Raw genomic sequence first — 114,567 nt, 5'->3', positions numbered from 1 at the left:
CGGCATCTTCGAACCGCTTGCCTTGGCCTTCTTCCAGTACCTTCATTGCTTTTTCCGTGGAAGGCTTCGGCACGCTCCAAATGGCAGGCGATGCTCGTCGGCGCCGCATCATCAGAAGACGGATTGCGTCGGAAACGGAACCCCATCGCTTCGAGGTCGGCAGTCGCCTTCTCTATTGTATCTATATTCTCGCGCGCGCCACGGCATGTGCGGACATCGCCTTCCGCCTGGATGTAGCGACAAGCAGTATGCAACAAAAACCGGCCGCGTATCACGCAGCCGGTTCCATCTTTAGCCTATGCAAGCTCTCAGTTGTTGCCGAAAGCCGTTTGCAGCAGGCTCAGTTGTGCCTGGACGCTGTTCTGATTGTCCGGAACGATCGGCGCTTCATTCGGGCGATAGATTTCACGGTCGAGAAGGGCAACGCGGTTCTGGAGGCGCAGCGAGCGTTCGACGAGATCGCGGAAGGCTTCCGGCAGATCGCCCCAGCCCGGAGCATTGCGGTCCACGTTGAACCCGTCGAGGCGGACCTTGTTCTTTTCAGCGAGAACCTGGTCTCGCGACATCTCGCCGTTATTGACGGCACGCTGCAGCAGCAGCCAGGACGCCATCTGCATCAGGCGGGTCGTGAGGCGCATCGATTCGGCAGCGTAGAGAACAGAAGCCATGCGGGGCAGAACCTTGGATGCGGCGCGGCCGTTGCCATCCAAATAGGCGGCAGTTTCCTCGACCAGCGACATGCCTTCCGCGTACAGTGTCTTGAACTGCGAGGATGCGGCAGCGCGGCCCGCAAAACTGATGGTGTTCAAACCGAGTTCCGACATTCAAATGGTTCCTGTTGCACGCGTCTACATATGTTCAGGTAACGCCAGCCTGAAACAAAAGTTTCAGAGGCCTGTCTTTATGTCTTTAGGATGGTATCTTTAGCCCAAATGCGCAAGGCGTTTCTTAAGAAAAGGTTAACTTCCACAGTTTCGTGGGAAATCGGCGCCGGCGCAAAAAGAAGAGCCGCAAAAGCGGCTCTCAAGGTAAAACAGGGAGAAAAATCAGACCAATTCGCCGCATGGAAAACTGTCTGAGATCCAGACGAAATCTGGATAAGAACAGTAATATCTCATAAAGCTTAATATTCTATTAACATTGTTTCGTATTAAGACTTGCGGCAGCGGTTATTCGCTTGCCTGTAGCCTTTGATCGAACGCTAGGAGCGAAAAAGGCTTTCGGCTGCGGCGCGTCCTGAAGCCTTCCTCGTGACTTCGGCCTCTATGCGGGTAATCTCCGCCTTCAGCTGTTCGACACGCTCCTTCAGCTCGTCCACGGAAAGCATGGAGAGATCGGATCCGATTTCGTAAGCCGCCTTCTTAGGCAGGTCATCGTCAGTGAAGCTCATGAGCAATCCTCCGTACGGTTCTCAGCCGTATTTTACAGCAGGATCGTCGCTTTCGGGAGGCTTGTTCGACATGGGCTCGACAAGCGACATGCTTTCGGGCGTCAGCATCTGCGAGGTGCCGGTCGGCATCGTCGTGTAAGTGTCGCGTTCGCTTGCCGGCACTGCGGCGCGAATGCGGCTGCGGATGATTGCGTAAGCGGTGATGAAGACATGCGACAGCGCCGTGACGAGGAAGAGTGCGTGCGGGCTCGTCATCGCCATCACAGGGCCGCCGATCGTTGGTCCGATCACAGTCCCGATACCATAGAGCAGCAACAGCCCGCCGGAAACCTTCACGAAATCCTCGGCGGAGGCGAAGTCGTTCGCATGCGCTACGGCGATCGGATAGAGCGTGTTGGCAACTGCGCCATAGAGGATGACAAGGCCGATCAGAAGCGCGGGCGAAGAGGGATGCAACACCACGATCAGAAGGCCGGCGACCGCGGCAATCGCCGACATGACTGCCAGAACATACCGGCGGTCGACACGATCGGAAAGGCGGCCGGCTGGAAGCTGCATCAGCGCACCGGCGAAAATGGTGGCGCTCATCATGATCGCGATGCTGGCGTCGGAAAGTCCCGCACCTGCCCCGAAAACCGCGCCGAGCGTGCCGTAGGCACCGTTGGCGATGCCGACCATCAGGATGCCGAGGCAGGAGACAGGCGAGTTGCGGTAGAGCGCAGGCAGGTCGAGCTTCACGGCCTTCAGCGGCTGCGGCGAGGCTGCGGTCGAAAGCGTCGTGGGCAGCATGGCGATGCAGTAGAAGATTCCGCAGACCATGAAGAGCAATGGCGTTCGCACGTCTTCGAGCGGGATCATCATCTGGCCGCCGACGACGCCGAGAAGGGTGATGCCGATATAAAGCGAGAAGATTGCGCCGCGGCTTTCGTTCGTGGCGCGCTCGTTCAGCCAGCTTTCGATGATCATCGAGGTGCCGGCGGTCGAAAAGCCCGTGACGGCGCGCAGCGCGATCCACCAGATCGGATCGATGATGATGCCGCTCACAAGGGCGATGATGGCGATGATCGAGATGAAGCCGGAGAAGGCGCGCACATGTCCGACGCGCCGCACCAGTTTGGGGGCGACGAGGCAGCCGACGACAAAGCCCGCCGCCCAGGACGTGCCGAGCAGGCCGAGCGTGGTCGTGGCATAACCTTCGAGGTTGCCGCGGACGGGGAGCAGGATGCCCTGCAGGCCATTGCCCATGAAGAGGAAAAGCGTTCCGAAAAGCAGCGCGGCGACGGACAGCAGATTTCTTCTCATTTCCAAATTCTCGGCAAGTTCGATTTGAAAAGTCATAAGACAAGACGCTGCCCGCCCTGTCCCAATGGTGTTGATTATGGTTCGGAATGCCGTTACGGCATGAAGAAGTGCTGTGTTCGCGCGGAATAATGTCCGTCCTGTGACATTCTGAAATATTGGAAAAATAATGCCATGACAAAGCTGCTGGCGCTGTTGCTCGTCCTTGCCATGGTTATACAGATCATCAAACCGCTGGGGCTGCCCGGTTTGCGGCATCGGATGGACTTCTGGAAGATTGCGCTGATTGCGTTTGCCGTTTGGGCGGTCGCGCTTCTTGGCCGCGACCTGATCGCCTAGACGGTGATCTCACCGCGCATGACCGGCACGCAACGGCCGGAAATCGCGACGTCCGTCACGACGCCATCCTTCTTGACGACGTCGACTTCGATGATGCTGGGCCGGCCCATCTCGACACCTTGCTTGATCGTCACACGCTGGGTCACGGTTTGCTCCGGTGCGAGTGAGACGAGATGGGCGGAGAGTGCCGCGGAAGCGCTGCCTGTCGCCGGATCCTCGGGAACGTTGTCTAGTGGCGCGAACATGCGGGCGCGGATCGTCCAAGGCTCGTCGGGCGAACGGACATAGACGAAGAGCGAGAAATCGTGATTGCTTTCAGCGTTCGGGCCGGCAGCCTCTTGGAAATGCGTGAGATTGGGTCGGGCGGCGCCAAGCGATGCCAGACCGTCGAGTTCGGCAACCGCAAAGGTAAGGCCGACGGAGACAAAAACCGGTTGGTGGGTCGATTTGACGATTCCGCTGCGGTCGATGCCAATGCAGCGCGCAATGGTTTCTTCGCAGACGGCAGCCCCGATATCCAGAGGCCGAGGCGCACGGATCGTTGCAGCAGTTACCTGACCTTCAATCCGCCGAAGCGCCACTTCAACCAGACCGGCCTTTTCTTCGAAACGCAGCGTGTCCCCAATCCGCCTGCCGAAGATCTCCTGCTGCTGGCCGAGAACATAAGCTGTGCCGACATTCGGATGGCCTGCGAAAGGCACCTCCATCGTCGGCGTGAAGATTTCGGACATTCGCCGTGTTGGCGAAATCCTTGGGCGGCAGGACGAAGGTGATTTCGGAATATCTGAATTCCGCTGCGATCTTCTGCATCGTCTTGGTGCTGAGCTGCTCCGCGCCGGTGACGACCGCGAGCGGGTTGCCTTCAAAACGGTTAGACGTGAAAACGTCGACGGTTGTATAAGAAAGGACAGTCATTGCGGCTCCGATATTTTGGAAGCCGCAATAATGAGTGACGTCCTTCGATCGCGAAAGCGCAATCTTGTCGCCGCGACAATGCAAGAATTGAGCTTGGCGAGCTTGCGCCGCCCTCCTGCATTCCTGCGCTTGTCACAGGAACGAAGCCACGGCGCGTCCGCGCCGTGAATGGTTTTCTTCATCATTCATTTTCGAACCATTTCGCGCCATGGACATGGCGCGAATGGACCCCGTGACAAGCTCACGGGGCCGCGTCGCAAAGGCGCTCAGTGGCGGCTACGCCGCCTTTTCGAGTTCCTGTTTCCAGCTGCCCTTGGCCGCAAGGCTGTTCATTTCGGCGCGGTGGCTGAAGGCGCGCTGGCCGGCGGCGACGTTTTCCTGTTTTCCGCCCCACGCCTTCAGGGCGGTATCCTGCAGCGCGCGGCCATAGGAGAAGGTGACCTTCCAAGGCAATTCGAATCCGGAATTGATCGCCGAGAGGTGAGCTGTCGCCTCTTCGGTGGATTGACCGCCGGAAAGGAAGGCAATTCCGGGAACGGCGGACGGAACAGTGCGCTTCAAAACCTGGACGGTGCGTTCGGCGACTTCCGCGACGGATGCCTTGCGGGCGTTCTTGCCGTCAATGACCATGTTTGGCTTCAGGATCATGCCTTCCAGGCTAACGCGTGCATCGGCAAGTTCTTCGAAGACGGTGCGCAGCGTCCATTCGGTGACTTCGGCACAGCGGTCGATATTATGGTCGCCCGGCTTGCCGTCCATCAGGCATTCCGGCTCGACGATCGGCACGATGCCGGCTTGCTGGCAGAGCACGGCGTAGCGGGCGAGCGCATGAGCGTTCGCTTTCATCGAACCCCAGGTCGGCAGCGAGGAGGAGATGGCGATCACGCCGCGCCACTTGGCGAAGCGGGCTCCGGCTTCATAATATTTGGCAAGGCGGTCGGCGAGGCCGTCGAGGCCTTCGGTGATCGTTTCGCCCGGATACTTCGCCATCGGCTTGGCGCCGGTATCGACCTTGATGCCAGGAATGCTGTCTGCAGCCTTGATGATGTCGACGAAGGGCGTGCCGTCAGCCGCCTTCTGATAAAGCGTCTCTTCATAAAGGATCACGCCCGAGACATACTTCTTCATAGCCTCTTCGGAGCGGAAGAGCATTTCGCGATAATCGCGGCGGCTCGTTTCAGTGGATTCCAGGCCGATCGTATCGAACCGCTTTCCAATCGTGCCGGTCGATTCATCGGCGGCAAGCAGCCCCCGGCCACCCGCTACCATCTTTGCTGCAATGTCTTCCAGGCGTTCGCTCATTTTTACTCTCTCCACGACAAGAAATCGGCAACCATGCATATAGGTCGGCGATAACAGAAGTTTATAGGCAGGAGAATGGAGCGCTAAGTCATTGAAACGATTGAAATCATTTCAATCGTTTGAAACTTTGAGGTTTTTTTCGCTGCGTGAGCAAAAGACCGCCGAAGCCTAAACGCTTCCGCGGTCTATCCACATGTAAAGATTGCCAAATCAGCCGGGTGGTTACTTGCCGGAAAGAACGGCCACGCCTGGTAGGACCTTGCCTTCCATCCATTCGAGGAAGGCGCCGCCTGCGGTCGAAACATAGCTGAAGTCATCAGCGGCACCCGGCATGGTTCAGTGCCGAAACGGTATCGCCGCCGCCTGCGACGGAGGTGAGCTTGCCGGCCTTGGTGCGTTCGGCAGCGTATTTGGCCGCTGCGACCGTCGCCTTATCGAAAGGCTCGATTTCGAAGGCGCCGAGCGGCCCGTTCCAGACCAGCGTCTGGGCGCGCTCGATCCAGGCCTTGACCGCTTCGACCGACTTCGGACCGACGTCGAGGACCATGGCATCTTCCGGAATGGCGTTGATGTCGACGGTCTGGTTGGCGGCACCTGCTTTGAACTCGCGCGCGACAACGCCGTCTTCCGGCAGAATGATCGCGCAGCCGGCTGTCGCAGCTTCGATCATGATCTGCTTTGCGGTTTCGCCAAGGTCATGCTCGCAGAGCGACTTGCCGACATTGGTGCCGCGGGCGGCGAGAAAGGTATTGGCCATGCCGCCGCCAATCACCAGGGCATCGACCTTCTTCACGAGGTTCATGAGCAGATCGATCTTGGTGGAAACCTTGGCGCCGCCGACGATGGCAACCACCGGGCGGGCCGGACTGCCGAGGCCTTTTTCGAGTGCTTCGAGCTCCTGCTGCATCGTGCGGCCGGCATAGGCAGGAAGCAGGTGGGCAAGGCCTTCGGTGGACGCATGGGCGCGATGCGCGGCGGAGAAAGCGTCGTTCACATAGATGTCGCCATTGGCAGCGAGCGCCTTGGTGAACTCCGCGTCGTTCTTTTCCTCACCTTTGTGGAAGCGGGTGTTTTCGAGAAGCAGGATATCGCCATCCTTCATTCCGGCGACGGCAGAAGCAGCGGCTTCGCCGATCGAGTCCGATGCCGTGGCAACCGGCTTGCCGAGCACCTTTGAAACGTCCGGCGCGATCAGCGAGAGCGATAGGTCCGGTGAGGGACCTTCTTTCGGGCGGCCGAAATGCGCAAGCAGAACAACCTTGGCCCCCTTCTTCGACAGTTCGAGGATCGTCGGCGCAACGCGTTCAATGCGCGTCGTGTCGGTCACCTTGCCGTCTTTCACGGGCACGTTGAGGTCGACGCGGACGAGAACACGCTTTCCGGCGATGCCGCTGAGGTCGTCGAGAGTCTTGAAAGCTGGCATGGGACTATCCGTTCGTTATTGCCTTGGAAGGTGGCCGACCATAGCAAGGATGCCTCAAGACGCAAGGCGTTCAACCGTGGTTTTCACGCGCGTTTTCGTCATGGTCCGGCACGCCCTTGGCCGTTGCGGCTTCCGGTTTTTTGCGACCCTTGAGGCGGTCGCGGATACGCTGGACGATGTCATGCAGATTGATGAAGATCGGCAGCGTGATCGCAGGCTCGACAGCCTCGAGCGACATGCCGACCGAGGTGATATGGGCCTGGTCGTCGAGGTCGCGGACGATCAGGATGATCGAGCCGAGACGGACGCGATCGGCATAGTCCGCCTTGCCGCCAAGGCGCTGCTTCATCAGTTCGGCGATCGTCAGCCCCTTCTCGGATTCATTCAGCAGACCCGGGCCGTAGGCAGCATCGAGATCGGCTGCGGGGCGGGCAGGGGAGAGCGCGAAGGCACCAAAGAACTCGGCATCGTCCGCATCCACCGGGGCGCGACTGGCGAAAAGCCGGTCAAGCAGACGCGAATGGCTCGGCACGATGAACAGATAGACCAGATCGTTCTCGCGCAGCCGCCCGGCATATTGATAACGCATCGACTTGCCATCGCGGATGACGAGCGAAGGCGTTGCCCAGCGCGGGATGCGCTCGCCGCGAAGGATCGGGCTGTCCTTGATGACGCGATAGGAAAGTAGCTCGTGGTTTGCCGCACCCGGCAGGTCGACCTCGACCTTGTCGACGGCACCCATGCGCGGGGGAATGATAAGGCCGAGCTTCTTGGCCACCGGCTTGATCGTCCAGCCCTGAACCAGGAGCGAGACCAGCACGATGATGAAGGCGGTGTTGAAATAGATCTGCCCGTTCGGAAGCCCGCCGAGGATCGGCATGATGGCGAGCAGGATCGAAACTGCGCCGCGAAGCCCGACCCAAGCAACGAAGCCGATCTCCTGCTGCGTATAGTCGAAAGGCAGGAGCGAAAGCCAGATGGCGAGCGGACGGGCAACGAAGATCAGGAACAGCGCCAGTGCAACCGCTGGGAGGATGATCGCCGGAAACTGGGAGGGCGTCGCGAGCAGGCCGAGCACGAGGAACATGATGATCTGCGCGAGCCAGGTCATGCCGTCTTGAAAGCGTTTGATCGATCCCAGCGCCGGAAGCTTGCGGTTTCCGGCATAGATGCCGGCGACATAGACGGCCAGGAAACCGCTGCCGCCGACGGCGCCTGCGAAGGAAAACACCAGCATGGCAAGGCCGAGCACGAAGATCGGCGTGAGGCCGCGGTCAGTGTCCAGACGGCCGACGACCTGCGCGATCATCATGCCGCCGAGCAGCCCGAGGATGACGCCAAGGCCCATTTCCTGAATGAACACCGCGAGCATGCCGATATTGATGCCGGCATAGCCTTCGCCGCTGGCAAGCAGTTCGACGAGGGCGATGGTCAGGAAGATCGCCATCGGATCATTCGTGCCGGATTCCACTTCGAGCGTCGAGCGCACCTTGTCGCGGATGTTGATGCCACCGATGCGCAGCAGGAAGAAGACGGCGGCCGCATCCGTGGAGGCGACGATCGAGCCGAGCAGCAGGCCTTCGAGCCAGGTGAAGTTCAGCAGCCACATGGCGACAACGGCAAAGAGGCCGGCGGTCATCAGTACGCCAACCGAGGCAAGCGTCAGCGAAGGTATAGCCGCGAGCTTGAAGGCCTGAATCGGCGTGCCGAAGCCGGAATCGAAGAGAATGACGGCAAGTGCGATCGAGCCGAGGATATAGGCAAGGTAATTGTTGCTGAACTCGATGCCGAGCCCGTCTACACCCGCAATCAGGCCGATTGCCAGGAAAAGCAGAAGCAGGGGAGCGCCAAAGCGGAAGGCGAGCAGGCTTGAGAAGGCCGCAAGAAGCACAAGCGCCGTCGATACCAGTACGACGATGTAGAATGCTTCCACGTCCAACCCCTTTTCATTGCCCGCCGCAAACCCGCCCCGGCATGCAGCTATTTCCGCCCTCCACGCTTCAGTCCGCCTGCATCAGTAAACGGCAAAACAAGTCAGAAGGGTAGGCCTTGTGGCTTAACCTCGCTTGCCTGCGGCTTCATGCTGCTGAACGGCGCGCCGGACGGCCTGGCCGGTGGGGATGCTACGGGAGAGATTCTTCTTTGAAGAATTTAGAGGTAAATCAGGCAAGAGCAGGGCAAGGAGAAGAGGACTGCAATTATTTGTTTTTCGAAAGGTCGTTAGACGCCGCTCAAATTTTTCTTCACCGCGAAGCACTTCTGGATTCTATCCACGAGCGTGCCATCGCGGAGCGGCACCTTGTCAATCGTCTTATATGTCCGGAAGCCCATCTTCTCATAATAAGCGAGTCCGCCAGTGTTATCGGCGCGGATGGTTGCATTGATGAACGCGACGCCGCGCTCTTTAGCGGCGGACAAGGTCGCGGCGAAGAGCTTGGTACCGACGCCGGGTATCTTCGGGCTCAGTCGAGCAAAGGTTCCGATGTCGGCCCACCCTTTCGGTAGGTTTTCGTAAAGGCTCAGGAACTGAAATCCTGCAATGCCAGCCCCGGCCTGTGCGACGTGGCATGTCAGTGCGGACTTGCCGGTTATGAACCAGTCGGTCAGCTCCTTTACTGAGAGTGGCTCCTCCAGAGCAGTGGTGCCGCCAACTTCGATTATCTCGTTGAGGAGCACACAGAGCTCTTCTGCGTCGTCTGCGCTTGCCTTTCGAATATCGAGATATTCCACGATCTTCATCCTCGTTTTGGCGGCATGGGCAAATGCATGCTGTTTGCCAAGGGACTTGATAGCTCGGGCAGTGCTCAAAACAAAAGCGGCCCGCTTTCGCAGGCCGCCTTCTTAAATCCGCTTTGGCAAAACTTAGATGAGTTTCGCAAACGCAACGGCCGTGTCGGCCATGCGGTTGGAGAAGCCCCATTCGTTGTCGTACCAAGTGAGGATTCGGACGAAATTGCCTTCCATGACCTTGGTCTGGTCGATTGCGAAGATCGAGGATTGGCTGTCGTGGTTGAAGTCGCGGGAAACCAGCGGCTCCTCGGTGTAGCCGAGAACGCCCTTCAGCTTGCCGTTGGCGGCAGTCTTGATGGCTTCGTTGATTTCCTGAACCGTGGTTGCCTTCTTGGCGACGAACTTGAAGTCGACGACGGAGACATTCGGGGTCGGGACGCGGATCGACGTGCCGTCGAGTTTACCCTTCAGTTCCGGCAGGACGAGGCCGACGGCTTTTGCCGCACCGGTGGAGGTCGGGATCATCGAGAGTGCGGCAGCGCGGGCGCGATACAGATCCTTGTGCATCTGGTCGAGCGACGGCTGGTCGTTGGTGTAAGAGTGGATGGTCGTCATGAAGCCGTGGTCGATGCCGACGGCGTCGTTCAGCACCTTGACGACCGGAACCAGGCAGTTCGTCGTGCAGGATGCGTTGGAGATGACCATGTGCTCCTTGGTGAGCTGGTCGTGGTTGACGCCGTAGACGACGGTCAAGTCAGCGCCGTCGGCGGGCGCCGAGATGAGGACGCGCTTGGCGCCGGCGGTGAGGTGGGCCGCGGCCTTGTCGCGCGCGGTGAAGATGCCGGTGCATTCCATCGCGATGTCGACGCCGAGTTCCCGGTGCGGCAGCGTCGCCGGGTCCTTGATCGCCGTCACCTTGATCGGCTTGCCATTGGCGACGACGATCGTGTCGCCTTCGACCTTGACGGCTGCGGGGAAGCGACCGTGGATCGAGTCATAGCGCAGCAGGTGGGCATTGGTTTCGACAGGGCCGAGGTCGTTGATCGCGACCACCTCGATGTCAGTGCGGCCAGATTCGACGATCGCGCGGAGAACATTGCGGCCGATGCGGCCAAAGCCATTGATGGCAACCTTTACAGTCATTTGCATTCACTCCCTGGATATGGGGCTTGCGGATGAGTGGAGAGCGCCGGAACGCTCCCCCTTTAGAGTTTGGCTTCTGCTGCGGCGACGACGGCTTCCGCCGTGATGCCGAAATGCTTGTAGAGTTCCTTGTATGGGCCGGAGGCGCCGAAGCTCTTCATGCCGATAAAGGTGCCTTCCGGGCCGATAAAGGCGTCCCAGCCTTCGCGGACGGCGGCTTCGACGGCGATCTTGACCGGCGACTTGCCGAGGACCGCATTGCGGTAGGCTTCCGGCTGCTCGAAGAAGAGTTCGGTGCAGGGAACGGAGACGACGCGGGTGGAAATGCCCTTGCCTTCCAGCGTGGTGCGAGCGGCGACGGCGATCTCGACCTCGGAGCCCGATGCGAAGATCGTGACCTTGGCATCATCGGAACCGGCGAGCGTGTAGGCGCCCTTAGCCGACAGGTTCTTCTCGCTGTATTCGGTGCGCACGGCCGAAAGATTCTGGCGGGTGAGCGCCAGGCCCGACGGACGGTTTGGCGTCGTGATGGCGATCTGCCAGCATTCGGCGGTTTCCGTGGCATCAGCAGGGCGGAAGATCATCAGGTTCGGAACGGCGCGCAGTGCGGCGAGCTGTTCGACCGGCTGGTGCGTCGGGCCATCTTCCCCGAGGCCGATCGAGTCATGCGTCAGCACGTGGATAACGCGGATCCCCATCAGCGAGGCGAGGCGGATCGGCGGGCGGCAATAATCCGAGAAGATCAGGAAGCCGCCGCCGTAGGGAATCAGGCCGCCGTGCAGCGAGATGCCGTTCATGGCGGCCGCCATGCCGTGTTCGCGGATGCCGTAATGCATGTAGCGGCCGGAGAAGTCGGTCGGGGTAATCGACTTCATCTGGCTGGTCTTGGTGTTGTTCGAGGGCGTCAGGTCGGCGGAGCCGCCAAGCGTTTCCGGCAGGAAGCCATTGATAACTTCGAGTGCATCTTCCGAAGCCTTGCGGGTCGCGACCGTCGGCTTGGTTTCGGCAAGCTTCTTCTTGTATTCGCTGATCGCTGCATCGAAGCCGGGCGGCAATTCGCCGGCAAAGCGGCGGGTGAACTCGGCCTTCTTGTCGGAGGCAGCGAGGCGGCCCTCCCAGGCCGTGATGGTTTCGGCAGAACGGGTGCCCGCCTTGCGCCAGGCTTCCAGAATGTCGGCCGGGACGGTGAAGGCTTCGGCGTCCCAGTTCAGCGCCTCGCGGGTAGCGGCAATTTCATCTGCGCCGAGCGGGTTGCCGTGCACCTTGTGGGTGCCCTGCTTGTTCGGCGCGCCGAAGCCGATGATCGTCTTGCAGGCGATCAGTGTCGGACGCTCGGAGTTCTGCGCGGCCTCGATTGCGGCGGCAACGGCAGCCTGGTCATGACCATCGACTTCGATCGTGTTCCAGTGCGCTGCCTTAAAGCGCGCGACCTGGTCGGTCGAATCCGACAGCGATACGGCGCCGTCGATGGTGATCGAATTGTTGTCCCAGAAGACGATGAGCTTGTTGAGCTTCAGGTGGCCGGCGAGCGCGATGGCTTCCTGGCTGACGCCTTCCATGAGGCAGCCGTCGCCGGCGATCACATAGGTGTAGTGGTCGAGCAGGTCGGGGCCGAATTCCTCGCGCAGCTTGCGCTCGGCGATCGCCATGCCGACCGAATTCGCGATGCCCTGGCCGAGTGGGCCGGTGGTGGTTTCGATACCGGTCGCATGGCCGTATTCCGGATGGCCGGCTGTCTTATAGCCGAGCTGGCGGAAATTCTTGATGTCCTCGATCGACATGTCCGGATAACCGGTCAGATAAAGCAGCGAATAAAGCAGCATGGAGCCATGACCGGCCGACAGCACGAAGCGGTCGCGGTTCGGCCAGTGCGGCTGCTTGGGATCGAAGTTCAGGTATTTCGTAAAGAGAACGGTGGCGACATCCGCCATGCCCATCGGCAGGCCCGGATGGCCCGAATTTGCCTTTTCGACGGCATCCATGGAGAGAAAACGGATCGCATTCGCCATCCGGTCATGTTGTTCGGGAGAGGTCATGGCTTTTCCACGGGGTTCCGGTGTCGGGAGATGGCCTCGAGCCTTCTGAGGGCCATCGATGAAAGCGGGTGAGACATAGCAGTTGGAACGGCCAAGTCAATAAATTGCGGGCCATATCCGGGCCGGGTGCGACGATTTTTGACATTTGATCGTTGAGTTGTGCAAAAGACGAATCCGCTGCTTCAGGTGCGTGTATTTCAGTCATCCACAGAATAGGGCCTATGCGCCGGTAGGGCTTTTATTGACGCGCCGTCGGCTAGCTGCATATCCTGTTGAAATCACTGGACCGGCAAGGCCTGCCGATTCGAGAGGTCTTGCGCGGGAGAACCGGACAGCGACATGACGCCCACAGGCAAATCCATGGAAGCGGCCCTCAACGAGCTGAAGCAGGCGATTTCCGGCTTGGAAAACGCCGTGGATATGCGAATCGAACGCCAGCGCGAGCAGGGCGACATCGAGGGCGAGGTTCGCCGCGTGCATGCCGATCGCTCCAAACTCGCGCAGGAACTCGACCAGGCAGAATTCCGTGCCAACCGGCTGGAAGAGGTCAACCGCGAGGTTTCGCGGCGGCTGGTAACGGCGATGGAGACAATCCGCGCGGTTCTGGACCGCTAATGGAAAGACAGTGACATGGCACAGGTGACGGTAACGATTGACGGGAAGGCCTATCGAATGGCCTGCGAGGAAGGACAGGAAGACCATCTGACCGACCTCGCCAACCGCTTCGACCGCTATGTCGGCCATCTCAAGGGTCAGTTCGGCGAAATCGGCGATCTGAGGATCACCGTCATGGCCGGGATCATGGTGATGGACGAAATTTCCGAGCTGAGCCGCCGCGTGGGTGAGCTGGAAGCCGAGCTCGAAACGCTGCGCGGCAATCGCGACACCGTTCTTGCTGCGACCGCGCGCACGGAGGAAAGCCTCGCCGAAGTGCTCGGAGAGGTGACGAGCCGCATTCGCGGCCTCACCGACAAGCTCAACGGCCGGGCGCCTGCCGAGCTCAATTAAATTTTCGCAGCATGCATGTCCCTCTGGCGCAGCTTCGTGAACGGCCTTATATATCGTGCTGCGATCTGCGCCTCTCGACAGGAACCACAATCCCTGGGGCCATACTCGATCCAAAGGGAGCTGTCCCTGACCAGGCTCGTGGGCCTGGACACACGGTGCCCACCTACGTTTGTAGGCGCCCAGGATCGTAAATCTCCATCGGCTGCCGCGGATCGCACTTCATTTTTCGGCGGCAGGGTTCCGCCCCTCGTCTATTCCGATATCTCTCTGCATATGCGCGTTCAGTGCGTTTGCCGGCTGCGGCGGGGCTGTGGATCTTTGCCGCTGCGCTGGAGCGGCGAGGCTGCTAAACGGCAGCAATGCATTCAGAATTTTTATCGAAAACCTCATGGCCTATCTCCCATGTGGTCAATTTATTCTCGCTTTGCATCGCGGTATAATGAAACTCGACTGTTCTTATCATGAGAGATTTTCATGGCAGATCGTCCGTTGCCGCCGCTTTCGACCCTGCAGGCCTTCTGCGCTATTGCGGAGACAGGAGGCTTTGGGCGTGCCGCGGAGCGGCTGGGGCTGACACAGACAGCCGTCAGCCATCAGATCGCACAGCTGGAAGGCTGGATGGGCGGCCGGCTCTTCGATCGCGGGCGGCACGGCGCCCGGCTTTCACCGCTTGGTCTCAGGCTTCGTCCCGAGATTGCGAGCGCGCTTGCTTCGCTTGAAAGTGCTTTGCATCAGGCACGGGAGGCAAGCGCCAGTCCGTCGCTGACGATCGCGACGACACCTGAATTTTCAAGCCAATGGCTTGCTCCGCGTCTCGAGGCTTTCTGCCGCCGCTATCCGAAAATCGAAGTCCGCACCGCCGTCGGCTATCAGCGACCGGATTTTTCGAGTGTCGATTTGGCGATCTGGCTTGGTCATGGCGGCCCGGACCTTGTGACGGAGCCGCTTCTGCTCGACGAGGAATTCGTCGTCTGCGCGCCGACTCTCTCAAGCAAGCTTCCAAGCCGTGGTGCCATTCGCGCCGCGCCGTTGTTGATCTATCGCGGCATGCGGCACACTGTGCTCGACTGGCAGCGATGGTACGAACAGGTGACTGTCCGAGACGATCCGAACGTCGAGCCGCTTGCCGGCTTCGACATCGCAAGAGCGGTCGATGAAGCGCCGGTCTTCGATACTTTCGAGGAGATGCTGCAAGCCTGCGGCACGGGACAGGGTTTTGCGCTGGTGCGCAGTTCTCTGGTTGCCGAGCATATTGCCGCTGGAAGACTTGTGCGCTGTTTCGTCGAACGCCAGCCTGCAGCCCTGAACTACGCGATGCTTTATCCCGCCGGCGCCCTGGAAAGGTCGTCGTTGGCGCTCTTTCGGAAATGGCTGGTCAGCGAGACGGAGCATTCTTAAGCAGCCGCGTATCTTGAATTCAATTCACAAGTGCTGGGCCGCTCCATCGGATTATCGACGCGGTGCCGCGCATCCATATTTGGACCCGAACAATAACCAGCGCCCGAACTCTGGGCACATCATCACGGGTCACCTCATGCCACTTGCTCTTTTTGCCTTGACGATCGCCGCCTATGCGATCGGTACCACGGAATTCGTCATCGTCGGCCTGCTGCCGACCGTTGCCGATGATCTCCACATCACCTTGCCGCTCGCAGGTCTCATTGTCAGCGTCTATGCGCTTGGCGTGACTTTCGGCGCGCCGATCCTGACGGCGCTGACCGGCCGGATCGCCCGCAAGCCGCTGCTGCTCGGGCTCATGACGCTCTTCATCGTCGGCAATGCCATGGCGGCGCTCAGCCCCGGTTACACACCGCTCTTGGTTGCGCGCGTGCTCTCGGCTTTCGCGCATGGCGTATTTTTCTCCGTCGGTTCGACGATCGCCGCCGATCTCGTGCCGGAGAACCGCCGCGCCTCGGCCATTGCCATGATGTTCATGGGACTGACTGTCGCGATCGTGACCGGCGTGCCGCTTGGCACTTTCATCGGGCAGACATTCGGCTGGCGGGCGACCTTTGCCGCCGTCGCGGGGCTCGGCGTCGCGGCCTTTGCCGGTATTGCGCTCCTGCTTCCTTCCAACCTCGCGAAGGCGCCGCCCGCGAGCATCAAGGATCAGGTTCGCGTGCTTGGCAGCGGCCGGTTGCTGATCGTCTTTGCCACTACCGCGCTCGGTTATGGCGGCACGTTCGTCGCCTTCACCTTTCTTGCGTCGATCTTGCAGGAGATCACCGGCTTTTCAGCGTCTGCTGTCAGCCTGATCCTCGTGCTTTACGGTATCGCGATCGCCATCGGCAACATCATCGGCGGGCGGATTGCCAATCGTGATCCGGTGAGAGCGCTGACCGGGCTCTTCATCGCCCAGGCGATCGTGCTTGTTCTCTTCAGCTTCACGGCTGTTTCGCCATGGCTTGTGATCCCGACGCTGACTGCTCTCGGGTTTCTCTCCTTTGCAAACGTGCCGGGCCTGCAGCTCTATGTCGTGCAACTGGCAAGGCAGGTACGGCCGGCCGCCGTCGATGTTGCTTCGGCGCTCAACATTGCTGCCTTCAACCTCGGGATCGCGGCGGGCGCCTGGATCGGCGGGTTGGTCGTCGAATCCTCGCTCGGGCTCGCCGCCACGCCTTGGGTCGGCGCGATCCTCGTTGCTGCGGCTCTTGTCCTCACCCTCACGAGCGGTGCGCTCGACCGCCGCTCTGCGCCGCTTGCCGCGCCTTTGCGCAAGGCAGCTTGAACTGGTCCTTAACAAAACGGGCGCTTCGGCGCCCGTTTCGTTTCGAGTTTATCCCTCCAGATCGTTCTTCAGCCTGTCGAGTATCGATAGCGCATGCCCCGCATAAGTACTGATCCAGCGGTCGTAGATATGCTTGATCGGCAGGCTGTTGAGGTGGTTCCAGCGCTCGCGGCCCTCCTTCTTCGGGACAACGAGGTCGGCTTCTTCGAGAACTTTCAGATGCTGCATGACTGTGCAGCGATCCATGTCTGGGAAGGTTTCGCAGAGCATGCCGGTGGTGCGCGGACCGTCTTTCAGAATGTCGAGAATTTCACGGCGCCGAAAGTGGGCCAGTGCCTTGAAAACAGGGTCGTTATCCGATTCGCTTGACATGTTATATTTTTATAACATAATGGCGCTTATCACAATCGAAAAGAGGAGGAAGTGCAATGTCCCTCAGTATTCGTGTCGGCGGACGGATCGGACGTCCGGTCGCAGAAGTTTTCGATGCGGTGGTCAATCCGAAAAAGCTCTCGAGCTATTTCACGACCATCGGCGGGGCGAGCGCACCGCTCGTCAAGGGTACGACGGTAACCTGGTGGAAGGATTCGCCGGTCGAAGTGGTCGATCTCGTTCCGGAGCGCCTGATCTTGCTGCGCTGGGATGGTGGCACGGACGAGAACAAGGTTCGCTACAAAACGACGGTCGAGATGAAATTCGATCCGCTGGAGGACGGCGGAACGATGGTGACGATCTCCGAGAATGGCTGGCAGGAAGACGAGGCCGGCCGGCGCGGCACCTACCTCAACTGCGAGGGCTGGGCCAACATGCTCTGCTGCATGAAGGCCTTCGTCGAACACGGCATCAATCTTCGGGAGGGCATGTTCCTCAGTGAGATGCGCGGCGAGCCTGCGGAGGCTCCAGACTACGAGGCGCTCAAATGACAATACAAGCCATCATGGGAGCCGCCTTCGCCTTAAAGTGATAGAGACTTCGCTTGCCTGCTGCACGGTGGGTGCTAGTTTCCGGAATTATTGTATTGATTACGTTCCAGGAGATTTCTGATGCAGCTTGGCATGGTGGGTTTGGGCCGTATGGGCAATTTTATGGTCCAGCGCTTGATGCGCGACGGCCATGAATGCGTCGTCTATGACACGAAGCCGGAGAGCGTCGCCGATCTCGTCGCAAAAGGCGCGGTCGGCAGCGCCTCTCTCGAGGAGTTCGTCTCGAAGCTTTCCCGCCCGCGCGCCGTCTGGCTGATGCTGCCTGCGGCCATCACCGACAAGGTGATTGCCCAGCTCGTGCCGCTGCTGCACGACGACGATATTATCATCGATGGCGGCAATTCTTATTATCACGACGATATCCGCCGCGGCGCCGAGCTGATCACCAAGGGCATCCACTATGTCGATGTGGGCACCAGCGGCGGCGTCTTCGGTCTGGAGCGCGGCTATTGCCTGATGATTGGCGGCGAAAAAGGCATCGTGCAGAGCCTTTCGCCGATCTTCGCCTCGCTGGCCCCTGGCGCCGGCACCACGCCACCGTCGGCAAACCGCGAGCCTGACTTGAACAGCACGGCGGAGCAGGGCTATCTGCATTGCGGTGCTCACGGCGCGGGCCATTTCGTCAAGATGGTTCACAACGGCATCGAATACGGCCTGATGGCCGCTTATGCAGAGGGGCTGAACATCCTCAAGCGCGCGAATATCGGTGCGGCGGCGCAAGAATCGGACGCCGAAACCGCGCCTCTCTCCCACCCGGAATACTACCGCTACGATTTCAACCTGCAGGATGTCGCCGAAGTATGGCGGCGCGGCAGCGTCATCACCTCGTGGCTGCTTGATTTGACCTCGGACGCGCTGCATGCCGATCCGGCCCTGATGAAATTTGCGGGCCGTGTTTCGGACTCCGGCGAAGGCCGCTGGACGATCATGGCAGCTATCGACGAAAGCGTGCCGACGCCGGTGCTGAGCGCTGCGCTCTATGGCCGTTTTTCCTCGCGCGACAATGACGAGTTCGCCAACAAGGTGCTTTCCGCCATGCGCGCCGGCTTCGGCGGCCATGTGGAAAAGCCGAAAGCCTAAGGCCCAAGGCCCAGGCGTTACAAGCCTGCATCCCCGGTGAACTGACCCCTCAAAGTTCACCGGTTGCGGGCTTTTTCATGGGCCATTGCCTATGGCCGTGCACGCGATATGGTTGATGCGGGATCACACCGGAGGGGCGCCATCATGTCGGGTTCAAGGTTCGTGGGGCGCGGTCTTTGGGCGTTTCTTCTCTCTTTGGTGATTTTGACGGCCCTTTCCGGCGCGACGCGTGGGCAAGCGCCAGCACCTGCCTCGGATCCGGTCGGGCCGCCGCCGGACAAAGTGCGCCAGATAATGGAACTGATGCAGGCCCCCGAAGTCCAGAAATGGATGTCGGCGAAGATGAATGAGGCGCCATCTGCTCCAGCCGCCGCCGCGCCTGAAGAGCAGATGTCCGTGCTTTCGGATTTGCTCGGGCACGTACGCCGTCATGTCGAGATGGTGTCGCAAGCCCCAATGGCCCTGCCGGACGAGGTCTCAAGCGCATCCGATATTGTCGACCGGGAGGTGGAGCCCGTGGGCGTCGGCCGGATTCTGGTTCAGACGCTGGCTCTTTTCCTTGCAGGTCCCCTGGCTGAATTGCTTTTCCGTGCGGTTGCGCCGCGCCCGCGCATTCGGCGCGTGGATGCCGAGGAGCCGGCGGGGCTTTATCAGGCAGGGGTCAATCTGTTCTATCGCCTCGTACCTGCTATCGTCTTCATGATCGCAACTCTCATAGCGCTTCTTGTGTTGAGCTGGCCGCCGGTCAGTCAGTCGATGGCGATTGCCGTGACGATCGCGCTGGTGGCCGCACGCTTTGTAATTTCGCTTGGACGGCTGCTGGTTGCTTTGGTGACGCTTCCAAGGGCCGATGGTGAACGCGAGGTCTCTCGCACCGAAGCGCTTTTCTGGTTCCGGCGCTCGGCGGTTTTCGTCATCTATTTCGCCTTCGGATGGGCCGTCATCCAGGTATTGGCGCCGCTCGGCTTTTCCAGTGCATCGCGCTACTTCGTTGCCTATGTTCTTGGTATCGGATTGTTTCTGATTGCCACCGAGGCTGTTTGGTCGCGACCGGCAGATGGTGCACGCCGCAGTCCTACGACATCCTGGGCGTTGACCCTTTATTTCGTGTTGCTTTGGGTGCTGTGGGTCACCGGCTTCGCCGGGTTGCTTTGGCTCGGCATCTACGCGCTGATATTGCCGAAAGTGCTCGCCATCGCCACGATTTCTGTCCGTGCGCTGCATCAGGCTGAAGCGGGTTTCCTTGCAAAGCGCAGCATGGCAGCAGTGTTGCTTGACCGCGGCGTCAGGGCGGTCATCATCGCGTTGGCAGCTGTGTGGCTGGGGCGCATGATTGGCGTCGGAGCCGATACGATGGCCGCCGGTGAGACGATGGTGGATCGCATCGCTCGCGGCGTCATCGGCGGTGTCGTCATTCTGCTTGCAGCCGATCTGCTCTGGCATCTCGTGAAGGCCTTTATCAACAGCAAGCTTGTCGATCTCCCGCTTGCCGATGGCGCCACGGATGAGGAAAGGGCCAGGCGCGCGCGGTTGCAGACGCTGCTGCCGATTTTTCGTAACATCCTTGCTGTCGTTATCGCCGTTATCGCCGCCTTGATGGTGCTCGCCGGTCTCAGCATCCAGATCGCGCCCTTGATCGCCGGTGCCGGCGTCGTCGGCGTTGCGGTGGGTTTTGGAGCGCAAGCGATCGTCAAGGATGTCATCAGTGGCATGTTCTATCTGTGGGACGATGCCTTCCGCGTCGGCGAGTATATCGAGAGCGGCAGCCACAAGGGCGTGGTCGAGGCCTTCAGCCTGCGCTCAGTGAAACTCCGCCATCACCGCGGACCACTGACGACCGTGCCCTTCGGCGAACTCGGCGCGGTCAAGAACCTCAACCGCGACTGGACGATCGACAAGATCAGTCTCAACGTGACCTACGATACTGACCTCGTGAAAGCCAAGAAGGTAATCAAGCAGATCGGACAGCAATTGCTCGAGAATCCCGAATTCGGGCCGCATATCATCGAGACGCTGAAGATGAAGGGCGTCGAGCAATTCGGCGAATTCGCGATTGAGCTCCGGCTGTCGATGATGACCAAGCCGGGCGAGCAATTCGTCATTCGCCGCAACGCACTGGCGATGATCCGCAATGCCTTCAAGGAGAACGGCATTGAATTCGCGGTGCCTACCGTACAGGTCGCCGGCGAGGGGCGCGAGGCCGAGGCGCGGGCGGCGGCGGCGCGCTATGTGACACAAAAGCCGGATACCGCGAGCGAGGCCGCGGGCTGAAAATTCAGAGGCTTGTGTCGGACTGTGCCGCACGAACGCAGGCCTTGTCTGATCTTGTTCTTGGATTGTCAAACCTTACGAAAATGCAATGTTCCACTGCGTTTGACGGCGCTAATTCTGCCCCAATTCAAGCCGAGTGAGACGCAAATGACGGCGGTGGGGTATCGTCCGGTACAAGCTCGCAGAGCTTGAATGCCGCGTATGCTTCGTCTACCGGAATGATCCGCCAGACGGCAAAGCGGCAGGTAGAGATGGCGAGTGACGGCAGCATGGAAGAGATCGAAGTCGCGGACAGCCGGGGTGCGCGCGGGTTCCTGCGGCGCTATCGGCCCCACCTGGTGGCGCTCGCCACGCTTTTCGTTTTTTGCATCGTCGGATATGCCGTCGTCCAGCTTACGGATGAGGTGCGCTACGAGGACGTCGTCGCAGCGCTCTCCAATACGCGCCCCAGCGCTATCCTACTTGCGCTTCTCTTTACCGGATTGAGCTTCCTGGCGCTCATCGTTTACGATCTCAATGCCATCGACTACATCGGCAAGAGGCTGCCATTTCCGCATGTAGCCCTGACGGCTTTCAGCGCTTATGCGGTTGGCAACACGGCGGGCTTCGGCGCGTTGAGCGGCGGGGCGATCCGCTATCGCGCCTATTCGCGTCTCGGCCTGACGCCGGAAGATATCGGCCGCGTCATTGCGTTCGTCACGCTGTCCTTCGGGCTTGGCCTGGCAGGGGTCGCATCGATCGCACTGATGATCATCGCCGATGAAATCGCACCTCTGGTGGGAACGAGCGCATTGCTGCTCCGGCTTGTCGCGGGCGTGATCATCGCGGCTCTTGGCGCGCTTCTCGTGCTTGGACGCGACGGTCGGGCGATGCACATCGGTCCGATCGCAATCCGCCTGCCGGATTCGCGCACATGGTCGCGCCAGTTCCTGGTGACCGCCTTCGACATCGCGGCTTCAGCCACGGTTCTTTATGTTCTGCTGCCGCAAACGGCGATCGCTTGGCCGGTGTTCCTTGCCGTCTATGCGATCGCTGTCGGGCTCGGGGTGCTGAGCCATGTTCCGGCGGGTCTCGGTGTTTTCGAGACGGTCATCATCGCTTCGCTCGGCAGCGCGGTGAATATCGACGCGGTTCTCGGCTCGCTGGTCCTTTACCGGCTGATCTATCATGTGCTGCCGCTTCTGATCGCCGTGCTCGCGGTGTCGGCAACCGAATTTCGGCGTTTTGTCGATCATCCGGCGGCTTCCAGCATCCGGCGCATCGGCGCACGGCTGACGCCGCAGCTGCTTTCGGCGCTGACGCTGCTGCTCGGCGTCATGCTGATCTTTTCGAGCGTCACGCCAACGCCGGACCAGAACCTGGAATTCCTCGCCAGCTATCTGCCGCTGCCGATCGTTGAGGGAGCGCATTTCCTCTCCAGCCTGATGGGTCTCGCGCTACTCGTTGCCGCGCGCGGTCTTGGCCAGCGGCTCGATGGCGCCTGGCTGGTGGCGGTTATCGCCGCTGTTGCTGCGCTGGCGCTTTCGTTGCTCAAGGCCGTCGCGCTTGTCGAAGCGGTGTTCCTTGCCTTCCTTATTTCCAGCCTCTTTGTCAGCCGCCGGCTCTTCACCCGTCATGCCTCGCTGCTTAACCAGACGCTGACGGCATCATGGATGACGGCGATTGCAGTGATCTGCGTGGGCGCGGTCGTCATCCTGCTCTTCGTCTACCGCGATGTGGAATACAGCAACGAGCTCTGGTGGCAGTTCGAATTCGCCGGCGAGGCGCCACGCGGGCTGCGTGCCGTTCTCGGCCTCACGATCATTTCGTCGGCAATCGCGATCTTCAGCCTGCTGCGCCCCGCCGCCTTCAAGCCGGAGCCTGCGACGGAGGAGGCGCTCCGGCGCGCGGTCGAGATCGTCAGGACGCAGAATGATGCCGATGCCAATCTCGTGCGCATGGGCGACAAGAGCATCATGTTTTCCGAGGAGGGCGATGCCTTCATCATGTATGGCCGGCAGGGGCGATCCTGGATCGCACTCTTTGATCCCATCGGGGCAAAGCAAGCGAGGCCGGAACTCGTGTGGCGCTTCGTCGAGGCGGCGCGGGCTGCCGGTTGCCGGGCCGTGTTCTATCAGATTTCTCCAGCACTTCTCTCCCACTGCGCCGATGCGGGACTGCGCGCGTTCAAGCTCGGCGAACTGGCCGTTGCCGATCTGACGGATTTCGAAATGAAGGGCGGCAAATGGGCAAACCTGCGGCAGACGGCGGCGCGCGCGCAGCGCGACGGGCTGGAATTCGAAGTCATCCCCCCCGAGGAGGTCGCGGGTGTCATCGACGAGCTCTCTGCGGTTTCCAACGCCTGGCTCGAACATCACAACGCCAAGGAGAAAGGCTTCTCGCTCGGCGCCTTCGAGGTGGATTACGTCAGCGTCCAGCCTGTCGGCGTTTTGAAGAAGGACGGTAGGATCGTTGCCTTTGCCAATATCCTCGTCACCGAAACGAAGTCGGAAGGTACGATTGACCTCATGCGCTTTTCGCCGGAGGCGCCCAAGGGATCGATGGACTTCCTCTTCGTGCGGATCATGGAATATCTGCGAGGCGAAGGCTATACGCACTTCAACCTTGGCATGGCGCCGCTTTCCGGCATGTCCAAGCGCGAGACGGCACCTGTCTGGGATCGGATCGGCAGCACCGTCTTCGAACACGGCGAGCGCTTTTACAATTTCAAGGGCCTTCGGGCATTCAAATCAAAGTTTCATCCGCACTGGCAGCCGCGCTATCTTGCGGTTTCAGGAGGGGGCAATCCGATGATCGCGTTGATGGACGCTACACTTCTCATCGGCGGCGGATTGAAGGGAGTCGTCAGGAAATGATCAGAACGTATCTCCTCTTGGCCGTGTGCGCTTTCGCGCTGACGGCCCCGGCCATCGCTGCCGAGGAAACCACGCAACGCTTTGAAACCGGACTTATTCCTTCACCGCACATCTTTTTGCCGAACGGCGATGTCAAAGGCGCGGTGATGCTGATTTCGGATGGCGCTGGCTGGGGCGACAAGGAAAAGGCGGAGGCCGACAGTCTGGTGCAGGAGGGAGCCGTCGTAATCGGTGTCGACTTCCCGACCTATATGGATGCCCTGCGCAAATATGACGTCAGCGAGAATGACGGCTGCATCTATCTGGTTTCCGACATCGAGTCGCTCAGCCAACAGGTGCAGCGGGCTGCCGGCAACAGCGCCTATCATCTGCCGATTATCGCCGGTATCAGCGAGGGCGGCGCATTGGCGCTGGCGATTGCTGCGCAGACGCCGGATGCGACGATCGGCCAAACGCTGGTCGTGGATCCGGTAGCCGGCATTCCGCTGACCCAACAGCTCTGCACGCCGGCATCGAAAAAGACGGTGGGTGACCGGATGGTCTACGGCCTCGCCGAAGGCGGCCTTTCGAACCCCATCACTGCTGCCTTCACGTCCGCTGCAACGAAAGATGGGCGTGCGCATGCCGAGGCGCTGAAGAAGGATCATCCGGAAATTGAGATCCGCGATGTCGGGGATGATGCCGAAACGGCGCTTTCTGACACTCTGGACGACCTGATCGCCGCTTCTGGAAGCGCGGACAATCCGCTCGGATTGCCGCTTGCCGTGCTCGAGGCCAAGCCGTCCATGAACACCATGGCCATCATCTATTCCGGCGACGGCGGCTGGCGCGACATCGACAAAGAAGTCGGTGCGGCGCTGCAGAAAGAGGGCATTCCCGTCATCGGTGTCGATTCACTTCACTATTTTTGGTCAGAGCGCCAGCCGCAGGAGACGGCCGACGATCTGGCGAAGATTATCGAATTCTATCGCAAGCAATGGAAGGTGAAGCACGTTCTTCTGATCGGTTACTCTTTCGGTGCCGATATCGTGCCCGCCACCTACAATAGGCTCAAAGCCGCGGACAAAGCGGCGATCGCCCAGGTGTCGCTGCTCTCGCTCTCCCACGAGGTGGACTATGTGATTTCTGTCATGGGCTGGCTCGGCCAGAAGACGCAGGGTGCTGCCGGCGACCCGGTCGATGATCTGAAAGCCATCGACCCCAAGCTTGTGCAATGCATTTACGGCAAGGACGACGACGACGAGGTTGCCTGCCCTGCATTGAAGAATAGCGCAGCCGACGTCGTCGAGCTGCCGGGCGATCACCATTTCGACGAGAACTACGATCTGCTGACGAAGACGATCGTCGACCGGCTGAAGGCGCAGCTTGCCGATTAACGCATCAGCGTCTCTTCGCTCCAGCCGAGGGCGGCAATCTCAACACTGCGGAACTTCGCGTCGTCATCGACGATAAACTCGTCGAGCTGCGGTGGCTTTACGCAGGTTCCAGCGAGCATCGCATGCACCTGGCCGCGATGATGCGTCTGATGCTGGAAGAGGTGGTTCAGCACGTCGTCCACCCGCTCTTTCTGGAGGCGGCCGGGGCGCTGGAGATCGATCACCGCTGCAAGACCTTCCGGGCTCAGGGCTTCGCAAAACGCCACGAGGCGCTGATCGACCCTGCGCTGCTCGACAGCAAGCGAGGCGACCGTATCGAAGGGCTCTTCGACCTCCCAGGCTTTCGGACCAAGCGTGCCGCCCTCGAGCGCGTCGACATAGAACCAGTCAACGGTGATGATGTGGTTGAGCGTCGACTTGATCGAGGGAAAGAAGCTCACGCGCGTCGCCTCGAACTCCCCCGGACGCAGGGACGCGCAGGCAGCCAGTAGGCGATGGTTCGCAAGCGCGTTGTTATAGGAAAGCTTGCGGAACACCCGGCACGGATCGAAACTCGACATGGCGCATCCTCCTCATTGCGAATGGGCGTAGCTAAGGCGCCGATCTACGTGGCGTCAATGTTTGCGGTCGGCCTAATCGTTGCCAGCTAGATTCCCATCGCGCCAGGCAAGATGGCGCGGCGAGGCTGGCAACGTCTCGATTTCTTCAGCGATGAAATAGGCGGAATATCCAGCGCGGACAGGGCTCCGCGTGTCGCAGGCGCCTATTTGAACTCGAGATAATTGCCGCCATCCTCGATCCGGTGGGTGATCTCGCCGGACTTGAACGAAACTCGGGCGGGATTTCCATCACGTCACAAAAGCCACGCTCGTGCCAGGCGCGTTTATCGCAGACAAAGAAGTCTCGACGCTCCTGAGAAGGCGCTTGAATTTTCACCTCGACGCCGAGTTCCTCGATCATCTCGCGCTTCAGCGTCCGGATGAGGGGTTGCTCGGACATTCCCTGTCTATCCAAGATCGACCACGACAATCTCCGGCGGGACGCCGAAGCGGATTGGCGCAATCGAACAGCCAAGGCCGCCGGAGATAATAATATTTCGTCCCTCCTCGACAACGTGGCCATAAGCGTAACGATTACCGAAACGGGAGGGAACGACCGGCGAGCGGCCAAATAGACGGATCTGCCCGCCGTGTGTATGGCCCGAAAGCGTCAACGATACACGCTGCGGCACCCGTGGAAAAAGATCAGGCTCATGGGCAAGCAGGATGATAGGCGCATCGTCGGAAACCTGAGCCAGCGTGCCGTCCAGATCGTCCAGGCCGAGCATGTGCGTGCGGCCCCACCTCTTGCCGGGCAAAAGCGCCAATTGGTCTTCCAAACCCGCCAGCCAGAAGCCATAACCATCTTTTTCGAGGCGGACGGCACGGTTGCTGTAAACCGGAATTCCGACATCGGCCAAGGCGCGATGTCCGAACGGTTTCATGCCGTCGTTCTCCTGAGCGTCCTTGTCTTCCCACCAGTCGTGATTGCCCAAGATCGCGTGAACGCCGAGCGGAGCGCGCAAGGTGGCGAGTGCCTCCGACCACTCGCTCGAATGCATGTAACGGGTCACCATGTTCATGCCGGAGGTATAATCGCCGAGCATGACCGTCACGTCTCCACGGAGTTCGTTCGCCGTGGCGCAGATTGCGGCAATACGGCTGGCGGACATCCACGGTTCGCAGGCATGCAAATCGGCAAGGGCGACGACCCTGAGTTTCAAGCCCGGCGTCCACCCTGGCGGCGTTAGTGCATAACGGGTGATGTTCAGCCGCGCGAGAGGCTCATAGGCGAAGGCATAACCACCAAGCGCCACGACGCCCGCGAGACCGCCGCCGAGAATCTTCAGAAATCCGCGTCGCGTAATCACTCAATCGTCTTCCTGAAACAGCCGGAACTGCGCGGCTTCCAGGTCCTTCGGTGGCTGCAGGCCGAGATGCTTCCAGGCGGTTGCCGTCAGCACGCGGCCACGCGGCGTGCGCTGGATGAAGCCCTGCTGGATCATGTAGGGCTCGATGATGTCCTCGATCGCGTCGCGCGGTTCGGAAAGGCCGGCAGCGATCGTCTCGATGCCGACGGGGCCGCCGCCGAAATTGACGGCGATCATGTTGAGATAACGCTTGTCCAGCTGGTCGAGGCCGACACTGTCGACAAGCAGGCGGGTGAGCGCTTCGTCGGCTATCTCGCGGGTAACGGCTTCGGCCTTGGCGACTTCGGCGAAATCGCGCACGCGGCGAAGCAGGCGGCCGGCGATGCGCGGCGTGCCGCGGGCGCGCCGCGCAATTTCGCGGGCGCCGTCGTCGACGATCGGCAGGTTCATGAGACGGGCGCCGCGGCGCACGATCAGTTCCAGTTCTTCCACCGTATAGAAACTCAGCCGCACCGGAATGCCGAAGCGGTCGCGCAGCGGCGTGGTCAAGAGGCCTAGGCGCGTGGTCGCGGCGACGAGGGTGAATTTCGAAAGATCGATCTTTACCGAGCGGGCGGCCGGGCCTTCGCCGATGATGAGGTCCAGCTGGAAGTCTTCCATCGCCGGATAGAGGATCTCCTCGACGGCCGGATTCAGGCGGTGGATTTCATCGATGAAGAGGACGTCGCGCTCTTCGAGATTCGTCAGCAGCGCGGCAAGGTCGCCTGCCTTGGCGATGACCGGACCCGAAGTGGAGCGGAAGTTGACGCCGAGCTCCTTGGCCATGATCTGGGCGAGCGTCGTCTTGCCGAGGCCTGGCGGCCCCACGAAGAGGACATGGTCCAGCGCCTCGCCGCGGTTCTTGGCGGCCTCGATGAAGACCTTCAGGTTCGCACGCGCCTCCGCCTGGCCGGTGAACTCGTCCAGCGACTGCGGGCGGAGCGTCACATCCAGGTCTTCGCCCCGCTTTTCCGGCGATATCAGGCGCGCGGGTTCACTCATCTTGGCAATCTTCCAGTTTGATAGGGATTCAACCCATACATGACGCAGTCCGCTTTTGCATCAAATCGCGGCGGATTTAACGCGCGAGCTCCTTGAGACCCAACCTGATCAGCTTGGCACTGTCAGCACCTTCGCCTGCCGTCTTCATGGCCGCAGCGACGGCGTTGGCGGCCTGATCACGTGAATAGCCGAGGTTCGTCAGCGCCGAGACGGCATCGGAGACCGGGGCCGAGGCAACACCTTCACCGAGTTCATGCTTGAGGCCGATATTGATCGCCTCGCCGGCAAAGGCGGGTGCCTTGTTCTTCAATTCGGTGACGATACGGACTGCAACCTTCGGGCCGACCCCCTGTGCGCGGGAGACGGCCGTTTTGTCCTGCAGCGCGATCGCATTGGCCAGTTCGCCTGGCGTCAGGATGGAGAGGACGGCGAGCGCGACCTTCGCGCCGACACCCTGGACGCTTTGCAGCAGGTTGAACCACTCGCGCTCCAGCGCGGTCATGAAGCCGAAAAGCTTCAGCTGGTCTTCGCGCACATAGGTCTCGATGAAGAGCACGCATGCCTCTCCCGGCGAGCCGAGTCTCGATAGCGTACGGCCGGAGCAATAGGCGGCGTAGCAGACGCCGTGCACGTCGACGAGCACATGGTCGTCGCCGATTTCGTCGATGGTGCCTTTGAGCTTGCCGATCATGAAGAGGTCCGTCAGGGATGGGTTTCGGGGGTGATGAGATCGAGCGATGGGAAATAGGAACGGTAGCGGACGGCGTCACGCGTGAGCAGCCGATGCCGGCGCCAATCGGCATGAGCCCCGACCAGAAAATCGGGAAGTATCCTTTCGCGCTGACCGCCGGCTCGCCGATATAGGCGGTGTGCTTTGCCGGCACGAAAAGCCGCCTCGAAAGGTATGGCTTCACGCTTCACATCGAGCCAGGACAAAGCAGACGTCAACTGCTCCTCGGACAGAGACGAGGCGGCGAGTTCCGACCAGATAACGACGTTCGTTACCAGATCACCGTCAATCACGCATTGCTTCAGGGACCTCAGCGACCATTGCCGTTCGGCGGTATCAGGCCCCAGGATGTCGATAAAAATATTGGTGTCAACGAGGGTCGAGATCGTCACGTAGGCCCCTCAACCATTCGATATACTCATCCGTCGTCATTCCGCCGAGATCAGCCGTTCCTTGGACGCGGCGCGCCCAATCATCGAAATTGCGAATCGGATCAGCTCCGCCCTTCTCGATCTTGACGAGTACGGCACCCCCTCCGGAGGCGATGAAATCCACTTCCGATCCCAGGGCCGATCCCTAGTCGGTCGCGAATCTCCTTCGGGATCGTCACTTGGCCCTTCTCGGTGACCCGCATGGTAATACCTCCTTTGTATTACCTTAGCTGCAGAAAGAGAACAAGTCAAGAACGCATGTCAGCCGGCCAGTGCTGCCTGGCGCATCCGGCTGCTGCCGCGGTTATGGGCGTGGCAGATGGCGATGGCGAGCGCGTCAGCGGCGTCGTTGCCCTTAAATTCGACTTTCGGCATCAGGATTTTCAGCATCAAGTGGATCTGCTGCTTCTCGCCGTGGCCGACGCCGATGACGGCTTTCTTGACGGCGTTGGGTGCATACTCCGATACCTGGAGCCCGGCGCGTGCCGGCACGAGCATCGCGATGCCGCGGGCCTGACCGAGCTTCAGCGTCGCAACCGCATCCTTGTTGACGAAGGTCTGCTCGACCGCTGCCTCATCCGGCTTGTAGCCATGTACGATTTCGGCAAGCCCGTCATGAAGCTGGCAGAGGCGAGAGGCGAGGTCCATCTCGCCGTCCGAGGTCACCGTTCCGGAGGCCACGAAGCGCAGCGAATTGCCTAGTGTGTCGATAATTCCCCAGCCGGTGCGGCGAAGGCCCGGGTCGATGCCGATGATGCGAATCGTATTTTGCATGGCTCACCTTATTGCGGTTGCAAAATAACTGCCACCGATATGTGAACAAAACAAAAACATTACGTCGCTTTATAAGGCGCCGTTTACCACGAATTAAATCCAATGCCTGAAAGCTACCCTTCAAATGTGAGAGGAGCTGCCTTTTTGCAAAAGGTTAAGGCTCCCCGTGTTCTGTTTTCGGTCAAGGTGGCATCGTTTGCGCTGCCGGCAAGCCGCTCCGGAAGGGTTCGTAGTTATGGCTCAGAGATTTCAGTCCCTGTCCTTTAAGGTTATCGCGACATTTATCCTGCTCACGGCACTGGCTGTGAGCACGATCAGTGTTCTTGGCTACTTCACCAGCAGCCGCATTTCAGATGCGCAGGCGCTGAAGGCCAAGGAAAGCGTTCTCATCTTCCGCGGCGACATGCTGCAGGATCAACTGGGACAGCTCGAGAACCAGGCGAGTTCCATTGCGCGCATCGAGGCGCTGCAGATGTCGATCACCAGCCTGAAGAGCGGCTGGAAGACGATCGAAAAATCGTCGGGCGACGCGCGCGGCGAACTCAAGAAGGTGTTCATCACCAACAATCCGAACCCGGCCGATCAGCGCGAAAAGCTGATGAAGCCGGAAGGACCGAGCGGCTTCTACTACTCCAACCACGAAAAGACGCAGGGCGAAGTTGCACGCGACCTGGAGAACACCGCCTTCAGCGACCTGCTGATCGCCGATCTCGATGGCTCGGTTCTCTATTCCTACAAGAAGGACGACAATTTTGCCGAAAACCTGAAGGCTGATGCATGGAAGGCGACAGGTGCGGGTATTGCGTTTGCAAAGGCGATCGAGAACACGGCCAAGGCGACGGACGATTCCGCGCCGACCGCATTTTCGGGCCTGCGCGTTGATGCCTCCAACGGCAAGTCGGCGATCTTCTACGCAGTGCCGATCATCAAGCTCGGACAGCCGAAGGGCATCATCCTCTTCAAGGTTCGCGACGATATCATCACCAGCATCCTGGCAAAGGGGATCGTTTCCGGCAGCACGGCTCAGGCGGCCATCATTTCCAGTGACGGTTCTGCCGTGGGGCTCAATGCCGAAGGCCGGCTTGCGACCCTCGACACGGCGCCGTTCACCTTCATGAAGGATGCGCTTGCAAGCAGCAACGGCATGACGGTCGACGACTTTGCGCGTCCCGACGGCACCGCCCGGGCCTATGTCCGCTCTATCACCTATCAGGGCGAGCGGTTCCTCGTCGTCGAAAGCGTGCTCGTCAGCGAGCTCAATGCTGGTTCGATCGAGATCGCGACGCTGCTGACCATGATCGGCCTTGCAGCGCTTGTCGTCATGGCGATCGCCACCGGCCTCATCACCAAGCTGCTCTTCTCGCCGCTTGCCCGACTCGCTGGAAATACCCGCGATGTGGCCGACGGCAAGCTGGATGTCGAGATCGGCAGCCAGACCCGCCAGGACGAAATCGGCACGATGGCCAAGGCGCTCGCCCGCTTCAGGCAATCACTGATCGAAAGCCGCGAACTGGAAGCGGCAAGCGCCGAAACCCGCGCCCGCGCCGAGCGCGACCGTCAGGAAAACCTTGCTCTGCGCGAAGCGGAAGCGAGAACCTTGCAGGATGTCGTCCAGGCACTGGACGAGGGTCTGGACCATCTGGCGAACGGCGATCTTGCCTATCAGATCGAAACGCGCTTCCCCAACGAACTTGAAAGCCTGCGCGTCAACTTCAACGAGGCGCTCGCCACGCTCAGCGAAACGATGACGGCGATCGGCGGCAACTCGATGGCTGTACGGTCGGGCTCGGAAGAGATGCGGACCGGAGCCGACGATCTTGCCGGACGCACCGAGCGCCAGGCTGCTTCGATCACCGAAACGGCCAATGCGATCGACGCGATCACCCAGTCTGTTCGCGTCCAGATCCAACGCGCCGAACAGGCCGAGCGCATTGCCCGCGACGCAAAGAAGGAGACCACCGGCTCCAGCCAGATCATGCGCGAGACAATCGCAGCGATGGAAGCAATCCAATCCTCCTCGCGGCAGATCAATACGATCATCTCCGTCATCGACGACATCGCCTTCCAGACCAACCTGCTGGCGCTTAATGCCGGCGTCGAAGCCGCCCGCGCCGGGGAATCCGGCAAGGGGTTTGCGGTCGTGGCAATGGAAGTGCGCGAGCTGGCGCAGCGCTCATCGAGCGCAGCCAAGGAAATCGCGAGCCTGCTGCAGAAGTCGACCCGTGAAGTCGAGACCGGGGTAGCGCTTGTCGAGCGGGCAGGGGTGGCTCTGACCGGCATAGGCAGCCATGTGGAAGCGATCAACGGCCAAATCAACGAGATCATGGAATCGACCCGCGAAGAGGCGGATACGCTCCGCCAGATCAACACCTCCGTTTCCGAGCTCGATTCGATGACGCAGCAGAATGCCGCAATGGTCGAGGAAACGACAGCCGCGATCCACCGCCTTGCGGCCGAGGCTGTGGAGATGGACCGTCAGCTCGGCAATTTCGCGCTGCCTCACGACCATTACCATCACAGCGCCGAGGTTCATGTTCTCCGGCAACGCCGATAAACGGAGCAAACGAAGCGAAGAGATCGGGGGTCGGGCAACCGGCCCTTTTCTTCGTCCGCGGGATTTGGAATGAGCGATTCCAGACCCTACATAGACCTGTCCTTCCAATCACCGGCAGGTTTTTCCTATGGTTCCCTTTTCCATTCTCGATCTTTCGCCCGTTGCCGAAGGCACGACGATCCAGCAATCCTTCGAAGGCTCGGCGCGCATGGCGCAGAAGGCGGAAGAGTGCGGCTACAAGCGTTTCTGGCTGGCGGAGCATCACGGCATGCCGGGGGTTGCAAGTGCCGCGACTGCAGTGGTCATCGGCCATGTCGGTGCCGCAACGAAACGGATCCGCATCGGCTCGGGGGGAATCATGCTGCCCAATCACTCGCCGCTGGTGATCGCCGAGCAGTTCGGCACATTGGCGGCGCTTTTCCCGGGCCGGGTCGACCTCGGGCTCGGCCGCGCGCCGGGTACGGATATGCGCACGGCACAGGCGCTGCGGCGCAATCTGGAGACAGGCGCCCACAACTTCCCGAACGATATCGTCGAGCTGCAGCAGCTATTAGGAGCGCCGGTCGAGAACCAGGCGATCCTTGCCGTTCCGGGCCACAATTCGCATGTGCCGATCTGGCTTCTCGGCTCCAGTCTTTATAGCGCCCAGCTTGCGGCGATGCTCGGCCTGCCCTATGCCTTCGCCTCGCATTTCGCGCCGGATTCGCTGCTCGATGCGATCGATATCTACCGCAGCAAGTTCCAACCCTCGGCCTCGCTCGACCAGCCCTACGTCATGGCCGGCGTCATGGGTTCCGTCGCGCCGACCGACGAGGAGGCGCAATATCATTTCACGTCTGCCCAGCAGCAGTTCGTCAATCTGCGCCGTAACGTCCGTGGCCCGTTCCCGCGGCCAGTCGAGGACATGGAGGGCTTCTGGTCACCGATGGAGAAACTGAATGTCGAGCACACGCTGCGCTATGCGGTCGTGGGCTCGCCGAAGACGTCAGAGGCGAAGCTCACCGAATTCCTGAAGGAGACCGGCGCGGACGAACTCATCATCTCGATGCCGATCCACGACATCGAGGCGCGGCTGAAGTCGGTCGAGCTGTTTGCGGGACTGGGGAATTTCATGCGTGTGGCGGCTTAAGGTCCTGGAGCTGCGAAGCGCTCCCCGGCTTCTTCCCTCATTGCTGTGAACTGAGTTTTCCGCGACCAAGGGTTTGGGCGCGCTGGGCTCCTGTGACAAGCACAGGAGTGAGGGAGCCCAAGAGGTAGCGGGTGGTTGCATATAGCCTGCGTCGCTCTACGCCCAACATCACTGCTGAAAACAAAAAGACCCGGTAGCGTTTCCGCAGCCGGGTCCTTTGTTCGTTCGTTCGAATGCTCAGGCCGAAAGCTTGGCGAGCACTTCCTCGGAAACCTCGAAGTTCGAATAGACGTTCTGCACGTCGTCATCGTCTTCCAGGCTGTCGATAAGCTTCATCAGCGACTGGGCCCTTTCTTCGTCCACTGGCACGTTGTTCTGGGAGCGCCAGACGGCCTTGACGGTTTCAGCTTCGCCAAGCGCGCCTTCCAGGGCCTTGGCGACCTCGCCGAGGGATTCGAAGGCGCAGGTGATGGTGTGGCCTTCCTCGTCGGTCTCGACGTCATCGGCGCCGGCTTCGATCGCGGCTTCCATGACCGTGTCGGCATCGCCGGCCGATGGCTTGTAGGTGATCTCACCGACGTGGTCGAAGGAGAAGGAAACCGAGCCGGTTTCGCCGAGCGCGCCGCCGGCCTTCGTGAAGATCGAGCGGACGTTGGATGCGGTGCGGTTGCGGTTGTCGGTCAGCGCTTCGACGATGATCGCCGTGCCTCCCGGACCGTAACCCTCGTAGCGGACTTCGTCGTAATTCTCGCTATCGGCGCCTGCGCGCCTTCTTGATGGCGCGGTCGATGTTGTCCCTCGGCATGGACTGTGCCTTGGCGTTCTGGATTGCCAGGCGCAGGCGGGCGTTCATCGTCGGGTCGGGCAGGCCGGCCTTGGCGGCAACGGTGATTTCGCGCGCAAGCTTGGAGAACATTTTCGACCGCACGGCATCCTGACGGCCTTTGCGATGCATGATGTTTTTAAACTGTGAATGGCCAGCCATGGCACCCCTGTTCACGTCTTATTGTTCGGAATGGACGGCCTTATAAAAGCGAAGCGGGCTGCATTCAAGGGGAAAGCAGCTTGTCTCTGTGTCCCGAGGAAGGCGAAAAGCTACGGAACAAAGCGGCAGACGTGACGTTTGAAGGCTTGAAAAGCCCGAACGGAAGGGGAAGGCCATGGCAAGCTTTAGTGAAGCGCGCGATCATCCGGCACGGCAGCTTTGGGATCAGGTGAACGATGTTTCCGCAGGGATGCTCGGCATCGACGGTGCCGACATGCACATGCAGCCGATGGCTCCGCATGCCGATCCGAAGACCAATACCATCTGGTTCTATACCAAATCGGATGCCGACATCGCCCGCGTCGTCAAACCGGGAACGCGGGCGCATTTCTGCGTCGTCGGCAAGGATCATGACTACCACGCGTGCCTGGCAGGGAAGATCGAGGTCCGGCCGGATCCTTCGAGGATCGACCAATATTGGAATTCGGTGGTTGCTGCCTGGTACGAGGAGGGCAAGAAAGATCCGAACCTGACGATGCTTGTCATGCATGTCGACGACGCCGAAATCTGGGTTTCGACCGGCAGCAAGCTGAAGTTCGGCTGGGAGATCGCGAAGGCCAATCTCAGCGATGACAAGATGCCCGAAGTGGGCATCAAGCGGCACCTGCAATTTGCCTGACACGGGCAAAACCCGGAGGTCTCAGGCTTTCGGGTCTTCTCTATTGAGCGCCTTTCATCAGATAAATGAGCGGCTTCTTGGGCAGGGAGCGCATGGAAACGGTGATCGTGTCGTCGGGCGCGTAGCTGATGTCGAAATCCTTGCCGAACATCGACACGAAGCGCGCGACCGGCGGACCGCGGCGGTGCATCGGCAGTATCAGCGACGAGCGCAGCCGCTTGATGATGCGGCTCATGCTGTCAGCGCCCATGGTCAGGCCGCCATCGACCGGCACCATGACGATGTCCAGGCGGCCGATCTCGGTGTAGTGGGCATCGGTCAGCTCATAGTGCAGATGGCCGAGATGGCCGATGCAGAGCCCGGCGCTCTCGAAGATGAAGATCGAATTTCCATCCTGCTGCGCAGCGCCGTAGCCGCCGCGGATATCCGTCGTGACGTTGCGGATATAGGTGTCGCCGACCATCAGGTCGATGTCGGCCTTTTCTCCGGGCACATCGCTCCAGCCGTGCAGCACGTGCTTGATCGCCGGATCCGGGGTCAGCGTGTAGTGCGTGGAGTGCGCCCGGTTCATCGTCACTACGTCGGGTGTCACGACCGGCCGGTACCAGCCGTTGAAATCCGTTGCGATGACGATGCCGCCCGGCGTTTCGATTTCGAAGGTGGAATGTCCTAGAAAGGTCAGCTTGACATCCTCGCCTTCCGAAACCGCGGGCACGATGGGCACCTCACCGGAAAAGCTTGCGAATTTGGCCTTGGGGATTGCCTGTGCGATCGCCTGGCATTGGCTAACGGGCTTCCGTTCCTCTTGTGCAGCGGCTGCACGGGGCAGGGCAAGAGGCACAAGGCATGCGATAGCGAGGATAAGCAATTGCGGCTTCATGCCACCCTCCGGCGCTTTCACGGTGCGGCGAGGATGCGACAAGGGGACGCATCGGTCCAGCCGAAATCAGGCAGGGCCGCTCACAATTGCGTGTTGCCGGCGGGTGTTCTCAGCGCCAGAAATCCGGGATGGTTTCGGAAAGCCGCGGGCCAATCCGCAGCGGCGCAATCTTTTCAGCAAGCCCCGTGGAGTTGGAAATCTCCACGCCGACACCGCAGATCGTGGCACGTCCAGTGGCGGCTTCCATACGTCCTTTCGGCATCTTGGATATGAAGCGGTTTAGCGGCTCTTCCTTGTCCATGCCAAGCGAGGAGTTATAGTCGCCACACATGCCGGCATCCGACATATAGGCCGTGCCTCCGTTGAGGATCTGGTGGTCGGCCGTCGGCACATGGGTATGCGTGCCGACGACGAAGCTGGCGCGTCCATCGACGAAATGGCCAAAGCACTGCTTCTCGCTGGTGGCCTCCGCATGGAAGTCGAAGATGATCGCATCGGCTTGTTCCTTCAGCGGGCAGGCATCGAGGATCGTTTCGGCGGATTTGAAGGGATCGTCGAGCTCGGGATGCATGAAGACGCGGCCCATGATGTTTGCCACGAGCACGCGTGCTCCGCTTCGCGCATAAAAGAGCCCTGAGCCGCGGCCGGGCGTTCCCTGCGGATAGTTCGCCGGGCGCAGGAACTGGTCGTGGCGGCCTGCGAAGGCGACCGCTTCCTTCTGGTCCCAGACGTGGTTTCCGGTTGTAACGACGTCGGCGCCTGCGTTGATCGTCTCGAGGAAGATGTCCTCCGTGATGCCGAAACCGCCGGCAGCATTTTCGCCGTTGACGATCACGAAGTCGAGTTTCAGGTCTGAAACCAAGCCGGGCAGGCGATCCCATACAGCCGTGCGCCCCGTCTTGCCGACCATGTCACCCAGAAAAAGCAGACGCATTCCTTATCCGATCCAAGAAGCAAAAAAGCGAAGGCCGCTTTCTGTCAGGATGGCATCCAGGCTTATGTCATGCGGCTCGTCCGGCACATGTGCCACTTCCTGGCAGTCGAATGCAATGCCGATCAGCTTCGGATGCATGCCTTTTTGCCGCAAACGGCCGATCGCGCGGTCGTAGTGGCCGGCGCCATAGCCGATGCGATGGCCGCGATCGTCGAAGACCGACAGCGGCACGAGCATGATTTCCGGATCGAGAACGGTGGCCTCCTGTCCCGGTCCGGCAGTGCCGAAGCCCGTTGCAACCAGCGGCGCGCTGCGCAGGAGTTCACGGAAGACGATCGTCTGCCTGTCGAGGATGGCGGGAACGCAGAGGCGGGCGCCGCGTGCCTCAAAGCGCGCCATCAACGGCCGGATATCGGCCTCCGAGCGGATGGGCATGAAGCCCGAAATGATCGTGCCGGGATCGAAGGCCACGGCTTCGCCGGCGTGCTCCGCCATTGCCAGGCTCTTTTCGATCCGCGTCTCTGGCGGGATTGCGTCGCGCAGCGCAAGCCGTTCGGCGCGCATCTGGGCTTTCAGTTCTTTGGATATCGTCTGCTGCATAATGCGAACCATAAACGGCTGGTGGGCCATTGCAATCCCGTGAAAGCAGCTGGAATTTACCGCCGCAAGTGCTGCAATGGGGCCACCAGTTGCCGGACCGTCTGTTCGAACAGGGCCTTGCCGCCCGCAAACCAGCCGAGCGCTTGCAACTTTTCGGTGCTCATCCGGTTGATGGCAGACTTGTCTGCCGAGGCAGGCAGAGGATTGGGACAGCCGGTTTGCTGTTGCACGACCGACAAGATATCGCGGGTATCGGCGACAAGATCGGAAACATTGAAGACCTCGCCGGAGATGCGGGCGCTTTCCGTCTCCAGCATCAGCCGCACGGCGCGGCCGAGGTCGCGGCCGTGTACTTCCGTTCCGGCTCGAACGGGCGCCGGCCTGCCGCTCAGGTAATCCTCGATGAGACCCGTCCATTTGTTCGGGAGCAAGTCGCCGTAGACTTCCGTGGCGCGCAAGCTGGCCGCTGCAAAGCCCGGCCCGGCCAGATGGGCGAGCGCTCGCTCGCCGGCGAGCTTTACCTCTCCGTAAAGCGTATCCGGCTCCGGCAGCATGTCTTCGGTGAGAACAGTGCCGGGCGCTGCATCCTGATAGGCGGCGCGGCTGGAGATGAAGATGCAGCGGCGGGTACCGGCGCGCTTGGCAGTGTCGAAGAGCTTCACAGTGCCGTCGAGGTTTAGGCGACGGAAGCCGCCTGGATCATCGCCTTCGCCGCCACGATATTGACCGGGCAGGTGGCTGAGCGCGGCATGCACGAAGAAATAGGCATCGTCGAAGGCCTCGATATGGTCCTTGTCGGGATCGAGCGAAAGCGGTGCGAATTCGACGGGACGGGAGAAGAGGCGTGGCAATGGCGCGCGGCGTCCGCCAATGATGACCGAATATCCGGCGGCAAGCAGCTCCTCGACGATATAGCATCCCACCAAGCCCGTCCCGCCGGATACCAGTACCTTCATTTCGCCTCCGGGTTCATCATGGACGCAAGGTCCGGCAGGTCGTTGCCGGCATGGACGGAGTGCCAGAGATCGATCAGCGGCTTGAGCCTGGCCGCCTTCGGATGATCCTTCTCCCATGGCTTTTCATATTGGTAATGCAGGACCGAAATGCTCTTCCAGTCCCAAAGCGCGGGCATGGTGAACCATACATATTGCAGCATGTTGAAATAGACGGGGAGGCCGTGCCAATCCGGGAAGAAGGCTTCGAGGAAGGTCTGGTCGGTCCGTCGCCAGAAGGCATCCGGCTGGTCGAGCATGGCAAGCATCCGGCCAAAGGTTTCTTCGGAAGGTCTTGCGACGAAGACGCCGGAATTCATGCGGCGGAAGTCGGCAAGCGTTTCATAGACATTCGGTGCTGCGGAAAATTCGGGGTAGCCGAAGAGTTTGTCGATATTCTTCAAGACGATAGCATCGGCATCGATGAAGACGGTGCGCTCGTATTCGGTCAGTTGCCAAAGGCGAAGCTTGCAGAAATTGTCGAGCGGCGAATGAAAATCAGGCTTGCGGCCCTTAGTGAAGGGGGCAGCGGAATGAAGCTGGCCGCGGGCATGACGCTCGTTGAAGGCGCCGGAAAGCGGCAGGTGCGCGACCGCGATGAGGCGGCAGCCAAGATCGGCAAGCGGGGCAAGCGCGATTTCATCCACGCCGCCGGTATGCAGCACGACGATATTGGCCGCCGTTTTCGTGAGCCGAAGGGAGCGCACAAGCGCGGTCGCACCCTTGGCATAGTCGGCGTTCGTGACGAGGGTGATGTAGGCGTAACGCTGAGGCGACTCTCCCAATGAGATGACCGCTCCGGTCTCCGTGACGTCCATGCTCATGACACCGATTTCAGCCGCTTGCCTTCCGGGTCGCGGTCGATCGTGGCGGCGATGTCCTTGGTCCAGGCGGAGACGGCGGGAACGCGGGAGCGGTCGACGCGGTAAGCGAATTTCCTGGCGACGTCGACGATCTCGCTGAGCAAGCCCGCCTCGAGCGTGATCGGATCGAGCCCCAGATCGCGGAATTTCTCGTTCCTGACGATCAGATCGTTTTCAGGCGCTTCCTTGCGCGGGTTGGGAAGCCAGGCGATCTTCGCGCCGCTCATCCTGGCGATCATCTCGGCAAGATCGCGCACCCGATGCGTCTCGGTCATCTGGTTGAAGATCTCGACACGGGAGCCGCGTGCAGGCGGGTTCTTCAGCGCAAGCTCGATGCAGCGAACCGAATCCTGGATATGGATGAAGGCGCGCGTCTGGCCGCCTGTGCCGTGCACGGTCAGCGGGTAGCCGATCGCGGCCTGGATGAGAAAGCGGTTCAGTACGGTGCCGTAGTCGCCGTCATAGTCGAAACGGTTGATCAGTTGGGGATGACGGCAGGTCTGCTCTGTATGTGTGCCCCACACGATGCCCTGGTGCAGGTCGGTGATGCGCAGCGCATCGTTTTTCGCATAGAACTGCAGGAGCAGTTGATCCAGGCACTTGGTCATATGGTAGATCGAGCCGGGATTGGACGGATAGAGGATTTCCTGTTGCGCCATGTCGCCATCCGCCGTTTCGACGCCGACGGTCAGGTAGCCCTCGGGGATCGCCGCGCCGACGGTCGAATAGCCGTAGACGCCCATCGTGCCGAGGTGGATCAGATGAGCGTCGAGCTGTAATTCGACGAGCGCATTCAAAAGGTTATGCGTAGCGCTGACATTGTTGTTGACGGTGTAGTTCTTGTGCCGGTCGCTCTTCATCGAATAGGGTGCGGCGCGCTGCTCGGCGAAATGGACGATGGCGTCCGGCCGGTTTTCGGCAAGCCAATTCTTGAGGAGCTCGTAATCCTTGGCGAGGTCAATCAGATTGAAATGGATGCGCCGCCCGGTTTCGGCATGCCAGATGCGGGTTCGCTCCTGAATGGAATCCATCGGCGTCAGCGATTGCACGCCAAGTTCGGTGTCGATCCAGCGCCGCGAGAGATTGTCGAGAATGTGGACGTCGTGCCCCGCGTCTGAGAGATGCAGCGATGTCGGCCAGCCAATAAACCCATCTCCGCCCATCACCGCAATCTTCATCGCATTGCCTCCTGCATGTTCATCTACTATCGGGAATACTCAAGTACTGTGACGATTGTTCAAAGCTAGGGCATTGCTGCGCCTCGCCAACAGGCATGCGCGTTTGGAGAAAATTATGGCGGATAACGGCTTTTCGATTTCTGGCGCGCTGACGGAGACCGGGCACCAACTGATCCAGCGCGTCTATTACGAAGACACCGATTTCTCCGGTCTCGTCTATCACGCGCGCTATCTGCATTTCCTCGAGCGCGGCCGCACCGACTATCTTCGCTGCCTGGGCGTCGAGCAGCGCGAGCTGATCACCGCCGACGAGGAAGGGCTCGTTTTCGTCGTTCACCGCATGGAGATCGACTTCAGGAATCCGGCGCGCATGGACGATGTTCTCACCATCGTCACGCGCACCGAGAAGGCAGGCGGCGCGAAGATGGTGCTGCAACAGGACATCCGCCGTGGCGAAACGCCGCTCATCGCCGCCAAGGTCATCATTGCCGTCATCAACGCGAAGGGAAGACCGCGGCGGTTGCCCGAGGCGCTGGCAAAGCAGATGCAAATCGAGACGCAGGAGGGCTGAAAGTGCATCCCAGACATGCAGAAATGACCAAACGCGAGCCTTGCAAAAACATGACTTTTATGTGAAGGAATTCGGCGCTGCAAGGATTGCGCGGTATTCCGTCGTCGGACTTCGGTCTCTTCGTGCCAAGCCGGGAAGAAAAATTTAGCTGGTAAAGCTTTGCCGTCATACTCTGGCACTAACGATCTATTAACCATAATAGTGTCTTACTCTGAAAGTCAGAGATTGTGCGGTGCACGCCTTCCTTTGACCAAATTTGACGGCAAGGAAGGCGGAAGAAGAGCTTTAAGCTTGACCAGGGCTTTGGGCGGCGGTCGCCAGGCAATTCTTGCGAGATCACTTTCTGTGCCGCCCGGTCAAGCACCGGGCGTTTGGATTCGGGGATTTTGATAAATGGAACAAGTAGGATTGGCAGCAGCAACGGCCGACGTCAGCCTCTGGTCGCTGTTCATGCAGGCAGGCATCGTCGTCAAGCTGGTCATGCTCGGGCTGATCGCAGCCTCCGTCTGGACCTGGGCAATCGTCATCGACAAATATCTGGCCTATGGCCGCGCCCGGCGCCAGTTCGACAAGTTCGAACAGGTTTTCTGGTCGGGTCAGTCGCTGGAAGAGCTCTACAGGACACTTTCCGAACGCAACAATACCGGGCTTGCTTCGATCTTCGTCGCAGCCATGCGCGAGTGGAAGAAGTCCTTCGAGCGCGGCGCACGCTCGCCGATCGGCCTGCAGATGCGTATCGACCGGGCAATGGATGTAACGCTCGCCCGTGAAACCGAATATCTTTCCGCCCGCCTCGGGTCGCTAGCGACGATCGGCTCGGCCGGTCCGTTCATCGGTCTCTTCGGTACGGTCGTCGGTATCATGACTTCGTTCCAGGCAATCGCCGGTTCGAAGTCGACCAATCTGGCGGTCGTCGCCCCCGGTATCGCCGAGGCGCTTCTCGCCACTGCGATCGGCCTCGTGGCCGCTATCCCGGCGGTTATCGCCTACAACAAGTTCTCCGCGGATGCCGGCAAACTCTCTGGCCGCATGGAAGGCTTTGCGGACGAATTCTCCGCCATACTTTCGCGCCAGATCGACGAGAAGCTGCAGCCGCGTCAGGCCGCACAATAAACCAACGGAGTACACGATCATGGGTATGGCTGTTGGAGGCAATAACGGCGGAGGCGGAGGACGCCGTCGCCGTGGTGGCCGGAACAAGGGTGTTATTTCCGAGATCAACGTGACGCCGCTCGTCGACGTCATGCTCGTGCTGCTCATCATCTTCATGGTGGCGGCCCCGATGATGACCGTCGGCGTGCCGATCGACCTGCCGGAAACCCAGGCCAAGGCGCTCAATTCCGAAACGCAGCCGATCACCATTTCCGTCAAGAACGACGGTGCGGTGTTCCTGCAGGAAACGCCGATCCCGGCCGAAGAGATCGCCGCCAAGCTCGAAGCGATCGCGACCACCGGCTACAATGAACGCATCTTTGTGCGTGGTGATGCGACGGCGCCCTACGGCGTGATCGCCGACGTCATGGCGCGCATCCAGGGCGCGGGCTTCAAGAATATCGGTCTCGTCACGCAGCAGAAGAAGGACCAGTAGAAAGCAAGATGAAGACCAGTGTCGTCACATCTGCTGTTCTGCACGGCTTGGTGCTCGCCGCGGCTCTGGTGACCATTGGTTCGCCCGAATCGTTCAAGGTCGATGATTTCGAAGCGATGCCGGTCGATCTGGTGCCGGTCGAATCCATCACCCAGATGCAGCAGGGTGACAAGACGGCAAAGCCCAACGACAAGCCGGCGCCAAAGCCGACGTCAAAACCCGCTGATGTTGCAGACGCCGAGAACCTCGGCGACAACAAGATCGATCTGAAGACGCCGCCGATCCCGAACGCCAAGCCGAACAACAACGAAAGCACTGCCGCGCCGAAAGCCGCCGAGAAGCCGCTTCCCCAGAATGATCCCGTCCCCAACGAGGTGAAGGAGATCATGAAGGAGGACACGGTGGTCGATGAGCCGAAGGAAGTTGCATCGATTCCAGAAACCAAGCCGGAAATTGCGCCGACGCCGCCGAAGCCGGAAGAAATGCCTGCCGAACAGGCCGAGCCGCCGAAGCCGGAAGCCGAAGCGCTGCCGGACAATGTTCCGACGCCGGTGGCCAAGCCGCAGGTAAAGCCGCCCGAGCAGAAACCCGCTGAAAAGCCGCCGGAAAAAGCGCAGGACCAGCAGAAGACGGCTGACAAGCAGCCCGACAAGAAGAAAGCCGACAAGGCCCAGGAAAAGGCGAAGGCCTCGTCCTCGAAGCAGAGCGATTTCAACGCCGACGACATCGCAGCACTGCTGAACAAGCAGGAGCCTTCCAATGGCGGCGCCAAGCGCTCGACCGAAGTCGCTTCTCTGGGTGCCAAGAAGTCGAATAACACCGGCGCCAAGCTCAGCATGAGCGAGATGGATGCGCTGCGTAATGCGATTGCCGGCAACTGGCAGATCATTCCCGGCCTTGCGGACATGGACCAGGTCCGCATCACCGTCCACATGAAGCTGGACGAGAATGGCGAGATCATCGGAGATCCCGAGGTCGAAGCGACCGGCGGCAACGAATCCACACGCCGTGCACTTGCAGGCGGTGCTTATCGTGCCGTCAAACGGTCTGCGCCATTCACCAACCTTCCGAAAGACAAATATGACGCGTGGAGCGAAGTCATCGTGAACTTCGACCCCAGTCAGATGGCCCTTTAAATGCTGAAAGGCTTGCTCCTCATGACCAAGTGTTCCCTCATCCGCGCCTTCATGGTGGCTCTCGGCATGGCTGTGACGGCGGCTATCGCGACGCCTGCGCACGCGCTTGTCGAGATCAACATTAACAAGGGTAACGTCGAGCCCCTGCCGATCGCCATTACCGATTTCCTGCAGGGAGACATGGGCGCGCAAGTCTCTCAGGTGATCGCCGCCGATCTGCAGCGCTCCGGCCTCTTTGCGCCGATCAACAAGAACGCCTTCATCGAGAAGATTTCCAACCCCGATGCCGCTCCGCGTTTCGAGGACTGGAAGGTCATCAACGCGCAGGCGCTCGTCACCGGCCGCGTCACGCAGGAAGGCGATGGCCGACTTCGCGCCGAGTTCCGTCTCTGGGATTTCTTCGCCGGTCAGCAGATGACCGGCCAGCAATTCTACACGCAGCCGGAAAACTGGCGCCGCGTTGCCCACATCATTGCCGACGCGATCTATAAGCAGATCACCGGCGAAGAGGGCTATTTCGATACCCGCGTCGTCTTTGTCTCCGAGATCGGCACGAAGCAGCAGCGCAAACGCCAACTCGCGATCATGGACCAGGACGGCTTCAACGTGCGCAACCTGACGGATGGCAGCGACCTCGTTCTGACGCCGCGCTTCTCGCCGAACCGGCAGGAAGTGACCTACATGTCCTTCGCCAACCAGCAGCCGCGCGTCTACCTGCTGCAGCTCGAAACCGGACAGCGTGAAGTTGTCGGCAACTTCCCGGGCATGACCTTTTCGCCGCGCTTCTCGCCGGATGGCCAAAAAGTGGTGATGAGCCTTCAGCAGGAAGGTAACGCCAATATCTACACGATGGATCTGCGGTCGCGCACGACGACGCGCCTGACGTCGACAGCCGCGATCGATACCTCGCCATCCTATTCGCCGGATGGCGGCCGGATCGTTTTCGAAAGCGACCGCGGCGGCAAGCAGCAGATCTACGTGATGAATGCCGACGGCTCCGGCCAGACGCGTATCTCCTTCGGCGACGGCAACTATTCGACGCCGGTCTGGTCGCCACGCGGCGATCTGATCGCCTTCACCAAGCAATCGGGCGGGAAATTCTCGATCGGTGTGATGAAGCCGGACGGTTCGGGCGAGCGCATCCTGACGACGGGCTTCCACAACGAAGGCCCGACCTGGGCGCCGAACGGACGTGTGTTGATGTTCTTCCGCCAGCCCGCCGGTGCAGGCGGCCCGCAGCTCTATTCGATCGATCTGACCGGTTACAACGAGCAGGTCATCAAGACGCCGACCTACGCATCCGACCCGGCCTGGTCGCCGCTGCTTGAGTAGTGGATGAGCCGGATTTCGCCTTCTTGTCGCCGCAAAGTGCTGGAATTGGCCGATGCAGGGACAATCAACAAATTATTAACCATACTTCTTGAGCGCCGATTAACCGAGTACGGTTACAGTCCGGCAACCCTGATAAATCGCAAGGAGACCCGGCCATGAGCCGAATTCACACCCCGGCAATGAGCCGCATGCAGAATTTCGCCCGCAACCCTGTCATGATCGCACTCGTTGCCGGTCTGGCGCTTGCTGGCTGCGCCAACAAGAAGACGCCGAACAGCGCTGGCGAGCTCGGCCTCGGTGCAGGTGCCGCAACGCCGGGTTCGGCTCAGGACTTCACCGTCAACGTTGGCGACCGCATCTTCTTCGACACCGACTCTACCTCGATCCGTGCCGACGCTGCCCAGACACTCGACCGCCAGGCACAGTGGCTGGCTCGCTACCCGAACTATGCGATTACCGTCGAAGGCCATGCCGACGAGCGCGGCACGCGCGAATACAACCTCGCTCTCGGCGCCCGCCGTGCTGCCGCCACCAAGGATTACCTTTCTTCGCGCGGCGTTCCGGCTCAGCGCATGAAGACGATCTCCTACGGCAAGGAACGTCCGGTCGCCGTCTGCGACGATATTTCCTGCTGGTCGCAGAACCGCCGTGCAGTCACTGTTCTCGGCGGCGCCGGTATGTAATCCTCTCAAATATATTGTGTTGCGAAAAGGCGGCTCCTTGGCGGGCCGCCTTTCTTTTTGAACACACTTTGGCCAGACTCCGTTGCTTTTTGAAGGTAATTGGAAAAATCTCCTGTTCGTGCCATCCAGGCGCGAAGAATCACTGGGACAGGACGAAACCTATGAAGAAACTTGTCGTGGCAGGCTTGCTCTGCCTCGCGGCCGTTACCGGGACCGAGCGAGCGGCTTATTCCGCTTCGTTTCTCGGCATGAACTTTGGCGGCAAGCCTGCGCAGAGCCAGACGCAGACGCCGCCGGCCGTCAACGTGCAGAGCAGCGGCGCGGAAATGCGCGTGCAGCAACTCGAAGAGCAGCTGCGCCAGCTGAACGGCCGCATCGAGGAAATGAGCTTCCAGATCCTGCAGATGCAGGAATCGCTGCGCAAGACGCAGGAAGACAACGAATTCCGCTTCCAGGATCTGGAAAAGAGCGGCGGTGCCGCTGGATCGAAGGGCAACACGAAGAAGAGCGAGGCCGATCTGCAACCTCCGGCTTCCGGGCAGGCCGATGCACGTCCCCAGCGTCAGAACGACGATGTCGCGACGATCATCGAAACACCACAGGGAGCCGAAAGGGCTCCTCCAACGACGTTCCATCGGACAGCGGTTTTGGTCGGCCGCCGCAGCAGCTGGGCTCGATCCAGTTCGATCAGAACGGCAATCCGATCGGCGGCAGCGTGAATGAGAACGCGGAGGTCGGTTCAGCGCCGCTTCCCGACGTGAATGCCGGGACGTCGCCGCAGCAGACCGCATCTCTCGGCAGCGAGACCGATCAGTACAAGGCCGCTTACGGTCACGTCCTTTCCGGCGATTACGCGATTGCTGAAGAGCAGTTCACCCAGTATATCGCGCAGTATCCGGGAAGCGCTCGGGCTGCCGATGCCAACTTCTGGCTGGGCGAAGCGCTCTATTCCCAGGGCAAGTTCAATGAGGCCGCCAAGACCTTTCTGAATGCCCACAAGAAATACGGCTCGTCCGAAAAGGCGCCCGAAATGCTGCTGAAGCTCGGCATGTCGCTGGCAGCACTCGACAATAACGACACTGCCTGTGCGACGCTCAAGGAAGTCACCAAGCGTTACCCGAAGGCTTCGCGCGCTGTCATAAGCAAGGTCGCGAGCGAACAGAAGCGCCTCTCCTGCTGAGGATTCCGGTTTGTCTCCGGACACCGTGCTTTCGCCCGAGGCAGCGGCCCGCCGCTTTCTCCGTTCGGCTTTCCAGCCCGACGCGTATTCTCGTCGCGATCTCCGGCGGCAGCGATTCGACCGGTCTGCTTCTTGCACTTTTGGAAGCGCTGAAGGCCGAACCCAATTCCCAAATTTCCCTATGCGCCGCGACGATCGACCACGATCTGCGCGCAGAATCGGCAGATGAGGCGCGCCATGTCGCAGCCTTATGCAAATCGCTCGGCATTGCCCACGTGATCCATGTCTGGCGCGATCCCAAACCAAAAACCGGCATCATGGTGGCCGCCCGCGAGGCACGTTACGAACTGCTCGCAGATGCCGCGGCGGAACTTGGCGCTAATCTCATCGTGACGGCGCATACGCTGGACGACCAGCGGGAGACGCGAGCGATGCGCGGCGCGCGCAGCGACAACCCCTCCACCGGGATCGCCGATGCCGTTCTCTTTGAGCGCCGGGTCTGGATCGCCCGGCCGTTTCTTTCGTGCCTGCGCGCCGATATCCGCGCATTCTCTCGGCCCGCGCAGTGCCTTGGCTCGATGATCCAAGCAATGAGGATCTTAAATATGAGCGCGTGCGAACGCGCGCGGCATTGGCCGGTGAGGGCGCCCCGGAGGCAGAAGCTTACGGCGCCGAGATCCGCTTGGAGCTTTCACGGCAGGCGGCCCTATGGCTCGGCCGTCATTTTACCCTTCCGTGCGAAGGACTGGGCCGCGTGGAGAGAGATGGACTTGAGGCGCCCCTGGACGTGCTCGGTTATGCGCTCGGCCGTCTTGCGGCCGTTTTCGGCGGACAGCGCTTTGCGCCAGGCCGCATGCAGATGGATCGCATTCTCGGTTTCGTAACCGCCGGCACGCCCGGACGCATGACCGCAAGCAGAGTGGTTTTCGATCTAAGACGCGACGGCCTTTACCTTGTCCGCGAAAGCCGCGGCATCTTGCCACTGGTCGTTGCGCCCGGAGAGCGCGGCATTTGGGATGGCCGGTTTGTTGTCGAGAATAGCTCGTCGTTCGATCTGACGGTTATCGCACGTTCCGCCAACCCCTCCCTCATTCCCGTGCTTGTCACGGCAATCCAGCCACGGCGCGTGGCGCATTTGCCAAAAGCTGCGCTCAAACGGGCCCTGGGAGCTCAACCACACATTTTCGTCGCCGCTGACGCGAACCTGTGCATGAATTCTCATCCGGATGTCACTCTAACGCGGTATTTTGCGCTGTTCGACCGCTTTTTGACACGATTTGATCTCATCTTTGCTGAAAGCCTCGCGGCGGCTTTTGGAATGCGCCCCTATCCAAGCCCGCCTTTAGGGCTTATTGACGGAAAAGCCATCTGACAGAGTGTATCGCCTTGGCAACGGCACAGCGCAACCCTATGTTAGAAGCCAAATAAGACGGCTGCCATGAGGCGGTTGTTGCAGTGCTGGGGAGTTCAATGAACCCTAACTTACGTAATTTCGCCTTGTGGGCAATCATAGCGCTTCTGCTGATTGCCCTTTTCAGCATGTTTCAGACGACGCCGGCGCAGACCGGCTCGCGCGACATACCCTATTCGCAGTTCGTGCGTGAGGTCGATGCGGGCCGCGTCAAGGAAGTCGTCGTCACGGGCAACCGTGTGTCGGGAAGCTATGTTGAAAACGGCACCACCTTCCAGACCTATTCTCCTGTCATAGATGACAACCTGCTCGAGCGCCTGCAGTCGAAAAACGTCCTAGTTTCGGCCCGGCCTGAAACCGATGGTTCGTCAGGCTTCCTGAGCTATCTCGGCACGCTGCTGCCGATGCTGCTCATTCTCGGCGTCTGGCTGTTCTTCATGCGGCAGATGCAAGGCGGCTCGCGTGGCGCGATGGGCTTCGGCAAATCGAAGGCCAAGCTGCTCACGGAGGCGCATGGCCGCGTCACCTTCGATGACGTCGCAGGCGTCGACGAAGCCAAGCAGGACTTGGAAGAAATCGTCGAATTCCTGCGCGATCCGCAGAAGTTCCAGCGCCTCGGCGGCAAGATCCCGCGCGGCGTGCTGCTTGTCGGCCCTCCGGGTACCGGCAAGACGCTGCTCGCCCGCTCCGTTGCCGGCGAAGCCAACGTTCCGTTCTTCACCATCTCGGGTTCTGACTTCGTCGAAATGTTCGTCGGCGTTGGCGCAAGTCGCGCGTCCGCGACATGTTCGAGCAGGCGAAGAAGAATGCGCCCTGCATCATCTTCATCGACGAAATCGACGCCGTCGGCCGCCATCGTGGCGCCGGTCTCGGCGGTGGTAACGACGAACGCGAACAGACGCTCAACCAGTTGCTGGTCGAGATGGACGGCTTCGAGGCCAATGAGGGCATCATCCTGATCGCCGCGACCAACCGCCCGGACGTTCTCGACCCCGCGCTGCTGCGTCCGGGCCGTTTCGACCGTCAGGTTGTCGTTCCGAACCCGGATATCGTTGGCCGCGAGCGCATCCTCAAGGTACACGCCCGCAACGTTCCGCTGGCGCCGAATGTCGACCTCAAGGTTCTGGCCCGCGGTACGCCGGGCTTCTCCGGTGCTGACCTGATGAACCTCGTCAACGAAGCCGCCCTGATGGCCGCACGCCGCAACAAGCGCGTCGTCACCATGCAGGAGTTCGAAGACGCCAAGGACAAGATCATGATGGGCGCCGAGCGCCGCTCTTCGGCGATGACCGAAGCGGAAAAGAAGCTCACGGCCTATCACGAAGCCGGCCATGCGATCACGGCGCTCAACGTCGCCGTCGCCGATCCGCTGCACAAGGCAACGATCATTCCGCGCGGCCGTTCTCTCGGCATGGTCATGCAGCTGCCCGAAGGCGACCGTTACTCGATGAGCTATAAGTGGATGGTCTCGCGCCTCTGCATCATGATGGGCGGCCGCGTTGCGGAAGAACTCACCTTCGGCAAGGAGAATATCACCTCCGGTGCGTCTTCGGATATCGAGCAGGCCACCAAGCTTGCCCGCGCCATGGTCACGCAGTGGGGCTTTTCCGACCAGCTCGGTCAGGTTGCCTATGGCGAAAACCAGCAGGAGGTCTTCCTCGGCCATTCCGTATCGCAATCGAAGAACGTTTCCGAGGCCACGGCTCAAAAAATCGACAACGAAGTGCGTCGGCTTATTGACGAGGCATACACGCAGGCGCGCGATATCCTCACCGAAAAGCACGACGATTTCGTCGCGCTGGCCGAAGGATTGCTTGAGTACGAAACGCTGACCGGCGAGGAAATCAAGGCGCTGCTGCGTGGTGAAAAGCCCGCTCGCGACCTTGGCGACGATTCGCCGCCGAGCCGCGGCTCGGCCGTGCCGAAAGCCGGCGCACGCCCGGCTTCCAAGGGCGACGAGCCGGAAGCAGGGCTCGAGCCCCAGCCGCATTGACGGAAAGCAACTAAAACGAACAAGGCCGGATTTTCCAGCAGAAGATCCGGCCTTTTTCCGTCGGTAACGGGATATAATCAATTTTCTTGGTAATTTACGTGATGGCGCCTAGGATTTGTGGCATGCCGCTATCATGAAGAGGCCGCAATGAGGCTTTGTATTGGGGCGAATCGTCTCTGCGGCTTGAATTGCTTGGCGCAACGCGCTGCCTTCTTGGCGCGCTGACAGCATAGGGGAGCATATGAAAAGACGTTACTTCGGCACAGACGGCATTCGCGGGCAGTCGAATATCTTCCCGATGACGCCGGATCTGGCGATGCGGGTCGGCATTGCAGTCGGTACGATCTTCCGCCGCGGTAATCACCGCCATCGCGTGGTCATCGGCAAAGACACGCGTCTCTCCGGCTATATGCTGGAAAATGCCATGGTGGCGGGCTTCACGGCTGCAGGTGTCGATGCATTCGTCCTTGGCCCGATCCCGACACCCGCCGTCGCCATGCTGACGCGTTCGCTGCGTGCCGATATCGGCGTCATGATTTCCGCCTCGCATAATCCATACGAGGACAATGGCATCAAGCTCTTCGGCCCCGACGGCTACAAGCTTTCCGACGATATCGAAATACAGATCGAAGACTTGATGGAGAAGGATCTCCACACGCAACTTGCCAAGTCCGACGACATCGGCCGTGCCAAGCGCATCGATGGCGTGCATGACCGCTACATCGAGCATGCGAAGCGCACGCTGCCGCGCGATGTCACGCTGCAGGGCCTGAGGATTGCGATCGACTGCGCCAATGGTGCCGCCTATAAAGTGGCACCGGCCGTGCTTTGGGAACTCGGCGCCGATGTCGTTACGATCGGCAACGAGCCGAACGGCATCAACATCAATCTCAACTGCGGTTCCACCAGCCCCGTCGCCTTGCAGAAGAAGGTCGACGAAGTGCGGGCCGATATCGGTATCGCGCTCGATGGCGACGCCGATCGGGTCATCATCGTGGATGAAAACGGCACGATGGTCGACGGCGACCAGCTGATGGCGGTGATCGCCGAAACCTGGGCGGAGAACCAGCAGCTTCGCGGCAACGGCATCGTTGCGACCGTGATGTCAAACCTTGGCCTGGAACGCTTTCTCGAAGGCAAGGGGATGGGTCTTGCCCGCACCAAGGTCGGCGACCGCTATGTCGTCGAGCACATGCGCCAGCACAATTTCAACGTCGGCGGCGAACAGTCCGGGCATATCGTGCTCTCGGACTACGGCACGACTGGCGATGGCCTTGTTGCCGCGCTGCAGATTCTTGCTGCCGTCAAGCGCACTGGCAAGACCGTCAGCGAAGTCTGCCGCCGCTTCGAGCCGGTGCCGCAGCTTCTGCGCAATGTCCGCATTTCCGGCGGCAAGCCGCTGGAAGACCTACAGGTGCAGCAGGCAATCGCCGATGCGGAGGCCGAGCTTTCCAAGAACGGCCGCCTCGTCATCCGCCCCTCCGGCACCGAACCGCTGATCCGCGTCATGGCGGAAGGCGACGACCGGGCGCAGATCGAGCGCATTGTCAACGAGCTGATCGGCACGATCTCGGGCGTCCGTACCGCCGCTTAGTTCTGCCTTCGATGATCGATCACAGCCGGCGCCGATGCGCCGGCTTTTTTTATGCCCGCGTCCAGCACAATCTTATTGGATGAATTGACTTATCGGCGTGGAGGCATAGCTTTTTGTTGATCGCACAAGTGTCACCCGCCTGCAGCGGCGACAACACGGCAAGCCATATTGCGATAGAAAGATGGCGCCGGCCGTCGTTTCAGGCAACCTGGGAGGATTGGGTTGTCATGCGGTATCGCGTTCTTTTAGCCGGCTTATGTGTTGCCATGCTTCCTGCTTTTGGCGTGAACGCCCAGGAGGGCGATGCCACGGCGGGCGCTACTGTTTTCAAAAAATGCGCCATATGCCATGTGGCCGATACGGACAAGAACAAGGTCGGTCCGTCGCTGAACCGGATCCTTGGCAGGAAGGCGGCGACGCATCCGAATTTCAGCTATTCTCCGGCAATGAAGAAGGCAGGCGAGGGCGGGCTCGTTTGGGACGAGGCAACACTGCGCGACTATCTCCACGATCCCAAGGGGAAGATAAAGGGAACGAAGATGGTGTTTGCCGGGCTGAAGGACGACAGCGAGATCAACAATCTCATCGCTTACCTCAAGCAGTTTTCCCAATAGATGTGATGCGAATGCCTGACGGTCACCGCAGCGGCGCTTTTCGCCGTCGTCATTGTCCACACGACTTGTTCGTGAGATAATGCTAAAAATACACCGACGGATTGCGGATTTCGCCCTGTGGCAAGTCACGGTTCAAGGAGCAGGCAATGGCTATCGTGCTGGTTCTGGTTCTGCTGGTCGTAGGATCCGTCGTGTTCCATTTGCTGAGCCCGTGGTGGTGGACGCCGATCGCCTCCAACTGGAGCTACATCGACGACACTCTACTGATCACCTTTGCGATCACCGGTCTGGTGTTCGTGGCGGTGGGTTCCTTCATGGCCTATTGCGTGTTCCGGTTCCGGCACAAACCCGGAAACCAGGCCGCCTATGAGCCGGAAAACAGGCGGCTGGAGATATGGCTTGCGGTGGCAACCTCCGTCGGAGTTGCCGCGATGCTCGCGCCCGGGCTCGTCGTGTGGAACCAGTTCATCACCGTGCCCGCCGATGCGCACCAGATCGAGGTCGTCGCTCAACAGTGGCAGTGGAGTTTCCGGATGCCGGGCGCAGACGGACGGCTGGGGAAATCCGATACCCGTGAGGTCAGCCCGGAAAATCCCCTTGGCCTGAACAAGAACGACACCGCAGGGCTCGATGACGTGATCGTCGAGGGAGGTGAATTGCACCTGCCGATCGGCAAACCGGTCAAGGTCCTGCTTCGTTCGATCGACGTCCTTCATGATTTCTACGTGCCTGAGTTCCGGGCAAAGATGGATATGATCCCCGGCATGGTGACCTATTTCTGGTTTACGCCGACGCGCACGGGAACGTTCGAAATCCTTTGCGCCGAGCTGTGCGGCGTCGGGCATTCGCAAATGCGCGGAACGGTCATGATCGATGAGGAGGTCGCCTACCAGGCCTGGTTGGCGGAGCAGACGACATTCACGCAGATGCTGGCATCGGGGGAAGCGCAGCCAGCAGAACAGGCGCAGTAACTATCGGAGGAACAGGGAGGACGGACATATCATGGTCGATATTCGATCGGGCGCCGGGGAGGTCATCCCGCCTGCAGAAGTCGAAGATGTGGAACTTTACCATCCGAAGAGCTGGTGGACGAAATATGTCTTCAGCCAGGATGCCAAGATCATTGCCGTCCAATACTCGGTGACGGCGATGGCGATCGGTTTCGTGGCGCTCGTCCTGTCCTGGTTGATGCGCCTGCAGCTTGCCTTTCCCGGTTACTTCGCTTTCATCGACGCGGAGCACTATTACCAGTTCATCACCATGCATGGCATGATCATGGTGATCTATCTTCTGACCGCGCTGTTTCTCGGCGGTTTCGGCAACTACCTTATTCCCCTGATGCTCGGCGCCAGGGACATGGTGTTTCCCTATGCCAACATGCTGAGTTACTGGATTTATCTGCTCGCCGTGCTGGTGCTCGTCGCCGGATTTTTCGCGCCCGGCGGACCAACCGGCGCCGGCTGGACGCTCTATCCGCCGCAAGCCATTCTTTCGGGCACGCCCGGTGGACAGGATTGGGGCATCATTCTCATGCTGTCGTCGCTGATCCTGTTCATCATCGGCTTCACGATGGGTGGCCTGAATTATGTCGTGACCGTGCTGCAGGGACGCGCGCGCGGCATGACGCTGATGCGCATGCCGCTGACGGTCTGGGGAATTTTCACCGCGACGGTCATGGCGCTGCTTGCCTTTCCCGCACTTTTCGTTGCCGCCGTGATGATGCTGTTCGACCGGCTGCTCGGGACGAGCTTCTTTATGCCTGCCATCGTGGAGATGGGCACGCAGTTGCAGCAGGGTGGCGGCAGTCCGATCCTTTTCCAGCATCTCTTCTGGTTCTTCGGTCATCCGGAGGTCTATATCGTGGCGCTTCCCGCCTTCGGGATCGTCTCCGATCTCATTAGCACGCATGCGCGAAAGAATATCTTCGGCTACCGCATGATGGTCTGGGCGATCCTGATCATCGGGGCGCTCAGCTTCATTGTCTGGGCGCATCACATGTATGTCAGCGGCATGAACCCGAATTTCGGCTTCTTTTTTGCCGTCACGACGCTCATCATTGCGGTGCCGACCGCCATCAAGGTCTATAACTGGGTGCTGACGCTCTGGCGCGGCGATATCCACCTGACGCTGCCGATGCTTTTTGCGCTCGCCTTCATTCTGACTTTCGTCAATGGCGGCCTGACGGGACTGTTCCTCGGCAATGTGGTCGTCGACGTGCCGCTGTCCGATACGATGTTCGTCGTGGCGCATTTCCACATGGTGATGGGCGTGGCACCGATCCTGGTCATTTTCGGTGCGATCTATCATTGGTATCCGAAGGTGACCGGACGCATGCTGGACGAGACGCTGGGGCACATCCATTTCTGGACCACGTTCATCGGCACCTATGCAATCTTCTTTCCCATGCACTATCTCGGCCTGGTGGGCGTGCCGCGCCGCTATTACGAGATGGGCGAGACGGCTTTCGTTCCGCCGTCCGCCGATACGCTGAACGTTTTCATCACCGCGGCCGCGCTGATTGTCGGGGCAGCGCAGATCGTCTTCCTGTTCAATCTGGTCTGGAGCCTTTTCAGGGGCCGGGAAGCCGGCGGCAATCCGTGGCGTGCGACAACGCTGGAATGGCAGACGCCGCAGACCCCGCCGGTGCATGGCAACTGGGGCAAGGAACTGCCGGTGGTCTACCGTTGGGCGTATGATTACAGCGTGCCGGGCAATAGCCAGGACTTCCTTGCGCAGAATGATCCGGGCACCGCCCGGACGGCGGCGGGAGCAGCTTCATGAGCGTCATGATGATCTTCCTGGCGGTCATCGCCGTCATCGTCCTCTGGTGGATGACCCAGCACCGGCTGACATCCAAGCCGTGGCTGGAAGTGGGACTGGTGACCGAGTCGGCTGGCCAAGAGCGGTTGCCGATCGCGCCGGCCAGGGTCGGGCTCGGCATTTTCCTCGCCGTCGTTGGCGCGCTCTTTGCGCTTCTGATTAGCGCCTACTTCATGCGCATGGCGGCAGCCGACTGGTGGGCGACGCCCATTCCCCGGCTTCTCTGGGTAAACACCGCCGCGCTTGCGCTCAGCAGCGCCGCGCTCGAATGGGCAAAGGGCGAGGCACGCCGCGGTCGTAGCGACATCATGCGGGTTGCGCTCCTTTTGGGGTTGGCGACGGCATTCCTCTTTCTCGCCGGACAGGTGATGGCGTGGCGGGAGCTTGCGGCAGCCGGTTACGTGCTTGCCGACAATCCTGCCAACAGCTTCTTCTACATGCTGACGGGCCTGCACGGCCTGCACATTCTGGGCGGTCTGGCGGTGCTCGGCCGCACGACGGGCAGGGCCTTCGACAGTCGTTTCCCTGCCCGCAGGTTGCACCTCAGCCTCGAGCTCTGCGCCGTGTACTGGCATTTCATGCTTTTCGTCTGGGTAATTCTCTTCGCACTCTTTGCCGGCTGGGCGAATGATTTCGTCGATCTCTGCCGCCAGCTGATTTCCTGAGGGATGAAGGATGGCTGAATATACGCAAGCGCAAACCGGCGGAACACTCCAGCGGCCCGAAGGCCTGCGTGGGATCGCGGCCGATCTCTCTTCCGACCAGCGGGCGTTCAAGAACGTCTCGTGGGGGAAGGCCATGATGTGGATCTTCCTCCTCAGCGACACCTTCGTCTTCGGCTGCTTTCTGCTTGCCTATATGACTGCGCGCATGTCTACGCCTGTCGATTGGCCGAATCCCAGCGAGGTCTTCGCACTTCATATCGGTGGGCAGGAATTGCCGCTGATCCTGATCGCCATCATGACCTTCGTCCTCATCAGCAGTTCCGGCACGATGGCGATGGCTGTCAATTTTGGATATCGCCGCGAACGCGGCCGGACGGCTGCCCTGATGCTGTTGACAGCGATTCTCGGCGCGACATTCGTCGGCATGCAGGCGTTCGAATGGACGAAACTGATCTCGGAAGGCGTACGGCCCTGGGAAAATCCCTGGGGTGCGGCGCAATTCGGTTCGTCGTTCTTTATGATCACCGGATTCCACGGCACCCATGTCACTTTCGGCGTGATCTTCCTTCTGATCGTCGCCCGCAAGGTCTGGCGCGGTGATTTCGACACGGAGCGGCGGGGCTTTTTTACCAGCCGCAAGGGTGATTACGAGATCGTCGAGATCATGGGTCTCTACTGGCACTTCGTCGATCTCGTCTGGGTGTTCATCTTCGCATTCTTCTATTTGTGGTGAGGACTGCCATGGCACATGCGCAAACGCATTCCGGACAACAACACCCCGTCAAGCTCTATCTCCTGGTCTGGGGGTTGCTCTTCGTCCTCAGCACCTTCTCGTACCTGGTCGACTATTTCGCCATCCAGGGCTATGCGCGGTGGTTCCTGATTTTGTTCTTCATGGTGCTGAAGGCAGGACTGATCGTCGCCGTCTTCATGCACATGGCCTGGGAGCGGCTGGCACTTGTCTATGCAATCCTGGTGCCGCCGGTTCTGGTGCTTGTCTTCGTCGCGATGATGGTCTCGGAATCGAACTATACGATCTTCACGCGGTTGACCTTCTCCAGTGTGGGCCTCTGACGCGACCACTTGTCGAACTTTAGAAGATTGAAGAACTGTTTGGCTCCGACATGTTCCCGTTAAATTCAACGGGTTGCTCAGCCATGTTGCTTGGCAAAAAACGTAGTTAATTTTTACAGTTAAGCAGCTTTTAACGTTTGCAATTCATTATCCATACAAAGCCTATCAGATTGGCAGGGGGTCCGCTCTGCCGATGCAACTGGATTTTGGAGTGGATCATGAAAAGAAGCTTGTCCGGCATCTTTGCTGCATTGCTTGTCACATCAAATGCTTTCGCCGCCGATCTCGCTCCTGTCGAGCCCGCGCCGGAAATGCCGCCGGAAGTCACGGTAACTGAATCGACCGGCTGGTATCTGCGCGGCGATGTCGGCTACGGCTTCACCGACATGCGCGGCGCCCGCTACTTCCAGGGAAGCAACGCCAATGAGGTCGACTTCGACAGCGCCGACCTGCGCGACTCCTGGACGGTCGGCGGCGGCGTTGGTTACCAGATCAACAATTACTTCCGCACCGACCTCACGCTCGACTACCTGACCAAGGCTGATTTCAGCGGCTCAACGACCGGCCTGTGCGGTGCCCCACTCGAGGCCTGCACGTCTCGCGACGTCTCGTCGCTCACGGCCTGGACGCTGATGGCGAACGCCTATGTCGACCTCGGCACTTACGGCGTCTTCACGCCTTATGTCGGCGGCGGTATCGGCGGTACCTATGTCAAATGGAAAAACCTTCGTAACGTCTCCTGCCAGGATGATGGCGGCGGTTGCGATGACGAAGTGATCCACGGCGGCCGCGGCAACTGGCGCTTCAGCTACGCGCTGATGGCCGGCGCCTCGATCGACGTCACTTGTAATGTCAAGGCGGATGTCGGCTATCGCTTCCTGCATGTCGACGGCGGCAGCACGTTCGGTTACGCGAGCAATGGTGGTCCTGGCCGGGACAAGGGCTTCAATGTTCATGAAGCCCGCGTCGGCGCCCGTTACCTCTTCGGCGGTTGCCGAGCAGGCAAGCTACGAGCCGCCGCCGGAAATTCCGCTGCAGCCGTCGGTCTACAAGTGATCCGGAGTCTCAGCTACTGATCGAAAGCCGCCCGTTGGGGCGGCTTTTTTCGTTATGGGTGCAGATCGAGTACGTTCAGAAGTTAACTTTCGAGGTGTGCCATTGTCTGCGCATCAGGTGCGCCGACGCGGGTCTTCAGGTCGAAAGCTGGGACTGCCGATATCTTATCGCACTTAGCATAGGACAGCCTTCTTCGGGCCGTTCTCCCCTTGTCGGCCCCGCATGGATGAAGCGGTCTTGATCGCGCCTGCGTCAAAAAATCCTCCGGATGCGACACTTCCACGTTGACTATAATGTGCGTCATCTATATCCACGGCGGCGGGACACTCCTCCCCAACGAGGAGCTATCTATCTGGAAGGATAGCACATGGCGAAGACCGCAAAGCCGGACGTACGTCCGCAAAATACTCATTTTTCTTCTGGCCCCTGCTCGAAGCGCCCCGGTTGGACGCTCGATGCCCTTTCTGACGCGGCTCTCGGCCGTTCGCACCGCGCGAAAGTCGGCAAGGCAAAGCTGAAGCAAGCCATCGATCTTACCCGCGAAGTTCTGGAAGTGCCGGCGGATTACCGCATCGGCATCGTTCCGGCTTCCGATACCGGCGCCGTTGAAATGGCGCTCTGGTCGCTGCTCGGTGAGCGCGGCGTCGACATGCTCGCCTGGGAAAGCTTTGGCGCCGGCTGGGTCACCGATGTCGTCAAGCAACTGAAGCTCAAGGACGTCCGCAAGCTCGAAGCCGGTTACGGCGCGCTGCCAGACCTTGCCTCCGTCGATTTCGACCGCGACGTGGTCTTCACCTGGAACGGTACCACCTCGGGCGTTCGCGTTCCGAACGGTGCTTTCATCCCGGCCGACCGCAAGGGACTGACGATCTGCGACGCGACGTCTGCCGCTTTTGCGCAGAACCTCGATTTCGCCAAGCTCGATGTCGTCACCTTTTCCTGGCAGAAGGTTCTCGGCGGCGAGGGCGCGCATGGCGTCATCATCCTTTCACCGCGCGCGGTTGAGCGCCTGCTGACCTATACGCCGGCCTGGCCGCTGCCGAAGATCTTCCGCATGACTTCCGGCGGCAAGCTCTCCGAAGGCATTTTTCAGGGCGAGACGATCAACACGCCTTCGATGCTCTGCGTCGAGGACTATCTCGATGCGCTTGTCTGGGCAAAGCAGCTCGGCGGCCTCAGGGCGCTGATGGCGCGTGCCGATGCGAATGCCAAGGTCATCGCCGATTTCGTTGCGGCCAACGACTGGATCGCCAACCTGGCGGTGAAGCCGGAGACCGCGTCGAACACGTCGGTCTGCCTGAAGATCGTCGACAAGGATGTTGCGGCACTCGACGCCGACGGCCAGGCGAATTTTGCCAAGGGCATCGTCTCGCTGCTCGAGAAGGAAGGTGTCGCCTACGACATCGGCCATTATCGCGACGCGCCCTCGGGCCTCCGTATCTGGGCAGGCGCCACGATCGAAACCGCCGACATGCAGAAGCTGATGCCCTGGCTCTCCTGGGCCTTCGAGACGCAGAAGGCGACGCTTTCCCAGGCTGCTGCCTGACGTGATCGCATCCGGCTCCGCTCACTGAGCGGAGCCCTCCGCATTCATTTATCATCGCTGAACACTTTTGAAGGAAGCCCCCAATGGCACCTCGCGTTCTCGTATCCGACGAATTGTCGGAAACCGCCGTCCAGATCTTCCGCGACCGCGGCGTCGAAGTCGATTTCCAGCCGCAACTCGGCAAGGACAAGGACAAGCTCGCCGAAATCATCGGCAACTATGACGGTCTTGCCATCCGCTCCGCCACAAAGGCGACGGAAAAGCTGATTGCAGCCGCGACCAACCTCAAGGTCATCGGGCGCGCCGGCATCGGTGTCGACAATGTCGATATCCCGGCTGCCTCGCGCCGCGGCATCATCGTCATGAACACGCCCTTCGGCAACTCCATCACGACCGCCGAACACGCAATCGCGCTGATGTTCGCCGTTGCCCGCCAGCTGCCGCAGGCTGATGCCTCGACGCAGGCCGGCAAGTGGGAGAAGTCGAAGTTCATGGGTGTCGAAATCACCGGCAAGACGCTTGGCGTCATCGGTGCCGGCAACATTGGATCGATCGTCTGTGCTCGCGCCATTGGTCTCAAGATGCACGTTCTCGCCTACGACCCGTTCCTGTCCAAGGAGCGCGCCGAGGAAATGGGCGTTGTCAAGGTCGAGCTCGATGAACTGCTTGCCAAGGCTGACTTCATCACGCTGCATGTGCCGATGACGGACAAGACGCGCGGCATCCTCAACAGGGAAGCACTGGCGAAGACGAAGCCGGGTGTGCGCATCATCAACTGCGCCCGCGGCGGTCTCGTCGATGAGGCTGCGCTTGCAGATGCGATCAAGTCCGGCCATGTCGCCGGTGCTGCCTTCGATGTCTTCGAGGTCGAGCCCGCCAAAGAAAGCCCGCTCTTCGGTCTGCCGAACGTCGTCTGCACGCCGCATCTCGGTGCGTCGACCACGGAAGCGCAGGAAAACGTCGCCCTGCAGGTTGCCGAGCAGATGGCGGACTACCTGTGTCAAGGGTGCCGTTTCCAACGCTATCAACATGCCGTCGATCACGGCTGAAGAAGCGCCGATCCTGAAGCCCTTCATCAGGCTCGCCGACGTTCTCGGCGCCTTCGTCGGCCAGGTCACCGAGGAGCCGATCAAGGAAATCGAGATCCTCTACGACGGCGCCACGGCAAACATGAATACCCGGGCGCTGACAAGCGCGCTGCTTGCCGGTCTGATCCGCACGCAGGTTGCCGACGTCAACATGGTTTCGGCCCCGATCATGATCAAGGAAAAGGGCATCGTGCTCTCCGAGGTCAAGCGCGACAAGACCGGCGTCTTCGACGGCTACATCAAGCTCACGGTGACGACCGAAAGCATGACGCGCTCGATCGCCGGTACCGTCTTCTCCGACGGCAAGCCGCGCTTCATCCAGATCAAGGGCATCAACCTCGATGCCGATGTCGGCAGCCACATGGTCTATATTGCCAACACCGACGTTCCCGGCATGATCGGCTTCATCGGCACGACGCTCGGGGAAGCCGGTGTGAACATCGCCAACTTCCAGCTCGGCCGCGACAAGCAGGGTGGCGATGCGATCGCTCTCCTCTACGTCGATGGTCCGATCGGCGACGACGTTCTCGCGAAGCTGACGGCGCACCGGGCAATCCGCCAGGCCAAGCCCTTGGTCTTCGCGGTCGATTAAGATTTCCTCCCAAGGAAGAACGCGAATGCCCGGCGCGGGGGACTGCGCCGGGCAAAACTTTCAATCAGATCGAAAAGTTGGCGCTGTTCGGAATCTGACCTTGTGGTGTCAGCTCATCGACGGCCTTCGGTAGGTCTTTTGAAAGGCGTTTCAGGATTTCATCCTCACTCAAGCCCGTCTTTGCAGAAAGTTCTTCGAGAACGTCCGGGCCGAGCGCTTGCGAGAGCTGCCGGTCGTCGATCGGCTTGTTCGCGCCGGGCGATACCCATGAATCGGCCGTATCGCCATAGCCGTTCTTGGTGAACTGATCGAGTAGGCCGCCAAGGCCGCCACTCAGGACACCGCCGGCGGAGCCGCCCTTGACGAGGTCACCAAGACCACCGCCTGCAAGGCCGCCGAGAAGTCCGCCCAAGCCTCCTCCAGAAGGTTGCGAGGGCACCGCGCCGGGCTCCGTGCCGGAAGTTTGCGGCTGTGCGCCGCCTTGCGTGAGTTCGCGGAGTGCTGCGGCGATTTTGTCGCGGTTCTGGTAGCCGGCGACGGCAAGTATGCCGAGCAGTGCCGTAAGATTTCTGCGATCCATGATATCCTCCCCATCGAGATTTGCCCGGGCGCGCATTCGACGAATACAGCCCGAATGCGGGAATGCGCGGACGGCAACATGGTTCCCGTGTCATCGAAAATTCATCACAAGCTATGGTTGGCTCGCTATCGCACCGGACGTAGCAGCCGCAGCGCATTGAGTGTCACCAGCACTGTTGCGCCCGTATCGGCGAGGATTGCGGGCCAGAGGCCGGTGAGGCCGATGACGGTCGTGACGAGGAAGACCGCCTTCAGGCCAAGCGCGATGGCGATGTTTTCGAAGATGTTACGCATCGTCCGCTTGGAAAGCTCGATCATCGCCGCCACGTCGCCGACGCGGCCGTGCAAGACTGCCGCATCCGCGGTCTCTAGCGCTACGTCCGTGCCGCCTCCCATGGCGATGCCGACATCTGCAGCCGCCAGGGCAGGGGCGTCGTTGATGCCGTCGCCGACTTTGGCGACAATGAAGCCTTCGCGCTTCAGTTCGCCGACAATACGCTGCTTGTCTCCGGGCATGAGTTCGGCCCGGACATCGATACCAAGCTGTTCACCGATCGCCTTTGCTGTGCGCTCGTTGTCGCCAGTCAGCATGACGATCCGGACCCCGGCATCTGTCAGCATCTTGAGGCCGGCTTTTGCGTCCCCGCGCGGCTCGTCGCGCATGGCGATGAAACCGGCGGCTTTGCCGTCGACGAGGAGAACCGATACGCTTTTGCCCTGTTCGTTCAATGCAGCGATGCGCTCGTCCTGTTCGGTCGTCAGGGCGCCCGTCGCGCGGGCGGCAGACGGCGAGAAAAGATCGAGCCTTTCACCGCCGACGCGGCCGGTCATGCCCTTGCCGGGAATGGCTTCCACCTCAAAGGCCGGCGGTACGGGCACCTTGTCACTCTTTGCGCGATCGAGGATCGCCAGTGCGAGAGGGTGGCTGGAGTTTCTTTCCAGGACGGCCGTGCGCGAAAGCACTTGAGCCCCCGTCAATTCGAAAGGCACGATGTCGGTCACCCTCGGCTTACCTTCGGTCAGCGTACCGGTTTTGTCGAGCGCGACGGCGGTGACCTTGCCGAGCGTTTCCAGCACGGCACCACCCTTCATCAGCAATCCGCGCCGCGCGCCTGCCGACAGCGAAGCGGCGATTGCAGCGGGCGTCGAGATCACCAGAGCGCAGGGGCAGCCGATCAGCAGGATCGCAAGTCCCTTGTAGATCCATTCATCCCAGGCGCCATCAAAAAGGAGCGTCGGGATGATCGCGACCAATGCAGCGGCCGCGACGACGCCTGGCGTATAATAGCGCGAGAAGCGGTCGATGAAACGCTCGGTGGGCGCTTTCAATTCCTGCGCTTCCTCGACGAGTTTGATGACGCGGGCGATCGTGTTGTCGGCACTTGCCGCAGTTACCTTGATACGGAGCGCGGCATCACCGTTCACCGTTCCGGCAAAGACCGTGTCATCGCTACGTTTGCGCACCGGAACGCTTTCCCCCGTCACAGGCGCCTCGTCGATCGCGCTTTCGCCCGAGACGATGACGCCGTCAGCGGAAATCCGGTCACCTGGGCGGACGAGGATGGTGGAGCCAACAGCGAGCGTTTCCGCCGGCACTTCGCGCGTTTGGCCGTTTTCCTCCAGCAAGGCGTTCTTCGGCACGAGCGCCGTCAGCGATTGAATGCTCGCCCGAGCACGTCCGGCGGCAACCCCTTCCAGCAACTCGCCGACCAGAAAGAGGAAGACGACGGCTGCGGCCTCCTCTCCGGCGTCGATGATAACCGCGCCGATGGCCGCGATCGTCATCAGCATCTCGATCGAAAACGGGGTTCCGGAAAGTGCCGCCGTGATCGCGCGGCGGGCGATCGGTACAAGACCGATCAGCACGGCGGCAACAAAGGCGTAGGAGGCGATCGCCGGCATGAGGTGCCCGGCAGCATAAGCCGCGGCAAGAGCCGCACCGGCTGCGATCGTCAGCCGCCCTTTCCTGCTTTGCCACCAGAGGCCACCCATCTGCCCATGGTCGTGGCCGTGCAGCCCTGTGATGTCCTTTTCAGAATGCGTATGTCCATGGTGATCATGATCGGTATGACCATGATCATGGCCTTGCGCAGCGTGATCGTGATGCGGCGCCTTCGCCGGCATCGGCACGACCGAATAGCCGAGACCGGTCACCTTCTTCTCGATCGCTTTCAGATTACTGGTACCGTCATGGCTGATGGTCATCGTGCCGGCGGTCACGGAAACGGAAACGTCCTCGACGCCGGCAATGCGGCGGACTGCCGTGTCTATCTTCGCCGCGCAGGATGCGCAGTCCATGCCGCCAACTTTGTATTTCGCCCGAGCCGCTTCAGCCATTTCGGATTTCCTTGTTCTTCAGCAGCATTCTTCCTACATGCTCTAGCGACTAGAGGTGCAAGAGGAAAATCATGAAAACGATCACGATCGGCGATGCAGCCCGCCAGAGCGGGGTGAAGGTTCCGACGATCCGCTACTATGAGAGCATCGGGCTGCTGGCGGCGCCCAGCCGCAGCGAGGGCAACCAGCGCTCCTATGAACCTGCCGATATCCGCCGCCTTGCCTTCATCCGCCATGCCCGCGAACTCGGCTTCGAGGTCGGTTCCATCCGAACCTTGCTGGCGCTGCAGGATGATCCCGATCAATCCTGCGCTTCAGCCGATGCGATCGCCAAAGCGCGGCTCATCGAGGTCGAACAGCGGATCCGCAGCCTCATGGCATTGAAAGCCGAGCTGGAGATCATGGTCGAAGGCTGCGGCCACGGCCGTGTGGATCAGTGCCGGGTCATCGAAGTCCTTGCCGATCACGGCCAGTGCATGCACCCGCAGCACTGAACTTAAACGGCGCTGATCGTTTCTCATGGGATCGCGATGATCAAGGTCCATACCAATCGCCCTCACTACTGGAATGGCAAGAACGTGGAGAAGGAGTGCTGAAGCCGTAAACCGCCTCAGCCCTTCGGGAGGTCGCCGAAGGCAGTCCTTGCAAGCAACTCGGTGACCTCACCATCGCTGGTCTGATTGAAATCGTCATAGTGAAGGCTGACCGCCTGGAGGTCTTCAGGCGCGGATAGACAGAAGACTTCGTCGACTTGCGCCCTCAGTTCCTCGATTACCATCCGCGGCGCAACCGGGACCGCAAGCGTGATATGGGCCGCACCCGCCTGGCGGAGCGCCTTCAATCCAGCCTTTACTGATGCGCCGGTGGCAATGCCGTCGTCGACGAGAATGACGCTCCGGTTCGCAAGATCAGTCGGTGGGCGATCACCGAGATAAACCTTTCGGCGCCTCTCTATCTCTTCGAGCTGGCGGGCTGCCTCTTTCTCGAAATAATCGAGGGACGCGCCGCAATAGGCAAGGACGTCTTCGTTCATCACACGTTGTGGATTTTTGCCGTCGACAACAGCGCCGATGGCATATTCCGGATAGCCAGGCGCGCCGATCTTGCGGACGAGGAGGATATCGAGCGGCGCGTGCAGGCAGCGCGCGAGTTCGAATGCCACCGGCACGCCGCCGCGCGGCAGACCGAGCACGACTGGGTCATCGCTTCGTGCGCCAATGGCCTCGGCGAGCCTTCTGCCCGCGTCGGCACGATCGTGAAAGCGGAGAGCGCTCTGCATCGTCACAATCCGAACGGATAGGTTTCGGGCACACCTTGCGGGCGCACGGCAGCAAGCGGATTCACGGCTTTCGTTTCTTCGAACCAAAGGTAGCAGTCGAACTGTTCCGGAAGCACCGCTTCGAAATAGTGGCTGTAGAATTCGCTTTCCGGCCGGTAGACAACGCCGATGGCGCGTTCAAGTCGTCGTTCCGACAATATCTCGCGCACTGCCCGATCTGCGGGTTCCGCGCAGGTCGGTCACCGATCTCGGTATCGCGGTCTGCCGGAAAACACGCTCGTAAGAGTCCGGACGCGAAGGAATGACGCTCTTGACTTTTACCGGCTGATCCCAGTCGTCGGCGGCCGCCACAGTACCGCGGTCCGTCCCGAAGCCCACGAGAAGGGCCTCCTCGCCATAGGCGATCCGGGCAAGCTCGCCGATATTGAACTGGCCGTCCCAGCCCATGGCAGTGGCAGCCGCATTGCCGATGTGCGAATTGTGGGCCCACACGACAGCCTTTGCATCTGACCGATACTCCATCAGCTTCTGGAGCGTTTCGAACATGTGCTTGTCGCGCAGGTTCCAGGAATCGTTGCCGCTCCGGTACATCGCCCGATAATAGTGTTCGGCGGTTGCGACGATACGCGCATTTTGAGCTGCATCGAGAAAGTCCTCGCCGTCAGCGGCGGCATAATCGAGCTCGCGGGCGAGCAGTTCCTGCAACTGTGCGACGACGGCCGGTTCGCATTCCTCCTGAACGCCGGAAAGGATGGCATGGGCATAGCCCGCGGGCCGCTCCTGCCATGGCGTCAGGCAGGCATAGCGGCGGCGGGCTACTATTGCCTCGTCGGGATCGATATGCTGGAGGTAATCGAGCACGGCTTTGAGCGAGCTATTCAGTGAGTAGATATCCAAGCCGCGGAATTCGACGCGCCGGCTTGGCGCGAGGCTCTGATTGTAGCTGCGCAGCCATGAGACGAACTGCTCGAACTCGGCGTTCCGCCACATCCAATCGGGAAAACGTATGAACGACTCTGCGTCGTAGGTTCGCACGTTCCGGTGGCGCACATGCCGGTCGATCCTTTCGGCGTCGGGCCAATCGGCTTCCACGGCGATAATGTTGAAACCGTGATTTTCGATAAGATTTCGGGTGATTGCCGCGCGCGCCTGGTAGAACTCGGCAGTGCCGTGCGACGCCTCGCCGAGGAGGACGACCTTCGAGCTGTCGATATATGGATCGAAGAGGACGCCGAATTCGATCATATGAGCGGGATCAGGCAGCAGTTCGCATGCATGGCGAATTGCATGCGCGATGCCGTCCGCCTGGTTCGGTTTAAGTTCCAGGAGAGTCATATGAGCCTCCTTTTCGAAATGTGATCGGTTATTTGTGCGTTGTTCGTAAGGGCGGTTCGACGCCTTCGTTGGCTCCGTATCGTCTCACTAGAAACAAATTGCCGCAGGGATTGTTCCTGCGGCATCAAACGGTTTCCAATTGCCTAATCAAGAATTCTTCCGCCTAAAGTTCAGGCGATCTATGATGCTGATTTTATTTATTTTTCTTCTATAACCAGCCGATGTTTCCAGCTATCTTCGCGCCTTCGCCTTCGCCGAGATCAAGCTCGATCGCAGCTTTCGTGGCCGGTATCAAAGCAACGCCGGCAGTCTCGCCATCATCCGCGCAGTCGGCATCGGTCCGGGCTTCAATGCGCGACGCCTGCCGAAGGTGTCGAAACAAAAGAGTAGCTCAAGAGGCTCAGGTAGCAGGTTTCGGGGAAATCCAGAGCTCTCTGCTCGGCAAGACCATGCCACGGGCGCAAGGCGAAGAATTGATATACGGGCACGCCCTTAAAGCGGCCCATCGCCGTCAACGGCTCAGATCTCGCCTCGAAAGGCTCCGCGGCCTTGCTGCGCTGCAAGCGGTCGCATGAATTTTTGCCCTTTTCCATATTGCAATGCACCCTAAGTGCCGGCTCATGTCCGACCTTTTGAACGATATCCGCGGCCAAGGCATCTGGCTGCCTGATTGGGTGGCAAGCATTGGCACCTTCGCTATCGTGGTGGCGTTCTCGCTTTTCTTCCATCGCGTGGCTTTCCGGCTTCTGACACGCCTCGTCGCCTCACACGATCTCTTCTGGCGGTCGCTTGTCTCCCGGCTCGAGGGCATGGCGCGGCTGGCAATCCTAGCTGCTGCGCTGGGCTTTGCCGCCACGATTTCACCGCTCACGGAATATCAGGCCTCGACGCTGCGCCACGTGCTGCTGATCGCCTTCATCATCCTCGTTGCCTGGATGGCGAAGACCGCCAAGCATATCTGGATGACGGTCTATTTGCGGCGCTTCAAGCTGGACGCCGAGGATAATCTCTTCGCGCGCAAGCACGTCACGCAGTCGCGGATCATCGAGCGGATCGCAGACATGATCATCGTCGTCGTGACGATTGCCGCCTGCATGATGACTTTCGACGCTGTCAAGCAATATGGCGTGAGCCTGCTCGCATCCGCCGGCGTCGCCGGCATCGTCGTCGGCCTGGCTTTGCAGCCGGTCCTGAAAAATCTCTTCGCCGGCATTCAGCTTGCGATCACGCAGCCGATCCGCATCGACGATGCGCTTCTGGTCGAGGGCGAATGGGGCAATGTCGAGGAGATCACCTCGACTTACGTCGTCGTGAAAATATGGGACTGGCGCCGCCTCGTCCTGCCGCTCAGCTATTTTATCGAGAACCCATTCCAGAACTGGACGCGCGAGAGCGCATCGCTGATCGGCACGGTCATGATCTATCTCGACTACAGCGTGCCGGTTTCGGCGATCCGCGCCAAGGCGGAGGAGATACTGGCTGGCTCCAAGCTCTGGGATCGGAGGGTGGCCAACGTCGCCGTCACCGATTTCAGGGAGAGCGTCATGGAAATCCGCATCCTCGCCTCAGCCTCGAACTCCGGGCGAACCTTCGATCTGCGCTGCGAAATCCGCGAAAAGCTGATCGATTTCATTCAACGCGAATATCCGCAGGCCTTGCCGCAGCTCAGAGCGATGCTGGAGGGCCGGGAGGAGAGAGGGCGCAAGGCGGCAGCGGAATAGTGCGGCATGGCTGCAAATCCCCGCCTCTTGCGCGACGCCGCAATCCTTTCTATATCCACGGCCACGAAAGCCCGGCGGACCAGCCTGCCGGAAGAGCAGGAAATCCGCCGCATTTGCAGGGCAAACGGCGGGGCGAAACAAGCACTGAACTGGCAGCACCCGTGAACACACTGGATTTTGACAAGAAGCCGGAAGATACGCGCGTTGTCGTCGCCATGTCGGGCGGCGTCGACAGTTCCGTCGTTGCCGGCATCTTGAAGCGCCAGGGCTACGATGTGCTCGGTATCACGCTGCAGCTTTACGACCATGGCGCGGCCGTTCACCGCGCCGGCTCCTGCTGCGCCGGGCAGGACATCGACGATGCGCGCCGCGTCTGCGAAACGCTCGGCGTTCCGCATTACGTGCTCGATTACGAAAAGCGCTTCCGCGACACCGTCATCAATCCCTTCATGGAAAGCTATGTCGCCGGCGAAACGCCGATCCCTTGCGTGTCGTGCAATCAGACCGTCAAGTTCGCCGATCTTCTGGCGACGGCCAAGGAACTCGGCGCCGATGCGCTGGCGACGGGCCATTACATCCGTTCGCGCCCGAATCCGGCATCCGGCAACCCCAGCCGCCGCGCGCTTTACCGTCCGGCCGATGCCGACCGTGACCAGAGCTATTTCCTGTTTGCGACCACCCAGGAACAGATCGACTATCTGCGCTTCCCGCTTGGTGGGTTGCCGAAGGCCGAGACCCGCAGGCTTGCCGAAGAGATGGGGCTCGTCGTTGCCAAGAAGGCCGACAGCCAGGACATCTGTTTCGTGCCGCAGGGCAAATATTCCGATATCATCACCAAGCTGAAGCCGAACTCGGCGCTGGCGGGCGAGATCGTGCATCTCGATGGCCGCGTGCTCGGCAGCCATGACGGCATCCTTCATTATACGATCGGCCAGCGCCGCGGCATTGGCGTTGCGACTGGCGAGCCGCTCTATGTCGTCTTTCTCGATGCGCGCTCCCGCCGTGTCATTGTCGGTCCCAAAGAAGCGCTGGAGACCCACCGCGTCTATCTTCGCGACCTCAACTGGCTCGGCGACGATCCGCTTTCCGAAGCCGTGTCCGGCGAAGGTTTTGCCTGCTACGCGAAGGTTCGCTCTACCCGGGCGCCGGCACCGGCCGTTCTCCGCGCCGATGCGCACGGCATCTATGTCGACCTGACCGTCGGCGAAGCCGGCGTGGCGCCCGGCCAGGCCTGCGCGCTTTATTCGGCGCCGGGCGACGACGCCCGCGTCTTTGGCGGCGGCTTTGTCGAGCGTTCAGAGCGCGAGCCGGCGGCCGAAGCCTCGCTGAAGGCCCTGCTTTCCAGACCCGTCGCCGCCTGAACCGGACGCGAAACGGCGTGCGACAAAGCTCGCCGTTTTCTTGGTGTCACCTGCTTGACACCAAGCCGGACCGCACCTTATAAGCCGCTCATCCCACGAGCCGCCGCTTCGCGAACGGCATCGTTGACCAGTGGCGGAGTAGCTCAGCAGGTCAGAGCAGAGGAATCATAATCCTTGTGTCGGGGGTTCAAATCCCTCCTCCGCTACCAGTCAATTCATTGACAAATAGAGATAATTTCGAGGATGCCTGTAGCCGGATCATTCTTACTGGCGCGTGGCAGGAACAGAGCTAGCTCCCTGTCACCCTGTCGCGCGGTGCGAAAGGGCCCGCGTTGATCCGATGCGCGCGGGCCCGCATCTTTCATCAGCGCAGCTCGCCCATCAACGATTTCCAGATTCAGCTTAGAGGGTTAAGGCCGGGGTTAACACGTTACCCAGCCAGTGAGCGCGGCCGGAATATAGGGCCGCGTCGCGCCGCACTCATGCCGTGCAGCGGAGGAACTATATCCTATCGGTAGCGTTTTACCGGCACCCTGAAAATCTTGGGAGGATAACATGAAGAAACTGGTCATCTCTGCCGTATCGCTGTTTCTCTCGCTCGGTGGGGCGGCGATCGCGCAAACAGCGACGGTCACCGTTCCCGGCGAGGTCAGAACCTATGTTCTTGAGCAGAAATCGCCATCGGTCAAATTCGAAGGTGAGGTTGCGGTCGGAACGACGCTTCCTGATACGGTCGAGATCCACACGATCCCTGATCAGCCGGATTACGGTTATGTGGTCGTCAACGAAAAGCGCGTGCTCGTCAATCCGAAGACCCGCGCGGTGATCGAGGTCGTCGAGTAACTTGAAAGCACTGCGGGCCCGCCCTCCGGGCCCGCTATTCCTCCCCATCAGAGCATCGTCGAGATAGAGAGGCCGACGTGAATATACGCCCGCAGTATTATGCCAGACGCGACGGAGATGGCAGCTGGTCGATCATTGATACGCAGACGCACAAGGTAGCTGTCATTGCTGACACCGTGCCGCTCACACGCCTTGATGAAGCCACCGCTTTGGGGATTATCGATGAACTGAGAAGGCGGCATTCGGCTTCCAGAGAACACAGCGCCTCCGCCGAAGGCACGAACGACGGCCTAAGTCATTTTAACTAATTTGCTCTGTTTTGATCGTCTGTCATTCTGGTAGTGCGTGGCGGAGGCAAACCCTTCCCTTGTGTCACGCGCTGCGAAAAGGCTCGCGTTGAACGATAGCTCAGCGCGAGCCTTTTCGTGCTCATCAGGGAACTGCCCCATAAACGGCTTCGAGGTCAGCTTTAGAGCGTTGATGGGCGGCAAGGGCGCCAGCGCCATAGACTACGGTCGGGAGCATGTAGACGGCGGCAAGGCGGGCGATCCGATAACAGAACGGCAGGTCAACGCTGGTAAGGAGCTGGCGAGGTGCCGCGTCCTGCTCGGCGTCCGCCTTTATGGGCTCGTGTCTGCGGTGTGCGGTTACCCCGGCCAAGGAGCATGGCCCCAGCGCCGCGGCAATCAGCCGTCGATCGCCGCACAATGATGATAGGATGCGCCGATCTACGATAATATCCGCAAAATATCGTGGATTTTGGAAAATTTGCACCGCTATATTTCGAACACGCGGGAACGGCCAGTTCATCGACACGGACGAAGTTTCGAAACGCGGCTATTGGGGCCGAGGAAGGAAAAAACGTGTGCAATCTCTACCGATGCTGAATAACCTGGAGCCAATCCGCGCGATCATCGCCCGGTGATCAGTTGCTCGCGACGAGGTCCGACGTGTCGCAGCTGCGCCGCGGCCCTTCCCATGGTTGATACGTATTGTCTTCCGGTCGATACGACTTGTATCGAGCGGCGCAGCGGGCTGCCGCCTGTGTATTGATTTTCGCGCGGACGCGTCCACTAACTTCGGCGACACTTCCCTGGAACGGCGAGGAGCACTCGCGGGTCGCACCGCTATAGGATCGATAGCTATTGGTCGCGGGATTGAAGGAGCGGTAGCGTTCAGCGCACCAAGCAAGATGTTCGGTCGAGAGTTTTGGTTGCGTTATCTGACGTTCGGTTGACTGGCGAGCGGACTCCGACCGCCTCGCTCTTGAGGTCATAGTTGCCGACGCTTCGGTGACGTAGCTCGAATAGAGAGGCGGAATTCGTTCATAGCGCTGCTGCCGAGGATCGACTTTCACCGGCCTCGTAGTCCATAGATCGCCCGTCGCAAGGTCATTGAAAGCATGAGGACCGGCATTTTCCGCGACGTGTGACGCGACAGATGCGGCGGCTACGCACGCCCCGACCGAGCTGACGATTCCAAAGACAACGGATGCGATCCCTTTCATCTTCCCGCCCCTGCTATTGAGTTTGTGGAACCTCGACGCGGCCGGCGTTCGTAACCGCTGCCAACGAACGACCTGGGTAAGGGGTCGTTCCACGCCCGGGACCTCAGTCTGATAGAGTTTCGGCCTTTGGTCCAAAACCCACTTCAATGTCCGTTGCTGGCGCTATTTGCGGATCGCAAAGCGCTGCGGTCGCGGGACACAGGCAGGAGATTGAAAGAGATGGAAAACGCCGGGAAGCTCGAAGCACTATACAAGCAGATCAAAGGGCTAGCGGAGGGTCCCTGCTCTTTGCAAGACAGCGAGTATGCCTGTGCGGAACGCCGACGAAAAAAGACCATTATCATGCCGAGTTTGGAAGTGCTGAAGGGAAAGCGCCACATTTGCCAGTTGTACGTCGAGAAGGCCGAGGCGCGAGCCATCGAATTTTCCTATGATAGCGCACGGAAACTATCTTCCCCGTCATGCGTTCATATTTTGAACGTCTCCCGACGTTTCTGTTCGTCGTCGACTAGCCCCGATCCGTCGGGGCTCTTTGTAGCGAAGGAGCGGATGTGATCATACAAGTACGCGCTCCCTACTTCGCGAGACGTGACCCGGACGCCACCTGGTCGATAGTTGACATGAGGACCGGGCAGATCGTTGTCATCGCGGAAACCATGCCCCTCACAATCAAACATCTTGAAGAGGACACCATCATGGAGATTTTAGATGCTCTGTGCGCGAGAGATTTGACCTCTGGTTGGGCAACCAGCCCCTTGCGGGACAGAGATTGAGATGATCCCTGCTGTGTCGGGCTTCAATTCACCCATTTGTCCAGAATCGTACTAATACCTTTGGGCTAGTTTTATCGGCAGATGATCTCACCCATTCTATAAAAGCCGCACACCCCTATGAGCGGTATTCGTCATTACTTTCCTCTGCCCCGCCAACAGCGGGGCGCTTTTTTTGATATGGTCTAACGTCGCGCAAGTCTTCACCGAGGTTGAATTATTAGCTCCTTTGCGACGGAACCTTTCCCGCCGCTTATGGAGTAAGTCAATTCGACCTGGTCGCAGAGAAAGCCTTCGAACGTCGACCGGATATAAGGCGCGTCATTGATCGACATTATGAAGCTGCCCTTCAGGCTCCGCAGGCGCTCAGACATCAACGCGAATTGCTCTTGGCCGAATAACGTTTTTCCGTAATCGCCTTCGCTGCCGAAATACGGCGGATCGAGATAGAAGAGGGTGTCGGGACGGTCGTAGCGGTCTATGAACGCGAGCCAATCCAAGTTCTCAATGACGACACCTGCGAGACGTTCATGAACGTCTTCCAGGAGTGGTGCGAGCCGATTCAAATTGAAGCGAGCGGCACGGCTGCTATCGACCCCAAAATTCTGCCCCGCTACCTTTCCGCCAAATGCGAGCTTTTGCAGGTAGATAAAGCGTGCAGCGCGTTCGAGATCGGTGAGAGTGGCGGGGTCGCAGCTCTTCAAGCGCTCGAATTCCCGGCGGCTGGTGATTTGGAATTTCAGGGTATCCATGAACTGCGGGTAGTGCCGCTGCAGGATCTGGAAGAGATCGACCACCTCTCCATTGCGATCGTTGATCACCTCGCCGCGCGGCAGTCGGTCCCGGTTTCCGCCGAACGGCGGCGCGCAGCACCTCCCGCGGTTGCCTCCTTTCCGAAATCGCATGAGCGAATTTCCCGCGGACATCCTAGGGGCGCTGTGCTTGGAGCTCCGATATGCTCATTCTGAAGTGGTATCCAATGCTTGGCGCCGTGAGAAAGGGTAAATCTACGCATCCGTCTCAGCTCCCGTGTTAAGAGATCGATCCTAGATTGCTCATCAAATCAAACCATGAGCAGACGGAGAACCTATGAACGCAATTTCCAAGCTTCAGTATGGCAATCGCTTTGGCGATGACGTGACCAAGATCGCCCGGATGTCGCTCTCCGTGGCCGCCAGCTCATCCGACGCCCAGATCGCGCAGGCAAAGTACTCGAACTGGTTCCACGGAGAGGACGGCAAGCCAGAACCGATGGCGACGTCGAGCCGGAAGTTCAGAAGGATCACGGCAGAGATGGCAGTTGCCGAAGTGGCTGCGGCGACGAAGGAGAACTTGTCCATCCTTGGCGACGACGCCAGTGACCTATTCACCTCCAAGCTTCCCGCCGGCCACAAGATGCGCAAAGCGATCCGATCGTCCATTTTACAGGGCATCCCGTATCTGGGGACCTGCAAGTTCGGCGAGATCATTACTGATCGTGGTCAGGACAAGTATGGCGTGACACAGATATTCATCGCTAATTTCGACGGAAATCTGGATACGACCGAGGGCGCAAACTTCTACAATCCTTCAAGCCGGGAGTTCGACCAAATGTTCTACGGTGTCCACATCATCGTAGACCGGTTCGGCAATACGTTGGGCTTCAATCGCAACCGTGGCAACAACGGGATTGCGTTCAAGACGAAGGACATTACGACGGCGCTTTATAGCATCGCATCGGCAAGTACCGGCTTGTCTGTAGAGGCACTGCAAGAGCGCGCGCTTTCTCCCAAGAACGCCGTCAGATAGCGGCTACGGGGCTCCCCGTCGATCTACCTGCGTGGCGACGAGCTTCGCCACCAGATGCACCAGGTTCCTGGCCCCGAGCCGTAGCTTCATCTTGTCAATCCGATGCTCGATAGTTCTCGGTGACAGATTCAGAAATTCCGCAATTTCCTTGGCGGTCTGGCCTTCGATGAGAAGCTGTATGATGCCTTCGTCCGTTATATCCGACTTTACCTCCTGAACCGGAGGTATGAAGAATTTCCCTTCGGCAAGGCTTATGCACCACCCCGGCTTCCCATCACATTTCTGCGGCAGGATCAGGCGCTCGTAACCTATGCGGACACCAAGTAGCTTTGTCTTGACGAGATCGACCGTCGGCCGCCGCGACTCGACAGCACGCGAATACGTCGGAATGATCGCATCGTCCACGAACGATCTGTTCAGATCGCGCAGGGCGGAATCCGGAAACTCCCCCCTCATTTTGTCCAGCAGCCGGCTCTTGAAGCCGAAATCCTTCACCCTGTGAAACTGCCAATCATAAGGATCGTCTTGAGCCGTCTTCACGATGGAGAGCGCCATTTTGATGCTCAGCCTGGCCATAATCCCGGCATACAGACTTTTAGGATCCTCCATCGAACCTGATTGCAACCATGCATCGATGAGATCGTGTGAAATTGAATTGAATGAGCTCATACCCAGCGCGGTCTTGAAACGAAGTTGTCGATTTATTTCAAATACATCTGATATTTGTTACCAAAGGGTTGTTGCGTAAGTAGGAAGACATTCCAACGGTAGCACTCGCTCGTCCGTCAGGGTAGCCTCGCCCCTTTTTCACGACGAATCTCCACGCCTTCGACCAGAGCCCGTGTGAACCTAACTGCCCTTCGGTTCTCATCGCTCCTATGCGACCTCAGGCTCTAATGTCTGATAACGTTCATCGGACACGTTGACTTGGCGAGTAATGTTGTGAATGTCTGTGCGCAATGCGCGAAGAAGCAGGAACGGGTAAGAAGGAGTCCAGACGAGGCCATCGGCCCTTTCGGCTAAACACTTCGCGCGGTGCTTCCGCAGCCGTTCAATTTCCGTTTTCCGGTCCGCTCACCTTCGATGATCCTTCAGACAGCATTTCCTTCGCTATAACGGTGGACAAGGACAATCCAGCCGACGTGCCATCGCCGCATAACACGGGCGCGACGTTTCCGCCCATCGAGATAACGAAAGACACGATTGACGCCTATAATCCAGGCTTGAGCCGTTTCTAAGTGGAGATTGCGTGGGCCGAAAGGAAGCAAATCAATTGATGGACGAGGATAAACCTGAACTGACTGCTCTTTTTAAAGCCGTGGCCGAAAGCCCAAAACGCGACAACACCGCTTATCACAAGGCACTTGCCGAGGCTCGCCAGGCTTTCGAAGCCGCCGAGCTGGCATTCGGCGGCGCGTTTGGGGTGCAGACGAAGACCAAAATGAAGCGCAACGGCGATTACGTCGTGAAATGGACTTTCAAGCGGCATACTGGCGAAAAGCCGAAGTCGCGATGACCCCGGTCGTGGGATGATGGCAATCGTCTTCCACGATGCTTCCGAGGCTTGCTGGGTTAGCTTGTCAAAGATCGGTCAGCTTGATTTAGCATCCGGCTTCGATGTCGCGGAGGTTATCTGCGTGGCGGTCGGCACGGGTGCCACGGGACAGACTGGTTCACAATGCCCACCAGTGGCGAAAGTCTGCGCCGAAATCTGCCTCGCAAAGCTTGACACATTACCTGAATGAAAACTGACAACAATAATTGCCTGCAGACCCCCACTAAACAGGGGGCGAGATCATCCCGGAAACCGAGGGCGCAACCATCTCGGAACAACGAGCGGGGCGATCAGCGGCTCGCAAGCGCGTTGCACAGGGCTGTTCTACGGCTGCCCTAGGGGCTTCGTCTTCCCCGCCTCGCATTCCGGCAGTCGCACAGGTTTGGCGAGTTTTGCCAGGGCCTCGGGCTTGGCGCACGCCGGGAAGCCAGCTAGCGGCATCGTCTCTATGAACCGACTGCGCTCCATGGTGCTTAGGCCGGGTTCATTGATCATGCTCTCGACAGTCAGGTCCGGGTGCTGCTTGAGAGTTTCTATAACCGAAGCATTCGCCTCATCGGTTCGACCCAGTGCCGCAAGGGAACTGCTACGCACCACCCAGTTCCACTTTTGGTAGTTGTTGGGCGTCATGCGCTCCAGCATCTTCACCGCGTCCTCATACCGGCCCGCCATAAAATAGGCAGGTGAGAAGAAGTTGGACGTCCACATCGGATAGTTCGGGTCGAGCCTCATTACCTGGTCGACCATTTGAGCGCCGCGTTCGGGTTCACCGAAGCGTGCTGCAAAGCCTGTATAGAAAGTCAGGATTTCGGACGAACCGGGAGCTAGACGAACGGCCGTGTCCAGCTCAGACTTGGCGCGGCCCATGTCGCCCTTATTAGCAAGGCTCATACCAAACACCGCGTGTGCTTCAGCGTCGCTCGGATCAAGCCGCACCGCGCGTTCAGCCACATCGGCAGCCGCCTTGCGGTTGCTCTCGGGATTGACACCAAACACACCCAATAGATCATGAGCATGGTAAAGTTCTACCCAGGCCCGTGCCAGCCCCGGGTCCAGCTCGACGGCGCGGTTGAGAAACTTGATGGCCTCCTCCTCATCCGCTTTGGTGAGCTTTTCAATCTTCTCGGTCCCGAGCAGATAGTAATCATAGGCATTCAGGTTTTCTGGCCGTTTACGTTTGGCTGCAGCCCGCCCGGCCTCTTGAATCAGTCCTACTCCGCCGCCGAGGCGGTTGGCGACCTGCTCTGCGATTTCGGTCTGAACGGCGAACACGTCCTCAGCGGGCCGGTCCCAATTCTCCGACCAAAGATGGTGGCCGGTTTTTGCATCGATCAACTGTGCTGTGATCCGTACCCGGCCACTCTGCCGCTGGATCGAGCCTTCCAGTACAAAGCCGACATGGAGCGCACTTGCGACCTGGCGGGCATCCACCGGCTTGCCTTTATAAACTTCCGTTGAATTCCGTGCCATCACCTCGAATTCGGGAAACCGCGCGAGGTCGGTGATGATGTCCTCAGTCAGGCCATCGGCCAGACGCCCGCTAGCCTCGTCGCCGCCATAATTGTCGAAGGGCAGCACGGCCACCGACGGCTTGCCGCTCAAAGGTTCGGGCTGCAAGAACCACCAGATCCCGCCGCCCGCCAGAGCAAGCGCCACGATCGCCGCCGCAGCTGTCTCGGCCCAGCGCGGTATCATTCCGAGAATCGGGCGACGCGCCCGTTTGCCGTCGAGTCTCAGCCGATACATCCGCACTGGGCGGCTGATGTTCTTGACCTGCTGCTCGCCGGCGAAATCGAGCGGCCAGTCGAGTTTGCCCTGGAGATGATCGTATGCCGTCCCCGACACCATCACGCCCCCCGGCTCGGCCAAATGCTCCAGCCGCGCGGCGACATTCACCCCATCCCCATACACATCGCCATCCACCAACGCCACATCGCCCAGATTGATCCCGACGCGGAATACGATGCGCTCAGGCTCCGGTAGGTCGGCGTTGCGCGCCGCCACGGTATTTTGAAACTCCGCAGCGCAGGCAACCGCATCAACCACGCTGTCGAAGGCGACGAGCGCGCCGTCGCCCATCAGCTTGATAACGGTGCCATGGCGCTGGGAGATGGCGGGATTGATCAGGTCGGCGCGGATGGCGCTCAGTCGCTTGATGGTGCCGGCCTCATCGGCCTCCATCGCCTTCGAGTAGCCTACCATATCCACCGCTAGGATCGCGAGCAGCTTCCGGTCGAGCGCGGGGGTACTCATCATCGTTGCCTTGCATGAACATGCAACAGTGTCGGCAGTCTACACCCGTCGAAGCACCGCAACTAGCTCACCGCCAAAACGGCATGTCTGCTTGTAGGGCCCGAAGCGGACACTCGACATACCTCTACAAGCGAATTGGGACTGGCTGGTTTGGGCGTGGCCCGGAAATTCGGTCGGGGCTTCACCAGGGCGGCTAATGGATATACAAAACAGCGGGAGGGCAATATTATGGAGCATCAGTATATTTCGCTCGGCGCAGCGTGCAATGCCGCGATGATGATCAAAAAGCTGGGCCTGAGAAAGACATCCTATCCGTTTGATTGGCTATTCAATCTTGATAGCGGTCTCGCATCCGTCACCGAGATGATTCAGGATGACTTTCAGAAGGTCTGCGCACCCGATTGCTATATGCCCGCAAGCCATTCGACGCTCACAACTGAAGTAGTCGCCTACCGGGATTACCCGGCCGTGCTGCACATCCACACCAATCCGATGTCGAAGACCGGCGACCATGATGAACTGGTCCGGCGGTTCGACCGCTTTCGCGTTGCCCTGAAATCGAGAGATAAGCTGCACTTCGTGTACTATCGCAATCTCGCCGCCGCGCGGCTGACCGATCCGTCCGTCACGGCGCAACAGGTGCTAAGGCAGTTAATCGACGAGGCGAGGGTCTTTCTCGACACCATATCTGCGTGGCGCGGCGGCGACACCTCTCTGCTTCTTGTCTTGGAAACCGGCATTGAGGACATCGAGCCGGCCTCAATCGCACTGGCGTCAGCGACAGTGCCGGATGGCCGCATCCATATCGGGCACGCTATCTCACGCTATGATGAGAACCCTGTGTTCAACGATGTCTGGAAACGGCAATGGACCGATCTGCTGCTGAACCGGACGGAGATGCCGTTACACCTCGCGGCCCGCGCTCTAGCCAAGGTCCATTTCAGACGCCTGAAGAGCTTCGTCAACGGTGACCGCCTGCCTCCCATTTCTTTGCCCTCGCCGCTCACCCATTGAGGAGCGATTCCGATATAATTTACTCACCTTAAAGCTGTTGCAGCATTTATGAATTTCTCGTAAGTTGTAGTCGCTCGCCATGACGAGCGAACATATTGTTCGCCGCAGCCGCCGTGACGTTATTTGTTGCGCTCTGGCTGATGCATGCACCCCCCATCGCGAGCCGTCGCGACTTGATGACAATGACCTCGGCCGAACACGGCTGGTATGCAAAGCGGTTTTTCCGCTGATGCTCCTGTTTGCCGCGCTTGCCACTGCAGGAAGTCTAGCTTGGCAGTGGGGATGTGACCTTGAGGCGGCGCTTGGCGCTTTCCGGAAGCGGCCGATCCCGTCGCCAGGCCCTCCCGCTTCGTCTGGACGAAGTGTCGGCAATACCCAGAGCGCTTAGAGTAAACGGTGATGCCAACCCATAGAAAGGCGGCTAGATTTGGCAGCCACTTATTCCGCTTGAACCTCCGCGCTATGAAATAAGCCGATACCGGGAACTGGATGTTTGCGGCAGGAATAAAAAGTGAGGTGTCGAGTTCTAGTCCGATTTGCTCGAAGAGCCTTCAAAGGCGAGTCGACGAACGCTATTTGTCCAGCACATAAATCGTGGCGTCGTCCTCTTCGTCCCGCACACCTTTGTAAGAGGCATGTCTCAGCTTCCCATCGTGCGTCCACGCGCGATACTCGATCTCGGCAATCAGCGTCGGCCGCACCCAGACCAGCCCTTTGCGCCTTCCATCATAGATGACCGGCGGTTTCGTGACCTTCAGCCGATCGAGCGCTTCGCGCAGCTCCTGCGCCGTGCGTTCGTTGAAGCCGGTCCCGACATTGCCGACATAAGCCAGGCCGTCATTTTTGCGCGCCGCCAGCAACAGCGAGCCGATGCCGGCGCGCGCGACCGTGGAAAGTTCATAGCCAACGATCACGAAGCTGTCGCTCTGCAGGCACTTGATTTTCACCCAGTCGCCGAGACGGCCGGAGCGGTACTCGCTACGGCGATCCTTCGCGATGATGCCTTCGAGCCCATGCTCGCAGGCAAGCTCCAGCAGCCTGTCGCCGTCCGCCTGGAACTCCTCCGACAGCCGAATGACGCCTTCCCGATCGATGATCAGCCCTTCGAGCAGATGGCGTCGCGAAGAAAGCTCCAGTTGCCGCAGATCATGCCCGTCGAAATAGAGCAGATCGAAGGTCATGAAGAGCGCCTCGCCGGAAGTCCGCTTGCCGCCCCGGCCGCCGAGCGATTGCTGCAGCAGCCCGAAATCGGACCGGCCACGCTCATCGACCACGATTGCCTCGCCATCGAGGATCGCGGTCGCCACGCCGAGCTGCTTGGCGGCTCGCTCGATCGCCGGGAAACGATGCGTCCAGTCATGGCCCCCGCGGGTGATGATGCGCACGCCCTGCGGCTCGATATGCACTGCCAGGCGATATCCGTCCCATTTTATTTCGTAAACCCACTGCTCGCCCTTCGGCGGCTTCGGCTTAAGAAGCGCCAGGCACGGCTCGATGCGGTCCGGCATGGGATCGAGGGGAAGGTTCGGCTGCGCTGGATCGCGCGGCTTGCGCGGCCGGGATCGAACCGGCTTATCGGATGCGAGCAGCGGCTTTGAAGCTGGAGACTTGGCCATCTGATGATTACATCAGGGAATGCTTAAAAAGAAAACGAAATTTGAGGCAATGACGACGGAAGAATATCAGCCGAAATACAAATGACGGGAGACATGGCTCGGCGAAGGCCACCAGGACTTTGTCTCTTTGGATAGAGATTTGCAGTTCGGGTACATTTATCTCGGCCTAGCCAGCGCTTCGCGCGTCGGCCAGTGGCGATGGGCGATCAACACCAACCTTGGCAAAGCATCCTGCCGCACAACGGCTGGGCACCCACGGCGCGAGAGGCATCGAGAAAGGTCGAAGAGCCATAGGAGCAGATCAAAGCGCTGCATGGACTTAATCTTCACTCCGCGTTCCGGATCGATCTTCGAAACTAAGCCATCAAGTACAGCGTTGATCTTGGATCAGGAAGCAGGAGTGCGAGCCATGAAGATGCTGACCATCGCTGCCGCAGTGGGCGTGGCACTCACCATGGGTGCTGGCAACGCATCGGCCGATCCTTGGAAGGACGAAAGCGGCCATGGGCGGTGGCGTTCCGATCGCTACGACAGTGAACCCCGATACGAACAAAGAGCATACAAGGAAGAGTATCGTCGCGGGAGGATGTAAGATCGAGCGGAAATGAGGCGACGGAGAGTACAAAGAAGAGATCAAGTGCAAGCGCGGTGCTCGACCCGTCTACGGATACTATCGGTATTGAATGCTCGGCGGTCGCCCGATGCCTCATTTAGAGGCGGGGGCCGATCACCCGGGAACTTTTCCATCCCCTGCCGGTTTATTGCGATCACGCGTTTCATCTTCCCACCAGTCGCTGAAGCTGCGTGATCTGCAGTGCTGTGGGGATGATCCCCTAAGTACTGAGCCAGTGGCTTGGGCTCGCTTTGCCCTCTCTTAGACGAGCCCTTGCCACGATATGTTTTCGTGAAGGCCGCTTTACCGCCGCTTCCGGGCGGGGCTTTTCTCTTAGAATTCTTAGGGGTTTAGGGAACCGAGCATGAGCAGAGGCTATTTCGCTGCCGAAGATATTGAGATCTGCAAGAAAGTCTTCGATGATATCTGCGCTACCGGGCACATAACGAGCGAGTATGAGCGCATCGAACTCGCAAGCCAGATCATTTATTTCTATCAGCACGGCGTCACTATCGAAGATAGCTTGGAACAGCTAGTCGTGAGCATGGCCGAGAGGCAGAGGCCGACGTGAATATGCGCATATGCCCGCAGTATTACGCCAGACGCGACGCGGATGGCAGCTGGTCGATTGTTGATACGCAGACGCACAAGGTCGCTGTCATTGCTGAAATTCTGCCGCTAAGACGTCTTGATGAATCGACCGCCGTGGAGATTATCGATGCCCTGAGAAGGAGGCATTCGGCTTCCGGAGAACCCGGCGCCTCCGCCGAAGGCACGAGGGCCTAAGCCGTTTTAGCTAATTTGCTCTCGTTTGATCGTCTGTCATTCTGCTGTCGGAAGCGGTGAGCCCCAAAGCGCGTGGCTCGCTCTCCTTTCCAGACATGATGTTCGGAACCAATTAGGCCGGATTAATTAATCTGCTTCGCCGCTCGAAGTGCTCGACAAAGGCGGTTGAAACCGTTCTGGCGATGTCTAGTTAATCATCAAAGCCCGCTGGATGACTGGGTCATGAAGTATCGCATTGAGGCAGAGGGCAACGCCAAATACCGTGTTGTCGACAGTGACACCGACGAGACAGCCACCTGGAAGAGCCATCTCCAGACAGGCTTGTCGCGTCCGCTAGCAGAAGCGCTTTCAGGTTATCTGAATGCACTCCACCGTTACGATGAAGCCCATGGCGGGCACTTCGGAAGCTCAGAAGACTAGCCCTTCGCGCGACTATGGCCACAGCCACTCACATCGCAATCGGTCAATTCCGCTTCTGGAAGGTAAACCGGCTGAATGAATACATCGCGGATCTGCGGAACGTCGTTGCTGGACAAAATGGAGTTGCCTTTGATGCGACCGAGGGCTCCGCAATGACTTCGAGCTGCTCCCGGCCAAACAGTGTTTTCCTGTAGTCGCCTCCGCTGCCGAAATACGGCGGATCGAGGTAAAGCCAATCCAAGTTCTCAACTACGACCTCTGCGAGGCGTTCATGGACGTCTTCCAGGAGCAGTGCCCGCCTGGTGATCTGGAATTTCAGGGTCTCCATGAACTGCGGGTAGTGCCGCTGCAGGAATCCGCAAGAGGTTTACCACCTCGCCGTTGCGGTCGTTGATCACCTCGCCACGCGGCACTCTGGTTCGCCTGAAAAACACGCCACCCATGCCCACGAAAGGCTCGGGTAGACGCCATGCCGAACGGCCACAACATCTTAAACCAGCACGGCGCAGGCGATCGTTTGCCGTTCATGCACGCCGCCGGAAGGGGCCTTCGGTGGAAAGGAGAGGCTTCGAACGAGGAGACTTGGCCATAGACGCAGCTTTGAGCCCTAGTTCTGCATCTTGAAGATGCGAGCTATGAAGCGTACTTTCCGACGTCGCCCGCTCTAGGGCGCTGCTCATCATATCTTGAGCCCCGTCCTCTTGCGGGGCTTCTTTTCCCAGTGCGTCACCACACGCATCGCGTGTCAGGACACGCAACATGTCTCGTGTGCCACGCCACGGAAGTCATAGGGGCACTCGCCGCCACATGCTGCTTAGGAGCATGACCGGCGAGGTCTTCGGCTGTATCAGCGTGTCGATATCGCCGTTGCCTTCGATTTCGACGTTTCTCGGGCTGATAAAACGTGGGACCTCACCGAGCCATGCTCCTAAACTCCATTGCCTTTATTAGAATTCAGTAAATGGCGCCGAGAAATAATTCTTCCAGCCCCTCCCGCCATCGAAGCTTGATGGCTTAAAGGATCGGAACAAAACGCCCTAGCGCCCGGCGGCTGCCAGAATACCCGAGCGAGAGGTATGGGCAAATGAGCGACTCCACGGTCAAAAGTGACCTGGAACTGACCGTAACGGATGTCGAGCTCATGCCTTCGCCTTTCACGAGGCATGCGACAAATCGTAGACGTTCCTGATTTCGGTACAAAACTTCACCTATCGCTCAGGCTCGGGCACTCCAATGCTGTAGCCGCGCTGATCCTCAATGCTTGGAACCAAGCGGGCGGTATCTTCGTTTTTCTTTTGGCGTTCAAAGAGAGGAAATCCCCAATGCAGGTCGTTGGAACACAGGTTATCCCCATTGGCGGCGGGAAGGCTGGCTTTATGGTCGAATTTGTCGGCGACGGCGGCGAGGTCGTTTCCGTGCAGTTGAAGAACGACGCTGAACGTTCGCTCAATCGGCAGAATGCTATAGAAAAGGCAAAGGAGCTGATGAGCCAAATCGCGTCTTCCAAGGCCCCGGAGGGCGAAACGATGAGCGTCAGGCTGAGCGCGCGCGCGTCCCACGATCGATTGACCCTCGAAGAGCAGCTTGACGAGGGGCTCGAGGATACGTTTCCGGCCAGCGATCCAGTGTCGGTGACCGGGACGACTATCAAGCACTAAAGGGCAAGCACCAAGGGAATGTCCCGACAATCCAGAAAATCCTGGCGCTAATCGCTTGTTCGGAAAGTGCTGTGTGCGTTTCCCGTTCGGCAGAGTTAAAGAAAGGCGAGCAGCTTGACGGCTGCTCGCCTTTTTTTCCTATGTCATCAGCAACGGAATGCTGACAACCAGGGCGACGAGAATAACGGCGGTCGCGATCCGCAAAAGACGCATGCGCCGTGTACGCTCCCCACTCCAATCATAGGTCATGGCCGGTCTCCTCGCGACAAGGACTTAGCGCCCGGTAAACCGGGTTCAATAGCTATGACGCAACTTGCTTGCGTAAGGCTGATCTAATTTATTTCCTTGAAAAATTAGCGATATAGCGGCTTCAGTCGCCGAAGCGAAGCGCCCAGCGTCGGCCGTTATGGGTCATGCGGATGATGGATAACGGTTCGATATCCGCGAGCCAGAAAGAGGAAAGCGGCGCCTGAAGCACGTTCAGGATCGCAGCGCGGATGAGCGCGGCGTGACTGACGGCGATGACGTGGCCGCCGAGCACCGATTGCGTGTCCATCGATTGGGCTGCCCGCCCTGCGAGCTGCCTGATATTTTCGCCGCCATGCGGGGCCGATTCCGGATCGCTCATCCAGGCGAGCAGATTTTCAGGCTCCTGCATTTGCAGATCGGCGATCGCCATCCCACCCCACCTGCCGTAGTCGCAATCGGCAAGCAGCGGATCGGGAAGAGAGCCGAGCGAGAGCGCTTCTGCAGTCTGGCGCGCGCGCAGCGCCGGGCTCGTCAGGACTCGATCGGCGCGCTGCAGCCCACCGGCAATTGCCCGCGTCTGCGCGACGGCGCTTTCTTCAAGCGGTTCATCGAGTGGAAAGCGACCGTAGCGTCCAGCGCTTGTCGGGCCGTGGCAGATCCAGGTGAGCCGAGTATGCACGTTCCTTCGATCTCCGGAAATGCGATGGGGAGCGAGATCAAGTCTCGTTGACAGTTCTCCGCGCGCAGATATAACGATCATGTTGCGGGTTTGGAAGCCGGTGAAAATCCGGCGCGGTCGCGCCACTGTGACCAGGATGCGAAAGCAGGCTGGAAGTCAGACCCTACCGTACAACGCTCTTTCGACTGAACGCGTCTTCCAGGAGGAAAACATGTCTGACACCGCTCTTCAGCCCATCGCAGCACCTGCGCCGATCCCGGTAGGAGAAATCCTGCCCTGGGCGATCTTCGGGGGCTTGCTGATGATCATCGCCATCTATTTCGTCGGCACGGAAGAGGGTGCCATGGCGCTGTTTTCCGGCGGCTACGTCCACGAATTCGTGCATGACGGCCGCCACCTTCTCGGCTTCCCCTGCCACTAAAGGGACGACAGACATGGTTGGAAATCTTTTGCTCCGTGGCATGCTCGCGGGGGTGATCGCTGGCATCCTGGTTTTTGCCTTTGCCTATACATTCGGTGAGCCGCTGGTCGATCAGGCGATTGCCTTCGAAGAAGCCGCTGCCCAGGCCGCAGGCGAAACCGCTGAACCGGAACTCGTCAGTCGCGCCACACAGGCCGGTCTCGGCCTCTTCACCGGCGTCATGACCTATGCGATTGCGGTTGGCGGCCTCTTTGCTCTTGCCTTCGCCTTCGTTCATGGGCGCTTCAGCCGGCTCGGCGCTCGCGGCACGGCCGCAGTGATCGCGCTTGCCGCCTTTGTTGCGATCGTTCTCGTTCCGGCGATCAAGTACCCCGCCAACCCGCCTGCGGTCGGCAATCCCGATACGATCGGCGTGCGCACCGAGGTGTTCTTCCTAATGATCGTCGTTTCCGTTGCCTCGCTGATTGCCGCAGTGGCGCTGGCGCGCAATCTCTCTGCGCGCTTCGGCATTTGGAATGCGGCGATCCTCGCAGGTGCCGCCTATCTCGTCTTCATCGGCCTGGTTCAGTATCTGCTGCCGCCAATCAACGAGGTGCCGGAAAATTATTCGGCCATGGTGCTCTGGCGTTTTCGCACGGCCTCGCTCGGCATGCATGTCATTCTGTGGGCAGCGCTTGGGATTGTCTTTGGCGTGCTGGCGGAAAGGCGACTGCGTCCGGCATTCCGGTAATCCGGGCTTGTTGCGTTGCCTCGTCGTGGCTCGTCAAAAGAGAACTCCTCATTCCTGTGTGTCACAGCGATGAGGGAAAGCTTGGCAGTGTTGCGGCAATCTCATCATCGAAATTGCGCGAAGCGAGGGCTGGCGAAACTAGGTCTGGCAGCACTTCTTTTTTCCGCCGCCGGAAACGCCTCAGCCCACAGCAGCAGTTCCGCTGGCAGCCATGCCGGCATCCCCATCCCCGAAATTTCGCATGGCGAGATGGCGGTCATCGCCGGCTATCGGAACCGGATCATCGATCTCGCCTCGCAGGCGACCGATACGAACGAGCCGTTCAGGCGCGTGTTGAACTATGCGCAGATCCAGTATTCCTACTGCTTTTGGGGGCGGATGCCCGGCAGCGTCACCGATGAGCGCAGCCCGTTCAACGAATGCGCCCATGCTTATCTGGCGGCGGCCAAGGCGGTACTGATCGCCATGCGCGCCATGCCGCAGGAAGCGGAGGCCGCATCGGCGATCATTGCGGATGCCGATGCCGAGATGGTGCGGCGCGGGCTTTCGCTGATCACCTGCCGTTTCAGCGGCGAGGCATTCCACACGGCCGATATCGTGCGCCCGCGCTGGAGCGAAATCCCGATGCACGCGGCAAGCATGGCGTCGCTATCGGCGCTTGTGGGCATTCTCTTCGGCGTGTACCTCGCGGCCAAGCGCCTGCTTCGCGGTCAGTCGTCCGTATAGCGCTGCTCGCGCCATGGGTCGCCGTACATGTGGTAGCCGTTCTTTTCCCAGAAGCCGGCCTCGTCGGCCGGGATGAGGTCGATGCGGCAAAGCCACTTGGCGCTTTTCCAGAAGTAGAGATGCGGCACGACCAAGCGCATGGGCCCGCCGTGATCGCGCGTCAGCGGCAGGCCCTCCCATGATGTCGCGAGGATCGCATCCTCGGCCGCGAAATCGGAAAGCGGCAGGTTGGTCGTATAGCCGTCATAGCTCGTCAGCATGACGTAATTGGCTTCCGGCTTCGGCATTACGAGATCGAGAAGATCGCGTGTCGAAACGCCTTTCCATTTGTTGTCATAGCGCGACCATGTGGTGACGCAGTGAATGTCGCTGACCTTGGTGCTCTGCTCCTGCGCCTGAAAGGCCGTCCAGGTGAGGTCCAGCGGTGTCTCGACGAGCCCGCGCACTTCCAGACGCCATGTGTCCAGCGAGATGACCGGCTGCTGGCCGAGATCGAGGACGGGCCAGTTCTTGACGAGATGCTGGCCGGGCGGCAGGCGCTCGGTTTCCGGACGGCTGATGCGACCTGTCAGGAACTTGCCTTCGGCGGCCCAGCGGCGCTTCGAAGTGGTGAGTTTGCTGTCGGCGGGGGTTTGCTCGTCGCTCATGCGGGGTGTCCTCATCGCGTTGGCGCAATAGGACATCCGGGCTCAGGGTGAGTCAAGGCAAGGCGCCTCTTGGAAATCCGTTATCCGGTCATTAGACTTGGAGCGTCGGGTATGCCTCCCAGGAGAGGAGGCAGGAAGGGGAGGAGGCGGACCTGTCGTCCAGATACAGGCTGATAGCCGCACTGTTTTCGGTGCCGTTCGTCGTCTTCGCGTTCTTCTATTATGGCGGGGCGGTGGCAACACGCGCCTATATGGGCGAGGCGTCATCGCAGGCGGGGACTGCGCTGCGGCTCGCGGTTTCCGCGCTCAGTGGCCACCTGAACCGCTATGAGGCGCTGCCGGCGCTGATTGCCGATCACGACAACATCAAGGAACTGGTCAGCCGCCCGCAGGACCAGGCGCTGCGCGATGCGGCGAATCTCTATCTCAAGGAAATCAACGGACTTCTGAAATCCTCCGATATCTATGTGATCAAGCCGGATGGCGAGACGATTGCGGCAAGCAATTTCGACCTTCCGGGCAGCTTCGTCGGCGAGAATTTCAGTTATCGCCCCTATTTCCAGGATGCCGTTGCCGGGCGCCAGTCCCGGTTCTACGCACTCGGAACCACCTCGCTGAAACGCGGATATTATTTTGCCTCGCCGATCTATGCAGGCGAGGAAATCCGCGGCGTCATCGTCTTCAAGGTCGATATCGACATGATTGAGGCTTCGTGGAGCGGCGGGGAATACCGCATCTTCGTGTCGGATCCCGAGGGCATCATCTTCATGTCGGGCAAACCGGATTGGCTCTATAACGGCATTCTGCCGCTCACCGCAGACCGCATCGCGCGTACCGGAGCGTCCCGCCGCTATGCGAATGCGAGGCTGACCGCGCTGCCGATCACGCGCAGCCATTTCGACGAGCATGAGTTGATGTCTCTTGTCGAAGAAGGTGTGCAAAAGGAATATCTGGTGCTCTCGCACTATATGCCGGCCGAGGATTGGACCGTGAACGTGCTGATGGACACCGGTTCCATTCGCACGCAAGCGCGCACCGCGCTTGGCGCCGTCTTCCTCATTGTCTGCATCGCCGGGCTGGCGATCGCGATTCTCCGGCAGCGACGGATGCGGCTCAACGAGCGCATGCAACTGCAGGCGGAAGCGCGCAACGAGCTGGAGCGGCGCGTCGAGGAGCGCACGGCCGACCTTGCCCGCGTCAACAGCCGCATCGAAGAGGAGATTGCCGAGCGGCGGCTGACCGAACAACAGCTTCGCCAGACGCAGGCCGATCTCATCCAGGCAGGCAAGCTTGCCGGTCTCGGTCAGATGTCGGCGGCACTGTCCCACGAGTTCAACCAGCCGCTTGCCGCCGCAAAGACCTATACGGACAGCGCGGCCGTGCTCCTGGACCGCGGGCGGACTGCAGAAGCGCAGGACAATATCCAGCGCATCGGCGGGCTTATCGACCGCATGGCTTCCATCAGCAAGCATCTGCGCAACTTCGCGCGCAAGCCGAACGAGAAGCTCGGCCCGGTGCCGCTCGACGAGGCGATCCGCGATACGCTGGAGATCATCGCCTGGCGGCTGAAGGCGGCGGATGCCGACCTGCGGGTCGATCTTGGCATCCGCCCACCCGTCGTCCGCGCCGGGTCCGTTCGCTTGCAGCAGGTGCTGGTCAACGTGATTTCGAACGCGGCCGATGCCGTCGAAGGGATCGAGGACCGGCGGATTGAGGTGACGGCCTCCGAAGAAAATGGCAAGGTGGTGCTGACGGTACGCGATCATGGACCAGGCGTACCGGCGGCGATTGCCGAGCGCATCTTCGATCCCTTTTTCACGACCAAGGGCGTCGGCAAGGGACTGGGGCTCGGGCTTTCGATCTCCTACAACATCATCAAGGATTTCGGCGGCAGCCTGGCGGCCTCCAATCATCCGGAGGGAGGCGCCGTGTTCCGCATCGATCTGCAATCGGCGACGGGCATAATGCCGGAGGCGGCCGAGTGAGCGAACAGAAGATCCTGCTGGTCGACGACGAGGAAGAGCTGCGCCGGTCGACGGCGCAGGCGCTGGAGCTTTCGGGTTTCAACGTCGAGACGTTTTCCCATGCCGACCATGTGCTGGAACTGATCGGCTATAGCTTCGCCGGGGTCGTCGTCAGCGATATCCGCATGCCGGGCACCGACGGCATGACTTTGATGCAGAAGATCCGCGAGATCGATGCGGAAGTGCCTGTCATCCTCGTTACGGGCCATGGCGACGTGCAGCTGGCAGTGAAGGCAATGCGCGAAGGCGCCTATGATTTCATCGAAAAGCCGTTCACGCCCCAGATGCTGGCCGGAGTGATAAGGCGGGCCATGGAACGCCGTAGCCTCGTGCTGGAAAACCGGCTGCTCAAGGCCGTCGCCGGAAAGCGCGACGATATCGAGGCGCGTTTGCCGGGCCGCACGCAGGTAATGGTGGAATTACGCTACCGCATCCGGGCAATCGGGGCGAGCGACGCCGATACGCTGATCGTTGGCGAGACCGGCGCGGGCAAGGAGGTCGTTGCCCGGGCGCTGCATGACATCAGTGCCCGGGCGAGCCGGCCGTTTATCGCGATCAACTGCGCGGCGCTGCCTGCGAACCTCATCGAGAGCGAGCTCTTCGGCCATGAGGCAGGTGCTTTTCCCGGGGCGGTGCGGCCGCGTTACGGCAAGTTCGAGCACGGCCGCGGCGGCACGATCCTGCTCGATGAAATCGGATCGATGCCGTTTGACCTCCAAGCAAAGTTTCTTCGAGTACTGCAGGAGCGGGTCATTTCCCGCCTCGGCTCGAACGAGGTCGTGCCGCTCGACGTGCGCTTTATTGCGACCAGCAAGGTCGATCTCGAAGCCGAAGTCGCGGCGGGACGTTTCCGCGCCGATCTCCTCTACAGGCTGAATGTCGTAACACTGCACGTACCGGCGTTGGCGCAGCGGCGGCCGGACGTCCCGCTGCTGTTCCTCCAGCTCGTCCGCGAGGCAGCGGCACGCTACGGCCGCGACGAGATGGCAGTGCCGCCCGAGGTGATTTCCGACATCGCCCAGCGGGATTGGCCCGGCAATGTGCGCGAATTGCGCAATGCAGCGGACCGCTTCGTGCTCGGCCTCGACGGCGAGCGGCAGCTGGGCGAGGTGAGCGGCCTTGCCGATCGGGTTGCGGAGTTCGAGCGCAGCGTGATCGCCAGCGCCCTTGTTGCACATGGCGGTAGCCTCAAACCGGTCTACGAGTCGCTGCAGATTTCCCGCAAGACATTGTACGAAAAGATGCAGAAATACGGCCTCGACAAGAAGCTGCTCGTTTCCGAGTAAGTTCGATGGGTGGATTTCCACCCATCGCTAAACCCGTTTGTGTCCGAATCGACCCATGCTGCGCTGCACCCATGCGGAATTTGGGCAAAGGGCGCAGCGGGGCTGATTGCCGTAGCCGGTTCGGGGCGTGCTAATGGCCCTATCTCCATTGGCGCGTGGGAAGCGTCGGTGGTATTTTGTTTTCATCAGGGAGGAAAAAGATGAAAATCCTGAAGGCCATGCTTGGCATGACGGCGGCAGTTGCCGTTTCGCTTTTCGCAAACGGCGCATCCGCGCAGACCTATCCAGAGCGCACCATTACCATGGTCGTTCCTTTCTCGGCCGGCGGCCCGACCGATACGGTTGCCCGCCTCGTCGCCGAATCCATGTCGAAGGACCTCGGCCAGCAAATCGTCGTCGAAAATGTCGGCGGTGCGGGCGGTACGCTCGGCGCGGGACGGGTGGCTTCAGCCAGCCCGGATGGCTACACCATCCTGCTGCACCACATCGGCATGGCCACCAGCGCCACGCTTTACCGCAAGCTCGCCTATGACACGCTCGGCGCCTTCGAATATGTCGGTCTTGTCACCGAAGTTCCGATGACGATCGTTGCCCGCAAGGATTTCGAACCGGCCGACCTCAAGAGCCTTATTGAATATGTGAAGGCAAACAAGGACAGCGTGACGGTCGCGAACGCCGGCATCGGCGCAGCCTCGCATCTTTGCGGCATGATGTTCATGAGCGCTATCCAGACGCCGTTGACGACTGTTCCCTACAAGGGCACCGGCCCTGCGATGACCGATCTTCTCGGCGGCCAGGTCGACGTCATGTGCGACCAGACGACCAATACGACGAAGCAGATCAAGGGCGGCACGATCAAGGCTTACGCCGTGACCTCGCCGAAGCGCCTCGACGTCATGAAGGATATCCCGACGGCGGTCGAAGCCGGTCTGCCCGGTTTTGAAGTCGGCATCTGGCACGGCATCTACACACCGAAGGGTACTCCGGCAGAGGTCAACGAACGCCTGTCGAAGTCGCTGCAAGTTGCGCTGAAGGACCAGAACGTCGCGGCTCGCTTTGCAGAACTGGGCACCGCGCCATCGCCGGAGGCCGACGCTACGCCTGCTGCCCTGAAGGCGAAGCTTGAAAGCGAAATCGCCCGCTGGAAGCCGGTGATCGACGCTGCCGGCGAATATGCGGATTGAGGTGTAGTGCCTTTGGTCCCTCACCCTAACCCTCTCCCCACTGGGGGGAGGGATTGTGGCATCATCTCCCCGGCGGGGAGAGCGTGGCGGCAGCCGGATGAGGGAAAACCACTAGCGCTGAGGCAACCATCTCCAACCCACGGAGACACCATGAAATCGGTTAGTTTCGATACCACCAATGTGATCTGCGGCGCGCTGCTTGTCGCGACCGGCGCATTTTTCGCCATCCAATCCTACAGTCTCGACCTGGGGACCACGCTTCGCATGGGGCCGGGCTACTTCCCGCTGCTGCTTTCAGCGGTGCTGATCATTCTCGGCGCGGTCGTCTTTGTTCAAGCGATCCGCGTGCAGGGCGAGCCGATGGGGCCGCTTGCCTGGCGTGGCATGCTGTTCATCCTGCCTGCGCCGATCTTTTTCGGGCTGACGGTTCGGGGGCTGGGATTTGTGCCTTCGATCTTCCTGACCGCTTTCATTGCATGCTTTGCCTCGCATCGGATGACGGTGCTCCATGCGATTTTGCTCTCGGTTCTGCTGACGGCCTTTTCCGTTGGCGTGTTCAGCTACGGCCTCGGATTGCCGTTCGAGCGTTTTGGCCCCTGGGTCCGGTTCTAGGAGGCCGCGATGGAACTTTTCAGCAATCTGGCACTCGGTTTCGCAACGGCAGCAACGCCTGCCAACCTTTTCTTCTGTCTGATCGGCGTTCTGCTCGGTACGCTGATCGGCGTACTGCCCGGCATTGGCGCCACGGCGACAATCGCCATGCTTTTGCCGATCACTTTCCAGCTTGAGCCGGTGTCTTCGCTCATCATGCTCGCCGGCATCTACTACGGCGCGCAGTACGGTGGTTCGACGACGGCGATCCTGATCAACATGCCGGGCGAATCCTCTTCGGCGGTGACGGCCATCGACGGCTACCAAATGGCGCGGCGCGGCAGGGCAGGGCCGGCGCTTGCGATCGCCGCACTCGGTTCCTTCTTCGCCGGAACGGTCTCGACCTTCCTCGTCGCGATCTTCGCGCCGCCGCTGACCGATATCGCCCTGCGCTTCGGTGCTGCGGAATATTTCTCGCTGATGGTCGTCGGCCTGGTGTCGTCGATCGCGCTCGCCCATGGTTCCGTCGTCAAGGCGCTGGCGATGGTCGTGCTCGGGCTGCTGCTTGGCCTCGTCGGAACGGATATCTATACCGGCACCCCTCGCTTCACGCTCGGCATCCGCGAATATGCGGATGGCTTGAATTTCGTGGCACTTGCCGTCGGGGTCTTCGGTATCGCCGAAATTCTGCGCAACCTGGAAGGGGAAAAGACCCGGACGGTGCTGATAGCAAAGGTCACCGGCCTGCTGCCGTCACGCGAAGAATTCAAGGAGATGATCGCGCCGGTGCTTCGCGGCACGGCGATCGGCTCGGCTCTCGGCATCCTGCCGGGCGGAGGTGCGATCCTCGCGTCCTTTGCCTCCTACACTGTTGAAAAGCGCATCTCGAACAAGCCGAAGGAATTCGGCCAGGGTGCCGTTGCCGGCGTCGCGGGCCCGGAGTCGGCGAACAATGCTGGAGCGCAGACCTCCTTCATTCCGCTTCTCACCCTTGGCATTCCGGCCAATCCGGTGATGGCGCTGATGATCGGCGCGATGATCATTCAGGGGATCGTGCCAGGGCCGAACGTTGCGACCGAGCAGCCGGCGCTCTTCTGGGGCATCATCGCCTCGATGTGGATCGGCAATCTGATGCTCGTCGTCCTGAACCTGCCGCTGATCGGGCTCTGGGTGAAGCTGCTGACAGTGCCGTATTACGTGCTCTTCCCGATCATCATGGCCTTCTGCTCGATCGGGGTCTACAGCGTCAATTCCAACGTCTTCGATCTCTATGCCGTCGCCTTCTTCGGCTTTATCGGCTACTTGCTTGCCAAGCTCAGATGCGAGCCGGCACCGCTGCTGCTCGGTTTCGTGCTGGGTCCGCTGCTCGAAGAAAACCTGCGGCGGGCGATGATCCTTTCGCGCGGCGATCCGACGACCTTCGTCACCCGGCCGATCAGCGCGGTCCTTCTTGCGATTGCCGCGGCAGTGCTCATCGTCGTCTTCCTGCCGAGCGTTAAGAAGAAGCGCGAAGAGGTCTTTGTCGAGGAGGGTTGAAGTTCACCGTTCTTTGTTGAACAAAGGATAACCTGACGCGGGCGCCGTTTTGGCGCCCGTTTCGTATGACAGGACATCCAGGCTCATGAACATCCCCTTACGGATCAAGGACGATCTGGCTTTTCTCACATCGCTGCGCCATGACCTGCACGCCCATCCCGAGCTCGGCTTCGAGGAGGAGCGCACGAGCGGCATCGTGGCGGAGCTGCTTGAGGAGGCGGGCATCAAGGTGCATCGCGGACTTGGCGGTACGGGCGTCGTCGGCACGCTGCAGGCCGGCAGCGGCACGAAAGTGATCGGGCTTCGTGCGGATATGGATGCACTGGCGATGCCGGAGATTGCCGAGCGGTCGTACAAATCGACCGTGGCCGGCAAGATGCATGCCTGCGGGCATGACGGTCATACCGCCATGCTGCTCGGCGCGGCACGTCATCTTTCGGCGGTCAAGGGCTTTTCGGGCACCGTGCATTTCATCTTCCAGCCGGCGGAGGAAGGGCGAGGCGGCGCGAGGCGGATGGTGGAAGAGGGGCTCTTCGAGCTCTTTCCCTGCGATGCCGTCTACGGCCTGCACAATATGCCGGGACTTGCCGTCGACGAGATTGCAGTGGTCGAAGGGCCGCAGCTTGCCTCTTCGGATAGCTGGCGCATAACCTTTCGCGGGACGGGCACGCATGGCGCAAAACCGCATCTCGGGCGCGACCCAATCACCGCCGCAGGCACCTTCCTTGCCTCACTGCAGACGATCGTCGGCCGCGTCGTCGATCCGCTGCAGCCCGCCGTCGTTAGCGCCTGTTCGCTGCAGGCGGGTGACCCGAAGGCGCTCAACGTCATCCCGGACACGGTCGAGATCGGCGGGACGGCGCGGGCCTATTGCGCCAACGTGCGCGATCAGCTCGAGGCGGAGATCGGCCGCCTCGCGCAGGGCACGGCGGCGATGTACGGCATTGCCGTGGATTATCAATTCGAGCGGCGCATTCCGCCGGTCGTCAACGATGCCAATGCGACCCAACAGGCCCTGGCTGCTGCACGGGCGGTGTTGGGGGAGAAGGTGCGCACCAGCTTTCCGCCTTCGACGGCCGGCGATGACTTTGCGTTCTTCGCACAGAATGCGCCGGGCTGCTACGTGTGGCTCGGCAATGGCCCTGCCGTCGACGGTGCCCTGCACCATAATACCGCCTATGACTTCAACGATGCGGCGATCGGCTATGGCGTGGCTTATTGGGTGAAGCTGGTGGAGCAGGCGTTGACGTCCGCTGCATGAGAGCTCGCGGCCTCCCCTCATCCGCCTGCCGGAACCTTCTTTCCGATGGGAGAAGGGACTCTCGGCGATGCCCCGACCTTCCACTTCTCCTCAGCGGAGAGACCTTGGCCTGAAGGGTCGGATGGGGAGCGGCAAGCTCCCGCGTCAGCTACAAAATCTCCAGCACCGGGCTTTCCAGCACCTTTCCCGTCAAGACATCCGCAATCCCTCGGTCCGTCTGATGCGGGCCGGTGTTGCAGGCGAGTGTCGCGCCGAAGCAGGCCTTGAAGACAAGGTAGGGCGGTTGCCAGTCGACGATCTTTTCCATTGCCTTGCGAATATTGCGGAAGGCGGAGGCGGTGTCCTTAAGCGAAATTTCGGTGACGAGGCCGGAAAGCGGCAGGGGCAGCAGCGCTTCGATCTGTCCATCCCTGGCAACGGCCATGCCGCCGCCGGCCGCGATGACGGCGTTCGCAGCGAGCGCCATGTCGCGTGCATTGCCGCCGAAGACGGTGAGGTTATGGCTGTCATGCGATACCGTGGTGCAGAAAGCGCCGCGCCATTTTCCCCAGCCCTTCAGGAAGCCGGTGCGCGGACGGCCATCCGCCCTGCCGTGACGATGGGCGACGGCAATCATGGCGCAGTCCGGCGGCGGAACGACGAAACCGTCCTTAACCTCGGCATCGGCTTTGCCCCATTGCGTAAAGCGCGGCCGGTCGATCGTGGCGATGCGGACGCGATTGCCCTTCGATGGCACTTTGAAATCGTCTTCGGTTAGCGGCGAAAGCTTAACGGAATTGGTAAGCGGCGCGGCGTCGAGCGAATGGAGCGGCGACGTAAGCTTGCCGTTCTGCGCCGTCACGCGGCCATTGGCAATGACCGTGCGGGCTTTGAAGTCCTGCAGGTCTTCGAAGAGGACGATATCTGCGCGTCGTCCAGCGGCAATCAGGCCGAGGTCGTTGCGTTTCAGGCGTTCGGCGGCGTTGAACGTCGCAGCGCGGAGTGCCCATTCCGGCTTCATGCCGTAGCGGACCAGACGGCGGATGACGTCGTCGAGGGCACCATCCCTTTCGAGTTCATCCGGAAAGACGTCGTCGGTGCAAAGCGTCACAGTTGGCGGCATATGGCCGATGCCGTTCAGCGTCTGGACGAATTCCTCAAGGAGGTGATCATGCGAGCCGCGGAGCTCGATCGTCATTCCGGCGGTAAGCTTCGAGAGAAGGTCGGCGCCGGAGGTCAGCTCGTGATCGGAGGTGATGCCGGCTGCCATGAAGGCGTTGAGATCGGCGCCTTCCAGCCCGCGAGCGTGGCCGCAGACGAGCTTGCCCGAGGCGAGCCCCGCTTGAACGATGGCGCTCATGCGCGGATCACCGTCGATGACGCCGCGCATGTTCATGATTTCGGCAACGCCGCCGAGTGCCGGCAAGCGCAGCATTCCGGCAATGACCGAAGCGTCAAAGTCGGCGCCTGCCATTTCCAGGCCGGGTGCCGAAGGAACGCAAGACGGGGCGAGCAGGATCATGTGCAAAGGTAGAGCGTGGGAAGCCTCGATCGCCCAGCGCACACCGTCAAGGCCGTGCACATTGGCGAATTCGTGCGGATCCCACAGGATCGTCGTCACGCCGCGCGGCAGGACGGCCGTGGTATATTCGGCAGGCGTCACCATCGAGCTTTCGATATGCATGTGCGTATCGATCAGGCCGGGCGTGACGAACGTGCCGCCGGCATCGATGCGTTCGGTCGCGTCGGTGCGGGTGCCCGGCGCATGCACGCTGGCGATCAGTGCGCCGACGAGGCCGATATCCGCATCGCGGAAGCGGCCGGTGACCACGTCGAGCAGTTTGCCGCTGGTGATCAGCGCGTCGAATGGGGCAGCACCTCTTGCGGCGGCAACGGCGCGGGCGCGCAGCGACGGATCATTGATGTCTGCGGGTTCCCGCCCGAGCTCTGCGTTCATTTGCGGGCCTCGTTGACCAGGGCTGCGAGGATGATGGTGCGCGCCGCCTCGGCGTCGATATCGGCGGCGAACTGGGCGTTAAACGTGGCATGCGTGTTGCGCGTCTCGACCACCGTGCGGCCGCGGGTCAACCGGCCCCCCAGCTCGACATCGATGCGGGCAGGATGGAACTTCACAGCGTCCGGCGCCACGAAGGCCACGGCGGCGCACGGATCGTAGATCGCCATGGCGGGGCGGCCGCGGCTGGTGCCGATGCGGATGTAACCGGCGAACATGTCAGCCAGCAGTTCGGCCCTCGTGCCGCCCGCGCTGCGCACGGGTTCCGCGTCCTCTGGTCTGGCGAGCACCTTGCGGCAGAGGTCGAGATCGACCATACGCAGCGGCATGCCGTGGGCGATGACGATCGCCAGCGCTTCGGGATCGGCAAAGGCGTTGAATTCCGCCGAGGCAGTATGATTACCGGCAGTGACGCTGCCGCCCATCCAGGTGAGTTCGGTGATGCGGGCGGCAAGATCCGGACGCGCGAGCGCCACGGCCGCGATATTCGTCAGCGGGCCAAGCGCCAAGATACGGCGCGGACCGTCAGTCTCAAGCCAGCGGCAAAGAGCAGCGAAGGCGTCGCTCATTGCAAGCGCCGCCGCTGCTGGCAGGCCTCTTCCGATCGTCGGGATGCCGGTATCGCCGAGGATCGCCTGGGCGCTCTCGAACTTGCCAAGGACTGGTTGGGCGCGGCCGGTATGGATGGGGAATGTCCAGCCGAAGGTTTGCATGGCACCAGCGCCGTTTGCCTGCACCTGGGTCAGCGGCGTGTTGCCGAAGACGAGCGAGACGCCGTCAATCTCGAGCTCGGATTGATCAACCATCAGAATGGCGGCGATGTCGTCAAAGCCCATATCGGTATCGATCCAAACGCCCATGATGTCACCCGAACCGCGTGAGAGTTGCAGCCGCCGCAAGCGGTAGGTCGAAGGAAAGTGCCGCGCCGATTTCGTGCGGCGGCAGGCCTGCATCCACCTCGGCCTTGATCGGTCCGAGCGGCGTATCAAGCAGATATTCGCGCGTGTTGCCGGCAAAGGAGGTGCCGCGCACGGCGCCCTGGAAAGGACCGGAACCAAGCGCGACCGTGCTTGGCCGCCAGGCAAGCCCTGCCGCCTGCGGAGCGGGAACGGAAAGTTCAATGGCGCCGTTCGGCGTGACGAGCCTGCCGTTTTGCAGCTTGAAGACATTGTCGAAGCCGACGAAATCGGCAACGAAGGCGGAGACCGGCTTGTTGTAGATTTCCTCCGGCGTGCCGATCTGCTCTATGCCGCCGTTCAGCATGACCACGATACGGTCGGCAAGGGCCAGGGCCTCCGCCTGGTCGTGGGTGACGAAGATCATAGTAACGCCGGTTTCCTTCTGCACGCGCTGCAGTTCTGCCCGCATTTCGAGGCGCAGGCGCGCGTCGAGGTTGGAGAGCGGCTCGTCAAGCAGCAGCACCTTCGGCTCCATGACCATGGAACGGGCAAGCGCCACTCGCTGCTGCTGGCCGCCGGAGAGTTCTGCGGGTTTGCGTGAGGCGAAACTGGAGAGGCCGACTGACTTGATGCCGGCGTTGACGCGGTTATCGAGGGTCTGTCCGTTGATACCCTTGAGGCGAAGGCCGAAGGCGACATTCTCATAGACCGTCAGGTGCGGGAAGAGCGCGTAGGACTGGAAGACGAGGCCGACGGCGCGTTTGTTGGCCGAAACGCGCGTGATGTCGGCGCCATCGAGATTGATGCGGCCGGAGGCGGGCGCGAGCAGACCGGCAATGGAGCGCATCGTCGTCGTCTTGCCGCAGCCTGAAGGGCCGAGCAGGGCGACGAGTTCGCCCTTGGCGATCGACAGGTCGAGATCCTTCACGGCGACCGTATCGCCGTAGGCCAGCGTCAGCTTATCGAGTTGAAGATAGGTATCAGACATAACGAGACAGTCCCAGGAAACGTTCGGCGAGGAAGACGATGCCGATGGAAAGGAAGGCGAGCAGCGAGGAGAGCGCGGCGATCGAGGGGTCGTAGGTGGTTTCCATGTAGCCCAGCATATCGATTGGCAGCGTGCGGACGCCGGGGCCGGACAAAAAAAGCGAGACCGGCACCTGGTTGAAGCTGGTGACGAAGCCGAGGATAAAGGCGGCAAGAATGCCGCCGCGGATATTCGGCATCACGACACGGAAGAAGGCGCCGAGGCGCGAAGAGCCGAGCAGCACGGCGGCTTCCTCGATGTCTGAGCGCAAGTTATTGAGGCTTGCGGAGACGACGCGCACGGCATAGGGCAGGACGAGCGCCGTGTGGGCGAAGAAGAGCGCCAGCGTGATGTTGAAGCCGAAGGGCACGACGAGGTAACGCAACAATGCGAGGCCGACGATGATGCCCGGGACGATGATCGGCAGCGAGACGACGGTTCGGACCGTTTCACCGAAGGGCAGCCAATAGCGCGACAGAGCGTAGGCGGCCGGAATGCCGAGCACGAGGGCGGCGAGCGTTCCGAAGACTGCAAGGAACATCGACATCGAAAAGCTGTCGCGGAAGCTCTCGATGGTGAAGACCTTGATCACCCAGCGAAGCGAGAGGCCTTGCGGCGGAAAGGCGAGCGTATCGCCGGCCGAAAGCGATGCGGCGATGATGATCAGAAATGGCCCGATCAGGAACGCCAGCACGAGGAAAAGCACGATCGGTGAGAACAGACGGACGGTCATCGCTTGTTCCTTGCAGTTGCCAGGCGCTTCAGCAGGATGTTCGCGGCGAAGCTCATAACGATCAGCATGAAGGCGATGACGCTTGCGGAAACGAAGTTATTGGCGACGGAGACCTGCTGGTAGAGCAGTGTTTCGAGCATCAGCACCTTGGAACCGCCGAGCACGGCGGGCGTGATATAGGCCGTCAGCGAGCCGGTAAAGACGAGCGTGCCGCCGACGACCAGGCCTTCGCGGGTGAGCGGCAGGATGACCTTCCAGAAAACCTGGAACCAGTTGGCGCCGAGGACGCGCGCCGCCGGGATCGCATCCTTCGGCATATTTTCGAGCGCGCTGATCAGCGAAAGGATCATCAGGGGCAAGAAGAGCTGCAGCAGGCCGATGAACACGGCCGTTTCAGTAAAGAGCAGGCGTAGTGGTCCGTCGCTAAGGCCCATGCCGGTCACCGCCTGGTTGACGATACCGGTGCGGCCGAGGATGACGATCCAGGCATAGGTACGGGCAACGGGCGAGATCATCAGCGGCAGGGTAACGAGGCCGATCATCCGGCCCTTGCCCTTGGGCGGCAGGTTGACGATGGCGAAAGCTGCGGCATAGCCGATGATCGCCGAAACAGCCGTCACCTCAAGACCAAGCTTGAAGGTGCGGATGAAGACGGTGCGGTTCAGCGTCCCGGAGAAGAAGTCGCCATAGGCGGAAAGCGTCCAGGCGCCTCCCAGGCGAAAGCCTTCCGAAAGCAGGATGGCAACGGGCAGCAGAAAAACCACGGCGGCAAAGACCGCTGCGGGCAGGGCGAGCGCCAGGGCTTCTGCTCGGTTCTGAAACATGATGCGCCTTTCGGAACGGCGGCGGAATGGGCGGTCCCGGCAAGCCGGAACCGGGTGTCATGGGCGCTTTACTGGCCGACCTTGTCGTTCCATTCCCTGAGCCATGCGTCGCGATTGTCGAGCGCTGCTGCGGACGGAATGAGCTTGAGGCTCTTGGCTGTGTCCTCGCCGTAAGTGAGGTTGTTGGCGGCGGCCTCGGAAACCTTCACGTCCTTGTTTGCGGGGCTATCGATCAGCTTTTCGGCGAGTTTCGTCTGGATGTCGGTCGAGAGCCAGAAATCCATGAACTGCAGCGCCAGATCCTGATTCTTCGAGCCTTTGGTGACGACCATGACATTCATACCGCCGGTCTGGCCTTCCTTCGGTGTCGCCCAGGCGACCGGAAGGTCGAGCTTGGTGAAGCCCGCCCAGGAGAAACGACCGATCGGGGCGGCCCAGATTTCCTCCTGCTGCATGAGCTGTATCAGCTGCGAGGACTTCTCGTAGAAGGTGACGATGTCATCCTTCCTTTCGCCGACGGCTTCGATCGGACCCTTGAGGTCGGGCGTATCCTTGCCGAGCGCGAGGCCGAGCATATAGAGCGCCGGCGGCCCCTGGTTGGTGGTTACGTTCGGAAAGGCGACGTGGCCGACATATTCCGGCTTCAGGAGGTCGGCCCAGGACTCGATCTTCATCTTGTCCGAACGGTAGGCGATAGACGTGGCATAGAACGTGTAGCCAACGCTCATCCCGTCGCCGTTAGGGTCCTTGGCGAGATCGTAGAGCTTGCCGAAATTGGTAAGCTTGGACGGATCGATCTTTTCCACCAGGCCCTTGCGGGAGGCCGACAGCGCATCCGCCATCGAGACGACAGCCATGTCGACAACCGGGTTTGCCTTGTTCGCCTCCATCTTGGCGAGGCGTTCGACGCTGTTGCCCGTCTCGACGACGAGCTTGCAGCCACATTGCTTTTCGAAGGGATCATAGACCAGCGTCTTGAAGTCGTCCTGCGCAAAGGCATAGACGGAAACAGTCAGAGTGCGATCCTGCGCCACGGCGCCGAGCGGGATAAGCGCGAGCAGCACTGCCGATGCGATGAGGGATGTCTTCATGTCATGAGTTCTCCATCTGCAGGTTTTCTTGAACCGGCTTCGCCGGCCCGGATGATTGGCGGATGATCAGTTGCATGGGCACGCGGTCATTCTCCGCGGTCACGAGTGCGCCCTCCCGGGTGCGGCCTGTGTTTATGCTGTTAAGCAAGGCCGATACGGCGATCTCGGCAATGGCGTCCATGTCCATCTTCACCGTGGTAAGCGCGGGTGTCACGACCGCAGACCAGATGAGGTCGTCAAAACCGGTGACGCTGGCCTCGGCAGGCACATCGATGCCGTCGCGCTGCAGCTCCGTCAGCACCCGCAGCGCCTGAAGGTCGGACAGGGCGGCAAAGGCGCTGAAGCCCTCCTCGACCTTTCTTGCAAGACCGAGCGGGCAGCCGCTCCCGGCCTGATGTTCAAGCTTTTCGATCCAGAGCGTTTCGGCGCTCATGCCCGGGCAAAGGCCGGAACGGATGCCGCCCGCCCGATCGTTCTGCACGTTCGATTCCGGATTGTTGCCGATGATGAGGATTCGCTTGTGGCCGAGATCAGCGAGGTGAGCGGCAATCAGTTCGCCACCCTGCCAGTGGTCAGCTGCAACCGTGTTGCCGGGGGTTGATGCGGTGTCGATGACCGCAACTGGGCAGCTTGCCGCGGATATGCGCGTTGCGCGGCGGGGCACGATCACCATACCGTCGACGCCGCGTTCGACCAGCCGGTTGATTGCTTCGGTCTGCGCCGAGACATTGCCGCGCGAGTCGGCGATCAGTACGCCGTAACCGGCAGAGGCGGCGGCGAATTCGATCGCCTGCGCAATCTTGGGAAAGAGGGGATTTGCGATGTCGGGAAGAACGAGGCCGAGCACGCCGCTTCGGCCGGTGCGAAGCGCCCGACCGGCCTGGCTTGGAACATATCCGAGCTCCGCGGCATGTTCCCTGATCTTTCCGACGAGCTGCTCCGAGACGCGCCCCTTGCCCGAAAGCGCGTTCGACACCGTTGCGACCGACACGCCAAGCGACGTCGCAATCCTGCTGAGGTTCGGTCCCGGGCGCAACTGAGCCATGGTTTCATAATGCTTTGATTAATCGTTTAATCACGCGTACATGAAGCGCACCGGCTTGTCGAATCCATTTTGTGGGATGGGGCGCGTTGCACACGGGATTTTTCGAGAAGCAATAAAAAAAGCCCCGTTGCCGGGGCTTTTGTCATTCATAGAAATGGCTTTATCAGCTCTTTGTGGGTCCCTTTGCCACGGTGGCGGAGACAGAGTTGACCTTGCCGCCCGGGGCATAGCCGCCGCCGATGGCGACGTTGAGGGAGACGTAGTCCCTGGCCATCTGCTGCACGGACGCCGCCAGGCTTGCCTGGGCCAGCGACACCTGGCGCTGGGCGTCGAGCACGTCGAGCAGCGAGGAGGCGCCGTCCTTGTAGCTTGCCGTCGACAGTTCCAGCGATTCCTGCGTCGTCTTGACCTGGGCGCGCAGCGCTTCCACCGTCTGGGCGTCGCGGCGCACCGCCGACAGCGCGTTCTCCACCTCCTCGACGGCGTTGAGCACCGCTGCCTTCCAGGCGAGATAGGCGGTCTTGGCGTCCGACTTGGCAATGTCGACATTGGCGCGCAGGCGGCCGCCGTCGAAGATCGGCAGGTTGAGCGTCGGGCCGAAGGACCAGGTGGTCAGGCCGCCGCCGCTGCCACCGGCCGGGTTGACCCAGGTCGGCGAGATCGAGCCGGACAGCGCGATCGACGGATAAAGCTGCGATTGGGCGACGCCGATATTGGCGGTCGCCGCTGCCAGATTGCGCTCGGCCACGCGGATGTCGGGACGGTTGCGGATCAGGTCGGCCGGGACGCCGGAGATGATGCCGGCACGGTAGACCGGCTGGGCGGCCCCCTTCTGCAGTTCGGCCATCAGCGAGGAGGCCGGCAGGCCGAGCAGCGTGGCGATGTGATGCGCCGAGACGCGGAAGTTGGTTTCCAGACCGGGGATTTCGGCCTGCGTCGACTGCACCAGGCCCTCAGCCTGGACGACGTCGAGCCTGGAGGCGGCCCCGGCTTCCAGCTGGAACTTGGTGAGGTCGTAGGTCTCCCGGCGCGATTGCAGGTTGGCCTTCGACAGCGCAATGCGCTCCTGGTAGAAGCGGGCGTCGATATAGGTCGAGACGAGATCCTGCAGGAAGGCAAGCCGGGCTACGTCGGCGCTGGCATAGGCCGAATCGAGCGAGGCAAGCGCGCTTTCCTTGGAGCGGCGGTACTGGCCGAAGAGATCGAGCAGCCAGGAGACATTGGCCTCGCCGCCGGAGGTGTTGAGAGCACCCACCCGGGTGCGCTCCGAGCCCATCTGGCCCGAGACCGTGTGCGAGGCGCCGACCACCAGGCTCGGCAGCGAACCGGCCCCGGCGACCGTCACATTCGAGGACGCCGAATTGATGCGCTCCATCGCCTGCAGCACGTCGAGGTTCTGGTCGATGCCGCGCGCCACCAGGCTGTCGAGCTGCTTGTCGCGATAGGCCGACCACCAGGCCACCGTCGCAACATCACCGATATTCTTGGTGCTGCCCTCACCGAATTTCGCCGGCAGCGGCATCTCCGGAGGCGTGTGGTCCGGTCCGCTCACGCAGCCCGCCAGCAACAGCAATAGTGCCGGTGTAGCAATACGAAGAGATATCATTCATTTCTTCCTGTAACTCGACCAAGTCTAAATTCTTGCCAAAAGCATCATGCTTTGCCGTCGGCCGCGCTTCGTCCCAACGAGATACACCAATGCCGAAGCAGTCCGCGGGCAATGTATCAATGAGTCATTCATTCTGGCAGTGTATTTTTATCACACTCACGCCACAATTTTCTTGCGGCGGGAGAATACGCGTCGGATGACGACGAAGAAGGACGGCACGAAGAAAATCCCGAGCGCAGTCGCCGCGAGCATGCCGCCGAGGACACCGATGCCGATTGCGTTCTGGGCTGCGGAGCCTGCGCCCGTGGCGACGGCAAGAGGCACGACGCCCAAAATGAAGGCAAGCGATGTCATGATGATCGGGCGCAAACGCAGCCTTGCCGCTTCCAGAGTCGCCTTCGAAGAGCCCCATTCCGGTCTCCATCCGGTCCTTGGCGAATTCGACGATCAGAATCGCGTTCTTCGCTGCGAGACCGATCGTCGTCAGAAGACCGACCTTGAAGTAGACGTCGTTCGCCTGCCCGAAGAGGGTCGCGGCCATAAGCGCGCCGAGCACGCCGACCGGCACCGCCATGATCACCGAGAACGGGATCGACCAGCTTTCGTAGAGTGCTGCGAGGCAAAGGAAGACGACGAGCACCGAAATTGCGTAAAGCATCGGTGCCTGCGAACCCGACAGCCGCTCCTGATAGGAAATGCCCTGCCAGGCGACGCTATAGCCGCCGCCGAGCTGTGCAGTCAGGGCCTCCATCTCGTTCATGGCGTCGCCGGAGCTGACGCCCGGCGCCGAAGCGCCGTCGAGCGGGATCGCGCTGACCGCGTTGAAGCGGGCAAGCGTCGGGGCACCCTTGACCCATTCCGTCGTGGTGAAGGCGGAGAAGGGAACCATTTCGCCGGAAGAGTTGCGGGCATACCAGTGGTCGAGATCAGTCGGCTGCATTCGGAAGGGCGCATCGCCCTGCACGTAGACCGGCTTGATCTCGCCGTTCAGCGTGAAGTCATTGACGTCGCGGCCGGTGAAGATGACAGAGAGCATCGCATTGACCGCAGATATATCGACGCCCATGGCGCCGATCTTCTCCTGGTCGATGACGATCCGCATCTGTGGCTCGACCTCCTTGTTGTTATTGCGAAGGGCGACCACCTTGCCGCTGGCATTGGCCATCTGGATCAGCCGCTTGGAGGCGGTGTCGAGCGCAGCTGTGCCGTGTCCGCCCGTATCGACGAGGTACATCGAGAAGCCGCTGGACACGCCGAGACCCTGGATCGCCGGCGGCAGCAATGCGAAGACCTGCGCTTCACGGAAGGTGAAGAAAGTCTTGAGCGCCCGCGTCACGATCGCCTGCGCGTGCTGATTGGCATCGGTACGAAGCGAAAAGTCCTTGAGCTTGGTGAAGACGATCGCGCTGTTTTGGCCGGAGCCGTTGAAGCTGAAGCCAAGGGCGCCGAAGACCGAATTGACGGCCTCCTTCTCGTTTTCGCGATAGTATTTTTCGACCTTCTCGACGACCGCCTGGGTCTGTTGCGTGGTCGATCCGGGCGGCGTGGTGACGATCGTCAGCAAAACGCCCTGATCTTCCTGCGGCAGGAAGGAGCTCGGCAGGCGCGTGAACAGATAGGCACAACCGGCGCCGACGAGCAGGAACACCAGCATGACTCGGATCGGACGCTTCAACAGGTAGCCGATGGTGCGGACGTAGCCATTGGTCGAGCGCGTGAAGTTGCGGTTGAACCAGTCGCCGACGCGGTGCTTCCTGTGTTCGCCGACCGGCTTCAGCATGCTCGCGCACAGTGCCGGCGTCAGCACGATGGCGACGAGGGCCGAAAGCAGCATGGCCGAAACGATGGTGATCGAGAACTGACGGTAGATGATGCCGGTCGAACCGCCGAAAAAGGCCATCGGAATGAAGACGGCGGTCAGAACCAGCGCGATGCCGACGATGGCGCCGGTAATTTCACCCATCGACTTCTCGGTCGCCTCAAGCGGCGACAGCTTTTCTTCCGACATGATGCGCTCGACGTTCTCGACAACGACGATCGCGTCGTCGACGAGGAGGCCGATTGCGAGAACCATGGCGAACATGGTCAGCGTGTTGATCGAATATCCCGTTGCCGCGAGAATGCCGAAGGTTCCAAGCAGGACCACCGGCACGGCGATGGTCGGGATCAGCGTCGCACGCAGGTTCTGCAGGAAGACAAGAAGAACCACGAAGACGAGAACGATCGCTTCGATGAGGGTATGGACGACCTTCTCGATCGACAGTTCGACGAAGGGCGTCGTGTCGTAAGGATAGGTGATCTCCACGCCTTCCGGCAGGCCGCGTCCGATCGTGTCGAGCGCCGAGCGAACGCGCTCCGCGGTATCGATGGCGTTGGCGCCGATCGCGAGGTTGACGGCAAAGCCGCTCGAGGGCTGGCCATTGTAGCGCGAAGAGCCGCCGTAGCTTTCCTGGCCGATTTCGATGCGCGAGACGTCGCTGAGGCGGACCGTCGAGCCGTCCTTTTCCACTTTCAGAATGATGCGCTCGAAGTCCGCGACTGTCGTCAGCTGGCTCTGCGCGGTGATCGTGACGTTCAGCTGCTGGCCTTCGACGAGCGGCTGTGCGCCGAGCGAGCCAACGGAGACCTGGGTGTTCTGGGCCTCGATAGCCGAGGTGACGTCGCTTGGCGTCAGCTGATACTTCTGCAGCTTGAAGGGATCGAGCCAGACGCGCATGGCGTAACCCGAACCGAAGATATTGATGCTGCCCACGCCTTCGAGACGCTGGATCTGATCTTCGATCTGATTAGACAGGATGTTGCCGAGGTCGACGGAATTCCGCTTGCCGTCGGTCGAAACCAGCGAGCCGACCAAAAGGATACTGGAGGTCGATCGCGTGACGCTGATGCCGGCATCGATGACGTCATCGGGAAGCTGCGATTGAACAAGCTGCAGCTTGTTCTGGACCTGCACCTGGGCGATGTCCGGGTCGACGCTTGTTCCAAACGTCAGCGAGATGCTCGCCGAACCGGTCGACGAGGTCGACGTCATGTAGGTGAGGTCATCAAGGCCGGTCATGCCGTCTTCGATGATCGTCGTCACCGATTTCTCGACGGTTTCAGCGCTCGCGCCGCGATAGGTGGCGTTGATACGCACCGTGGTGGGTGCGATGTCCGGATACTGCGAGATCGACAGCGTGAAGATGCCGAGCAAGCCTGCGAGCATAATGGAAATCGCAATGACCCAGGCAAAAATCGGGCGTCGGATGAAAAACTTGGCCATCAAATTATTCCTGTGCGGCTTGGATCAATGTTAGAGGCAGGCGCGTCCTACTGCGCGGCCGGCTTCTGGGCGTCACCAGCTGCTGCCTGCTCGGCAGCCACAACCACGCCGCTTTCATTGATCTTCATGGGGACGGGCGTAACCGGCATGCCGGGCGCGATCGACTGCAGACCGCTGACGATCAGCTGATCGCCATCCTTCACGCCGTCGGTCACGAGCCAGGAATTGTTGGAGGGCGAGGCGTTTTCGAAGACACGTGTCTCGACTTTGCCATCAGCGGAGATGAACTGCGCCGTCAGACGCCCGGTCGCGTCGCGGCTGGTGGCGAGTTGCGGCAGCGCATAACCGACCTCGGCGCCAAGTTCGACGGTCGCGCGCACATACATGCCCGGCAAAATGACGAGATCCGGATTCGGGAAGAGCACGCGGATGATGAAGGTGCCGGTCGTCTCGCTGACGATCTGCTTCGACATATCCAGCTTGCCCTTCTGGGCATATTCCTTGCCGTTTTCCAGGATGAGCCGGAAGGCGACATCGGCGCCTTCACCCCGAACGGTGCCAGATGCCAAGGCATCACGGAGCCTCAGAAGATTGGTGCTCGATTCAGTCAGCGAAACATAGATCGGGTCAAGCTGGCGGATCGTCGTCAGCGCCGTTGTCTGATTGGCGGCCACCACGTTGCCCACATTGTAGGCCGTCTCGTCGATGACGCCGTCGAACGGCGCGATGATCTTCGTGTGGTCGAGATCGATTTGCGCGGAGGCAAGGGTGGCCTTGGCCGATTCGACCTCGGCGTGAGCCTGGAGAAGGGTGGTCTTTGCCGTTTCGAATTCGATCTGTGTCGCTCCGCTGCCGACCAGGCGCTGGTAGCGGTCGAAATTACTCTGCGCGCTCGGCACGCTGGCTTCGGCCTTGGCGATTGCCGCCTTGGCCTGTTCGACGGTTGCAACATAAGGCGCGTCTTCGATCTGATAGAGGAGGTCGCCCTTTTTTACCTCGCTGCCTTCTCTGAAGGCGATTTCACGGATGATGCCGCTGACCTGCGGACGAATATCGGCCGTCTGATAGGCCTCGGCCCGGCCCGGAAGGATCGTCGTGACCGGGAACGTGTCCTTCTTCAGCGCCACGACACCGACTGGGGCTGCCTGCTGAGCCGCCGCTCCAGGCGCGCCTGCGCCGCCGGCCTGGTTGTTGCCGCTGTCGCTGCAGGCAGTAAGCAATCCGCCCAGCACCAAAGCTGAAGAAATGATGAAGCCACGCCGTATCATGCTGAATTCCCTTGCGGTTGGCACTTGCGGATCGGATCATCGGCTCCGGCGACGGAGCGCTGCACCCATATAAGGAGCGTGATTAGCGGGATTCAAATACCCTTCGATCCGAACTTAAGAAAAGATTTACGAAGTGACGTAATTCAATGATCGTCACTTAGCAAGCGCTATTTTGCAGTGCAGTATCTACAAAACAGACGATCTCCTCAGCCCTGTGCACAAGTGTAATCCTTATCGTCACGGGCGATCAGCACGGGGTGCAGCACCGATGCAAGAACATCGGCAACGGTATGAGCGGCGCGGCGCGGATCGGAACATTTATAATGATCTGCGCGAACCCCCTCGCGGATGATTTCTTCGAGTTTGTGCTCGATTCGCTCGCGGTAGCGATTACCCGCTTCGAGCTTTGCCTGGACTGTCGTCAGCACCATTTCGAAGATGTAGGGATTTTCCTGAATGTCCTTGAGGTGGCTATCGAGAAGCCGAAGCACGAAACGCAGCAGTTGCTCTTTCGGCGGAAGGTTTCGGTCGAAAGAGCCAAAGCGTTCGGTGGCGTTGCCGAGATGCCGTTCGGCAATGGCATCGACGAGCGCCACTTTCGAATGAAAATGCTTGAAGACATTGGCCGGCGACATGCCGAGGGAGGAGGCGATGTCGGCGATCGATACGGCGACGAAACCGCGCTGGCGAAACAGCAACTCGGCCATCGACAGAATGTCTTCCCGCGTTTCCTCGGCCTTGCGCCGCGGCCTTCGTGCCATTCGTTCCCCGCCGGCCTTCCGGCCGGCACCCCTTCCTTGCACATGCTAACGCCTTCCGGCGAAATCCCGCAAGCCGAGAGGCGGTTTTCGGGCGGTTCGTTCCGGATTATTAAGGGAAGTAGCGCGCAAGGTTGCTTCGAACACGGGCAGCCGGGGTTTCGCCGCTGTCATCCGGCACGAAAGACTGGGCGGTAATCGCCTCGTAGGCCTTGATGTAAACCTTCGATGTCTGCTCGACCAATTCGACCGGGATCTCGGGGATCTCGTCCTTGTAGGGATCGCAACGCTCGGCGACCCAGGCACGGACGAAGTCCTTGTCGAAGCTGGCGGGGCGCGTGCCGGCTTCGAAGGACTGCTGATAGCTATCCGCGAGCCAGTAGCGGCTGCTGTCCGGCGTGTGGATTTCGTCGGCGAGAATAATATTGCCGTCCTTGTCGGTTCCGAATTCGTATTTGGTGTCGACAAGGATGAGGCCGCGTTTCGCAGCCATTTCCTGGCCGCGCGCGAAAAGCGCAAGCGCGTATCTCGAAAGCGTTGCCCACTGTTGCGCTGTCAGCAGCCCGCGGCTGACGATCTCGTCTGGCGTCAGCGGCTCGTCATGGCCGCCGTCGAATTCCTTGCTGGTCGGCGTGATCACCGGCTCGGGCAGGCGCTGGTTGTCGCGCATGCCGTCCGGCAGGCGCATGCCGTACATTTCGCGCTCGCCCTTCTTATAAAGAGTGAGGATCGACGTGCCGGTGGTGCCGGCGAGATAGCCCCGGACGACGACCTCGACGGGCAGAATGTCGAGCCGCTTGCCGATGACCACGTTCGGGTCCGGATAGGCAATGACGTGGTTCGGGCAGATATCCTTGGTCGCTTCGAACCAGTAGCGCGCCGTCTGCGTCAGCACCTGGCCCTTATATGGGATGCAGGTCAGGATGCGGTCGAAAGCGCTGAGGCGGTCGGTGCTGATGATGATGCGGCTGCCATCCGGAAGATCGTAATTCTCGCGCACCTTGCCGCGGTAATAGTTCGGCAGTTCGGGGAAATGGGCTTCGGAAAGAATTCGCACGGGCTCGATAGTCCTTTGTCGCGGGGTTTCACCTTGCTCTAGTTCCATTGCAGGGGATGTCAAGCAAATGGCTTTCAAAGCCAGATCAGGGCGACCAGAAGAACGGTCAGAAAATAGGAAGCAAACGCCAGCGGACTGCCGGCGCGCAGGAAGTCGGAGACGCGGTAGCCGCCGATGCTCATCGCCAGCGTATTGTTGTGGTGGCCGAACGGCGTCAGGAAATCGAGCGATGCGCCCGCGGCAACGGCAATCAGGTAGGCGGCCGGGGCTTGGTGTGCCGCCTCCGCGAATTCCAGCGCAACGGGACTGAGCACAATTGCCACTGTCGCGTTGTTGACGAAAGGCGTAAGCGCCATGGCGATGAAGAGCAGGAGTGCGATGCCGGCAAGCGGCATGGATATCGGCACGAGCAGGCTCAGCCAATCGGCGACCAGCTGGGCCGTGCCTGTTGCGGCAACGGCCGAGCCGATCGGGATCATCGCGGCCAGCATGATGATGATCGGCCAGTTTATGTCCGCCATGGCCTGGCGGATGTTGAGATAGCCCATCAGCGCAAGAACGAGCACGACAGCGGCAAATGCGATCTCCGGGCGGACCTGCCCGACAGCGGCAAGCGTCACGCCAGCAGCGAAGATCAGGAAGGGCTGCCATGCATTCGACGTCGCCTCGTCTGCAGGCTGGGAGGCGAGCGGCAGGCATTCGCATTCCTCAAGCGCTTCAGCGACCGCCGCGCGCGGGCCTTCAAGCAGAAGGATATCGCCGATCGAGAGCTGCAAATCCTCGAAGCGGCCTTCGATCCGTGGTGACCGCATGGAGAGAGCGGCAACCCTGACGCTCCGGCTCTTAAAGACCTCCAACGAGCGGATTCGCGACCCGACCAGCGTGCTCTCCGGCATGACGACGGCCTCAATGCGGGTGAAATCCGCCTGCAGCCCATTCGGATGAGCTTCTGGAACGAGCGCAGCCGAGGCGGCGAGACCGGCAAAAACTGCATCGGCGCCTTCGGCAAGCAAGCTATCGCCTGCCTCGATCGTCGACTGATCGAGCGGGCCAAAGACGAACCGGCCGTTGCGGATCAATGCGTGCGGCTGGATTTCAAAGAGGCTGGAGCAATCGAGAAGGCGTACGCCGGCGAGCGGCGAACCCTCAGGAATACGCCGTTCCGTCACGATGCGCCGTCGGGCTGGCGCCGCAGCGGCAGGTTGGTCGTCTGTTTTAGGAAATAGTTGCGGAACGAGAGCGGCCATCAGCAGAATTCCGGCGATGGCGACAGGAAGGCCGACATAGGCGAAATCGAAAAAATGAAAACCGGAGCCCGTTGCCTTGGCCAATGCATCGCTGACAAGCAGATTGGCCGGCGTTCCGACCAGAGAGACGAGACCGCCGAGAAGTGCCGCAAAGGAGATCGGCATGACGAGCTGGCGCTGCGGGATATCCATGACGCTGCCGATGCGCAGCGTTGCAGGCAGCATGATCGCGAAGGCGCCGATATTGTTCATGAAGATCGAGGTGAGCCCGGTGACCGCCGAAAGACTGGCGATGACCGTGAAGCCGGACAGTCCGGCGGCTGCAAAACGTGCGGCGAGGGTGTCAAAGAGTTTTGCGCGGGCGAGCACCTGGACGATCAGTAGAATCTCGACCACGGTGATGACGACGGGACTGGCGAAACCGGCAAAGACCTGATCGGCTGGATAAAGTCGGAGCAGATACCCGGCAAGCAGGCCCCCGATTGCCACGACCTCGATGCGGATACGGTTCAGGGAGAACAGAACGAGCATGGCCGAGAGAAGGATCAGCAGGGATGCTTGCTCGAACGTCATGGGCGGGCTCGCGTTTCAACCGTCAGCGGAATGTAGCCATCCGGACAGGGCTGTATAGGGAGGGCGCGCGGAAAGATCGAACAATCCTCATATTGTGCGAGGTCAGGCAGTGGGCGCGCGCCAACGGCCTTCTGCCGTCCTTTCGAGTATCGGGTGTCGCGAAGACGCCAACGGTTCGGTCGGGCCATTCGGGCGCCTTCAGCGGCGAGCTTTTCCTTCCAGCGTTCGGATTGCAGCATCGCCGCGGCGATGACGACAGGTTCGATATCGCAGGCCGTCATCAATTGCAGGCCCGCGACGATGGAACTGCCGCTAGAAATGACATCGTCGATCAGCGCGACACGGCGGCCGCGAAGCAGCGGCAGCATGCGCGGGTCTATATAAAGACGCTTCTGCTGTTGCGGCGTCGTGATCGACGACAGGGCTACGGAAAGGTCGTTGCGGTACCAGAATTTCCGGGAGGTGCCCAAGGGCACGTAGCGCGCGTGTCCAAGCTTTTGGGCGACTGCTGCAGCAAGCGTCAACCCGAGCGTCGGCAGGCCTGCGACGATATCGATGTCAAAGCGCCTGATCGTTGCCGCCAGTTGCCCGGCAAGCGCATCGAGTACGGCGAAGCTCGCCTGGTTGACGATCAGCGAGGCGAGCGCGTGGTCGCTGTCGGCAAGCACCCGGATCGGCAGACGAAGCTGGCGGCGGTCTTGCAGTTCCGCCACATAGAACGAGGTGAAATCGCCATCTGCCGGAAAGCTGCCCGCGGGATGGAGCTCCTGCCAGAAGTCATGCGGCGCGATATCGTCGTTCTGCATCAATTCCGCCCGGTCCTTTCCATGCCCGTCCGCCGCTTCAGGTCGCGTAGTTCCGCCTCCGTCAGTGCGCGCACCGAGCCTTTCGGCAGCTCTCCAAGGTTAAGCC

General features: G+C 60.4%; 96 protein-coding genes, 1 tRNA gene, 1 other RNA gene and 14 pseudogenes (1 of these 112 only partly in view). 58 read left to right on the top strand and 54 right to left on the bottom strand.

The annotated features are described in order from the left end of the window. Positions 1-308: 308 nt before the first annotated feature. From rcdA to ACW4PC_RS10645, 3 genes are all read right to left on the bottom strand, one after another. Positions 309-824 carry a protease adaptor protein RcdA gene (rcdA, locus tag ACW4PC_RS10655; protein ID WP_027508081.1) on the bottom strand — a complete coding sequence of 172 codons (516 nt, stop codon included), beginning with the start codon at positions 822-824 and terminating at the stop codon, positions 309-311. A 377-nt stretch (positions 825-1,201) separates the two neighbouring features. Further along, the gene (locus ACW4PC_RS10650) at positions 1,202-1,390 is read right to left on the bottom strand and encodes a DUF1192 domain-containing protein (RefSeq protein WP_455873789.1); all 189 of its coding nucleotides are present in this window, start codon (positions 1,388-1,390) and stop codon (positions 1,202-1,204) included. A gap of 21 nt (positions 1,391-1,411) precedes the next feature. Continuing rightward, a complete protein-coding gene (locus ACW4PC_RS10645) occupies positions 1,412-2,692 on the bottom strand; it encodes an MFS transporter (RefSeq protein WP_074069622.1) in 1,281 nt (426 codons plus the stop codon). Between the two features lie 171 nt (positions 2,693-2,863). Here ACW4PC_RS10645 and ACW4PC_RS10640 point away from each other — a divergent pair, with 171 nt between their 5' ends. Next, positions 2,864-3,028, top strand: coding sequence for a hypothetical protein (locus tag ACW4PC_RS10640; protein WP_455873788.1), 165 nt, complete (start codon positions 2,864-2,866; stop codon positions 3,026-3,028). Here ACW4PC_RS10640 and ACW4PC_RS10635 read toward each other — a convergent pair. From ACW4PC_RS10635 to tkt, 7 genes and pseudogenes are all read right to left on the bottom strand, one after another. Continuing rightward, positions 3,025-3,943 (bottom strand): annotated as a pseudogene (locus ACW4PC_RS10635) (PhzF family phenazine biosynthesis protein). The gene ACW4PC_RS10640 and the pseudogene ACW4PC_RS10635 sit on opposite strands and share 4 nt — an antisense overlap. A gap of 276 nt (positions 3,944-4,219) precedes the next feature. Then, a complete protein-coding gene (locus ACW4PC_RS10630) occupies positions 4,220-5,245 on the bottom strand; it encodes a class I fructose-bisphosphate aldolase (protein WP_455873787.1) in 1,026 nt (341 codons plus the stop codon). Positions 5,246-5,467: 222 nt separating this feature from the next. After that, positions 5,468-6,668, bottom strand: a pseudogene (locus ACW4PC_RS10625) (phosphoglycerate kinase). Positions 6,669-6,738: 70 nt separating this feature from the next. Further along, positions 6,739-8,601: a potassium/proton antiporter gene (locus tag ACW4PC_RS10620; protein WP_455873786.1), complete on the bottom strand. Its 1,863-nt coding sequence runs from the start codon at positions 8,599-8,601 to the stop codon at positions 6,739-6,741. A gap of 287 nt (positions 8,602-8,888) precedes the next feature. Continuing rightward, positions 8,889-9,407, bottom strand: coding sequence for an N-acetyltransferase family protein (locus tag ACW4PC_RS10615; RefSeq protein WP_455873785.1), 519 nt, complete (start codon positions 9,405-9,407; stop codon positions 8,889-8,891). 123 nt (positions 9,408-9,530) lie between these two features. Further along, positions 9,531-10,541, bottom strand: a complete 1,011-nt coding sequence (gene gap / locus ACW4PC_RS10610) for a type I glyceraldehyde-3-phosphate dehydrogenase (protein ID WP_455873784.1) — start codon at positions 10,539-10,541, stop codon at positions 9,531-9,533. A gap of 62 nt (positions 10,542-10,603) precedes the next feature. Next, complete coding sequence (gene tkt / locus ACW4PC_RS10605) at positions 10,604-12,577, bottom strand: transketolase (protein WP_455873783.1); 1,974 nt, start codon at positions 12,575-12,577, stop codon at positions 10,604-10,606. Positions 12,578-12,916: 339 nt separating this feature from the next. Between tkt and ACW4PC_RS10600 the strand changes: the two genes are divergently transcribed. The 5 genes from ACW4PC_RS10600 (at position 12,917) to ACW4PC_RS10580 (ending at position 16,313) form a co-directional block, all read left to right on the top strand. After that, positions 12,917-13,192, top strand: coding sequence for a DUF4164 domain-containing protein (locus tag ACW4PC_RS10600; RefSeq protein ID WP_022715786.1), 276 nt, complete (start codon positions 12,917-12,919; stop codon positions 13,190-13,192). A 15-nt stretch (positions 13,193-13,207) separates the two neighbouring features. Next, entirely contained in the window at positions 13,208-13,585 is a 378-nt protein-coding gene (locus ACW4PC_RS10595; protein WP_039846043.1) for a cell division protein ZapA, read from the top strand. 59 nt (positions 13,586-13,644) lie between these two features. Then, positions 13,645-13,803: non-coding RNA, 6S RNA (ssrS, locus tag ACW4PC_RS10590), on the top strand. Positions 13,804-14,059: 256 nt separating this feature from the next. After that, a complete protein-coding gene (locus ACW4PC_RS10585; protein ID WP_455873782.1) occupies positions 14,060-14,983 on the top strand; it encodes a LysR substrate-binding domain-containing protein in 924 nt (307 codons plus the stop codon). Positions 14,984-15,119: 136 nt separating this feature from the next. After that, a complete protein-coding gene (locus tag ACW4PC_RS10580; protein WP_455873781.1) occupies positions 15,120-16,313 on the top strand; it encodes an MFS transporter in 1,194 nt (397 codons plus the stop codon). Between the two features lie 48 nt (positions 16,314-16,361). Here the strand turns inward: ACW4PC_RS10580 and ACW4PC_RS10575 are convergent, their stop codons facing one another. Further along, positions 16,362-16,685 carry an ArsR/SmtB family transcription factor gene (locus ACW4PC_RS10575; protein WP_455873780.1) on the bottom strand — a complete coding sequence of 108 codons (324 nt, stop codon included), beginning with the start codon at positions 16,683-16,685 and terminating at the stop codon, positions 16,362-16,364. Positions 16,686-16,741: 56 nt separating this feature from the next. On the opposite strand from ACW4PC_RS10575, the gene ACW4PC_RS10570 reads away from it, so the two are divergent. The 5 genes from ACW4PC_RS10570 to ACW4PC_RS10550 all read left to right on the top strand — a co-directional run bounded on the left by ACW4PC_RS10570 (position 16,742) and on the right by ACW4PC_RS10550 (position 24,878). Next, positions 16,742-17,236: an SRPBCC domain-containing protein gene (locus tag ACW4PC_RS10570; protein ID WP_455873779.1), complete on the top strand. Its 495-nt coding sequence runs from the start codon at positions 16,742-16,744 to the stop codon at positions 17,234-17,236. Between the two features lie 120 nt (positions 17,237-17,356). After that, a complete protein-coding gene (gene gnd / locus ACW4PC_RS10565) occupies positions 17,357-18,376 on the top strand; it encodes a phosphogluconate dehydrogenase (NAD(+)-dependent, decarboxylating) (protein WP_455873778.1) in 1,020 nt (339 codons plus the stop codon). Positions 18,377-18,520: 144 nt separating this feature from the next. Then, positions 18,521-20,647 carry a mechanosensitive ion channel family protein gene (locus tag ACW4PC_RS10560; RefSeq protein ID WP_455873777.1) on the top strand — a complete coding sequence of 709 codons (2,127 nt, stop codon included), beginning with the start codon at positions 18,521-18,523 and terminating at the stop codon, positions 20,645-20,647. Positions 20,648-20,898: 251 nt separating this feature from the next. Next, positions 20,899-23,502 carry a bifunctional lysylphosphatidylglycerol flippase/synthetase MprF gene (gene mprF / locus ACW4PC_RS10555; protein ID WP_455874986.1) on the top strand — a complete coding sequence of 868 codons (2,604 nt, stop codon included), beginning with the start codon at positions 20,899-20,901 and terminating at the stop codon, positions 23,500-23,502. Then, the gene (locus ACW4PC_RS10550; RefSeq protein WP_455873776.1) at positions 23,499-24,878 is read left to right on the top strand and encodes a virulence factor family protein; all 1,380 of its coding nucleotides are present in this window, start codon (positions 23,499-23,501) and stop codon (positions 24,876-24,878) included. Before mprF ends, ACW4PC_RS10550 begins: the two co-directional genes overlap by 4 nt. Here the strand turns inward: ACW4PC_RS10550 and ACW4PC_RS10545 are convergent. The 8 genes and pseudogenes from ACW4PC_RS10545 to ruvC all read right to left on the bottom strand — a co-directional run bounded on the left by ACW4PC_RS10545 (position 24,875) and on the right by ruvC (position 29,763). Then, positions 24,875-25,438: a DinB family protein gene (locus ACW4PC_RS10545; RefSeq protein ID WP_455873775.1), complete on the bottom strand. Its 564-nt coding sequence runs from the start codon at positions 25,436-25,438 to the stop codon at positions 24,875-24,877. The genes ACW4PC_RS10550 and ACW4PC_RS10545 overlap by 4 nt on opposite strands. Before the next feature lie 72 nt (positions 25,439-25,510). Beyond that, positions 25,511-25,853: pseudogene (locus ACW4PC_RS10540) on the bottom strand (NUDIX hydrolase); the annotation flags it as partial. 31 nt (positions 25,854-25,884) lie between these two features. Continuing rightward, positions 25,885-26,787 (bottom strand): metallophosphoesterase, encoded by a 903-nt coding sequence (locus tag ACW4PC_RS10535; RefSeq protein ID WP_455873774.1) that lies wholly within the window; start codon positions 26,785-26,787, stop codon positions 25,885-25,887. Beyond that, complete coding sequence (gene ruvB / locus ACW4PC_RS10530) at positions 26,788-27,828, bottom strand: Holliday junction branch migration DNA helicase RuvB (RefSeq protein WP_022715772.1); 1,041 nt, start codon at positions 27,826-27,828, stop codon at positions 26,788-26,790. 76 nt (positions 27,829-27,904) lie between these two features. Further along, the gene (ruvA, locus tag ACW4PC_RS10525; protein ID WP_455873773.1) at positions 27,905-28,519 is read right to left on the bottom strand and encodes a Holliday junction branch migration protein RuvA; all 615 of its coding nucleotides are present in this window, start codon (positions 28,517-28,519) and stop codon (positions 27,905-27,907) included. A gap of 11 nt (positions 28,520-28,530) precedes the next feature. After that, positions 28,531-28,950: a type II toxin-antitoxin system VapC family toxin gene (locus ACW4PC_RS10520; protein ID WP_455873772.1), complete on the bottom strand. Its 420-nt coding sequence runs from the start codon at positions 28,948-28,950 to the stop codon at positions 28,531-28,533. Beyond that, a pseudogene (locus ACW4PC_RS10515) lies at positions 28,928-29,192 on the bottom strand (AbrB/MazE/SpoVT family DNA-binding domain-containing protein). Before ACW4PC_RS10515 ends, ACW4PC_RS10520 begins: the two are co-directional and overlap by 23 nt. A gap of 58 nt (positions 29,193-29,250) precedes the next feature. After that, positions 29,251-29,763, bottom strand: coding sequence for a crossover junction endodeoxyribonuclease RuvC (ruvC, locus tag ACW4PC_RS10510; RefSeq protein ID WP_074069602.1), 513 nt, complete (start codon positions 29,761-29,763; stop codon positions 29,251-29,253). Positions 29,764-29,998: 235 nt separating this feature from the next. Here ruvC and ACW4PC_RS10505 point away from each other — a divergent pair, with 235 nt between their 5' ends. Next, positions 29,999-32,317 carry a methyl-accepting chemotaxis protein gene (locus ACW4PC_RS10505; RefSeq protein WP_455873771.1) on the top strand — a complete coding sequence of 773 codons (2,319 nt, stop codon included), beginning with the start codon at positions 29,999-30,001 and terminating at the stop codon, positions 32,315-32,317. 127 nt (positions 32,318-32,444) lie between these two features. Next, positions 32,445-33,446: an LLM class flavin-dependent oxidoreductase gene (locus tag ACW4PC_RS10500; protein ID WP_194730232.1), complete on the top strand. Its 1,002-nt coding sequence runs from the start codon at positions 32,445-32,447 to the stop codon at positions 33,444-33,446. A gap of 237 nt (positions 33,447-33,683) precedes the next feature. On the opposite strand, the pseudogene ACW4PC_RS10495 reads toward ACW4PC_RS10500, so the two are convergent. Then, positions 33,684-34,431, bottom strand: a pseudogene (locus ACW4PC_RS10495) (YebC/PmpR family DNA-binding transcriptional regulator). Between the two features lie 175 nt (positions 34,432-34,606). Here ACW4PC_RS10495 and ACW4PC_RS10490 point away from each other — a divergent pair. Further along, positions 34,607-35,110, top strand: coding sequence for a pyridoxamine 5'-phosphate oxidase family protein (locus ACW4PC_RS10490; RefSeq protein WP_455873770.1), 504 nt, complete (start codon positions 34,607-34,609; stop codon positions 35,108-35,110). Between the two features lie 40 nt (positions 35,111-35,150). On the opposite strand, the gene ACW4PC_RS10485 is transcribed toward ACW4PC_RS10490, so the two are convergent. The 6 genes from ACW4PC_RS10485 to ACW4PC_RS10460 form a co-directional block, all read right to left on the bottom strand. Next, positions 35,151-35,990 carry an MBL fold metallo-hydrolase gene (locus tag ACW4PC_RS10485; protein WP_455873769.1) on the bottom strand — a complete coding sequence of 280 codons (840 nt, stop codon included), beginning with the start codon at positions 35,988-35,990 and terminating at the stop codon, positions 35,151-35,153. A 109-nt stretch (positions 35,991-36,099) separates the two neighbouring features. After that, on the bottom strand, positions 36,100-36,924 hold the full coding sequence (locus ACW4PC_RS10480) for a TIGR00282 family metallophosphoesterase (protein WP_455873768.1): 825 nt from the start codon (positions 36,922-36,924) through the stop codon (positions 36,100-36,102). Positions 36,925-36,927: 3 nt separating this feature from the next. Beyond that, positions 36,928-37,524 (bottom strand): 5-formyltetrahydrofolate cyclo-ligase, encoded by a 597-nt coding sequence (locus ACW4PC_RS10475; protein WP_455873767.1) that lies wholly within the window; start codon positions 37,522-37,524, stop codon positions 36,928-36,930. 56 nt (positions 37,525-37,580) lie between these two features. Next, positions 37,581-38,480 carry an NAD-dependent epimerase/dehydratase family protein gene (locus ACW4PC_RS10470; RefSeq protein WP_455873766.1) on the bottom strand — a complete coding sequence of 300 codons (900 nt, stop codon included), beginning with the start codon at positions 38,478-38,480 and terminating at the stop codon, positions 37,581-37,583. After that, positions 38,477-39,334 carry a glycosyltransferase gene (locus ACW4PC_RS10465; RefSeq protein WP_455874985.1) on the bottom strand — a complete coding sequence of 286 codons (858 nt, stop codon included), beginning with the start codon at positions 39,332-39,334 and terminating at the stop codon, positions 38,477-38,479. The genes ACW4PC_RS10470 and ACW4PC_RS10465 overlap by 4 nt, the downstream gene beginning before the upstream one ends. A gap of 2 nt (positions 39,335-39,336) precedes the next feature. Continuing rightward, positions 39,337-40,557: an NAD-dependent epimerase/dehydratase family protein gene (locus ACW4PC_RS10460; RefSeq protein ID WP_239597056.1), complete on the bottom strand. Its 1,221-nt coding sequence runs from the start codon at positions 40,555-40,557 to the stop codon at positions 39,337-39,339. A gap of 115 nt (positions 40,558-40,672) precedes the next feature. Here ACW4PC_RS10460 and ybgC point away from each other — a divergent pair, with 115 nt between their 5' ends. From ybgC to serA, 20 genes and pseudogenes are all read left to right on the top strand, one after another. Then, positions 40,673-41,128 carry a tol-pal system-associated acyl-CoA thioesterase gene (ybgC, locus tag ACW4PC_RS10455; RefSeq protein WP_455873765.1) on the top strand — a complete coding sequence of 152 codons (456 nt, stop codon included), beginning with the start codon at positions 40,673-40,675 and terminating at the stop codon, positions 41,126-41,128. A 393-nt stretch (positions 41,129-41,521) separates the two neighbouring features. After that, complete coding sequence (gene tolQ / locus ACW4PC_RS10450) at positions 41,522-42,241, top strand: protein TolQ (RefSeq protein ID WP_022715757.1); 720 nt, start codon at positions 41,522-41,524, stop codon at positions 42,239-42,241. 19 nt (positions 42,242-42,260) lie between these two features. Continuing rightward, the gene (gene tolR / locus ACW4PC_RS10445) at positions 42,261-42,716 is read left to right on the top strand and encodes a protein TolR (protein WP_022715756.1); all 456 of its coding nucleotides are present in this window, start codon (positions 42,261-42,263) and stop codon (positions 42,714-42,716) included. Positions 42,717-42,724: 8 nt separating this feature from the next. Further along, positions 42,725-43,852: a prolipoprotein diacylglyceryl transferase gene (locus ACW4PC_RS10440; protein WP_092586834.1), complete on the top strand. Its 1,128-nt coding sequence runs from the start codon at positions 42,725-42,727 to the stop codon at positions 43,850-43,852. A 21-nt stretch (positions 43,853-43,873) separates the two neighbouring features. Beyond that, the gene (tolB, locus tag ACW4PC_RS10435; RefSeq protein WP_455873764.1) at positions 43,874-45,184 is read left to right on the top strand and encodes a Tol-Pal system beta propeller repeat protein TolB; all 1,311 of its coding nucleotides are present in this window, start codon (positions 43,874-43,876) and stop codon (positions 45,182-45,184) included. A 155-nt stretch (positions 45,185-45,339) separates the two neighbouring features. Continuing rightward, positions 45,340-45,867: a peptidoglycan-associated lipoprotein Pal gene (gene pal / locus ACW4PC_RS10430; protein ID WP_074069591.1), complete on the top strand. Its 528-nt coding sequence runs from the start codon at positions 45,340-45,342 to the stop codon at positions 45,865-45,867. Positions 45,868-46,028: 161 nt separating this feature from the next. Then, positions 46,029-47,047 (top strand): annotated as a pseudogene (ybgF, locus tag ACW4PC_RS10425) (tol-pal system protein YbgF). A gap of 140 nt (positions 47,048-47,187) precedes the next feature. Continuing rightward, positions 47,188-47,931: a tRNA lysidine(34) synthetase TilS gene (tilS, locus tag ACW4PC_RS10420; RefSeq protein WP_455873763.1), complete on the top strand. Its 744-nt coding sequence runs from the start codon at positions 47,188-47,190 to the stop codon at positions 47,929-47,931. Beyond that, positions 47,907-48,419: a hypothetical protein gene (locus tag ACW4PC_RS10415; protein ID WP_455873762.1), complete on the top strand. Its 513-nt coding sequence runs from the start codon at positions 47,907-47,909 to the stop codon at positions 48,417-48,419. Before tilS ends, ACW4PC_RS10415 begins: the two co-directional genes overlap by 25 nt. 98 nt (positions 48,420-48,517) lie before the next feature. Beyond that, positions 48,518-50,451: pseudogene (gene ftsH, locus ACW4PC_RS10410) on the top strand (ATP-dependent zinc metalloprotease FtsH). Positions 50,452-50,692: 241 nt separating this feature from the next. Next, entirely contained in the window at positions 50,693-52,045 is a 1,353-nt protein-coding gene (gene glmM, locus ACW4PC_RS10405) for a phosphoglucosamine mutase (RefSeq protein WP_455873761.1), read from the top strand. A 227-nt stretch (positions 52,046-52,272) separates the two neighbouring features. Further along, on the top strand, positions 52,273-52,659 hold the full coding sequence (locus ACW4PC_RS10400; RefSeq protein WP_455873760.1) for a c-type cytochrome: 387 nt from the start codon (positions 52,273-52,275) through the stop codon (positions 52,657-52,659). Positions 52,660-52,805: 146 nt separating this feature from the next. After that, positions 52,806-53,630, top strand: a complete 825-nt coding sequence (locus ACW4PC_RS10395; RefSeq protein WP_455873759.1) for a cytochrome c oxidase subunit II — start codon at positions 52,806-52,808, stop codon at positions 53,628-53,630. Positions 53,631-53,661: 31 nt separating this feature from the next. After that, entirely contained in the window at positions 53,662-55,440 is a 1,779-nt protein-coding gene (gene ctaD, locus ACW4PC_RS10390) for a cytochrome c oxidase subunit I (RefSeq protein WP_455873758.1), read from the top strand. Beyond that, entirely contained in the window at positions 55,437-56,144 is a 708-nt protein-coding gene (locus ACW4PC_RS10385; protein ID WP_455873757.1) for a cytochrome c oxidase subunit 3, read from the top strand. Before ctaD ends, ACW4PC_RS10385 begins: the two co-directional genes overlap by 4 nt. A gap of 10 nt (positions 56,145-56,154) precedes the next feature. Continuing rightward, entirely contained in the window at positions 56,155-56,877 is a 723-nt protein-coding gene (locus ACW4PC_RS10380) for a heme-copper oxidase subunit III family protein (protein ID WP_455873756.1), read from the top strand. An 8-nt stretch (positions 56,878-56,885) separates the two neighbouring features. After that, positions 56,886-57,218, top strand: a complete 333-nt coding sequence (locus tag ACW4PC_RS10375) for a cytochrome C oxidase subunit IV family protein (RefSeq protein ID WP_039846010.1) — start codon at positions 56,886-56,888, stop codon at positions 57,216-57,218. A gap of 218 nt (positions 57,219-57,436) precedes the next feature. Then, a pseudogene (locus ACW4PC_RS10370) lies at positions 57,437-58,274 on the top strand (outer membrane protein). A 367-nt stretch (positions 58,275-58,641) separates the two neighbouring features. Then, positions 58,642-59,820 (top strand): phosphoserine transaminase, encoded by a 1,179-nt coding sequence (locus ACW4PC_RS10365; protein WP_455873755.1) that lies wholly within the window; start codon positions 58,642-58,644, stop codon positions 59,818-59,820. 83 nt (positions 59,821-59,903) lie between these two features. Then, positions 59,904-61,500, top strand: a pseudogene (gene serA / locus ACW4PC_RS10360) (phosphoglycerate dehydrogenase). 64 nt (positions 61,501-61,564) lie between these two features. Here serA and ACW4PC_RS10355 read toward each other — a convergent pair. Both ACW4PC_RS10355 and ACW4PC_RS10350 read right to left on the bottom strand, forming a co-directional pair. After that, positions 61,565-62,080: a YidB family protein gene (locus ACW4PC_RS10355; protein ID WP_455873754.1), complete on the bottom strand. Its 516-nt coding sequence runs from the start codon at positions 62,078-62,080 to the stop codon at positions 61,565-61,567. Between the two features lie 125 nt (positions 62,081-62,205). Then, positions 62,206-64,416 carry a heavy metal translocating P-type ATPase gene (locus ACW4PC_RS10350; protein ID WP_455873753.1) on the bottom strand — a complete coding sequence of 737 codons (2,211 nt, stop codon included), beginning with the start codon at positions 64,414-64,416 and terminating at the stop codon, positions 62,206-62,208. Positions 64,417-64,487: 71 nt separating this feature from the next. Here ACW4PC_RS10350 and ACW4PC_RS10345 point away from each other — a divergent pair, with 71 nt between their 5' ends. Then, positions 64,488-64,910, top strand: coding sequence for a MerR family transcriptional regulator (locus ACW4PC_RS10345; RefSeq protein WP_455873752.1), 423 nt, complete (start codon positions 64,488-64,490; stop codon positions 64,908-64,910). 116 nt (positions 64,911-65,026) lie between these two features. Here ACW4PC_RS10345 and ACW4PC_RS10340 read toward each other — a convergent pair whose 3' ends face one another. From ACW4PC_RS10340 to ACW4PC_RS10330, 3 genes and pseudogenes are all read right to left on the bottom strand, one after another. Next, positions 65,027-65,695: a phosphoribosyltransferase gene (locus ACW4PC_RS10340; RefSeq protein ID WP_455873751.1), complete on the bottom strand. Its 669-nt coding sequence runs from the start codon at positions 65,693-65,695 to the stop codon at positions 65,027-65,029. A gap of 2 nt (positions 65,696-65,697) precedes the next feature. Next, positions 65,698-66,940: pseudogene (locus tag ACW4PC_RS10335) on the bottom strand (erythromycin esterase family protein). 437 nt (positions 66,941-67,377) lie between these two features. Then, on the bottom strand, positions 67,378-67,623 hold the full coding sequence (locus ACW4PC_RS10330; protein ID WP_455873750.1) for a hypothetical protein: 246 nt from the start codon (positions 67,621-67,623) through the stop codon (positions 67,378-67,380). Between the two features lie 27 nt (positions 67,624-67,650). Between ACW4PC_RS10330 and ACW4PC_RS10325 the strand changes: the two genes are divergently transcribed. From ACW4PC_RS10325 to ACW4PC_RS10305, 5 genes are all read left to right on the top strand, one after another. Continuing rightward, positions 67,651-68,751, top strand: a complete 1,101-nt coding sequence (locus ACW4PC_RS10325; RefSeq protein WP_455873749.1) for a mechanosensitive ion channel family protein — start codon at positions 67,651-67,653, stop codon at positions 68,749-68,751. Positions 68,752-68,912: 161 nt separating this feature from the next. Continuing rightward, positions 68,913-70,112 carry a tRNA 2-thiouridine(34) synthase MnmA gene (mnmA, locus tag ACW4PC_RS10320; RefSeq protein ID WP_455873748.1) on the top strand — a complete coding sequence of 400 codons (1,200 nt, stop codon included), beginning with the start codon at positions 68,913-68,915 and terminating at the stop codon, positions 70,110-70,112. A 132-nt stretch (positions 70,113-70,244) separates the two neighbouring features. Next, positions 70,245-70,321 (top strand) — tRNA-Met (locus ACW4PC_RS10315). Between the two features lie 346 nt (positions 70,322-70,667). Continuing rightward, positions 70,668-70,955 (top strand): DUF1236 domain-containing protein, encoded by a 288-nt coding sequence (locus ACW4PC_RS10310; protein WP_133937666.1) that lies wholly within the window; start codon positions 70,668-70,670, stop codon positions 70,953-70,955. 77 nt (positions 70,956-71,032) lie between these two features. After that, entirely contained in the window at positions 71,033-71,263 is a 231-nt protein-coding gene (locus ACW4PC_RS10305; RefSeq protein WP_455873747.1) for a hypothetical protein, read from the top strand. Between the two features lie 617 nt (positions 71,264-71,880). On the opposite strand, the gene ACW4PC_RS10300 is transcribed toward ACW4PC_RS10305, so the two are convergent. Then, positions 71,881-72,462, bottom strand: coding sequence for a BA14K family protein (locus ACW4PC_RS10300; RefSeq protein WP_455873746.1), 582 nt, complete (start codon positions 72,460-72,462; stop codon positions 71,881-71,883). Between the two features lie 219 nt (positions 72,463-72,681). Between ACW4PC_RS10300 and ACW4PC_RS10295 the strand changes: the two genes are divergently transcribed. Beyond that, positions 72,682-73,017, top strand: a complete 336-nt coding sequence (locus tag ACW4PC_RS10295) for a hypothetical protein (RefSeq protein ID WP_455873745.1) — start codon at positions 72,682-72,684, stop codon at positions 73,015-73,017. 418 nt (positions 73,018-73,435) lie between these two features. Here the strand turns inward: ACW4PC_RS10295 and ACW4PC_RS10290 are convergent, their stop codons facing one another. Further along, positions 73,436-74,137 (bottom strand): DNA adenine methylase, encoded by a 702-nt coding sequence (locus ACW4PC_RS10290; protein WP_455873744.1) that lies wholly within the window; start codon positions 74,135-74,137, stop codon positions 73,436-73,438. A gap of 184 nt (positions 74,138-74,321) precedes the next feature. Here ACW4PC_RS10290 and ACW4PC_RS10285 point away from each other — a divergent pair, with 184 nt between their 5' ends. Then, positions 74,322-75,020 (top strand): DUF6656 family protein, encoded by a 699-nt coding sequence (locus tag ACW4PC_RS10285; RefSeq protein ID WP_455873743.1) that lies wholly within the window; start codon positions 74,322-74,324, stop codon positions 75,018-75,020. A gap of 3 nt (positions 75,021-75,023) precedes the next feature. Here ACW4PC_RS10285 and ACW4PC_RS10280 read toward each other — a convergent pair whose 3' ends face one another. Continuing rightward, positions 75,024-75,689 carry a helix-turn-helix domain-containing protein gene (locus tag ACW4PC_RS10280; RefSeq protein WP_455873742.1) on the bottom strand — a complete coding sequence of 222 codons (666 nt, stop codon included), beginning with the start codon at positions 75,687-75,689 and terminating at the stop codon, positions 75,024-75,026. A gap of 607 nt (positions 75,690-76,296) precedes the next feature. Here ACW4PC_RS10280 and ACW4PC_RS10275 point away from each other — a divergent pair. Then, complete coding sequence (locus tag ACW4PC_RS10275) at positions 76,297-76,536, top strand: hypothetical protein (RefSeq protein WP_455873741.1); 240 nt, start codon at positions 76,297-76,299, stop codon at positions 76,534-76,536. A gap of 363 nt (positions 76,537-76,899) precedes the next feature. Here the strand turns inward: ACW4PC_RS10275 and ACW4PC_RS10270 are convergent, their stop codons facing one another. Beyond that, positions 76,900-78,828: an adenylate/guanylate cyclase domain-containing protein gene (locus tag ACW4PC_RS10270; RefSeq protein WP_455874984.1), complete on the bottom strand. Its 1,929-nt coding sequence runs from the start codon at positions 78,826-78,828 to the stop codon at positions 76,900-76,902. A gap of 228 nt (positions 78,829-79,056) precedes the next feature. Here ACW4PC_RS10270 and ACW4PC_RS10265 point away from each other — a divergent pair, with 228 nt between their 5' ends. After that, positions 79,057-79,842, top strand: a complete 786-nt coding sequence (locus tag ACW4PC_RS10265) for a DUF1796 family putative cysteine peptidase (RefSeq protein ID WP_455873740.1) — start codon at positions 79,057-79,059, stop codon at positions 79,840-79,842. Between the two features lie 572 nt (positions 79,843-80,414). Here ACW4PC_RS10265 and ligD read toward each other — a convergent pair. Continuing rightward, entirely contained in the window at positions 80,415-81,458 is a 1,044-nt protein-coding gene (gene ligD, locus ACW4PC_RS10260; protein ID WP_455873739.1) for a non-homologous end-joining DNA ligase, read from the bottom strand. A 409-nt stretch (positions 81,459-81,867) separates the two neighbouring features. Here ligD and ACW4PC_RS10255 point away from each other — a divergent pair. The 4 genes and pseudogenes from ACW4PC_RS10255 (at position 81,868) to ACW4PC_RS10240 (ending at position 83,277) form a co-directional block, all read left to right on the top strand. After that, positions 81,868-82,141: pseudogene (locus tag ACW4PC_RS10255) on the top strand (hypothetical protein). Positions 82,142-82,435: 294 nt separating this feature from the next. Continuing rightward, the gene (locus tag ACW4PC_RS10250) at positions 82,436-82,642 is read left to right on the top strand and encodes a hypothetical protein (protein WP_455873738.1); all 207 of its coding nucleotides are present in this window, start codon (positions 82,436-82,438) and stop codon (positions 82,640-82,642) included. Next, positions 82,639-82,857 (top strand): hypothetical protein, encoded by a 219-nt coding sequence (locus tag ACW4PC_RS10245; protein ID WP_455873737.1) that lies wholly within the window; start codon positions 82,639-82,641, stop codon positions 82,855-82,857. The genes ACW4PC_RS10250 and ACW4PC_RS10245 overlap by 4 nt, the downstream gene beginning before the upstream one ends. Before the next feature lie 222 nt (positions 82,858-83,079). Beyond that, positions 83,080-83,277 carry a hypothetical protein gene (locus tag ACW4PC_RS10240; protein ID WP_455873736.1) on the top strand — a complete coding sequence of 66 codons (198 nt, stop codon included), beginning with the start codon at positions 83,080-83,082 and terminating at the stop codon, positions 83,275-83,277. Positions 83,278-83,320: 43 nt separating this feature from the next. On the opposite strand, the gene ACW4PC_RS10235 is transcribed toward ACW4PC_RS10240, so the two are convergent. Then, the gene (locus ACW4PC_RS10235; protein WP_455873735.1) at positions 83,321-83,605 is read right to left on the bottom strand and encodes a hypothetical protein; all 285 of its coding nucleotides are present in this window, start codon (positions 83,603-83,605) and stop codon (positions 83,321-83,323) included. A 994-nt stretch (positions 83,606-84,599) separates the two neighbouring features. Between ACW4PC_RS10235 and ACW4PC_RS10230 the strand changes: the two genes are divergently transcribed. Then, positions 84,600-84,935 carry a hypothetical protein gene (locus ACW4PC_RS10230; RefSeq protein ID WP_455874983.1) on the top strand — a complete coding sequence of 112 codons (336 nt, stop codon included), beginning with the start codon at positions 84,600-84,602 and terminating at the stop codon, positions 84,933-84,935. A gap of 370 nt (positions 84,936-85,305) precedes the next feature. Here ACW4PC_RS10230 and ACW4PC_RS10225 read toward each other — a convergent pair whose 3' ends face one another. Further along, positions 85,306-85,863, bottom strand: coding sequence for a histidine phosphatase family protein (locus ACW4PC_RS10225; protein ID WP_455873734.1), 558 nt, complete (start codon positions 85,861-85,863; stop codon positions 85,306-85,308). Between the two features lie 211 nt (positions 85,864-86,074). Between ACW4PC_RS10225 and ACW4PC_RS10220 the strand changes: the two genes are divergently transcribed. From ACW4PC_RS10220 to ACW4PC_RS10210, 3 genes are all read left to right on the top strand, one after another. Beyond that, on the top strand, positions 86,075-86,284 hold the full coding sequence (locus tag ACW4PC_RS10220; RefSeq protein WP_039846959.1) for a CbtB domain-containing protein: 210 nt from the start codon (positions 86,075-86,077) through the stop codon (positions 86,282-86,284). 13 nt (positions 86,285-86,297) lie between these two features. Next, positions 86,298-87,014: a CbtA family protein gene (locus ACW4PC_RS10215; protein WP_455873733.1), complete on the top strand. Its 717-nt coding sequence runs from the start codon at positions 86,298-86,300 to the stop codon at positions 87,012-87,014. A 69-nt stretch (positions 87,015-87,083) separates the two neighbouring features. Further along, entirely contained in the window at positions 87,084-87,740 is a 657-nt protein-coding gene (locus tag ACW4PC_RS10210) for a hypothetical protein (protein WP_455873732.1), read from the top strand. Here the strand turns inward: ACW4PC_RS10210 and ACW4PC_RS10205 are convergent. After that, on the bottom strand, positions 87,725-88,387 hold the full coding sequence (locus ACW4PC_RS10205; protein ID WP_455873731.1) for a sulfite oxidase-like oxidoreductase: 663 nt from the start codon (positions 88,385-88,387) through the stop codon (positions 87,725-87,727). The genes ACW4PC_RS10210 and ACW4PC_RS10205 overlap by 16 nt on opposite strands. A 191-nt stretch (positions 88,388-88,578) precedes the next feature. Between ACW4PC_RS10205 and ACW4PC_RS10200 the strand changes: the two genes are divergently transcribed. From ACW4PC_RS10200 to ACW4PC_RS10175, 6 genes are all read left to right on the top strand, one after another. After that, the gene (locus ACW4PC_RS10200) at positions 88,579-90,372 is read left to right on the top strand and encodes a sensor histidine kinase (RefSeq protein ID WP_455873730.1); all 1,794 of its coding nucleotides are present in this window, start codon (positions 88,579-88,581) and stop codon (positions 90,370-90,372) included. After that, positions 90,369-91,697, top strand: coding sequence for a sigma-54-dependent transcriptional regulator (locus ACW4PC_RS10195; protein WP_239597118.1), 1,329 nt, complete (start codon positions 90,369-90,371; stop codon positions 91,695-91,697). Before ACW4PC_RS10200 ends, ACW4PC_RS10195 begins: the two co-directional genes overlap by 4 nt. 200 nt (positions 91,698-91,897) lie before the next feature. Beyond that, positions 91,898-92,881 (top strand): tripartite tricarboxylate transporter substrate-binding protein, encoded by a 984-nt coding sequence (locus ACW4PC_RS10190; protein ID WP_455873729.1) that lies wholly within the window; start codon positions 91,898-91,900, stop codon positions 92,879-92,881. Positions 92,882-93,031: 150 nt separating this feature from the next. Next, entirely contained in the window at positions 93,032-93,493 is a 462-nt protein-coding gene (locus ACW4PC_RS10185; protein ID WP_022715709.1) for a tripartite tricarboxylate transporter TctB family protein, read from the top strand. Positions 93,494-93,502: 9 nt separating this feature from the next. Beyond that, the gene (locus ACW4PC_RS10180; protein ID WP_455873728.1) at positions 93,503-95,008 is read left to right on the top strand and encodes a tripartite tricarboxylate transporter permease; all 1,506 of its coding nucleotides are present in this window, start codon (positions 93,503-93,505) and stop codon (positions 95,006-95,008) included. Between the two features lie 85 nt (positions 95,009-95,093). Then, positions 95,094-96,269, top strand: coding sequence for a M20 aminoacylase family protein (locus ACW4PC_RS10175; protein ID WP_455873727.1), 1,176 nt, complete (start codon positions 95,094-95,096; stop codon positions 96,267-96,269). A gap of 148 nt (positions 96,270-96,417) precedes the next feature. On the opposite strand, the gene ACW4PC_RS10170 is transcribed toward ACW4PC_RS10175, so the two are convergent. The 15 genes and pseudogenes from ACW4PC_RS10170 to ACW4PC_RS10100 all read right to left on the bottom strand — a co-directional run. Continuing rightward, positions 96,418-98,205, bottom strand: coding sequence for an adenine deaminase (locus ACW4PC_RS10170; RefSeq protein ID WP_455873726.1), 1,788 nt, complete (start codon positions 98,203-98,205; stop codon positions 96,418-96,420). Beyond that, complete coding sequence (locus tag ACW4PC_RS10165; RefSeq protein WP_455873725.1) at positions 98,202-99,122, bottom strand: nucleoside hydrolase; 921 nt, start codon at positions 99,120-99,122, stop codon at positions 98,202-98,204. Before ACW4PC_RS10165 ends, ACW4PC_RS10170 begins: the two co-directional genes overlap by 4 nt. Before the next feature lie 4 nt (positions 99,123-99,126). Then, complete coding sequence (locus ACW4PC_RS10160) at positions 99,127-100,149, bottom strand: ABC transporter ATP-binding protein (protein ID WP_455873724.1); 1,023 nt, start codon at positions 100,147-100,149, stop codon at positions 99,127-99,129. After that, on the bottom strand, positions 100,142-100,921 hold the full coding sequence (locus ACW4PC_RS10155) for an ABC transporter permease (protein ID WP_455873723.1): 780 nt from the start codon (positions 100,919-100,921) through the stop codon (positions 100,142-100,144). Before ACW4PC_RS10155 ends, ACW4PC_RS10160 begins: the two co-directional genes overlap by 8 nt. Next, positions 100,918-101,745 (bottom strand): ABC transporter permease, encoded by an 828-nt coding sequence (locus ACW4PC_RS10150; RefSeq protein ID WP_455873722.1) that lies wholly within the window; start codon positions 101,743-101,745, stop codon positions 100,918-100,920. The genes ACW4PC_RS10155 and ACW4PC_RS10150 overlap by 4 nt, the downstream gene beginning before the upstream one ends. A 68-nt stretch (positions 101,746-101,813) precedes the next feature. Further along, entirely contained in the window at positions 101,814-102,836 is a 1,023-nt protein-coding gene (locus tag ACW4PC_RS10145) for a polyamine ABC transporter substrate-binding protein (protein ID WP_455873721.1), read from the bottom strand. 1 nt (position 102,837) lies between these two features. Then, positions 102,838-103,881 (bottom strand): LacI family DNA-binding transcriptional regulator, encoded by a 1,044-nt coding sequence (locus tag ACW4PC_RS10140; protein WP_455873720.1) that lies wholly within the window; start codon positions 103,879-103,881, stop codon positions 102,838-102,840. 163 nt (positions 103,882-104,044) lie between these two features. After that, positions 104,045-105,487, bottom strand: a complete 1,443-nt coding sequence (locus tag ACW4PC_RS10135; RefSeq protein ID WP_455873719.1) for an efflux transporter outer membrane subunit — start codon at positions 105,485-105,487, stop codon at positions 104,045-104,047. 159 nt (positions 105,488-105,646) lie between these two features. Next, a pseudogene (locus ACW4PC_RS10130) lies at positions 105,647-108,752 on the bottom strand (efflux RND transporter permease subunit). A 47-nt stretch (positions 108,753-108,799) separates the two neighbouring features. Continuing rightward, positions 108,800-110,020, bottom strand: a complete 1,221-nt coding sequence (locus ACW4PC_RS10125; RefSeq protein WP_455873718.1) for an efflux RND transporter periplasmic adaptor subunit — start codon at positions 110,018-110,020, stop codon at positions 108,800-108,802. Between the two features lie 157 nt (positions 110,021-110,177). After that, positions 110,178-110,781 (bottom strand): annotated as a pseudogene (locus ACW4PC_RS10120) (TetR family transcriptional regulator). 109 nt (positions 110,782-110,890) lie between these two features. Further along, complete coding sequence (locus ACW4PC_RS10115; protein WP_455873717.1) at positions 110,891-111,835, bottom strand: phosphoribosylaminoimidazolesuccinocarboxamide synthase; 945 nt, start codon at positions 111,833-111,835, stop codon at positions 110,891-110,893. 74 nt (positions 111,836-111,909) lie between these two features. Continuing rightward, the gene (locus ACW4PC_RS10110) at positions 111,910-113,655 is read right to left on the bottom strand and encodes an SLC13 family permease (RefSeq protein WP_455873716.1); all 1,746 of its coding nucleotides are present in this window, start codon (positions 113,653-113,655) and stop codon (positions 111,910-111,912) included. Between the two features lie 102 nt (positions 113,656-113,757). After that, positions 113,758-114,446 (bottom strand): annotated as a pseudogene (locus ACW4PC_RS10105) (phosphoribosyltransferase). 14 nt (positions 114,447-114,460) lie between these two features. Continuing rightward, positions 114,461-114,567, bottom strand: partial view of a pseudouridine synthase gene (locus tag ACW4PC_RS10100; RefSeq protein WP_455873715.1) — the final stretch only. 700 nt of this gene lie beyond the right edge of the window; only the last 107 of its 807 coding nucleotides appear in the window; its start codon lies beyond the right edge, outside the window — the gene reads right to left on this strand; its stop codon occupies positions 114,461-114,463.

It is taken from the genome of Rhizobium yanglingense, from assembly GCF_977109285.1.
This window is presented reverse-complemented; position numbering and strand designations above follow the sequence as displayed.

Coding starts and splice junctions, on each gene's coding strand:
- ACW4PC_RS10580 (WP_455873781.1), top strand. CDS start 15,120: ATGCCACTTGCTCTTTTTGCCTTGACGATCGCCGCCTATGCGATCGGT.
- ctaD (WP_455873758.1), top strand. CDS start 53,662: ATGGTCGATATTCGATCGGGCGCCGGGGAGGTCATCCCGCCTGCAGAA.
- ACW4PC_RS10185 (WP_022715709.1), top strand. CDS start 93,032: ATGAAATCGGTTAGTTTCGATACCACCAATGTGATCTGCGGCGCGCTG.
- tolR (WP_022715756.1), top strand. CDS start 42,261: ATGGGTATGGCTGTTGGAGGCAATAACGGCGGAGGCGGAGGACGCCGT.
- ACW4PC_RS10365 (WP_455873755.1), top strand. CDS start 58,642: ATGGCGAAGACCGCAAAGCCGGACGTACGTCCGCAAAATACTCATTTT.
- ACW4PC_RS10375 (WP_039846010.1), top strand. CDS start 56,886: ATGGCACATGCGCAAACGCATTCCGGACAACAACACCCCGTCAAGCTC.
- ACW4PC_RS10385 (WP_455873757.1), top strand. CDS start 55,437: ATGAGCGTCATGATGATCTTCCTGGCGGTCATCGCCGTCATCGTCCTC.
- glmM (WP_455873761.1), top strand. CDS start 50,693: ATGAAAAGACGTTACTTCGGCACAGACGGCATTCGCGGGCAGTCGAAT.
- ACW4PC_RS10240 (WP_455873736.1), top strand. CDS start 83,080: ATGAAGTATCGCATTGAGGCAGAGGGCAACGCCAAATACCGTGTTGTC.
- rcdA (WP_027508081.1), bottom strand. CDS start 824: ATGTCGGAACTCGGTTTGAACACCATCAGTTTTGCGGGCCGCGCTGCC.
- ACW4PC_RS10570 (WP_455873779.1), top strand. CDS start 16,742: ATGTCCCTCAGTATTCGTGTCGGCGGACGGATCGGACGTCCGGTCGCA.
- ligD (WP_455873739.1), bottom strand. CDS start 81,458: ATGGCCAAGTCTCCAGCTTCAAAGCCGCTGCTCGCATCCGATAAGCCG.
- ACW4PC_RS10180 (WP_455873728.1), top strand. CDS start 93,503: ATGGAACTTTTCAGCAATCTGGCACTCGGTTTCGCAACGGCAGCAACG.
- ACW4PC_RS10400 (WP_455873760.1), top strand. CDS start 52,273: ATGCGGTATCGCGTTCTTTTAGCCGGCTTATGTGTTGCCATGCTTCCT.
- ACW4PC_RS10155 (WP_455873723.1), bottom strand. CDS start 100,921: ATGACCGTCCGTCTGTTCTCACCGATCGTGCTTTTCCTCGTGCTGGCG.
- ACW4PC_RS10290 (WP_455873744.1), bottom strand. CDS start 74,137: ATGCGATTTCGGAAAGGAGGCAACCGCGGGAGGTGCTGCGCGCCGCCG.
- ACW4PC_RS10350 (WP_455873753.1), bottom strand. CDS start 64,416: ATGGCTGAAGCGGCTCGGGCGAAATACAAAGTTGGCGGCATGGACTGC.
- ACW4PC_RS10505 (WP_455873771.1), top strand. CDS start 29,999: ATGGCTCAGAGATTTCAGTCCCTGTCCTTTAAGGTTATCGCGACATTT.
- ACW4PC_RS10640 (WP_455873788.1), top strand. CDS start 2,864: ATGACAAAGCTGCTGGCGCTGTTGCTCGTCCTTGCCATGGTTATACAG.
- ACW4PC_RS10480 (WP_455873768.1), bottom strand. CDS start 36,924: ATGCGTCTGCTTTTTCTGGGTGACATGGTCGGCAAGACGGGGCGCACG.
- ACW4PC_RS10265 (WP_455873740.1), top strand. CDS start 79,057: ATGGAGCATCAGTATATTTCGCTCGGCGCAGCGTGCAATGCCGCGATG.
- tolB (WP_455873764.1), top strand. CDS start 43,874: ATGACCAAGTGTTCCCTCATCCGCGCCTTCATGGTGGCTCTCGGCATG.
- ACW4PC_RS10235 (WP_455873735.1), bottom strand. CDS start 83,605: ATGGAGACCCTGAAATTCCAGATCACCAGGCGGGCACTGCTCCTGGAA.
- ACW4PC_RS10300 (WP_455873746.1), bottom strand. CDS start 72,462: ATGAAAGGGATCGCATCCGTTGTCTTTGGAATCGTCAGCTCGGTCGGG.
- ACW4PC_RS10575 (WP_455873780.1), bottom strand. CDS start 16,685: ATGTCAAGCGAATCGGATAACGACCCTGTTTTCAAGGCACTGGCCCAC.
- ACW4PC_RS10545 (WP_455873775.1), bottom strand. CDS start 25,438: ATGTCGAGTTTCGATCCGTGCCGGGTGTTCCGCAAGCTTTCCTATAAC.
- gnd (WP_455873778.1), top strand. CDS start 17,357: ATGCAGCTTGGCATGGTGGGTTTGGGCCGTATGGGCAATTTTATGGTC.
- ACW4PC_RS10645 (WP_074069622.1), bottom strand. CDS start 2,692: ATGAGAAGAAATCTGCTGTCCGTCGCCGCGCTGCTTTTCGGAACGCTT.
- ACW4PC_RS10470 (WP_455873766.1), bottom strand. CDS start 38,480: ATGAAGGTACTGGTATCCGGCGGGACGGGCTTGGTGGGATGCTATATC.
- ACW4PC_RS10550 (WP_455873776.1), top strand. CDS start 23,499: ATGATCAGAACGTATCTCCTCTTGGCCGTGTGCGCTTTCGCGCTGACG.
- ACW4PC_RS10585 (WP_455873782.1), top strand. CDS start 14,060: ATGGCAGATCGTCCGTTGCCGCCGCTTTCGACCCTGCAGGCCTTCTGC.
- ACW4PC_RS10230 (WP_455874983.1), top strand. CDS start 84,600: ATGCAGGTCGTTGGAACACAGGTTATCCCCATTGGCGGCGGGAAGGCT.
- ACW4PC_RS10465 (WP_455874985.1), bottom strand. CDS start 39,334: ATGGACGTCACGGAGACCGGAGCGGTCATCTCATTGGGAGAGTCGCCT.
- ACW4PC_RS10285 (WP_455873743.1), top strand. CDS start 74,322: ATGAACGCAATTTCCAAGCTTCAGTATGGCAATCGCTTTGGCGATGAC.
- ACW4PC_RS10160 (WP_455873724.1), bottom strand. CDS start 100,149: ATGTCTGATACCTATCTTCAACTCGATAAGCTGACGCTGGCCTACGGC.
- ruvB (WP_022715772.1), bottom strand. CDS start 27,828: ATGAGTGAACCCGCGCGCCTGATATCGCCGGAAAAGCGGGGCGAAGAC.
- ACW4PC_RS10500 (WP_194730232.1), top strand. CDS start 32,445: ATGGTTCCCTTTTCCATTCTCGATCTTTCGCCCGTTGCCGAAGGCACG.
- ACW4PC_RS10475 (WP_455873767.1), bottom strand. CDS start 37,524: ATGCAGCAGACGATATCCAAAGAACTGAAAGCCCAGATGCGCGCCGAA.
- ACW4PC_RS10140 (WP_455873720.1), bottom strand. CDS start 103,881: ATGGCTCAGTTGCGCCCGGGACCGAACCTCAGCAGGATTGCGACGTCG.
- ACW4PC_RS10485 (WP_455873769.1), bottom strand. CDS start 35,990: ATGAAGCCGCAATTGCTTATCCTCGCTATCGCATGCCTTGTGCCTCTT.
- ACW4PC_RS10110 (WP_455873716.1), bottom strand. CDS start 113,655: ATGACGTTCGAGCAAGCATCCCTGCTGATCCTTCTCTCGGCCATGCTC.
- ACW4PC_RS10490 (WP_455873770.1), top strand. CDS start 34,607: ATGGCAAGCTTTAGTGAAGCGCGCGATCATCCGGCACGGCAGCTTTGG.
- tolQ (WP_022715757.1), top strand. CDS start 41,522: ATGGAACAAGTAGGATTGGCAGCAGCAACGGCCGACGTCAGCCTCTGG.
- ACW4PC_RS10310 (WP_133937666.1), top strand. CDS start 70,668: ATGAAGAAACTGGTCATCTCTGCCGTATCGCTGTTTCTCTCGCTCGGT.
- ruvC (WP_074069602.1), bottom strand. CDS start 29,763: ATGCAAAATACGATTCGCATCATCGGCATCGACCCGGGCCTTCGCCGC.
- gap (WP_455873784.1), bottom strand. CDS start 10,541: ATGACTGTAAAGGTTGCCATCAATGGCTTTGGCCGCATCGGCCGCAAT.
- ACW4PC_RS10345 (WP_455873752.1), top strand. CDS start 64,488: ATGAAAACGATCACGATCGGCGATGCAGCCCGCCAGAGCGGGGTGAAG.
- ACW4PC_RS10440 (WP_092586834.1), top strand. CDS start 42,725: ATGAAGACCAGTGTCGTCACATCTGCTGTTCTGCACGGCTTGGTGCTC.
- ACW4PC_RS10340 (WP_455873751.1), bottom strand. CDS start 65,695: ATGCAGAGCGCTCTCCGCTTTCACGATCGTGCCGACGCGGGCAGAAGG.
- ACW4PC_RS10275 (WP_455873741.1), top strand. CDS start 76,297: ATGGACGAGGATAAACCTGAACTGACTGCTCTTTTTAAAGCCGTGGCC.
- ACW4PC_RS10170 (WP_455873726.1), bottom strand. CDS start 98,205: ATGAACGCAGAGCTCGGGCGGGAACCCGCAGACATCAATGATCCGTCG.
- ACW4PC_RS10615 (WP_455873785.1), bottom strand. CDS start 9,407: ATGAAGATCGTGGAATATCTCGATATTCGAAAGGCAAGCGCAGACGAC.
- ACW4PC_RS10165 (WP_455873725.1), bottom strand. CDS start 99,122: ATGGGCGTTTGGATCGATACCGATATGGGCTTTGACGACATCGCCGCC.
- ACW4PC_RS10150 (WP_455873722.1), bottom strand. CDS start 101,745: ATGTTTCAGAACCGAGCAGAAGCCCTGGCGCTCGCCCTGCCCGCAGCG.
- ACW4PC_RS10175 (WP_455873727.1), top strand. CDS start 95,094: ATGAACATCCCCTTACGGATCAAGGACGATCTGGCTTTTCTCACATCG.
- ACW4PC_RS10330 (WP_455873750.1), bottom strand. CDS start 67,623: ATGGAAAAGGGCAAAAATTCATGCGACCGCTTGCAGCGCAGCAAGGCC.
- pal (WP_074069591.1), top strand. CDS start 45,340: ATGAGCCGAATTCACACCCCGGCAATGAGCCGCATGCAGAATTTCGCC.
- ACW4PC_RS10210 (WP_455873732.1), top strand. CDS start 87,084: ATGAGGGAAAGCTTGGCAGTGTTGCGGCAATCTCATCATCGAAATTGC.
- ruvA (WP_455873773.1), bottom strand. CDS start 28,519: ATGATCGGCAAGCTCAAAGGCACCATCGACGAAATCGGCGACGACCAT.
- ACW4PC_RS10560 (WP_455873777.1), top strand. CDS start 18,521: ATGTCGGGTTCAAGGTTCGTGGGGCGCGGTCTTTGGGCGTTTCTTCTC.
- ACW4PC_RS10460 (WP_239597056.1), bottom strand. CDS start 40,557: ATGAAGATTGCGGTGATGGGCGGAGATGGGTTTATTGGCTGGCCGACA.
- ACW4PC_RS10135 (WP_455873719.1), bottom strand. CDS start 105,487: ATGATATCTCTTCGTATTGCTACACCGGCACTATTGCTGTTGCTGGCG.
- tkt (WP_455873783.1), bottom strand. CDS start 12,577: ATGACCTCTCCCGAACAACATGACCGGATGGCGAATGCGATCCGTTTT.
- ACW4PC_RS10125 (WP_455873718.1), bottom strand. CDS start 110,020: ATGATACGGCGTGGCTTCATCATTTCTTCAGCTTTGGTGCTGGGCGGA.
- ACW4PC_RS10630 (WP_455873787.1), bottom strand. CDS start 5,245: ATGAGCGAACGCCTGGAAGACATTGCAGCAAAGATGGTAGCGGGTGGC.
- ACW4PC_RS10600 (WP_022715786.1), top strand. CDS start 12,917: ATGACGCCCACAGGCAAATCCATGGAAGCGGCCCTCAACGAGCTGAAG.
- ACW4PC_RS10190 (WP_455873729.1), top strand. CDS start 91,898: ATGAAAATCCTGAAGGCCATGCTTGGCATGACGGCGGCAGTTGCCGTT.
- ACW4PC_RS10650 (WP_455873789.1), bottom strand. CDS start 1,390: ATGAGCTTCACTGACGATGACCTGCCTAAGAAGGCGGCTTACGAAATC.
- mprF (WP_455874986.1), top strand. CDS start 20,899: ATGGCGAGTGACGGCAGCATGGAAGAGATCGAAGTCGCGGACAGCCGG.
- ACW4PC_RS10380 (WP_455873756.1), top strand. CDS start 56,155: ATGGCTGAATATACGCAAGCGCAAACCGGCGGAACACTCCAGCGGCCC.
- ACW4PC_RS10215 (WP_455873733.1), top strand. CDS start 86,298: ATGGTTGGAAATCTTTTGCTCCGTGGCATGCTCGCGGGGGTGATCGCT.
- ACW4PC_RS10250 (WP_455873738.1), top strand. CDS start 82,436: ATGAGCAGAGGCTATTTCGCTGCCGAAGATATTGAGATCTGCAAGAAA.
- ACW4PC_RS10270 (WP_455874984.1), bottom strand. CDS start 78,828: ATGAGTACCCCCGCGCTCGACCGGAAGCTGCTCGCGATCCTAGCGGTG.
- ACW4PC_RS10280 (WP_455873742.1), bottom strand. CDS start 75,689: ATGAGCTCATTCAATTCAATTTCACACGATCTCATCGATGCATGGTTG.
- ACW4PC_RS10295 (WP_455873745.1), top strand. CDS start 72,682: ATGGAAAACGCCGGGAAGCTCGAAGCACTATACAAGCAGATCAAAGGG.
- ACW4PC_RS10415 (WP_455873762.1), top strand. CDS start 47,907: ATGGATCGCATTCTCGGTTTCGTAACCGCCGGCACGCCCGGACGCATG.
- ACW4PC_RS10595 (WP_039846043.1), top strand. CDS start 13,208: ATGGCACAGGTGACGGTAACGATTGACGGGAAGGCCTATCGAATGGCC.
- ACW4PC_RS10355 (WP_455873754.1), bottom strand. CDS start 62,080: ATGGATCGCAGAAATCTTACGGCACTGCTCGGCATACTTGCCGTCGCC.
- ACW4PC_RS10145 (WP_455873721.1), bottom strand. CDS start 102,836: ATGAAGACATCCCTCATCGCATCGGCAGTGCTGCTCGCGCTTATCCCG.
- ACW4PC_RS10395 (WP_455873759.1), top strand. CDS start 52,806: ATGGCTATCGTGCTGGTTCTGGTTCTGCTGGTCGTAGGATCCGTCGTG.
- ACW4PC_RS10325 (WP_455873749.1), top strand. CDS start 67,651: ATGTCCGACCTTTTGAACGATATCCGCGGCCAAGGCATCTGGCTGCCT.
- ACW4PC_RS10220 (WP_039846959.1), top strand. CDS start 86,075: ATGTCTGACACCGCTCTTCAGCCCATCGCAGCACCTGCGCCGATCCCG.
- ACW4PC_RS10205 (WP_455873731.1), bottom strand. CDS start 88,387: ATGAGCGACGAGCAAACCCCCGCCGACAGCAAACTCACCACTTCGAAG.
- ybgC (WP_455873765.1), top strand. CDS start 40,673: ATGGCGGATAACGGCTTTTCGATTTCTGGCGCGCTGACGGAGACCGGG.